Raw genomic sequence first — 113067 nt, 5'->3', positions numbered from 1 at the left:
CCCGCTGCGGAAGGGGCCGGGGGCCGTCTCCCGCGGGTCGCGGCGGACCGGAAGGCCGCCTTCCGGGTAGAGGAGGACGATCCCTCCGGCGGCGAGGGCCGCGGCGGCCCCGTCGAGGGCCTCGGCGGCGCGGGGGCCGCCTCGGTGGACGGGGACGAAGCCCTCGCGGGTGAGTGCGGCGCCCAGCAGCGGTATGCGCCAGAGTCCGGCCGTGGCGAGGACGGTGGGCCGGACCCCGAGGCGGTGGAGCGCGGCGAGGACGACCGCCGGGTCGCTGAGGGAGGTGTGGTTGGCGACGATGACGCTGCCCGGCCGGGGTGCGGTGCCGGTGTCGGTCGTGACCGTCAGGCTCCCCAGCGCGGGGACCACTGCACCGGCGATTCGGCTGAGCATGAGCGGGGCCTCCCTGATCGTGTGTGCCCTCATCGTCCCGGGGGAGGCCGCCGGGTCGCCTGAGTACCGCTACTCACTTCGGTACGGGTGCGACCGGGGAGGTACGGACGGGGCCGGCGAGGTAGGGACGGGGCCCAGGTCAGCTCGTCGCCGCCGCCTCATGGCGCCGGGCGACGCGGCGTTCGGCCGCCTCGATGTCCAGGCGGCCCGCCGGATCGCCGCCCCTGGCCTGTACCGCGGAGCGGACGAGCGCCAGATAGAACAGGGCCGGGGCGCACGGCGTCCAGGACTCCTCGGGGTGGTCGAGGAGGAACGAGAGGACCGAGTCGGGGTCGTCGGGGACGAACGCGAAGTCGTCGTGCTCCCACTTGTCCTCGACGCCGCGGGACCACCGGGCGCGCAGCGCCCGCTCGTCCAGGTCGCCGAGGACGGCGCCGAAGAACGCTGCCCACTGGTTGTTGCGCAGGTCCAGGCCGAAGCCGAGCAGTTCGAGGTCGACCCGGTCGGATTCCTGGACGGCCAGTTCCTCGCGCAGCGCGCGGCGGGCGACGGCGTGCAGGCTGATGTGTCCGTCGGGGGCGATGTCGTGGTTGGCGGCCATGCCCTCGTTGGCGGAGGAGTTCCAGCGGGACCGGTTGGGGCCCACGACCCGTGCGCTGCGGTGCGAGAAGAGCATCTTGCGGTCGGGGCCGGTACGCACCGCCACGTTCACCCCGAAGCTGCAGAACATGTAGGGCGGTGCGTCCACGGGGTCCTGGCTCTCCAGGTACTGCTCGCGCAGGGTGAGTCCGTTGCGCTGGACGCGGTCGAGGTTGATGGAGGTGGTGAGGAAGTCGTAGTAGTCGGCGTCGCGCAGGGTGAGGGTGGCGACCGGCGCCTCCTCGGAGTCGGTGCGGGTGATGACCAGCCGGTCGACGGCGAAACGGGGGTTGTTCCAGCGGTGCGGGCGGCCCGCCGCCTCCTCGCGCCGCTCGTGGTCCTCGATGGCCTGCCGCCATCCCGCGATCTCCTCGGGGAACCCGACCCGTTCGGGGATGTACTGGACGCGTACGTCCTCCTCGGCGATCGGCCTGGTGCCGTCCCCTTCGAAGACATGGCAGTCGGTCTGGCGTCCGAGCAGTGTGAACCGGTCCCGCTGAGCCATCGAAATCCCCTCGTCCGCCCGTCAGTTGGTGAGAGTATGACGCGACTTCGGATGACGGGTCGACGGGGGTGGGGCCGGTGTCGGGGGACACGGGAAGAGGAACGCACCGCGGCGCGGGGCTGGTCGCGACGGTCGCCGTCGCGGAGTACGCGGAGCCCGCGCGGCCGGGGGGCCGTACGGTGCTGTCCCATGTGGAGGGTGTCCGCGAGCGGTTCGCGGACCTCGCGCGGGACCGGCTGGGGTTCGGCCGGCGGATGCGGCTCGACGGCACGGGGACGACCCGGGAGGCGCTGTGGGCGGGGCTCGACGCGTTCCGCGCGGACGGGGCGCGGCGCAAGATCCTCTACTGGACGGGGCACGGGGTGGACCGGGGCGACTCGGGCTACTACCTGGCGTGCCGTGACACCTGGGCGTCCGGGGCGTTCGACGCGGAGCACGCGGTCTCGGTCACGGAGCTGGTGGACCGGCTCCTGGACGCGGCGGAGGAGGCCGACACCCTGCTGGTCGTCGACGCGTGTTCGGCACACGGGCATCTGCCGCGGGCCCTGGAGGCGGCGCTGAGCAAGGAGCGGTCGCGGGTGCGCCGGGCCTACCGCGAGCGGACCCGGGGGTTCGTGGTGGTGGGGACGTCCGGGGTGGGGCGGGTCGTGCCCGAGGGGCGCTGGGTGGAGTGGCTGGAGCAGGTTCTCGGCGACCCGGGGCTGCGGATGCGCGACGAGGCCCGGCCGCTGGACCCGTCGGCGCTGTATCTGCCGGTGGAGTACCTGCTGGAGGGGCTCGACGCGACGGCCGCCGCGTCGGGGCTGGACGAGCCGGAGGAACGTCCGGGCAGTGTCGAGGTCCGTTCGCTGCCGAACAGTTTTCTGCGCAATCCGTACTACGCCGAGGCGGGCGAGGTACGCGGTACGGCGCTGCTGACGGCCGACGACCCGTACCCCTGGCTGAGGGCGGAGCACTTCGGGCTGGAGGACGGCGGGGAGCTGGAGCGGTCGTTCACCGGGCGGCACGGGCCGCTGAGCCGGGTGGTGCGCTGGCTGGAGACATGCCGTCAGGGGCTGCTCGCGGTGACGGGACCGGCGGGGTGCGGGAAGACGGCGTTGCTGGGACGGCTCGCGCTGATGTCGGTACCGAGGAAGTGCGACCGGCTCGATCCGCCGCCGCCCTGGCAGATCCGGCCCCGGCCGGGGAGCGTCCACGCGCTGATGTCGTGCCGGGGGCAGTCGCTGAGCACCCTGACCCGGGCCGTGTGGAAGGTGCTGGGCGCGTTCGAGGGGATGCCCCGAGTGCCCGCCGGGGCCGTCACCTGCGAGCAGTTGCTGTCCGCCACGGCGGTACTGGTGGGCCGGGCCGGGGCGCTGAACCTCGTCTTCGACGCGCTGGACGAGGCCCTGCCCGAGCAGAGCCATGAGATCGCGCGCCATCTGCTGAACCCGCTGGCACGGACGGCGGGGGTCAAGGTCGTCGTGGGGACCCGTCCCCAGCCGCGTCAGCAGAGCGCGTACCGGGAGCCGGACGAGAGCCTGCTGGAGACCCTGGACCGCACCGCGCACCCACTGGTGCTGGACGAGGACGAGGGCACCGAGCGGGACATCGCCGACATGGTCGAGGCGGTGCTGGCGCGGCCCGGTTCGCCGTACGCGGCGCCGGGCGCTCAGGCCGAGCGGGCCGCCGCCGCGGTCCGGGTGGCGGAGGAGAGCGGACGGCTGTTCCTGATCGCGCGGCTGTTCGCCGCCGAGCTGGCGCGCCGCGCGGAGCGGGTCCCGGAGGACCGGCTGGCGGCGCACATCCGCGCGGGCGGGGCGGGGCTGCGGGACCGGCTGGCCCAGGAGGTCGCCCAGTTGGGCGCGCGGGGTGTGGTGCGGGTCGCGGAGTTCGTCCGGCCGCTGGCACTCGTGCAGGGCCGGGGGCTGTCGCTGTCCGGGAAGCCGGACCGGGAGCTGTGGCTGCGGGCGGCGAACGCGCTGCGGGACGACGGTACCCCCGAACTGGCTCCGGACGAGCTGCGGTCGGCGGTGACGGCGGCGACGGGTTCGCTGGTGAGCGTGCAGCCGGAGCCCGAGGGTGAGCCCTCGTACGCGCTGGCGCATCCCGGGTACGGCGCCTATCTGCTGGAGAGCGCGGGCATCGGCGCCGACGACGGGCATCGGCGGATCGTGCGTGCCCTGCGGGCCGGGGAGCGGGGGCGGTGGGCCGACTGCCATCCCTACACACGTCGTCATCTGGGGGCGCACGCGGCGCAGGCGGGCCAAGGCCTGCTGGAGGGGCTGTTCGACGATCCGGAGTTCCTGGTGCACACCGACCCGGATGTGCTGCTGCCGCTGACCACGGGGCTGCTGCGGGTGTGCGAGGGCGCGGCGCTGTACGCGCGGATCGCGGACGTGTTCCGGTTCCGGGACGGGGTCCGGGAGCGGCGGGCGCTGCTGCTGGCGACCGCGTTCGTCAGTCACCGTGACACCTTGTACCCCCGGTTGCTCGGAGTGCCCGGTTTCGCCGCGCTGCCGTGGCGGGAGGTGTGGAGCGACGCGCCGCCGGAGGGCATCGAGGTGCGCTGGCCCGCTCCGCTGGGCGGGGCCCGCGCGCTGAGCTGGACGGCGGCGGGCCGGGGCCGGTCCGTGTCGGTCGGGGGTCAGGGCGAGATCGTGGTGCAGGACGCGGACACGGGCAAGCGGCTGCTGACGCGCCGTACCGGTGACGGCCCGGGACCCGGCGGCCGGCGTAAGGCGCTGACGGAGGTCCGGGAACTGGGCGAGGGCGCGCACCGGGTGACCGCCGCGCGGGACAGCCGGGCGGTGTACTTCTGGGTGGGGGCGGAGCGGCTGCCCTCGCAGGTCTACCGGTGGGGCGGCGCCCCGCACGGGCTCGCTCTGGAACGCTGCGGCGGCGCCGATGTCGCGGTCGTCGCCGACGGCCGTCTCACCTGGTCGTGGTGCTGGCCGTACCGGGGCCGTCCGGCGGACGGGTCCCTGGCCGAGGTGAGCCCCGCTCCCGCGGGGCGGATCGCGCTGTGCCGACTGGGCGGGCGCGGTTTCCTGCTGCTGGCGGACCGGAGGACGACGCTGCGGGAGCTGCTGCCCCGGGCGCGGGGCGGCGGCCCGCTGCTCGGACGCGCCTGGCCGCTGGCCGACGGCGGCCGGCCGGTGTACGCGGCGGCGGCCCTGACGGACCCGGAGACCGAGGGCGCCGACGGTACCGAGAAAGGCGGCGCGGACAGTGCGGAGGGCGGGCCAGGTGCGTGGCTGGCGGCTGCGGACGGGGTGAACGTCACCGTGTGGCGGCTGAGCATTCCGGGTTCCGGCGACGAGGACGGGGCGCCCCACCGGGAGGCCCTGCCCCCGCTGTCGTCGAACGCGCGGGGGCTGGCGCTCGGGCGGCTCGGCGGGCGGCCCGTGATCGCGCTGCACGAGGGCGGCAGCATCCGGGTGCGGGGACTGCGCGACGACACCCTGGAGTGCGTGTTCCCGTTGCGCAGTCAGCGTGACCCCGAGGCGCTGGCCTTCGATCCGGGAGGTTCGGGTCTGGTGGCGGTCGGCGACGGGCCCGATGTACGGCTGCTGGACGTGGCGTCGGCGGTACGGGCCGGGAGCCGGGGGCGCCGGCGTGACCATCATGAGCGGCCCGTCCCGGCGCTGGCCGCCGGCCCCCGCCCGGACTCGCCGCTGCTGCTGTGCCGGGCGTGGGGACGTGAGGTGGTCGTGGGGACCGTCGGGGGCCGGACGCAGCCGGTGGAGCCGGTGACGTTGCGGCACGACGAGCCGGTGACCGCGGTCAGGGCGGTGTGGGACGGCACGCGTTGGGCGGTGGCGGTGGCCGCCGGACGGCAGGTGCGGTTGTGGCGCCTGTCCCCGGACCTGACGGAATGCCACGGGACGGCGCCGGCCGGGCTGGGCGGCGATCCCCGGTCCAGGGTGCCCTCGCTGGGGCTCACCGCGGACGGCGCGGGACTGTCGCTGTTCGCCCCGGCGGGCGGGACGATCCTCTGCCGACGGATGTCCACCGCGGCCGGGGCACCGGACGGGTGGGGTCCGGAGCGGACGGTCCGCGCGGGGCTGCTGGTGTGCGGGCTGACCGCGCGGACCCTGGGCGACGGGAGGACCTGGGTCGCGGCGGACATCGGTGAACGGCTGGTCCTGTGGCGGGCCACGGCGGACGGGCTCGTCCGGGCCGGGACGACAGGTCTGCTGCGGCCGACGGCACCCGTGGTCCTCGGGGAGCACACCGAGGACGGGGAGTCGGTGCCGCTGCTCGCGTGGGCGGAGGAGGGGACCGTGAAGGTCACCGAGTGGGCGGGAGGCCGCTGGCGCACCGAGTCCGTGTCCGTGGGCGCGGCCCGGGTCTCGGCGCTGGCGTTCACGGGGTCCGGGCGCAGGCCGCTGCTGCTCGTCGCGGGCGGCGCGCGTCCGCTGGCCGTCTGGGACGTCCGGCGGGGCGACTGGGTGCCGGAAGCGGCCGTGCCCTACCGGGGTTTTGATGTGACGGCCGTCGAGTCGGTGCCCGACGGCGAGGAAGCCGTGACGGTGGCGCTCCAGTCGTCACAGCGGTGCGATGTGCTGCGGCTGCGGACCGGTGGTGCGCCGTCGGTGGCCACCCGTCGGCGCACCCCACGGCTGTGAGCCGGACGGTGTACGTTGCGGCACCCCGGAAGGCTTCCGGAGCCCGAACATCCCGGCAGGCTCCCGGAGCCCGAACCCGAACTCGGACCCGAACCCACAGGAGATCCCGTCTTGCGGCACGACCTCGTCGTCCTCGTCCCCGGCATCCTCGGCAGCCGTCTCACCCGTGACGGGACGGATGTCTGGCACCAGTCGCTCGGCACCGCGCTGCACATGGCACGGCGACTGGCGGCGCACCCGGGCAGACCCGGGTCGGCGTTCGACCGGCTGGCGCTGCCCCCGGGAATCGGTGACGGGAGACCCGAGGCACCGTGGGCGGTGCGGGCGGACGGGCTGCTGAAGGCGCCGTCCGCGCTTCCGGGTCTGCTGGCGTCGCTCGGGTATCCGGACATCAGGACGCTGGTCGACGGACTGCACGAGGAGCAGTGCCTGACGTTCACCTACGACTGGCGGCTGTCGAACCGGCTGACGGCCGCCGATCTGCGGACCGCGGTCGAGCGGTCGCTGTCCCGCTGGCGGGAGCGGGTGGCGGAGGTGTATCCGGACGCGCGGGACGAGCCGAGGGTGGTGCTGGTGTGCCATTCCATGGGCGGTCTGGTCGCCCGGTACTACCTGGAGTGCCTGGGCGGGCGGGACACGGCCCGTTCGCTGGTCACCCTCGGTACACCGCACCGGGGCGCGGCGAAGGCCGTCCGGTTCCTGACCCGCAACGGGGTGGGTCCGGGTGACGACCAGCGGCTGCTGGGACGCGCCGCGCTGTCGCTGGCGGGCCGCTGGCTCAACCCCGCACTCGCCGAACTGGCCGGGAGCTTCCCGTCCGTGGCGCAGCTCCTGCCGGTGTACCGGGCGGTGATGGTGCCCGGCTCGACCCGTACCCGTCATCTGGACGATCCCGGGATCAGCGTCCCCGGCCTGCCGTCGGAGCTGGTGAAGGACGCGTTCGCGTTCCACGCCGAGTTCGAGGACGCGCTGGAGCGCAACCGGCGCCGGGACGGGACGGCCGCCCTTCCGTACAAGGTCCACTGTCTGGGCGGCCGGGCCCATCCGACGGTCCACGGGGTGCTGCTGGCCCCGGACGGGCTGCGGTTCCCGCACGCGCTGGACGACAGTGACGACTGGACGGGCGACGGGACGGTGCCGGAGGAGTCCGCGTTCGCCGGGTGGGCGCTGGACGAGATGAGCGACGCGATCTGGAGCGGTGACCGGCATGTGGACCTGACGGGGGTGGACGGTGCGCGCCACCAGCTCACGGCGGTCGTCCGGGGACGCGGGGTGCGGGACACGCTCGCCGGGGACGAGGAGTTCGGTGTGCTGGCTCCCGAGCTGGCGGTGGCCGGGGAGCCGTTCGACGTCCTGGTGACGGGCGCGGCGGTGGACCGCCCCCTGTCCGTGGCCCTGTGTCCGGCGACCGGTTCCCCGGCCGCGCCGGTGGGGGAACCGGTCGCGATGACGCCGTCCGGTGACGGCTCGCTGCGGGCCGCGCTCACCGCGGGCCCGGGTACCTGGGTGCTGCGGCTGGAGGCCGGGCGGCCGTACGCGGTGCACCACGAGGTGGTGACGGTGCTGGAGGCGCCCGCCGGGTTCCCGGGCCCGGTACCGACGGCCTGAAGCCACCGGACCCGGGCCAAGGTCCCACGTCCCACGTCCCACCAGCCACCAGCCACGGTCAGCGGTCAGCGGTCAGCGGTCAGCGGTCAGTTCAGCATGAGGACGGCGACGCCCCAGAGCACCGCCGCCGTGACGACCAGCGGGCCCAGCGGCATGCCCTGTTCCGCCGGGTCGGCGTCGCGGGAGGGCCGGAGTTCGGGGTGGTGGCGCAGCACCCGCAGGGTGTCCACGGCGCGGGTCGCCGCGGCCGTGCCGCCGCGCATCTGCTGGATGACCGCGGCGCCGGTCGGGGACAGTTCAACGTCCCGTCCGCCGGTCAGGCTGAACCTGATGCTGTCCGAGCCTTGGTGGACACCGGCGATCTCGTCCCAGCGCAAGCGGCGGACGCGCCATGCCCCGGCGATCCAGACCCCGTCGCGGTCGGCGGTGACCCGCCAGTTGAGGGCGGTGGACACCGAGTGGACGAGCCAGGGCAGCCCGATCACCAGCAGCAACGACTGCCAGGAGAAGCCGTCTTCGAGGATGGCCCAGGTGCCGCCGCCCTGCACGAGGAGCAGCAGCAGTCCGACGATCCGGGAGCCCCGGTCGGCGGACCAGACGAGGGGGTCGGTGGTGCGGGTCATGCCCCGGGCCGTCTCCGCGATCGAGCGGGTGCGCCGGGGGCCCCGGGTGGGCTCGGGGCCGCCGGCGCCACCCGGGTCGCCCAGGTCGCCCGGATCTCCCGGATCTCCCGGATCTCCCGGATCTCCCGGGCGGGTGCTGGCCCGCCAGGTGGTCCGGGGGAAGAGTCCCACGCCCACGGGCTTCACGGGGGTGACGCTGCGCTCCGCCTCCAGTTCGTCTCCGTCGTCCGCCATGGCGAGGAAGGCGATCTCGCCGCCGGCGCGGGGGGAGCCGTACAGGACGGCCTCGCGCAGCGGGGGTTCGGTGTCCTGGCAGGCGGCGACGGCTTCGGCGATCTCCTGTTCCCAGCGCACGGCCTCCATGTGGTCGGCCGCCGGGCCGGGCCGTTCGCCGCCCGCCATGTCCTCGGGGTACGCGTCGATGGGGTCATCGGGGTCGTCGACGGCGTACAGCGAGTGGAAGCTGAGGACGGGGCGCAGGGCGGTGAGGTCGTCGGCGGCGTAGACCCAGGTGCGTCCGTCGTCCTCGCCCTCGCGTACGAGGACCTTCAGGACCGGGAGCGGGGTCGTGTCGAGGCGGCGCTGACGGCGTTGTCCGGTGAGTCCGTTGGCGAGGAAGGCGAGGCCGGGCACGGCGGTGCCGAGCAACAGCAGTTGCCAGCCGACGATGTCGTACGGCTCGGCGACCAGGCGTGTCCAGCCGCCGTCCACGACGAGGACGACGGTGCTGCCGACGGGGTGGTCCTCGGGGAAGAGGACGGTGAGACGGCGGGTGCTGTCGTCGGGCAGGGTCACCTTCATCGTGGCGCCGTCGTCGTCGCCGTCCACCTCGGTGACCTGGGCGGTGGTGCGGGTGCCCCGCTCGGCGCGGTCCTCGTACCCGGTGACGACCGACTGTCCCCGCCAGAGGGCGAAGAGGGAGACCGCCAGCAGCAGGGAGGCCATGACGAACGAGACCCGGCCGCGCCGGAAGCCGCGTACCTCGGCGGGCAGCCGGTGGCGCTCGGGTCCGGCGGCGGCCTCGGCGAGGGAGCGCTGGCGGCGCCGGGCGGCGACGCGGTGGGCGAGGGTGAGCAGCGCGAAGACGAGGGCGCCGAGCATGGCGACGTCCTGGGGGCCCGTGACCAGACCGGTGGGTCCGGCGTCGAGCAGCGCGCCGCCCGCGGTCACGGCGAGACCGGCCAGGGCGAGACGCGGTTGCCGCCATGTCCAGTACAGGGTCAGTACGGCGACGAGCGACAGGGCCACGTACTGCCAGTCGGCGTCGCACGGCTGGGCCACGGTGCAGATGTCGTCCGGGGCGGCGGCGATCGACCACACGGCGGCGGCGGAGAGTGCGGCCACCGCCCACAGCGGATGGGTCCACCGGGCGGGGGCGGCGGCCGCCCAGCGGGCGGTGTCGGTGCCGCGCCAGTCACGGGTGCCGGGTGGTATGTGCTCGGCCGGCAGCGGAAGGGGAAGTTCGCTCACGTCCGTATTATCGTGCGACCGGCTCGCGGGCTGTCCGCGGGTCCGGCCTGCGAGCGCGATCATGGTCGCGAGGGCTCAGGGGCGGTGTGCGGCGTGGCGCGGCCCGCCGGGGCCGGGTGAGGGCTCCGGCGGGCCGCTGTCGGAAACCGCCGCGGTGTCACGCCACCCGGGTGGCTAGCTGGTGACGACCAGGCCCTTGACCCGGGACCAGCCGAGGGAGTCCGCCTTGGCGAACAGTGCCTTGATGTTCTTCGGGTTGAGCTTGATGCAGCCGTTGGAGTAGTAGTCGTTCGGGTTGGTGTCGGTCCACTTCTCGGACTCGATCCGGCCCTGGCCGCCGTTGGGCTTCATCTCGCTGTGGATGAACAGCTCCGTGCGCTTGGTGCCGTTGTGGCAGCGCTTGTCGGTGACCTTGATGACATAGCCGTTGATGAGGCCGTCGAAGTCGGTCCGGCGGAACTCGATGCGGTACTTGCCGTTGGGCAGCCGGCCCTTGCCGACCGCGCACGTGTTGGTCGAGGTGCCGGAGCCCGCCTTGTAGGACTTGATGACCCGGTCCGGACCGCTGACGCTCCGCATCAGCGACAGCCGGGAGTTGGTGACCGTGCCCTTGTCGAACTTGAGGTAGTAGCTCGGTGCCGCGGCGGACTGCTGTTCGGCCGGCGCGGCGGCGGGCTGGGCGCCCGCCTGACCGGCGGCGGTGACGGAGAACGCCACTCCGAGTGCCGCGACGGCGGCGACGGTGTTCCTCTTGGTGCTCGACTTGATCGTCATGTTCCTCGATCCCCCTGGATTCGGTGGTCCGTTGCGGAGCCGGATGCCCCCCGGTGGTGCTGCTCCGGGGCGACACGTCGACCATGCCGGGGCGGACTGGGAGGAAACCTTGGGGAAACCTTGGACGGGTCCGGGCGGGCCGCCGGGCGGGAGTGCGTACGGCGGGCGGGAGTGCGTACGGCGGGCGTGCGGTGTCAGTCGGCCGGTGCGGTGAGCAGGGCGACGGCGGTGGCGAGGAGCCGGGCGTCGCTCTCCGGCGAGCGCCGGGAGGTGATGCCCGAGCGGAACAGGGACGCCCCCTCGATCAGCATGATGAACACCTCGGCGCGGGCCCGGCGGTCCGCGTCGGGCAGGGCGGGGCGGTGCCGCCGGATGTGCTCGGTGAGCCGCTCCCGGTAGTCGTGGTAGAAGGCCCGGACGGCGGTGGCGACCGTCTCGTCGAGCGCGGCGAGCGCCCACAGTTCGGTGAACAGCCGGACGAGGGCCGGGTCGTCCTGGTCGGCCAGCAGGGCGCGGACCAGTCCGGTGGCGTCAAGGGTCTCGGGGGCCGCCGCGAGCAGGGGGTCCAGCCGCTCCAGCGAGCGGCGCAGCACCCGGTCGAGGAGCGCGGCGACGAGGTCGGGGCGGGTCGGGAAGTAGTACTGGAGGTGGCCGAGCCGTACCCCGGCGGCCGTGGCGACGGCCCGCATGGAGAGTTCCGGGTATCCGGAGGCGAGCAGGACCGTCTCGGCGGCGTCCAGGAGCTCACCACGCTTGCGTTCGCCCTTGCCGGTTCCGGCGGGGCCCGCCGGGGGCCGGGCGGGCGGCGGGCCCGTCATGCCGCGCGCTCCGCGGTCCGGTCCCGCGCGGTGTCGAGGGTGACACCCTGGGCGGCGAGAGCGGCGGCGACGCCGTCCGGGAGCGGGGTCTGTTCGGGCAGGACGACACCGGTGGGGGCGGGGGCTCCGTCCGCTCCGAGGACCCGGCGCAGCCCGAGGAGGCCGCCGACGGCGGTGAGGTGCGCCTGGCCGGCCGGGTCGGTGAGGGTCGCGGTGCGGGTGCGGCCGCCATGGGTGACGTCGACACGTACGAGCGCGGTGCCGCCGTCGCCGGGCGCGTAGAGCAGGGAGCGGCGGGCGGAGGTGAAGCGGTCACCGCGGCCCCAGCGGAAGAAGCCGATCCGTTTCGCGGCGAGCAGCGCGGTGGTGGAGGCGGCGGAGTCGAAGCCGATCCTGGTGACGGCGGTGGTGGTGCCGAGCGTCAGCGGGAGGGTGAACTGCTCGGGGGTGTCGATCCGGGCGACCCGGGTGGGGAAGGCGCCGATCCGGACGCGGCGGGCGTCCCCGAGCGGTGCGACGCTGCGCCGCCGGCCGTCCTCGACGATCTCGTAGTCCAGGCCGAGCCGGTCCATGAACTCGACCGAGTCGGTGCCCGCCCGGTCGTTCAGGTCCCAGCGGATCGCCACGTCCACGGTGTCGGCGCCGCCGAGTTCATGGGCGAGGGCGGCCACCGCGAGGCTGATCACGCCGCCCATCCAGGCGGACGAGAGCAGGACCGGGGCGGTCGGCCGGCGCAGGGCCGCGACGGTGACCGCGCGCTGCACGCGGGCGGTCCAGCGGGTGAGGTCCACATAGGGCACCCCGCCGTCGAGCGCCGCGCGCAGTACCCGGTCGTCGGGGTCGTTGACGACGCTGACGACCGCGCGGACGGCCGACGCGAAGGGTTCGGGGTCCGCGAGGTCCCAGCGGACGGTGGTCGCGCCGGTCTCGCGGGCCAGGTCGGCGCCGCGCGCCACGGTCCGTCCGGCGAGCAGGAGGGGCCAGTGCGGTGCGGCCATCCGGGTGAGTTCCGCCCCGACGGTGCCGTATCCGCCGACGAGCAGGACGGGGCCGTCGGGGTCATGGGTGAGCTGGTCGTGTGGTGCGTGGTTCATGGAATCCACTATAGGTCATGCGACCTATAACTTTAGGTCGCATGACCTAATCGATGTGAGGGAGACGGCTCGGGAGCCGCAGCGGGGGTGCGTCGACGGGAGGCGCCGGGGGCGGGTGCCTCCCGGCCTGCCCGCCCCGGCGCGGGTCACCGCTTCACACGCCCACAGTCACCAACTGGGCACGGGCCACGGTCATCCCGCCCTGGACGGCCTCGAAACGCAGCTCGCCCGGGCGCGTCCCGGTGGACCCGAGCGACAGCCGTACCGGCAGGTCGGTCTCGCAGAACCGGGTCGGCCGGAGATCGATCTCCCGCACCTCGACGCGCCCCCCGTGGCGCGCGTGGACGAGTTGGAGCGCCGCATCCGCCAGCGCGAGCGCGGGGAGGTGGTCGTAAGCGGGGTCGTGGACCACCGGGTGGGTCGCGGGGACCCGCAGCAGCGCACGCGTCCCGTCGGGCGTGTGCCGCACCCCGGCCACGAACACGTTCTCCGGCCGCCGCCGTCCGACCTCCCCCGGGGTCGCGCTCCCGGCCGGGCCGTCGTCCGGCCGTTCAGCACGCAGCGCCGCGATCCGCAGTCGCCGCTCCTCGGCACGCAGCGCGGCGAGCCGACGGCTGTCGAGGATGGTGCCCCGCCCTTCGCAGCTCCCGGCCGAAGGGGCGCCGGGGGACCCCGTGGAGTGCGTCGCCGCGAAGGACCAGAAGGTGTCCCGGAGCCGTGCGCACCTCATCACATATCCCCCCGGGCCACCGGGCTCCCCGGGGCGGGGCGCCGGGACGACGGACGGCGCCGGACGGATCAGCCGGGCCCGCGCGATGGCGACACACATCCCGGCGCGCCGGTCGCCCACCGCTTCGAAGGCCAGGAACGCCGCCGCGCGCCCCATTTCCAGGATCGTGCGCAGATCCACTCCGTCCTGACCCTCCGGCCGGTCACCGAAGTAGGGGTGACCGGCGGTGGGACGCGGTACGGCGGTGATCCGCTCTCCGTCGAAGGCCGCGGAGGCGAACAGGACGTTCTCCGGCCGCTCCCGGTCGACGAGACGCGGGGGCACCGTGTCGTACCGGCAGGGGTGACCCGGCGCGGGGGCGCCGAGCAGGGAGGTCTGGTCACAAGACGTGGTCATGTGTGGGCAAACGAGCAAACCTTCCTTCACGTAGCGCCTGTTCGGGGAACACTTCCGTCGCGTCAACACGGCGCCGCCGCACGGCGCGCGGGGATTCCCGGCGAGGCCGGGCGCGGGGGACCCGGCCGGGGCCCGCGCGTCATCCGTTCGGCTGACCCCGCACCCCGTGCGCGGCGCGACCCCGCCTTTTGACTGAATGTCGCCGGCTGACTACGTTGTGTCCGCCCGGTGGGGTGTGCCCGCCTTGAGGCGGGTTCCTCCGCCGCCCGGACCCGCTCTCCCCCATGCCCGCGCGACACCGCGCCCCGGGTGCCCCGCCCTGTCGGCCGGTCCCCGGCCCGCCCCCGGAAGGGACCCATGCCCGACCAGCACCGCTTCGTGGAGAACACTCTCGCCGTACTCGCCGCACGTCCGGACGCCGAGGCCGTGGTGCAGGGGCCGCGCCGGATCACCGCGGGCGAGTTCCGTGCCCTCGTCCTGCGGACGGCGCGGGCGCTGCGGCGCCGCGGGCTGCGCCGGGGGGACGGGGTGGCGCTGCTCGGCCGGAACTCGCCCGAGGTGATCGCCGTCCGGTACGCGGCCCATCTGCTCGGCTGCCGGGTCGGGCATCTGTCCACCGGACTGACGGCGAAGGCGCTGGCCGCGGGGGTCGAGGACATCGGCGCCCGGGTCCTGATCGCCGACCCCGCGTCGGCCGGCCTCGTCGCGGCCGCACCGGACCTGGCCGCCGTCCCCGATGTCCTGGCACTCGGGCCCGGGGGGCACGGTGACGACCTGCTCGCGCTCGCGGCCCGGGAGTCCGCCGACCCGGTGGAGTCCCCCACCGCGCCGGACGACCCCTGCGCGATCCATCACACGGGCGGCACCACGGGCCCGCCCAAGGGCATCTGCCGTACATACGGGCAGATCGGCGGGATCATCGCGGCGCCGCTGCCGCCCACGCTGGCGGAAGTGCCGGACGGGGAGCGGCTGTTGGTGTGCACCACGCTGACGATGTTCGGCGGGTTCCTCGCGGACCGGGTCCTGGCACGGGGCGGCACGGTCGTCCTCCAGGACGGCTTCGACGCCGCCGCCGTACTGGACGCCGTCGAGAGGGAACGCGTCACCCGGCTGTTCCTGCCCCCGCCGCTGCTCTACGCGCTGATCGACCATCCCGCGGTCGGCGACCACGACCTCTCCGGTCTGCGCGTCCTGCTGTACGGAGCCTCCCCCGCCTCCCCCGCCCGTCTCGCCGACGCGCTGCGCACGCTCGGTCCGGTCCTCGTCCAGCACTACGGGCAGAACGAGGCGGGCAGCATCAGTCTGCTGGCCGCCGCCGACCACGACCCGGCCCGGCCCGAGCTGCTGCGCTCGGTCGGCAGACCACTGCCCGGTGTGTCGGTGGAGATCCGCGATCCGGCGGGCCGCGTCCTGCCGACCGGCCGGGTCGGGGAGATCTGGGTGCGCTCCCCCGGCCTGATGAGCGGCTACTGGAAGCGGCCCGACCTCACGGCCGAGGCCCTGCGCGACGGCTGGCTGCGCACCGGGGACCTCGGACGGTCCGGCCCCACGGGCCTGCTGACGCTCACCGACCGGGTCAAGGACGTCATCGTGGTGGACACCGTGAACGTGTACACCACCGAGATCGAGCACACGCTCGACGCCCACCCCGAGGTACTGCACAGCGCGGTGTACGGGGTGCCGGACGCCGACGGGGTCGAGGAGGTCCACGCGACGGTCGTCAGGGCGCCCGGTGCGGCCGTCGACGCGGAGGCGCTGCGCGCCTGGGCACGGCGGGAACAGAGTTCCGTGTACCGGCTCGCGAGGGTCGCCTTCACCGACCGGCTGCCGCTCACCGAGGGCGGCAAACCCGACAAGCGACTGCTGCGACGGCTGACGGGCACCCCGGCCGGTTCCCTTCCGGGCACCCCGGCCACCTCTCTTCCTGGAGACCGGACATGACCGACGCACTGACCGCGGTCGAGCGGACCTCGCTGCTCACCGCGGCCACCCGGGGCCGTGAGCACGCACGGCCCGACCGGCTCTACAGCGACCCCTACGCGGCCCGGCTCGCGGGCGACGCGGGCCTCGCGCTGCTCACCGAGGCGGCCCGGATCATCCGGCCGGACGGACGGGTCCGGGCGATGGTCAGCACCCCCGACTTCGGGGTCATCCGCACCCGGCTGTTCGACGACTTCCTGCGTGCGGGCACCACGTCCGGCCGCGCCTCGCAGATCGTGCTCGCCGCCTCCGGGATGGACACCCGGGTGTACCGGCTGCCCTGGCCGCCGGGTACGCGGCTCTTCGAGATCGACCGGCCCCCGGTGCTCGCCCACAAGGCGGAGCGGCTGCGCGAGGTCGCGCCGCGCGCCGATCACCGGACGGTCCCCGCCGATTTGGTCACCGACGAGTGGGAGCCCGCGCTGCTGGCCGCGGGCTACGATCCGGCGCGGCCCTCGCTGTGGGTCCTCGAAGGGCTGCTGCACTATCTGCCCCCGGCCGAGGTGCACCGACTGCTCGACCGGGTGGCCGCGATGACGGCGCCCGGCAGCGGTATCGCCGCGGATGTCGCCGGGGCCCGCGCCCTCACCTGTGAGTCGATGCGTCCCTTGTGGGAGCTGTTCGCCCGCTGGGGCAGCCCGTTCCGCTTCGGGGACGACCACCCCGTGGAACTGTTCGCCCGGCACGGCTTCAGCGTCGGCGCCACCGAGCCGGGCGCCGGTGACACCGCGGCGTACGGCCGCTGGCCCGACCCGGTCCCCGACCCCTCGCGCACCGACGTGGCGCGCGGCTTCTACGTCCGAGGGACACGGAACGGGCTGCGGGACGACTCCCGCGACGGTCTGCCGGGCTGAGCGGCTCGCCGGCCCCCGTGCCCGGCGAGCCGTCCGCTCATGGTTCCGTCCGGCCCGGAGGCCGGGGGCCGTCCGGCCCGGCGCGTCCGACAGCGGCGGCCGGGCCGGACGGCGGACGGTCAGATGCGGACCGACAGCAGCCAGGCGTCGTTCCTGCCCTGGAACGATTCACACTTGTAGATCAGGCCCCACAGGGGGTAGCCCGCCTGGCCCGCCGTGTGGCACGCGGCCGAGGTCGGGTAGACGCTGTGGGGGCGGAAGTACGGGTCCGCACTGGCGGCGGGCGCGGATGCCATGAGGAGCCCGGCGGTGGCGACAGTGGCTCCGGCGAGGACACCGAGACGTTTCAGCATGAACGCAACTCCCTTGTGGTACGAGCGATATGACGTGCCATCAGAAGTCACATCGGGCGCGTCCGCCCCTGACGACCCCCTGTGACCAGGCAGAAACGTAACGGCACCGCAGATGGCCGCACAAGAGGTCTGGACCAGCAGGGAGTTCGGTCCCGGAAAGCCGGCCGGGGCGGCGGATGTCAGTCGTTCGCGAAGCCCGCCCCGGAGGTTTCGGCGGCCTTGACGGGGGGCAATGCGCGCAGGGCCAGGGGCCAGGGGCCAGGGGCCAGGGGCCAGGGGCCAGGGGCCAGGGGCCAGGGGCCAGCCGGGACGAGCGGCGGCGGACTCCGGTGGGACGCCCGTGAGTTCGCAGATCCGGGCGATGCGGTTGAGGACGGTGCTGCGGTGGCAGTAGAGCGCCTCGGCGGCCCGGGCCGCCGAGCAGCCGTTGTCGAGCCACACCCGCAGGGTGCCGAGCGGCACCTCGCGTTCCGCCCCGGTGGCCGGCACCGGGCCCAGATGCACGGCGACGATCCGTTCGGCGGTGTCCGGACGGCCGACGAGCAGGATCCCGGTGAGCCGGTCGTCGAACGCGGCGGCCTCACCGCGTCCGGCGGGCAGGGTCCGCAGGGTCTGTTCCGCGAGCCGCAGTGCACGGCCCGCCCGGTCGAGCCGGTCGAACTCCGGCGAGAGTCCGGCCGTCGCGCCCATATCGTGGCGCAGCAGGTCCAGCAGCGGGCCGCTTCCCTCGCGCGGCAGCCGGACGATGCCCGCGTAGTGGCCGGCCCGGGGCCGCCGGAACGACCACATGCCCCGGGCTTCGAGGACCGGTCCCGGATTCGGCGGGGCCGCCGGGTCCTGGGCGACGACGACCACCGTGTACCGGTCCTGGAGCGGCACGCCGAGCGCGGCCGACGCGGCGGCCGCCGCGGCCGGGTCGTCCGCCGCGCGACCGTCGAGGAGCGTGTCGAACAGGGCGACCCGCCGGGTGTCCTGACGGCTTTCCGGCTCCACCACCCGCGCCCGACCTGTGCTCAGCCCCGCGGTACGTTGGCGCCCGGACGCGGTACGTCCCATCGCTGACCACGCCGTGCCGCTGGGCCCGGCCCCGCGGTTCAGACGGGGAAGCCCAGGGTGATCAGCAGACGCCGGGCCCGGTTCTCGCCGTGGAGGAGCGACCGGGTGAGCGGGCCGGTACCGTCCCCGCCCTCGAAGGCCTCCAGATACGTGTCGGGGTCCCGGTCGTCCTCGCCCAGCTGATGGCCGTCCCGCTCCACGGCGCGGCGCACGGTGAGGTAGTCGACGCCGAGGGCGTGCAGCGCCGCGCCGCCCGCGAACCGGTCGGCCACGTCGGCGCCGTCACCGTCGGCGGACGCGCCCGCCATGGCGAGGTGCGGGTATCTGACGGCGACCTCGTGGGTGGCGAGCACGGACAGCAGCAGGTGCTCGGTGCCGAGTGGCTGCTTCAGGGTGCCCGCCTGCTGGACCGCGTCGAAACCGAGCCAGCTGACGGGCGAAGCGGCGAGGTTGGCGCCCTTGGCGAGGCGCAGGAGCAGCCTTCGCCACAGGGAGGTGGCGGTCGGTGAGCGGCGCCCGAGGAGGGTGTCGCGGGTGGGCCACAGCTGCGGGGGCAGTCCGTCGTCGGCGGGCTCGAAGTCGCCCTCGTCGAGGCGTCGGAGCACCTCGGTGGCGTCGGTGCCGCAGAGGGTGAGCATCCGGGCGGCGCGGCTGGTGCCGTCGGCGAGGAGGCCGCGCAGCAGGTGTTCGGTGGTGTAGTGGTCGGACCCCGCGCTCCGCGCCTGGTCCATGGCGTGGGTGAGGGCGCGGACGGCGGCGCCGGACAGTCGGCGGCGCTTGTCTCCGTCGTCACCGAGCAGTTCGACGGAGGGCACGCTGGTGTCGGTGTCGTCGGTGCTGTCCCAGACGGCGGCGCCGTCGTGGTGGTCGCGCAGCACGGCGAGCTGGGCGGTGACGGTGGCGCCCGCGACGGAGAGGGCCTTGGCCGCGTCGCTGCGGGTTCCCGCGATCCCGGCGAGCAGATGTTCCGTCGCGATGGTGTCGCTGCCGTCGGGGACCGCTCCCCACGCCGCTCCCATGACACCCGCCACCCGCCAGTGCGCCTGTGCTGTCACCGTGTCCATCGGGTCCGCCTCCTTGTCGCTGGTCATGCGGCAACGATCCCCGCAGGACGGTGCCGGGCGCGTCCGCCGAAGGTCGTTGCCCGGTGCGACGTACGGCGCGACGACGGGAGCGGTGCGAGGTTTTCGTGCGGATTGTCCGCTTCGGGTGCGCGGAACGGCGGCGCGGGCGGCGGATGGTCCGTCATCGAAGGTCGCGGGGGCGAAGGCCGGACGTCAGGTGCCGAGACCGGCGTCACGGGCGAGCAGTGCCGCCTGGACACGGTTCTCGCACTCAAGTTTGGCGAGGATACGGCTGACGTACGTCTTCACGGTGGCCTCGCTCATATGCAGCCGCCTGCCCGTGTCCGCGTTGGAAAGGCCCTCGCCGAGCAGCGCGAGCACCTCGTGCTCGCGGTCGCTCAGCCGGTCGACCCGGGCCCGGGCCGCGCCGCCCCGGGCCGCCGCGCGGCCGGAGGCGAGCTGGTCGACGACATGCCGGGTGGCCGCCGGGGAGAGGTACGCCTCCCCGGCGGCGGCGGCGCGGACCGCGCCGATCAGTTCCGCGGGCGCGGTGTCCTTCAGCAGGAATCCGGCGCCACCGGACTCCAGCGCGCGCAGGACGTTGTCGCGTTCCCCGAAGGTGGTGAGGATGATGACAGGGGTGCCGGGGGCGGTCCGGCGCAGTTCGGCGAGGGCGGTCAGCCCGTCCATGACCGGCATCTGGATGTCGAGGAGGACGACGTCCGGGGCGTGCGCGCGGGTCAGTTCGATCGCGGCGCGGCCGTCCGGCGCCTCGGCCACGACCTCGATACCGGGGTCCGAGGTGAGGATCAGCCGGATGCCCGCCCGGATCAGCGGTTCGTCGTCCGCGATGACGACCCGGACCCCGGACCCCGTCATATCCACCCCAGTTCCCCGGCGGTCCGGTCCCCCGGTCCGCGATCGTCCTGCCCCGAGACAGGGCTAGATCTTCACCTCGTACGACTTCTTCTCGATCAGTCTGCCGTCCTTGAAGCAGAACCGGAAAACGGCCTCGGTGCTCCAGCTGCTGCTCATCTCCTCCGACACGACCACCAGACAGCTCGCCCCGGCGGGCGCGGCGGGGGCTTCGCCCTTCTGCCGGATGTCCTCGTGGAGGAAGTGTTCGCCGTCCGGGAGCCGCTCACGGGCCTCGGCCTCGGGCATGCCGACGCTCAGGTCGTCGTACGTGGCGGTCGACACCATCTCGTCGCTCATGGACCGCACGAGCAGCACGAATCCGGCCACGATCAGCACGCCCACGGCGAGTACGGCACCCGCGGTGATGCCGCAGCCGAGGCCCACCCCACTGAACCGGCTGGGCACGTGCGGCGGGTGCGGCACCCACGGCACACCGCCGCCCGGAACGGCCGTGCCAGGGGCGTACGGGGCGCCGGGCACGTACGGCACGCCGAAGGGGAGGGGGGCGCCGGAGTGGTGGGAGGCACCGGGTGCGGGAGGTGCCCAGGGGGTGGACGGCGCCGGGCCGGGCACGGGGTGGGCGGTGTCGCCGCTGCCGTAGGGCAGCACACCGGCGACCCGGAAGCCGCCGTCGTCGGTCGGTCCCGCGTGCACGATGCCGCCGACCAGCCGCGCGCGTTCACGCAGCCCGGTCAGCCCCTGGCCTCCGCTGACGACATCGGCCGCGGGACCCCGGGAGGCGGCCCCGCTGGCGATCTCGACGACCAGCGAGTCCGGTTCGTACCGCAGCTCGACATCGATCCGCGCGCCGGGCGCGTGCTTGTACGCGTTGGTGAGGGACTCCTGGACGATGCGGTACGCGGCGTGCCCGGCGGCGGCGGCCAGGGGCCGTTCCGGTCCGGTGCGGCGCAGCCGGACGGTGTGTCCCGCGCCCCGGGCGTCCGCCACCAGTGTGTCGATGCCCGCGGTGCCACGGGCGGCGGGTCCCGCGCCGTCGGCCGGCGGCGGGGTGCCCTCGATGCCGTCCCGGAGGATGCCGACGACCTCACGCAGTTCGTGCATCGCGGTCACCGAGGCGTTGCGCAGCACACCGACGGCCTCCCGCTGGCGTTCGGTGAGGCTCGTGTCGACCTCCAGGGCACCGGTGTGCACGGCGATCAGCGCCAGTTGGTGGCCGAGGCTGTCGTGCATGTCCTGCGCGATGCGCTGCCGCTCCAGGAGCCGTGCCTGTCCCGCGACCATCTGGTGCTCCCAGACGAGCTGGGTGTTGCGCTCCTGGAGGGCGTGCAGCAGGGTCCGGCGCTGGCTCCAGTAGCGGCTGGTGAGGCCGGGCACCACGACCATCGCGAGAAAGGCCAGGGTGCCGAACATCGTCAGCGCCACCGGCGACTGGCGCGCCCACATGCCGATCTCCGCGAGCCCGGTGCCCAGGTAGAGCAGGTACGACACCGCGAAAGCGGCGAGCGCCCGGCCCGGGAGGGCGATCCGGCGACCGGCCGACCAGGCGACGAACATCTGCATCAGCGCGAATCCGGCGAACGCGGCGCCGAGCGCGCTCATCAGGATCAGGACGGTGGCGGGCAGCCGCCGTCGCAGCAGCCACAGCCCGAAGGCGCTCGCCGCGGACAGGGCCATCGCGAGGGCCCCGGCGTCCATGAGTTCCTCGACCCCGGCCGTCAGCAGGGCCATCGCCAGGGCGACGAGCAGTTCCCGGGCGGGTCCGCGCCTGGCCACGGCGAGGGGCTCCGGTCCCGGCACACCGGGTTCGGGCGCGGTCAGCAGGCCCCAGCAGGACCGGAGCGCCGACCTGGTCTTCAGCAGCACGTTCACACCGAAGACCCTAGGCGGACGGTCTGCCTGGTCACGGCCCACTTTCGTCCCTGCCGGGTCCGACGAAGGTCGCGGGCGGGCGGCCCGGAGGGTTGGTCACGTCGAAGGCAGGGCCCCCGTGGGACGGGCGGCGCCCCTTTCGGCGCGCCGCCCGTCGTGGGATCACTGGTTCAGGAAGGCGTCACGCAGACGCATCTCGTTGAACTTGTTCCCGTCGTAGTCGTCGGAGTACGTCAGGGACAGCCGCCCGCTCGGTGCCAGGGACACCGCGGGGCCGGACTGGTTGCCGCCGGTGACGACGTTCATCCGGGTCGCGGGGAGCCGGTTGGTCGTGGTCTTGTCGGCGTTGAAGCCACGGGCGAACACATCGTGGAAGCCGTCCATGAACGCCTCACGCCAGGCGACGACGAAGCTGCCGTCGTCGGAGACGGCCACGTCGGCGTCGACCTGGGCGCCGATGGGACGTTCGGCATGGATGTTCGCGTTGTCCTCGGTGGTGCGGCTCTCGGCCCCGGTCGGCGCACCGGCCGCGGAGTACACGCGGTGGTGGACGCGGTCGGGGCGGACCAGGGTACCGGTGCCGGTGGTGTACTGGTCGCTCCAGGCGACCACGATCCGGCCGTCGGCGGTCTGCGCGACGGCGGGCTTGGTCTGCTGGCCGTCGGTGAGGGAGTTGGCGACCCGGCGGGTCACGGCGAAGGCACCGGTGTTGTCGAGCTTGGCGAGTCCGACGTTGATTCCGGCGTTGCCGTCGGCGTCCTCCTCCCAGACGATCGCGGTGTTGCCCGCGGTGTCGATGGCGGCGTCCGGACGGCGGTTGGACCCGGCGGTCGCACCGGCGTTGATGGTGCTGACCTGGACGTCCTGGAAGCGCAGCGCGCCCGCGCCGGTCCGGCCGGTGGCCATCACCTGGTTGAGGGTGCTGCCGTCGGCGGTGTTCTCCCACGCCGCGGTGTAGGCGCCGTTGTCCGCGACGGCCACGGTCGGCCGGATCTGATCACCGGTGCCGGAGGCGTGCGGACGGGGCAGGCTGGTGACCGTACCGCTCGGAGTCACCTTGCGGACGGCGATGTCCGCGTACTTGTTACCGTCGTCGTCGGCCGCCCAGACGACGATGGCGTTGCCGTCCTGGTCGACACCGACATCGGGCTTCTGGTTGGACCAGTCGGTGCCCGCGACACCGGAGACGCTCAGCTTCTTCTCGTTCCAGAGCGGCACGCCGTCCTTGTACATCCGGATGTACACGTCGGTGCCGAGCTCGGAGTCCGCGGGGTTGTGCCGGTCACCGTTCTCGTAGACGACGGCGAGGTAGGTGGAGGTCCCGGAGCTGTTGGAGGCGGTGGCGCTGTAGTGCTGGTCGCCGGCGGCCCCGACGTTGACCCGCGAGTAGTGCTGCGAGCTGGTGCCGTACTTCGCCGCGTCGATGTCGGACACGGCGTCACGCAGCTTGTCGAAATTGGCGACGAAGGCGTTGTACACGCCCGCGTCGTTGATCCTCAGCAGGGTCTCGTCGTTGCGCTCCAGGGCGCCCTTGGTGAAGTTGTGGGACCCGGTGAAGGTGTGCTGGACGCGCTGGCCCGCGGCGTTCTTCCACTCGGTGAGGAGGTACTTCGAGTGGACGCTTCCCCGGTTGCACGATCCGCCGACGCTGACGGTGTAGCGGCAGCCGCCGGGACGCATCCCGTAGGCGTTGATGTTGGCCGCGGTCAGGTCGTTGACGCCCTTGTTGCTGTCCACGTCGCTGAAGTCGCGGACGACGGCGTCGACGGCGCAGCCGGCCGCGCGCTTGGCGTCGAGCGCCGCGAACAGCTCGGGGCGCAGCCCCTTGCCGTCCAGCCCGGAGGAGACGATGCGGATACGGCCGTCGGCGGCGCAGTTCACCTTGTCGATCTGGTGGGCGACGATGTCGGCATTGCCGTACTGCGTCTGGTCCGACGCCTTGTCCCGGGGGAAGAAGATGGCCTCGACCGGCGCGCCCGGATCGTCGCTGGTGTGGTTGTACGTGGCCGTGCCGGACACGGTCGACCGCTGGACCTGCCGGTTGAAGGCGCCGCGGAACTTGGCCGCGAGGGTGGTGTTGCCGCTGATCACGACGGCGTTGTTCAGCTCACCGGACTGGCCCGGCCACATGTTCTGCGAGGACTGCCAGACCACGTTCTTGCGGCCGTCGCTCAGCGAGTCGAGGACGGCGAACTTGTTGTGGTTGATGCCCTTGCCGTCAGCGGGGGCGGGGTTGTAGAGACAGCCGTTGTCGCACTGGGTCAGCGAGCTGCTCCCGGTCAGTCCGGCCACGAGGCCGGCCTGGTCGGAGAAGCCGCCGCTCTCGGTGACCATCTTCAGCGTGACGCCCCGCGCCTGGGCGGCGAGCAGCTTGTTCTGTATCCCGGCGTCGCCGAACAGATACATGCTCAGGTACAGCGTGCCCGAGTCGGCGAGGTCGATCAGACTGCCGATCCCGTTACTGACGGAGTTGTCGTACGGGCCGTTCGGCGTCGAGTAGTTGAAGACCGATGTGTAGTTGCCGGAGACCACTTCCTCCGCCTGGGCGGTCGCGGGAGTCAGCAGTGTGAGCCCCAGAGCTGTGGTGGCAACGGCTGCCAGACCACGACTTATGCGTCTGCGCAAGATTCTTTCCCATCGCTTTGACGTGCGGAAACAGCGGAACTCTAGCCCTCTTTCGCGATCTTGCGTACAACGCGCGGACGGCCGGTATCCCACCCGGAGCAGGCCCTTCCACTGCCGGGCAGGTCCATGCGTGTGCATGCATTTCAAACCGGCGGGATACCGCCACGGCGATCGGACCGCGCGGTACGGGTGTGCGGCACGCGGTTCGGCCGCCGGGCGGAAACAATGGCCCTGACGGGCCGTCCGGTCCGTGACGCAGACCGAGGAGGTCCGGGGATGCTGTTCAAGGCGGAGACACTGGAGGGCATCCGGGAGGGCAGGGTCACGCTCGCCTTCCGCCGCTGGAAACGTGCCGGGGTGCGTCCGGGGAGCCGGTTGCGGACGGCCGTCGGGGTGGTCGGGATCGATGCGGTCACCGCGATCACCGACAGCGAGGTGACTGCCGGTCAGATCGAACGCAGCGGTCACACCTCGCCCGAGGCGTTCTGGAAGGAGCTGACCCGGCACCCGGACGGCACGCTGTACCGGATCGAGCTGAGCTATGCGGGGGCCGATCCGCGGGTTGCCCTGCGCGAACAGGACGACCTCGACGGGACGGAACTCGACTCGGTGAAAGCGGAGTTGGCGCGGATCGACGGCGCGGCGCGGCGGGGGCCGTGGACCGGGGACGTACTGCGGGTGATCCATGAGTCGCCGGGAACGCCCGCCGGGGACCTGGCCGACCGGCTGGACCGCGAGAAGCTCGCGTTCAAGCGGGACGTCCGCAAGCTCAAGGAGCTGGGCCTCACGGAAAGCCTCGGCACCGGCTACCGGCTGTCCCCGCGGGGCGAGGTGGTGCTGGGAACCCTGGACGGCGGCGCCTGAGCGGCGGCGAAGGCCCGTGGCCTCGTCCCGGTCCGCCCTGGGCGACGGCTGAACCCGCCGGTGTGAGGCGCCCGGCACCGGGGAAACCCTTGGATGCCCGGTGTCCTCGCCAGCCGGGCACCGCCCCCGGCCGGGGTCCGTCGCGGAGGGAACGGTACGGGGCTTCCAGGAGGTTCGGGATGTCGTCGACGACCGCACGGGCATGGACAGTTCTGGCGGGCGGGGTGTGCGCGGTGGTGGCCGTCACCCTCGTGACCGTCGTGACGGTGACGGATCTGGACACGGCGGACCGTACGGCCAGCGTCGTCGGGGCGGCGCTCAGCGCATTCGGTCTGCTCACGGCGGTGTACGGCCTCGTCCGGGGGCCCGCGGCGGCACCGGAGCGGAGCGGGGCGCGCTCGGTGACGGCCGCGGGCTCCATCGGCCGGGCCGTCACCGGGGACCGCAACCGCGTCGGCACTCCCCCGCCGCCGGTGCCGGGCACCGACTCGGTCGCGGGTACCGACTCGGCCGCGGGTACCGCGCCCGCGCCGCGGCCCCCCGTCGGCGAGCGGGCGGTGGACGCGGGCGGTGATGTCGCCGAGGCGATCACCGGCGACGGGAACCGGGCCTGAGGACCACGTCCGAGGCCTGCCGTCCGAGGCGCCCGCCGAAGGTCCGCCAAAGGTGCGTACAGCGGGTCTTCACGCCTGTCGCGAGCGGGAGTTCGGGCACTCGGCACCGCTCCGGCGCCCTGAACGGACTGTCACGTTCCGGTACTGCCCGAGCATCACCTTGAAGCATCATAAATACTTCTTTCGAGCTATAAGCCCGGAACTTCGGCACACGCGACCGGCCCGCACCGTTACGTTCAGTAGCGACATGCGTCCACCGCTCCGGGCTTCCGAGCCCGGAGCAGGGCGTGTTGAGGCTGTTCTGAGGCTCTTTCGAGGCGGAGGAAAGCGATGCGGGCGAAGGTGACGGTCCTCGGGCTGGGACCGATGGGCGCGGCGCTGGCCAGTGCGTTCCTGGCGGCCGGCCATCCGACGACGGTGTGGAACCGCACCCCCGGCAGAGCGGGTGCCCTGATCGACCGAGGTGCGCGGGAGGAGAGTTCGGCGGCGGCAGCCGTCACGGCGGGGCCGCTCGTGGTGATCTGTCTGGTGTCCTACGACGCCGTGGAGGAGGTGCTGGCGCCGCTGTCCGCCCAGTTGCGCGGACGCACGATCGTCAACCTCACCTCGGGGTCCCCGGTGCAGGCCCGTGAGGCGGCGGCCCTGGCGCAGCGCTGCGGTGCCGACTACCTGGACGGGGTGATCATGACGACTCCGCCCGGCATCGGCCGTCCGGAGTCGCTGCTCCTGCACGGCGGCGCGCCGGAGGTGTTCGCCGCGCACCGGGACACGCTCGCGGCGCTCGGTGATCCCGTGCATGTGGGTGCGGACCCGGCGCTGTCCTCCGTCTACGACACGGCGTTGCTGAGCCAGATGTGGGGCACGCTGACGGGCTGGCTGCACGCGGTGGCGCTGATCGGCTCCGACGGGCCGGGCGGCGGGGTCACGGCGCGGGAGTACACCGGGATCGCCGACCGCTGGATGGGCTCGGTCAGCGCGTTCATGAACGCCTACGCACCGCACGTCGATTCCGGCCGCTACCCCGGCGGTGACTTCACCCTTGATCTCCATCTGCGGACCATGGAGGTGCTGTCCCACGCCAGCGAACTGCGGGGGGTCGCGTCGGGTCTGCCGCAGGTGTTCGAGGAGCTGACCCGGCGGGCGGTCGACGCGGGGCACGGTGACGACAGCTACGCGCGGCTGGTCGAGTTCATGCGCGTCGGCGGTCACGTGTGAGCGATCGGCCGGATGCCGTGGTCATCGCCGCAGGACCCACAGGTCTCGCGTCGGGACCGCCCCGCGGCGCCAGGGACCGGTGACCCCGGTCACGTGCGCGGTGGACGCGGCGTGCGGCGTTCCACGCCGGGACGGCCCAGGTCCCGCAGGGCCTGGGCCCGGGAGCGGAGTGGGTTACTCGACGCCCTTGATGACCTCGACCTTCTTGTCACCCGCCGACGCGTGGGCGGTGGCGCCGACCCCCACGACCAGAAGCGCGGCGGTCAGGACGGCGGAGACAACGGCGGTGGCGCGCTTGAGCGTCATGGTTCCCCCTGGGATGTGACGGCGGACATCACCCGCAGCCTGCCAGCTGTGCCTCGCCGTGGACAAGACCTCGTCCGGACGGGGCGGGCGGATCACCGGGCCGGTCCTCGGGCCGGTCCACGGGCCGGTCCTCGTCAGGGGGCGTCGGCGCGGGGACCGCCCCGCGGTCACCGGTGCGAGGAGAGGTCATAGGCTGAGGCGGCGGACCGTGCCCCGTGACCTTCCGACGGTCGCCGGGAATCACGCGCGACCGGTCGGGAACCCGCAGGGCCGGTCGGGCGTTCGCAGAGCAGACACGGACGGTCACGGCCGATGGCCGTGAGCGGATCGCGCGGTCGGTCATGGATGGTGAGGGGGGACGGCGGATGCGGGAGCGAGCGCGGCCGATGACCGTCGGGACCCTTCCCGCGCTGCTGTGGGGCGCGCTGCTGGTCCTGGTCGGAGTCCTCTCGCAGGGCGCGGCTCCCGCGAGCGCGGCGGACCGGGCCGTTCCCTCCCCCGCCTTCTCCGCCACCCATGTCTTCGGTACGGCGGACTTCCCGGACCCGGGTGCCCAGGTCTTCGGTACACAGGACCCTGCTGTCCGGCTCGCCGGTACGCAGGTCTCCGGCGCCCAGGACTCCGGTGCCCGGCTCCCCCACACCCAGGCCGACGGCACCCAGAACCTCGGCACCACGGCGACGACCGCGATCACGACCGCGGACACACCCCCCTTCGTCCCCGGATTCACCGCGCGGAGAACGGAACCCGTCGTCGGCTCCGGCGCGCGGAACGCTCCCGTACCGCGGCACCGGCCGGACACCGCGCCGGGCAGCTCCGCAGTCCGGGGCGAAGCCGGGCAGGGTCCGGTCACCACCGTGCGGCTCGCGGCGGCCGGCGAACACAGCGGCCGGCCCGTGCTTCCGCCGCCCGCGCCCGGAGGGCCCGTCGCACCCGGGTACGAGCCACCCGCCCCGCAGGGCGCGGTCCTCGCGGTCCCGCACGAGCGCGGACCGCCCGCGCCGTCCCACGGCCCCCGCAGCACCCGCGCACCCCCGCATTCACGGAGCAGCTGACGCCCCAGGCGTCCGCCGTCCCGGTCACCGGCCTGCCCGGACCGTGACGACGGCGGCGTCTCCCGTCCCTGCGCACGGTGCCGTTCCGCGCGCCGTGCGTGTCCCGCGTGTCCACACACACCGTCGGGTGTGTCCGTGGAGCTGCCCGTGGAGCATCCATGTCATCTCGTGCCACGTCATCCCGTGCCACTCTCTGGCGGGCGCTGGCCGCGTTCGCCGTCGTCGCCCTGTCCGTACTGGCCGCCCTGACCACCGAGCCCCGGCTGGGGCTCGATCTGCGGGGCGGTACCCGGATCGTCCTGGAGACCCGGGACTCCCCCACCGTGAAGGCCGACTCCGAGGCCACCGACCGCGCGCTGGAGGTACTGCGGCAGCGGGTGGACGCCCTCGGGGTCGCCGAGCCCTCGCTGGCGCGTTCCGGTGAGCGCCGTATCGTCGTCGAACTGCCCGGTGTCCAGGACCCCCGGGAAGCGGCCCAGGTCATCGGCCGTACCGCTCAGCTCACGTTCCACCCGGTGACGGGCATGGCCGGGAAGGCCGCCGACGGGATCGCCGAGGACGGGTCGCGGACCCTTCCCGACCCGGACGCGCCGGGGGCCTTCCTGCGGCTCGGCCCGACCGCGCTGAGCGGCGGCGGGGTCAAGGACGCGGAAGCCGCCTTCGACCAGCAGGGGGCCCAGGGCTGGACCATCGCGTTGTCGTTCCACGACGGCGCGGGCAAGGACTGGGCGCGGATCACCGGGGAGGCCGCGTGCCGGCCGGCCGGGGACCCGGGGCGGCGGGTCGCGATCGTGCTGGACGACAGGATCGTGTCGGCGCCGGGGATGGAGCAGTCGGTGCCCTGCGGGGCGGGGATCACCGGTGGTTCGGCGCAGATCACCGGCGGTTTCGACGCGGACGAGGCACGTGATCTGGCGGCGCTGGTCAAGGGCGGCGCGTTGCCGGTGCCGGTGACCACCGTCGAGCAGAGCACGGTGGGTCCGACGCTCGGGGCGGACGCGATCCGGGCGAGCGCGATGGCCGCGGTGATCGGGCTGGTCTGCACGGGCCTGTTCATCATCGTCGTGTACCGGCTGCTGGGTGCGCTGGCCACGGTGGCGCTGGGTCTGTACGGGCTGATCTCCTACGCGGCCGTCGTCACCCTGGGCGCGACGCTGACGCTGCCCGGTCTCGCCGGTTTCGTGCTGGCGATCGGGATCGCCGTCGACGCGAACGTGCTGGTCTTCGAGCGGGCCCGGGAGGAGTATCTGCGGCCGGGCGCACGCCGGTCCGATCTGCGGCGTCCGCTGCGGGTCGGCTTCAGCAAGGCGTGGAGCGCGGTGACCGACTCGCATGTGACGACCCTGCTGGCGGCGGGGCTGCTGTTCGTCTTCGCGACGGGGCCGGTGAAGGGGTTCGGGGTGACCCTCGGGATCGGGGTGCTGGCCTCGCTGGTCTCCGCGATGCTGATCACCCGGCTGCTGGCGGACTGGGCTCTGGAGCGCGGTTCCGTGCGGCGCCGCCCGTCCTGGACGGGTATCACCGCGAAGGGGCGGGTGCGGGCCCGGCTGGAGGCACGTCCGCCGCGGCTGATGCGCTCACGACGCCGCTGGCTGGGGATCTGCGGCGGACTGCTGCTGGTGGCGCTCGCGGGGATCGGGGTGCGCGGGCTGGACTTCGGGGTGGAGTTCACCGGCGGCCGGCTGGTGCAGTACTCCACGGCGCAGACCGTCGACGCGGACACCGCGCGGCAGGCGGTGGCGGACGCCGGGTTCCCGCGTGCGGTGGTGCAGTCGTCCGGGGACAGCGACATCACGGTCCGCACCTCGGAACTGACCGACGACGAGCAGCGGGAGGTGCGGGACGCGCTGAGCGAGGTCGGCGGGGAGACGACCGTGGTGCGGGACGATCTGATCGGCCCGAGCCTCGGGGACGAACTGCGCAACCACGCGCTGATCGCGCTGGGCCTCGCGGTGGCCGCGCAACTGGTGTATCTCACGGTGCGGTTCCGGTGGACCTTCGCGGCGGCGGCGGTCGCGGCGATGGTGCAGGACGTGCTGCTGGTGGTGGGACTGTTCGCGTGGCTCGGCAAGCCGGTGGACAGTGTGTTCCTCGCGGCGCTGCTGACCGTGGTCGGGTACTCGGTGAACGACACGGTCGTGGTCCTGGACCGGTTGCGGGAGCTGCGGCGGGCGGCGCCGCGGGCTCCGTGGCCGGATCTCGCCGACAAGGCGGTGGCGCAGACGCTGCCCCGGACGGTGAACACCGGTATGGGCGCGTTGTTCGTGCTGGTGGCGCTCGCCGTGCTCGGCGGGGACTCGTTGGCGGACTTCTCCGTGGCGCTGCTCGCGGGCGTGCTTCTCGGGATCGCCTCCACGGTGTTCACGGCGTTGCCGCTCGCCGTGTCCCTCCAGTCGCGGCGACCGGAGCGGCCGGTCAAGCCCCGGGTCCGGCCCACGGACCGTGACAGGTCGGGCGCGGTGGTCTGAGCGGGCCCGGTCCGGGAGCGCTGCCCGGCGGACGGCGACGGCGGATGCCGGGGCCGTCCGCCGGGGTCGCGGCCTCGGGTCGCGGCCTCGGGGCCCGGCCTCGGGGCCCGGCGAAGCAAAGCCCGCGCCGGTGGCGGAGGTTGTGCCGGTGGGCGCCGTGCACGGGGCCGGACCGGCCGCTGACCGGCGCGGATCGCGTCCCAAATGTGACATGGCCGGATTTGATGTTCACCATACAAAGACTTAGGGTCCCCTTAGTTCACGGCCTCGGTCCGGGAACGCCCGCTCCCCGCCGGGCCCTGGGGGTTGCGTACCGGCGTTCCCGGCCCGGGGCATGCCCCCTGACAAGAGGACCCCTCATGCGCTTCACCTCCAGCCGTCCGGGCCTGCGCGCGCTCGCAGTCGTCCCGGCCGCCGCCCTCGTCATGACGCTCGCGGGCTGCTCCTCCGACAAGGAGGACTCGGGGTCCGGCGACAAGTCGGCGGGCAAGGGCACCTTCCCGGTCAGCATCAAGAACGCGCTGGGCACGGCCGAGATCAAGGAGCAGCCCAAGCGGGTGGTGACCCTCGGCCAGGGTTCGACCGAGACCGCGATCGCGCTGGGTCACACGCCCGTCGGCATGGAGAGCTACGAGTGGGGCAGCGACAAGACGGGCTACATGCCGTGGATCCACGAAGAGGTGAAGAAGAAGGGCGAGAAGCTCCCGAAGCAGTTCACGGGTGGTGAGAACCTCGACATCGAGACGATCGCCGAGCTGGACCCCGATGTCATCCTCGCCCCGTGGTCCGGGGTGACGCAGAAGCAGTACGACGTCCTGAAGGACATCGCGCCGACCGTCGCGTACCCGGACAAGGCCTGGAGCACCAACTGGGACGAGCAGATCGAGATCATCTCGAAGGCGCTCGGCAAGCCGGAGCAGAGCAAGGTCCTGATCGACGGCATCGAGAAGCGGTTCGCCGACGCCGCCGCGACCCGCCCCGAGTACAAGAAGCACACGTTCTCGTACATCTACACCACCGGTCCCGGCACGCTCGGTGTCTTCCGTACCGAGGAGCAGCGGGTGGCCGTGGTCAGCTCGCTGGGGCTGAAGGCGGACCCGGTCGCGGACACCTTCAAGGAGACCGAGGGCACCGACTCCGCGCTCATCGGGCTGGAGAACGGCAACAAGCTCGCGAGCAGCGATCTGATCTTCACGTTCTACTCGGACCCGAAGAGCCGCAAGGAGATCGAGGCGCAGAAGCTGTACAAGGCGATCCCCGCGGTCGGCAAGGGCGCCGTGGTGGCCGGTGAGGAGAACCCGTTCGTGACGGCCTCCTCGATGATCAACCCGCTGACCGTCCCCTGGAGCATCGAGCGCTACCTGCCGATGATCGACAAGGCCATCGAAAAGTCCGGCAAGTAGGACCGGTACCCGGGGATGACGACCACGGTCCGGGCATCCGCGCGCGGCGCCGCCCCGCCGCGCGCGGGTGCCCTCCGGTTGACGCTCGCCCTGGTGGGCGCGGCGTTGCTGCTGCTGTGCGCGGCCGCGGCCAGTGTGATGTTCGGCAGTATGCGCACCAGCCCGGGCGAGGTGCTCTCGGTGCTGTCCGGGGACGCGGAGCCGTATCTGACGACCGTCGTGGAGAGCCGCTATCCGCGGACCCTGCTCGGTGTGCTCGCCGGGGTGTGCCTGGCGGTGTCGGGCACGCTGATGCAGGGCGTCACCCGTAATCCGCTGGCCGATCCGGGGCTGCTCGGGGTCAACACGGGCGCCGCGGCCGGAGTGGTCACGGCGTCGGCGTTCCTCGGTGCCTCCGGCTCCGCCTCCGCCATGTGGTGGGCGCTGCCGGGCGCGCTGCTGGCCGGGGTGCTGGTGCATGTGATCGGTTTCAGCGGGGCGTCATCCAGCGCGGTGCGGCTGGTGCTCGCGGGCGCGGTGCTGACGGCCGTGCTCACCGCGTACATCCAGGCGGTGACCCTGAGCCGCCCGAAGATCTTCGACAACTACCGTTACTGGGTGGTCGGAGCGCTCGGCGGGCGGGACTTCGACGTGCTGTGGTCGGTGCTGCCGTTCGCGGTGGCCGGTCTGCTCGTCGCGCTGCTGATCGCCCCGGCGCTCAACGCGCTGGCGCTCGGTGACGAGTCCGCGACGTCCCTCGGCGCGAACCCCGCGGTGACGCGGGCGCTCGGCTGGGGCGCGGCGACGGTCCTCGCCGCGGCGGCGACCGCCGCCGCCGGACCGATCGCGTTCGTGGGGCTCGCCGTGCCGCATGTGGTGCGCGGCCTGATCGGTACGGACCACCGGGGGCAGATCGCGCTGTCGGTGCTCGTCGGTCCGGTGCTGCTGCTGACGGCGGATGTGATCGGGCGGGTGCTGCTGCGGCCGCAGGAACTCATGGTCGGTGTCGTCACCGCCTTCGTCGGGGCCCCGGCGCTGCTGTTCACCCTGCGCCGGATGAAGCACTCCCTGTGAGCGGCCGGGACGGGAACCACGGGGAAGTGACGACACATGCCGTATGACGAGGTGGCGACGGCGTTTTGGGGTGCCCCCGGGGACCCGGAGCGCCGTACGCAGGGGACGAGGGGTGTCCGATGAAGACCCGCAGCGCGCCGGATCTCCCGGTGCCGCCCGCGCCCGTGGCACCGCCGCCCCGCGCGGCCGGTCTGCTGAGGCTCGGGCGGACGGTCGCCGTACCCGTGGACACCCGGGCGGTGCTGGTGTCGGTGGCGCTGCTGGTGCTGCTCGCGGTGGCCGCCGTCGCCACCCTCACTCTCGGTCGGCTCGGTATCCCGCTGCGGGATCTGCCGTCGGCGCTGTTCGGTGAGCCGCGGGGGATGGACAAGCTGATACTCGACCGGCTGCGCGGGCCGCGGCTGGTCACCGGTATCGGTGCCGGGGCCGCGTTCGGGGTGGCGGGCGCGCTGTTCCAGTCGGTGACCCGAAATCCGCTGGGCAGTCCGGATGTCATCGGGCTGAGCGGGGGCGCGGGGGCGGGGGCGGCGACGGTCGCACTGCTCGCGCCCGGGTTCCCGGTGTCGGTCGGCGCGCTGGTCGGCGCCGTCGTCGCGATGGCGGTGGTGTATCTGGCGACGGGGACGGGCTTCGGTGATCCGGGGCGTCTGGTGGTCGCCGGGATCGGGGTGTCGGCGCTGACGGCGGCGCTGACGCAGTACGTGGTGTACGCGGTGGAGCGGGACCAGGCGACGGTGCTGTCCTCGTATCTGAACGGCTCGCTCGCCACCCGCGACTGGACCGACGCCTCCACCATCTGGGGACTGCTGCTGGTCGCGGTTCCGCTGACCCTGCTGATCTCGCGGAGTCTGACGATCAGCGAGATGGGCGACGAGCTCACGACGGCACTGGGCACGGACCCGCGCCGCACCCGGACCGCCGCGGTGGTGCTGTCGACGGCGCTGGCGGCGGGCGCGGTGACCGTGGCAGGTCCGATCGCGTTCATCTCGCTCACCGCTCCGCAGATCGCGCGCAGACTGGCCCCCGCGCCGGGTCCCCGGATCGCGCTCTCGGCTCTCACGGGTGCGACCCTGCTGGTGCTGGCGGATCTCGCGGCCCAGCATCTGCCGCTCACCGACGATCTGCCCGTCGGCATCTACACGATGGCTCTCGGCGGCGTCTACCTCGGTTACCTGCTCGTCCGCGAATGGAAAAAGGGCACGCTATGACCACCAAGTCCGCCGTGCGCGAGGGCGCCGGGTCCGCGACCACCGGGCTGTCGGCCCGCGGGGTGACGCTGTCGTACAACGGCGCCCCGGTGGTCCGGGACGTCAGTGTCGATCTGCCGACGGGTGGGCTGACCGCGATCATCGGTCCGAACGGCTCGGGCAAGTCGACGCTGCTGAAGGCGTTCGCGCGGGTCCTCAAGCCCGACACGGGGACGATCACGCTGGGCGGCGCGGACGTCCACGCGCTGCGCGGCAAGCAGTTCGCCCGGCAGGTGGCGCTGCTGCCGCAGAACCCCCAGACCCCGCCGGGGATCACGGTCCGCGCCCTGGTGCAGCGCGGCCGTCATCCGCATCACACGCTGCTGCGGCAGTGGACGCCCGACGACGACCACCGGATCGCCGAGGCGCTGGCGCACACCGGGCTGACGGACCACGCGGACATCCCGGCGGCGGCGCTGTCGGGGGGCCAGCGGCAGCGGGCGTGGATCGCGATGACCCTCGCCCAGGACACCCAGCACATCCTGCTGGACGAGCCGACCACCTATCTGGACATCGCCCATCAGTACGACCTGCTGGAGCTCTGCGCCCAACTGCACCGGCAGGGCCGGACGATCACCGCCGTGCTGCACGACCTCAACCAGGCCGCGCACTACGCGACGCAGCTGATCGTGCTGAAGGACGGCCGGATACACGCCGAGGGTCCGCCGGCGGAGATCCTCACCCCCGGGCTGGTGTCCGAGGTCTTCGGCCTGACCTGCGACATCATCGCCCATCCGCATCTCGGGACCCCGCACCTCATCCCGCACCCGCAGCCCCGCGCCGACAGCTGAGGCGGGCGCCGCGGGGCGGGTCCGGGCGGTCGGCGGTCAGTCGGCGGCGGTCATGGCGGCGGAGTCGTCCCGGTCCATGGGGCCGGGGCCGCCGGAGCCGTCCCCGGCGGCGGTGGGGCCGACCCGCACGGTGATCACGTCGTAGTGGGAGTACGTGTTGAGGTCGTCGCCCCGGTGGAGGGTGAGGCTCAGCCCCGCCCGCTCCCAGGTCTCCTCGTGGGTGTCCATCTCACCGGACGTGCTGTGCAGCGGGGCACCGAGTTCCGCGCGGATCAGACCGCTCAGCCGGGCGTACTCGGCGCGGAAGTGGGCGCGCCGGGCGTCCGGCGCGCGGTGCCAGGCGGGACCGTACTCCCCGTCCAGGTCGTCGGCCTCGTCGAGGTCGGTCCCGCCGTCCTCCTCACCGTCCTCGTCCTCGTCGTAGTCCGTCTCGGGGTCTTCGAGGTCGTCGTCCTGGGCGGCGCGGCCGTGCGGCAGCGGCGGTTCCTCGCCGAAGGCGGGCCAGAACAGCGCGCACGGCAGCTGGACGAAGGACGCGCCCTGCCCGTCGTCGGTGCCGGGTGCCGCGCCGAGTTCGACGCGCGGGCCGATACCGGCGGAGGGCGGATCCGTGCCGAAGAAGTGCGGGGCCGCGGCCCCGCCGCCCCATTCCACGGCGGGCCGTCCGTCGGGGGCCTCGGCCGCCCAGCCCTGGCGTACCAGGGCGTTCTCGATCGTGGAGCGGTCCCAGGGGCCGTCCGTGAGGGCGGTCAGCAGGCGGATCTCCGCCGCTCCCACCCGCAGTGTCTTCAGTGCCATGGGGGAACAGTACGTCGGTGGGGCCGAGGTGGTTCCGGGAAAGCCGGAGACCCGGCGGCGCGGGGTCGGGTCCGCGCCGCCGGGTCCGGTTCAGGGAGGGGTGATCAGCAGGGACCGAGGTCCTGCCAGACGCCCCACTCGCCCGTGGTGCCGGGCGCGTTGCCCTGGGTCCACCACTTGGACTTCCACTGCTTGCCGCCGTGGCTCACGGTGGCGCCGCCCGGGTACTCGGTGGTGGCGTTCCACGGGGCCGCGGTGCAGGTGCCACCCGTACCGCCGTTGCCGCCATTGCCACCGTTACCGCCGTTGCCGCCCGTACCACCGGTGCCGCCGGTCGTGGTGCCCGAGCCGTCGGGCTCGACGACCGTCGTGCCGCGGGTGAGGTCACCGGCCAGACCGTAGGTCTTGGCGCCGATCTTGACGGTCCAGTTGGACGGGGTGGAGACGGGGAGGTAGTACACGAAGTCCAGCTCCATCGAGGCACCCGGGGCGATCGACTGCCAGGCCGGGATCTTCATGGAGACCCGGTGGAAGTCGCCCTTGAGTCCACCGACGTTGTTGCCCGTGTGGTCGCTGCGGATGACCGTGGCGTTGAAGCCGGACTGGTCCTTGGCGTTGTTCGGCGCGGAGGTCCCGTAGTCGAACTGGAACTCCGTACCGCCGGGCAGCGCGCTCTTCGTGTTGTTGGTGATCTTCAGCTTCGGGCTGATGGGGTAGTTCTGGTCCCCCAGCTTGAAGCCGCCGAAGTCCACGTCCACGTTGACGGCCTCGGTGGGCAGCGCGATGTTGGACTTCTTCGCACCGTAACCGGGGGCGGCCTTGAACTTGTTGTACATGAGGTTGGTCAGCGTGCTGCCGGCCTCGTACTGGCCCTTGGCCGCGTTCCAGTCGTAGTCGCCCGCGAGCTCCCAGATCATGGTGCCGCCGAGGCCCTTGTTGACCACGTAGTCGGCCTTCGCGCCGATGGACTGCTCGTCCTCGGTGGAGATGAAGACCTTCTTCTGGGCGTTCCACAGCCACGGCGCCACGAGCGTGTTGTCGTACTTGCGGACGTAGCTGCCCTGGAGCTGGGTGTCGGCCGGGAGACCGAACTTCGTCATGTAGTCGCCGACGACACCCTTTTCGAGGTTCTTGGCGTGCCACATCGGGTTGAACCCGGCGGGGGCTTCCTTGCCGCTGGTGTCCTTGTCGTGCCAGACGTTGTCGACGCCCACCGCGCCGTCACCGCACTTGGTGAGACCGGAACCGGCCGGGCAGGTCGTGGCCGCGGCCTTGCCCCACAGCCCGTCGGTGCCGCCCTGGACGTTCTTCCAGCCGCGGGTGTAGTACGGCAGACCGATGTTGATCCGGCCGGGGGGCATCGAACCGCGGAAGTACTGGTACGACCAGTCGGTGTTGAGGTACCCGATACCGCCGTACTGGGCGGTGCCGTAGATGTTGGCGCCCGCGAGCTCGGAGTCCTTGCCGTCGTCGTACAGCGCGGCCTGCGGACCGACGTGCTCGTTCCATGTGCCGTGCAGGTCGTACGACATGATGTTGAGGTAGTCCAGGTACTTCTGCACCTGGAACGTCTCCATGCCGCGCAGCAGATAGCCGGACGACGGGGCGGCGACGGTCAGCATGTAGTGCTTGCCGTCCGTGGCGCTCGCGCGGTCGAGCTTCTCACGCAGCGTCTTCATCAGCGCGGCGTAGCCCTTGACGAGACCGCCGCGCCGGGCGTTGGCGATGGTCCAGTCGTCGGGGTTGCCCGCGTCCTTCATCGACGTGGGGTACTCGTAGTCGATGTCGACACCGCTGAAGCCGTACTTCTTCAGGAACGCGACGGTGGAGTCCGCGAAGGTGTCGATACCGGCCTGGTTGACCGAGCCGTCGGCGTTGGTGGCCACCGAGTAGAAGCCACGGCTGTCGGCCCAGCCTCCGACGGAGATCAGGGTCTTCACATCGGGGTGCTGCTTCTTGAACTTGTTCAGCAGGTTGAAGTGACCCTTGTAAGGCAGCGACGGGTCCATCTCCGCACCGGCGACACCCGGCCAGGTCATCCCGGTGTTGGGGTTGTCCGCGGTGTCGGCGCCGATCGAGATCTTGTTGGCCGAGTCGATCCCGGCGAAGGCGTAGTTGATGTGGGTGATCTTGTCCCACGGGATGTTGTTGGCGAGGAAGGCGGGCCTGCCGTCCTTGCCGGTACGCCAGTTGGTGAAGTATCCGATGATGCGGCGCTGGTGGTCGGCGCCCATCTTCTCGCGGCCCTCGGTGTCGTAGACCGAGCAGTAAGGGACGTCGACACCGGGCGTGGAGTAGAGACCGTCGGGGCGACAGTTCTCCTGCGGCGCGGCCTGGGAGACGCCGGAAGTGAGGGTTCCGGCGAGCATCGCGCCGATCGCGACCGCACCGGCGGCGAAGAGCGCCGGCTTGGCCTTTCTGGAAGACAGCACGTTCAGATCCTCCTGGTGGGGGTCCGTGCTCCGCCGGGGAGCGCGGGGATGTGCAACACGCGTGTGGGGTTGACGCGTTGGCCCTGGGCTGGGGTGCCGAGGGCCGGAACAACGGAGGGAGTACGCCACTTGACGCTGGGGTAGCGCGGTGGCTGACGCTGGGTGGCGTAGTGGCCAGACCTTAAGAGGACTAGACCAACACGGTCAATAGGTCTGGACCTTTCCGCAAGTTTTGCTCAGGGCGGCTATCCGGCGGGAGGTGTCGGCGCCGGGCCCCGCAGGTCACGCGAGGGGCCGTGCCCCACCGCCCCGGGCAAGGGCGGCGTGACGTCCTCGGGCACCGGGACGAACCATCCGGAGGCTGAGAGAACTCTCATCGATCACCCGCCGACGGGTGGGTCCACGACACCCGGCACCGGACGGGCGACTCCGTTGTCGCGGGCTCCACTTCGGGGGAGGCTGGACGGCCGCCGCTCCCCGTCGGCCCACCTGTCACCTGTCGCCCGCCCTGGCCCCGTCCCGGCCGGGCGCGCCCCTCTTTCACCAGGCTCTCCTCGTCCGCCGCGGCCCTCGCGGCCTTGACCCTGACCTGCGGACCTTGCCCCTGACTTGCGGGTCAGGGGTTAGCGTCACGGCACTCCGGCAGCGGGCCGCCAGCCGTCCCGCTGTCCCGCTGTCCCGAACCTGCCCCGGGAGTCGCTGAGATGACCGCCGTCCTGCCCCGCACCAACCGTGAGATCCGGCTCGCCGCCACCCCCGAGGGGCTGCCCCGACCGGAACACCTCGCCGTCGTCGACACACCGATGCCGGTGCTCCGACCGGGCCATGTGCTGGTCCGCAACCGGTACTTCCTGGTCTTCCCCGGTCTGCGTACCCTGATGGGCGACGAGATCGACGGCGTACCGCTGCCCCCGCTGCGCGGCGGGGACACCCTCTTCGGGCCCGCGGTCGGTGAGGTCGTGGCCGTCCCGCCCGGCAGCCCGATGCGGGTCGGTGACACCGTCTCGCATCTCCTCGGCTGGCGGGACCACGCCCTGGTGGCGGACGCCGAGTGCGCCCTACTGGACGGGACGCTGCCCGACCCGGTCGCCCGACTGGCACCGGGAGCGGCGGCCTACGGGGCGCTGACCCGGCTCACCGGTGTCCGCGAGGGCGACACCGTGCTCGTCACGGGAGCGGCCGGGGCGGTGGGTTCGCTGGCCGGGCAGATCGCCCGGGTGCTGGGTGCCGGGCGGGTGATCGGCAGCACCGGTTCACCGGAGAAGGCCGCGCGGCTCGTGTCCGAACTGGGTTACGACGCGGTGGTGCTGCGGGGCACCGGCTCCTTCGCGGAGCGGCTCGCCGGGGCGGCGCCCGACGGGATCGACGTCCTGCTGGACACCGTCGGCGGGGAGCAGCTGGCCGCGGCGCTCGGCGCGGCCCGGCCGGGGGCGCGGTTCGCGCTGGTCGGCGCGCTGTCGGGGCAGTTGTCGCCGGAGCGGGGCGGTGGCAGCGCGCCGGTGCCGCTGGACACGTTCCGCCTGGTCGTGCGGGGCGTCTCGGTACGCGGATACCGGGGCGCGGACCATCCCGAGGTGGACGCGGAGTGGACCCGGCGCTTCGGCGGCTGGCTGCGTTCGGGCGAGCTGAGCTTCCCGCACACCCGGATCGCGGGTCTGGACCGCGCGCCCCGGGCACTGCCCGATCTGATCGAAGGGCGGTACTTCGGGGCCGTCGTCGTGGAACTCTAGAGGCGCGGACACCCACGGGACCGGTGCGGGTCCGACGGCACGTCATGGGAACAGGGTCCGAGCGGGACGGGGTGGCGCGGGATGCGGATCGGTGAAGCGGCACAGGCGGCGGGGACCACGCCCCGGGCACTGCGGTTCTACGAGCAGCGCGGGCTGATACCCCCGCCCGTCCGCAGTCTCGCGGGACAGCGCGTGTACGGGCCCGCCGATGTCGCGCGGGTCCGGGTCATCCGCGATCTGCTGGGCCTCGGGCTCACCGTCGACGATCTGCGCCGCCGCGCCCACCGGCTCCATCAGCTGACCATGAACCCCCCGCCCCGGTGCGACGCCGCCGCACCCGACGGGGCGCGCTCGGCGGTGGTCAGCAACAGGCTCGCGACCCTCGACGCCGAGATAGCCCGGCTGACCGAGCTGCGTGAACGCCTGGCGCGGCAAACCGGTGGCGGCTGAGGCGCCGCACCCGGAAGAAGCCGTACGGTCTCCCCGCGAGCGAAGCGGCGCGGGACGGAGGACGTGCGGAGGGCCAGCGGCGGAACCGGACCGGTGGCGCAACCGGACCCGCGCGGCACGGACCCGCACGGCACGGACCGGCGCGGACCGGCCGTCCGGGGTGGACGGCGCGGGGCGGCGGGGGCGGCGGGGGCCGGGGTGAGAGCATGCCTGCGGACATGTTTCCTCCTGCCCGTACCAGCCGAAAGCGGAACGCAGCCCTTCATGAATACGCACAGCTCCTGGATCACCCGCGTCGAGACCGGTGAGGACATCACCGCTGTCCGCGCCATCAACGTCGCTGCCTTCGAGACCGCCTCCGAGGCGGATCTCGTGGACGCGCTGCGGGACGATCCCGCGTGGATCGACGGGCTGTCCCTGGTCGCCGCCGGGGCCGACGGGAAGCCCGTCGGCCACGCGCTGCTGACCCGCTGCCATATCGGGGTGACCCCCGCGCTGTGCCTGGCGCCGGTCGCGGTGCTCCCCTCCCACCAGCGCACCGGGGCGGGCACGGCGGTGACCCGTGCCGCGCTCGCGGCGGCGGCCCTCCTCGGGGAGCGGTTCGTCGTCGTCCTCGGGCACCCGGAGTACTACCCGAGGTTCGGCTTCGGCCGGGCGTCGGAGCACGGGATCGATGTCACGATCGACGTCCCCGACGAGGCCCTGATGGCCCTGGCCCTCGACCCGGAGCACCCACTGCCGAGCGGCACCGTGCGCTACGCGCCGCCCTTCGGGATCTAGCGCACCGGTCGGGCCGACGTCGCCGGACCGTCCCTGGGCCGCGCCGCGTCCCGGCCCAGAGACCGACGGTCGAGGCCCGGCGCCCAGCCGGCCTCCCGGGGACCGCACGGGTCACTCCAGGCCGACGTGGGTGATCCGGTCGTCCCCCAGATCCGTCTGGACGCCGCGCAGCAGGACGCCGAGGAGGTCCGTCAGCAGGTCCCGCTGTTCGGCGCCGAGACCGGCGACGAGTTCGGCTTCCCGGCGCAGGACCTGACCGACGGTCGCCTCGACCAGTTCGTGTCCGGCCGGGGTCAGGGTCACCTCGACGGTACGGGGACGCCCCCGGCCGTTGTCCCGGACCACGAGTCCGTCGCGTTCGGCGCGCGCGACCCGCTGGGAGACCGCCCCCGCGGTGACCAGGGAGCGGCGGGCCAGCTCACGGGTGGTGAGCGTGTAGGGCGGACCACCCCTGCGCAGCACGCTGAGCAGGTCGAGGGTGGCGGCGTCGACCCCGAGGCGGGCGAGGACCCGGCGGCGTTCGTCGCCGAAGAGTTTGGCGAGCTGCCAGACCGGGGTGACGATACCGATGGAGGCGACCGGTACCTCCGGGAGTTCCCGTGCCCAGGCAGCGGTGATGTCCGGCACAGCGGCGCCGCCTCCTCCGCCTGCGGCATCCGCGGCATTCCTGGTATCCGCGCCCTGGTCACCCGGATGCCGTACCTGCTCCCCCGTCTTGTCGTTTGCCATGACGCCTCTCCCCATGCTTAATATTTAGACCTGAATTTAGACCTTAACGAAATGGTGGAGGCACAGCATATGACACGCGGTACGGCACGCACCGTCCTGGTCACCGGGGGTGGCACCGGCATCGGCCGGGCGATCGCACAGCACTTCGCCACCGAGGGGCACACCGTCGTGGTCACCGGTCGCCGGGCGGGCCCGCTCCAGTCGCTCGCCGAGGAGACCGGGGCCCGGGCGCTGGTCTGCGACCACAGCGACCCCGGGGCCGTGGAACGGCTGGCGGCCCAGTTCCCCGGGCGGCTCGACGTACTGGTCAACAACGCGGGCGGCAACACCGACTTCGACGGTGCCGACGCGGCGGACCTCGCCGGGTACGCCGCGGCGTTCCGGGCCAATCTGGACGCCAATCTCGTGAGCGCCGCCCTGACCACGAGGGCGCTGGAGGACCGGCTCGGTGAGGGCGGTTCGGTGATCCATATCGGCTCGATCGCCGCCGGTCAGGGCGCCGGTTCGTACGGCGCGGCCAAGGCGGGGCTCACGGCGTGGAACCTCTCGCTGGCCGGGGACCTCGGTCCACGCGGGATCACGGCGAACGTCGTCGCGCCGGGCTACGTCGGTGACACCGGGTTCTTCCGGGACCGGCTCGACGCGGACCGCCGTACTTCCCTGATCGCGGCCACGGCCCTGGGACGGGCGGGCGCCCCGGAGGACATCGCGGGCGCGGTCGCGTTCCTGGCCTCGCCGTCGGCGCGGCACATCACCGGTCAGGTGCTGCATGTGAACGGAGGCGCGTACACCCCCGGCTGAGCGCTCCGGCTCCGCCGGGGCCGGTCAGTAGCGGACCGCGGTCGCGACCTCGGCGGTGACCTCGCCGGAGACCTGGTGCGTGCCGCGGGCGGTGGCGTCCTTGGTGGCGCCGGCGGCGACATCCGTGACGCTGACGACGACCGTGTCGACCAGATTGCCGTCCGCGTCCTTGAAGTTGACCTGCACGCCGAACGACTTGGCGGAGTCGGCGGTGTTGCGGACGGTGAACGGCACGGTGGCGCGGCCTCCGTCGTCGGCCGCGCGGCCGGACAGGGTCACCTCGTCCCGGGCGTCGACGCCGTCGGTGATGTCGTCGAGCTTCTTCTGCGCGTCGGCCGCCGCCGCGGAGACGGAGTCGGCGGCCGACGAGGCCAGCGACGCGCCGACCGACGCCACGGCGGACGCGGCGTTCGACACCGTGCTCGCGGGGGTGCCGCCGTCGTCGGAGCAGCCGGTGAGGGTGACGGTCAGTCCCGTCAGCAGGGCCGCCCCGGCGGCGGTCCGTTTCCAGTACCCGTTCACGTTCCGCCTTCCGCGCAGCCGGTCAGTGCCCCAAGTCAAGGGCGCACGGCCGCGGCCCGCATGTCCGGGCCGCCGGACGGGTGAGCGGCGGGCGGGCCCGGACGGGTCAGAACGAGTCGCCGTACCAGTGCGCGGCGCCGGGCGCGGTCACCGTGCGGGTCACGGCGGCCCGCGGGGCGAGCAGCGGGCGGGCCATTCCTGAGGTGTCCGCGCCGGTGGTGACGGTACCGGGGGCGAGCAGCCGGGGTTCGGCCTCGGTGACGGCCGGGGACGGCGGCAGCAGGACCCGGACCCGGGTGTGCCCGGCGGCGCGGACCCGGTCGGCGAGGGCGGTGTACAGCGCGCCGAGGGCATCGGGGTGGCCGGGGTGCAGCGCGGTCTCCAGGACGTCGGTCCGGCCGGGGGCCGCCGGGCGGGCCACCAGCCAGCCGGTGAGCGTGCCGTCGGCGGGGTCCTCGGCCAGGAGGGACCAGCAGGGCCGGGCGTACAGGGCGGGGACGCGGACCCGCCAGTCGTCGGGGCCGCGTACGGCGGTCAGCGGCCGGGTCGCGTTGTACGCGGACTGGAGGCGGGCCAGGGCCGGGGTGTCGGCGGGGGTGACCGCGCGTACCCGGTGCGGGGTGGGTGTCTCCCCGGGTGCGGACGGGACGGTGTGCGGTGCGGCCAGTCGGCCCTCGGTGGTGGGGCGGGCGAACTCCGTCCAGCCGGAGCCCCGGTAGACACCGGGGGTGCCGGTGAACAGCAGGGACCAGGCGCAGCCCTCGTCGGTCATGGTGTCGGTTGCGGCGGAGAGCAGGGCGCGCACCAGTCCCCGGCCGCGGGCCTCGGGGCGGGTGGCGACGGAGCCGATGCCGCCGATCCGGTGCGGGGTGCCGTTCGCGTCGCGGACGCTGCGGGGCACGTACACGACCACGGCGTCGAGGGTGCCGTCGGCGCGGGCCGCGACGAAGGTGCGGTGGTACCGGCCGGGATCGAGGGCGTGCAGGGCGGGCAGCCGACGGACGCCGGGGAAGCACTCGGCCCACAGGGTCAGAAGGGCGTCGTCGTCGCCGGGGCGGGCGGTGCGGATCATGTGCGGACGTTCCCGTCCGCGTGTGCGGCGGGGCCGGTCCCGGGCAGGGCGGTGCGGCGGGTGCCGTGTTCGACGCAGGTGAACGACCGGCCGTCCCCCGCCCGCCGGTACCCCGCCACGACCACCACCGTGGCGGCCTCCGCGGTGACCGATACGCGGAGCAGCTTGCGTCGGGCGGTGCTGCCGTGCGATTCCACTGGTTCCTCCGGGGCGGCGCGGTCCGCGCGGGGGCGGACGGTGTCAGGGTCTGGGGACGGTGTTGCGGTACGGCGGCATGAAGCGCATCCGGGGCATCTGGTCGGCGAGCACTCCCCCGTCCACGACGAGCCGGGTGCCGGTGAGATAGGCGCCCGCGTCGGAGGCCAGCAGCAGCAGCGCGCCGACGCATTCGTCGGGGTCGGCGTAGCGGCCGAGCGGGATACGTGCGCGGTAGGCGGCCTCGAACTCCTCGCGGTCGAAGGGGAACTCCCCGTCGATGGGGGTCTCGACCATGCCGGGTGCGAGGGTGTTGGCGGTGATGCCGTGCGGGGCGAGCTCGACGGCGAGGGTCTCGGTGAGCAGCTGGGCAGCGGCCTTGGACGCGTTGTAGTGGGCGAGCCCGGCCTCGGCGACCAGCGCGTTCTTGGAGGTGACGGTGATGATGCGGCCCGGCACCCCGTCGGCGACCATGTGTTCCGCGATCCGCTGGGACAGGAAGAACACGGCGTCGACGTTGACCCGCATGACGCGCTGCCAGGACTCGGGGGTGATGGTGTTGTAGCGCTCCAGCGCGGCGGTGCCCGCGTTGTTGACGAGGATGTGCAGCGGGCCGCCGAGGTCGGCGCGGACGCGGTCGGCCAGCGCGGACAGCTCCCCGGTGCGGGCGAGGTCCTGGGTGTGGACATGGGCGCGGCGCCCGTGGGCGCGGACGGCCGCCTCGGTCCGTGCCAGCCCCGGGGCGTCCGGGAGGTCGACCAGGACGAGGTCGGCGCCCGCTTCGGCGAGGCCGACGGCGAAGGCCCGGCCGAGACCACGGGCGGCCCCGGTGACCAGGGCCGTACGGCCCGCGAGGCTGAATCGGTGCATGGGGATCGTTCCTCGGTTGGGGTACGGGTGCCGGGGCGGGCGCGCGGTGGCGGTCCGCCCCGGCGGCGCTCAGCCCGACAGGCCGAGCAGGGGCAGGGCGTCCCGGTGGATCAGCTTCTCCACCTCGTCCCGGTCGAGCGGGTCCAGACCCGGGATTCCGGGGACGGCCGCGACCTTCCGCAGTCCGGCGACGGAGTCGTCCACGGTGGTGAACGGGTAGTCGCTGCCGAACAGCAGCTTGTCCCACACGCCGTAGTCCTGGACCAGCCGCAGGCTGTGCCAGAGCTGGAAGGGGCGGTAGTGCAGGGCGCTGATGTCCGCGTACACATGGGGGTGTTTGCGGACGACCGCGATGCACTCGCCCTCGAAGGGGTGTCCCAGATGGGCGAGCACCATCCGCAGCTCCGGGTGGCGGATGGCGACGGCGTCGAGATGCCGGGGCATCGCGTACTCCAGCGGGGCCGCCGACACGAAGGTGGTGCCCGTGTGGACGAGCAGCGGCAGTCCGTGCCGTTCGGCGTAGGTGTACAGCTCGTCGTACGCCTCGTCGGCGGGGTCGAAACCGGCGTACATCGGCATGAGCTTGATGCCGCGCAGTCCGAGTTCCTGGTGGCCGTACCGCAGTTCGTCCCGCCAGCCGGGCTGGGTGGGGTCGAGCGACAGATAGCCGATCAGCCGGTCGGGGCGGGCCGCGGTGTAGGCGGCGACGGCCGTGTCGTCCACCCACAGTCCGCTGCGGCGGGCCTTGCCGCCGACGACGATGGTGCGGGTGCCGTCGGGTGCGGTGGCCGCGTACTCCTCCCACTTCACCGTGAGGTCGACCTCGCCCGCGTGGGCGCGGGCGGAGTCGGAGGCGAACGGGTCGGTGAAGTCGTGGCTGTGCCGGAACAGATGCGAGTGGACGTCGGTGATCACGCCTGCCGCCTCCCCGCGCCGGCACCGGACCGCGCGCGGGGGCGCCGGTGCTGGTTCATGTGCGGTTCCTCTTCTCCCAGCCGTCCTCGAACATGTTCCAGAAGCGGTGGGTCGGGGGGTGCTCCGCGAAGACCTCGTCGACGAGTTCGACACCGATCCCGGGTGCGGTGGGCAGCCCGATGTGGCCGTCCTCGATGGGGAGGGTGCCCTTGAGGGCCTGGAAGACATGGTCCTCCAGGAGGCCGTCGAAGGTCTCCAGGATCTTCAGATTGGGGATGCCGAGGCCGGCGTGCACGGAGACGGTGGTGCACAGCGGCGAGTTGGAGTTGTGCGGGGCGACGAGCATGCCGTGGCTGTCGGCGATGGCGGCGATCTTGCGGACCTCGGTGAAGCCGCCGGCCATGGAGAGGTCGGGCTGGACGATGTCGACGGCGTGCGTCGCGAAGAGCTGCTTGTACTCGTAGCGGTTGTGGAAGTGCTCGCCGCCGGAGAGGGGGAAGGCGGCGCGTTGCCGCAGTTCCGCGTAGCGCTCGATATGGGTCCAGGGCATCGGCTCCTCGAACCAGCCGATGTCGAAGGGCTCCAGCTCGCGGACGAGCCGGCTCGCGGTGGGCATGGCGAACCGGGCGTGGCCCTCGATGAAGAGGTCGGTGCCGGGACCGATGGCCTCGCGGACGGCGGCCACCAGATCGAGGGAGCGGCGCAGTTCGGCGCGTTCCAGTTCGTGCAGGCCGGGGCCGAAGGGGTCGAACTTGAGGGCGGTGAAGCCCTTCTCGACGGTGGCCCGGGCCTTGGCGGCGAAGACCTCGGGGTCGCGTTCGCCGTTGTACCAGCCGTTGGCGTAGACACGGACCTTGTCGCGGCAGGCGCCGCCGGTGAGCCGGTAGGCGGGGACGCCGAGGGCCTTGCCCATGAGGTCGTACATGGCCTGGTCGAGGCCGGACAGGGCGATGCCGCCCATGTCACCGCCGCGCAGGAAGTCGCCCTGGTAGACGCGGAGCCAGAGTTCCTCGATGTCGAAGGGGTCGGCGCCGATCAGATGGCGGCGGCCCAGCGACTCGGTGAGGGCGCAGACCTCGGCGCCGCGGTAGGGGTGGGTGATCTCCCCGACGCCGGACAGTCCCTCGTCGGTGTGGACGCGGACGTAGCCGAAGTCGCGCCAGGCGGTGCCCAGCATCAGGGTCTCGACCCGGGTGATCCGGCCGGCGGGACCGGCGGGGCGGGTGGTGTCGACGGTGAGCATCAGCGGACCGCCCCGCCCATGGTGGAGGCGTTCTCCAGGTCGCGGGCGCCGCCTTCGGCGAGGACTGCCTGGACGGCGGCCTCGGTGCCTTCGAGGAGCCGGTCGACGTCCGCGTCGGTGTGCGCGTAGCTGATGTGGCTGCGCTTGAGGTTGAGCGGCAGCTCGAACAGCCCGTGGTCGAGGAGTCGGCGGCGGTAGCCGACGAAGAGGGCGGCGTCGTTGGCGAGGAGGTCGTCGTAGGTGCGGGGCGCGTCGCCCGGCATGAAGTAGGTGACGAACACCGAGCCGTGGCCGGTGACGACGGCGGGGACACCGAGGCGGGTGTACAGGCTGTCGAGTCCGGCGCGGACCCGGGCGCCGAGCCGGTAGACATGCTCGTGGACGGGTTCCTCGCGCAGCTTGCGGAGGGTGGCGAGGGCGGCGGCGACCACGGACGGGTGGCCGTTGTAGGTGCCCGCGAAGAAGGCGGGGGCACCGGGCCGGGTGGAGAACAGGTCCATCAGGTCGGCGCGGCCGCCGATGGCGCCGACGGGGGCGCCGTTGGCGATGGCCTTGCCGAGGGTGGTGAGGTCGGGGGTGACCCCGCTGAGCTGCTGCCAGCCGCCGAGGGCGTGCCGGAAGCCGGTGATGACCTCGTCGAAGACGAGCACACTGCCGGCCTTGGCGGTCTCCTCGCGCAGGGTGGTGAGGAACTCCTGGTACGGGAGGAGGGCGCCGACGTTGTGGGGGACAGGCTCCACGATGACGGCGGCGATGTCCTGGCCGTGCGCGGCGAACGTCCGGCGGACGGCCTCGCTGTCGTTGAACGGGAGGACGAGTGTGGCGTCCAGGACCTCGGGGAGGATGCCGGTGGAGATGGGGTCGTGCCCGCCGACCTTCTCGGGCGCGGAGATGACGTTGAGGCTGACGGAGTCGTGCCAGCCGTGGTAGCAGCCCTGGAACTTGACGACGAGGCGGCGGCCGGTGGCGGCGCGGGAGACCCGCAGGGCGTGGAAGGTGGCCTCGCTGCCGGTGCTGGTGAGGAGCACCTTCTCCACGGAGGGGATCAGTTCGGTGAGCTGTTCCGCCAGCTCGACCTCGCCCTCGGTGACGCCGACGCCCATATGCCCGAGGGTGGTGCCCGCCTCGGCGGTGGCGCGGGCCACGTCGGGGTCGTTGTGGCCGAGCAGCGGGGGTCCGAAAGCCGAGTGGAAGTCGGTGAACTCACGGCCGTCGGCGGTCCGGAAGCGTGCGCCGGAGGTCGCGGTGACGACGAGATCGGCCAGTCCGGGAACGCTGCGCTGGCCGCTGTTCACGCCGCCGGGCACGACCTTGCGGGCGCGCTCGGCGATCCGGGCTCCGGAGGTGAGGTCCGGGCCTGAACTCATGGTGCTTGCTCCTTGCGTCGAGAGTCGTCGGCTCCGGAGGCCCTGCCCGGCCTCCGAACCCTGGCGCCATCCGCCCGGCAGTCGCCGCAGGAAGAGTGCTTCGGTTCGGTCTGTACGGGTTGCCGTACAGATGGGGTGTCACATGGTGCGAGTTTTTCAGAACACCGTTCTGCTGTGCAGAACAGTTCCTGAAGATTACGAGCGCCCCTCCCGCCGGTCAACCCCTTTCGGGGCGGTAGACCCGCTCGATATGACTAAACTGTTCGGTCATGACGAACAGAGCTGTTCAGGAGGACCCGAAGTACTGGGTCAAGAGCGTCGCCAGGGCAGCGGACATCCTCGAAGTCCTCGCCACCCCGGCGCCCGGCAGCGGACTGAGCGTCACGGAGGTGGCACAGATCTGCGGGATCTCCAAGAGCGCGGCGTTCGGCACCCTTCAGACGCTTCGCGCCTACGGCCTCGTCTCCGACGACGGCGAGGGCATGAACCGCCGCTACCGGCTGGGCATGGGGCTCTCCCGCCTCGGTGACCGGGCCCGTTCCCAGGTGTCCCTGCGCGGGGTCGCCCACCCGGTGCTGCGCGATCTGAGCCGTACGACGGGCATGGCGTCACGGCTCGCGGTGCCCGAGGACGGGCACGCGGTCGTGGTCGACCAGGTCGAGCTGGACCACCGGGTGCGCCTGGACCTGCGGATGGGGCAGCGCGAACTCCCCCACTGCACCGGGCTGGGCAAGGCCCTGCTGTCGGCGCTGCCCGAGGCGGAGGCCGCGGCCGTGATCGAACGGCACGGGCTGCCCCGCCGCACCCCGCGGACCATCACCGACCCGGCGACCTTCCTCGCGCATCTGCGGGACATCGACCGGGTCGGCTACGCGCTGGACGACGAGGAGGACGCCGAGGGAATCCTGTGCATCGGCGCGCCCGTCCGTGACGACCGGGACATGTGCGTCGGCGCCATCAGCATCACCGGGCTCAAGCTCGGTCTGCCCGCCTGGCGTTATCAGGAGCTGGGCGGCCAGGTGCGGGACGCGGCCCAGCGGATCAGCGAGGCACTGGGGTGGGCCGCCCCCGACCAGGCCGGGGACACGGCGCCGGGGGCCCCTCGGGGCTGAACACACGGGCACGGACCGTGCGACGGGGATCGGAGGGCGGTGTTCCGGTCCCCTGTTCCGCGTACGCGGGGCGGCCGGGAAGGTCCGGGTCCCCGGGGGCGGGGAGCCCGGTCCCCGTTCCGGGTGCGCGGCCGTCGAGCGGCCCGGAAGGTCCGGGTCCCCGGGAACGGGAAGCCGGTCGCCGCTGCCGGGTGCGCGGCCGTCGGCCGGCCGGGAAGGTCCGGGTCCCGGGGGAACGGGGAAGTCCGGTCCCCGGGAATTCGTCGTGATCCAGCTCTTGACCTTCCATGGAACGGCCACGTACGTTCCTGCCATCCGCCGGGACATTCTCCCGTCACCGGCGTGTCATCCCGATGTATCCCTTCCCGGGCCCTGCCCATCCGTCCGGGAACCCCGCTGAGCTCTGCTCAGGGGCAGCTCTTTCGAGCCATCCGCCGTCATGGCAGTCATCCGCAGGACCGCTCCCCTCCCGCCCGGTTTCCCGGTCACCTCTCGGAAGGCGAAGTCCGCGATGAGCGTTCCGCAACACCCGAGCACCGCCCGCCGTCATCTGCTGCGCGCCTCCGGCGTCGCCGGTCTCGCCCTCGCGGGCACGGCCGCCGCCACCGCTCCCGCCCAGGCCCGGTCCGCCAAGGACGCGACCCTGCGGGTCTCCGATGTCGGGGAGTTGCGTGGGCTGGGTGGGAGGTCGGTGCGGGAGGGCACGGTGGTGGTCGTGGCGGGGTACCGGCGGGCGGGGGACGGCGGGTCGTTCACGGCCCGCTGGGATGCCCGGTCCACCGCCGCGCACAACGGCGGCACCGTCATCGCCCCCGACACCAGGAAGCCCGGACCCGGGCGCTGGCACCAGCTCCACCACGGCGTCCTCGACTTCCGCACCTTCGGCCATTTCGACGCTGACACACCCGCCGACGACGCGCTCGACGCCATGATGAACGACCCCACCGTCCACCGCGTCGAGGCCCACACCGACCTCCTCCTGCGCAGACGCCACACCTTCACCCGCTCCCGTATCGAACTCGACTTCCACGGCAACACCCTCCACACCCACGGCACCGACAAGAACACCCACGACAACCCCTTCGGCGCCACCCTCGCCTTCCGCGGCACCGTCACGGACGAGCCCCGCACCCATCGGCTCACCGAGGCGATGCCGGATCTCTCGGACCTCTTCGAGGTCGGGGACTCGGCGGGCTTCGAGGTCGGGCAGTGGTGGGCCGTCGAGGTCAACGCGCTCACCGGCAGATGGGAGCGCGAGGTCCAGCGGCTCGTCCAGGTCACGGAGATCGTGGACGGCTCCCGTATCCGGGTGAACTACCGCATCGGCTGGGACCTCGCCGCGGGCCGTACCCTCACCTGGACCCGGGTCGAGCCCGTGGAACGCGCCCATGTGCGCGATCTGCGGTTCGAGGGCGCGGGCGACGACCAGTACACCGGCACCCACCCCGTCTCCTACGAGTACGCGGTGCGCTGCGATGTCTCCGGCATCGAGGCGACGGGCACCTTCTGGCCGGTCGTGATGCGCCGCTGGTGCACCTACTTCCGCACCGACCGCTGCACCCTCACCAACCCGAAGTCGGTGACGTACGGCGGCGCGGGCTACCTCACCCAGCAGATCTACTGCCTGTACGGGCATGTCGAGGACTGCTACGTCTCCAACGCCCGGCACCTCAACGACTTCACAGGCAGCGCCTACTGCTATGTCACCAACTGCCACAGCGACGGCGACGACCAGGGACCGTTCGTCACCCATGGCCAGTACGAGCACGACCTCGTGTACACCGGCAACTCCGGGCTGATGACCTTCGCCAACTCCGGTGCCGCGTGGGGCGGGGCCGCCAAGCGGATCACCGTACGGCGGCACTCCTGCTCCTGGTTCGTCGCCCGGGTCAAGGTCACTGATCTGACGCTGGAGGACGTCACCGTCATCGGCAAGAAGTCGCTCGCCGGTTCGGGGATGCTCTGGGTCAACGCGGACGGCGTCCAGATGCGCGGCTGCACGGCCACCGGACCGCTGATCGTCTCCCAGGCGTCCAAGCGGTCGGCGCGGCCCAATGTCATCGCCGACTCGTCGTTCGCGTTCGCCGCCGGAGCCGAGATCACCAAGGCCGATGTCTCCGCGCCGCTGACCCTGGAGCGGGTCACCCTCACCGGGATCGGCGGAGCGGCCTTCAAGGGCACCGGCCCGCTCACCCTGGACCACTGCGAGCTGACCGGCGCGCCGGACGCGGCCCCGGCCACGTACGCCCATGGCGAGGTGCGTGTCGAGGGCGGCCAGCTCACCGACACCGGGGTACGGCTGACCGGGGCCGGGGACCAGACGCTGCGGGTCGACGGCACACGGCTGACCGGCACCAACAAGGACGCCGCGCTGCTGTCCCGCTCGGGTGGTGGGCGGACCGTCGACTGGCGGCTCGGCGGACTCGACTCCTCCGCCCCGGACGGCACCGCGCATGTCCTGGTCACCGAGGGCGCCAACCGCTATCGCGCGCACGGCTGTTCCTTCACCGGCGGACGTCTCGAACTGCGGCCCGCCGCGTTCGGGGACGGCGGTCATCTGCTGCACACCGGGTGCGTGGAGGACGGCACCGAGCGCACCGCGCTGCCCGACGAGGGCCCGCGTGTCTCGCACGGCACCGGCAATCTGCGCCTCTGACCGGCCACCGGCCCGCCCATGAGCCGGGCCCCGCACAAGCCCCGCACGCCCCAGCGAACTCCCAGGGAACACCTGTGTCCACGCATCCCCCGATCACCGGCCGGCCGGTGCGCGTCGCCCTCGTCGGCGCCGGCAATCGCGGTCTCACCTACCTTGAGTGGATCAAGGCGCACCCCGAACGGGCCGAGCTCGTCGCGGTCGCCGATCCCCGTCCGGCGGCGCGTGCCGCGGCGGGCGCGCCGGTCGAGTTCGACGACTGGCGTCCGCTAGCCGGGGAACGGATCGCGGACGCCGTGATCGTCGCCACCCAGGACCGTGACCATGTCGAGCCGGTGCTCGCGCTGGCCCGGGCCGGGTACGCGATCCTCGCCGAGAAGCCCCTCGCCCCGACCGAGGAGGAGACCCGCACCCTCGTGGAGGGGGTGCGGGAGGCGGGGGTGCTGTTCGCGGTCTGCCATGTGATGCGGTACCAGCCGTACACGGATCTGGTGAAGCGGGTCGTGGACTCGGGGGTGCTCGGGCAGCTCGTGTCCGTCGACCATCTGGAGCCGGTCGGGTGGTGGCACTACGCCCACAGCTATGTCCGTGGGCCGTGGAGCAGTGAGAAGACGTCGTCGCCGATGCTGCTGGCGAAGTCGTGCCACGACCTGGACTGGATCACGTATGTGATGGGCGGCCGGATCGAGGAGGTCGCGAGTTTCGGGGGACTCGCGCACTTCCGTCCGGAGAACGCTCCCGAGGGGTCGGCCGAGCGCTGTCTGGACTGCGCGGTGGAGGCGGGCTGTCCGTACAGCGCGCTGAAGCTGTACATGCCGACGCTGCGGGAGCGGGGCGCGGTGTGGCCGGTCACCCATGTGACGGAGGCGGCCGACGAGGCCGGTCTTGTCGAGGCGCTGCGCGAGGGCCCGTACGGGGTGTGCGTGTACCGCTCGGACAACGACGTGGTCGACCACCAGGCGCTGGCCATGCGGATGTCGGGCGGGGTGACCGCGACGTTCCAGATGGTGGCGTTCACCGAGCAGACCCACCGGCAGACCAGGATCTTCGGCTCGCACGGCTGGCTGCGCGGCGACGGTGAGCGGGTGACCGTCCAGGACTTCCGTACCGGGGACACCGTCACGCACGAGCTGGGCGCCGGCGGGTCCAACGCGGCCGACGGGCACGGGGGCGGTGATCCCGCGCTGGTCGAGGCGTTCGTACGGGCCGTCGCCACCGGGGACCCGGGTGCCGTGCGGTCCGGTACGGCGGCGTCGCTCGGCAGTCATCTCGCGGCGTTCGCGGCGGAGCGGGCCCGCCACACCGGGACCGTGCAGAAGGTGCCGGCCCACTGACCCGTCCGTGCGCCGGATCACCCGGCGCGCGCCCCCCGATCTCCCCCCCCTCAGCTTCCCCTTCCCCCTGAGCTTCCCCTTCTCTTCGCTCCCTTTCTTCTCTTCACGACGATCAGCAGCCTTCGGAGGCGACCCTCATGTCCCGTTCCTCTTCGTCCCGTGCCTCGTCCCGCCGGGGCAGAACGCGTGCCGCCGCCGTGCCGGTGGTGGCGACCGCGCTGGCCACCACGCTGCTCGCCGCCTGCGGCGGTGACAGCGGCGGCGACGAGAAGTCCGTCACCATGTGGACGTACCCCGTGATCTTCGACGAGGCGAAGAACAAGGCGTACTGGGACGGTCTGGTCAAGGAGTTCGAGAAGAAGCACTCCGGGACCTCGGTGAAGGTCGAGACGTTCCCGTGGGCCAACCGCGACACCGCGCTCGCCACGGCGATCGCGTCCGGCAAGGGCCCGGACGTGGTGTACCTGGTGCCCGACCAGCTGCCGAAGTACGCCAAGAACATCGTTCCCGCCGACGAGTACATGCCGGCCGACGCCAAGGCGGACTACACCGACTTCGCGCTGGAGTCGGTGACCGTGGACGGCAAGGCACTCGGCACCCCGGTGCTCACCAGTGCCAACCCGCTGATCTGCGACAAGCGTGTCTTCGAAGCGATCGGGGAGAAGAGCTACCCGAGCACCTGGGCGGATCTGGAGGCGCTGGCCCCGAAGCTGAAGGAGAAGGGCTACTACGCGACCAGCTACAGCGGTGACGCCCAGCAGACCCTCAACATGACGTTCTACCCGCTGCTGTGGCAGGCGGGCGGTGATGTGTTCACCGAGGACGGCAAGAAGACTGCGTTCGGCGAAGCGGCCGGGGTGAAGGCGCTGACGTTCCTGAAGAAGCTGGTCGACGCCGGTCACACCAACAAGGACCTGGTGACGACGACGCCGAAGCTGGAGCAGACGCCCGTCGCCAAGGGCAAGGTCGCCTGCACCTGGCAGAACGTGGCCTCCGATGTGGAGCCGTTCTGGGGCAAGGAGAACATCGTCGTCCAGCCGCCGCTGAAGGACACGGAGTCCGTCGGCTACGGCACGGTCGGGGCGCTGTCGATGCTGAAGGGCGCCGGTAAGAAGGCCGCCGGGGACTGGATCAGCTTCGTGGCCGAGGCGAAGAACGCGGCCGGTCTGGAGAAGGAGTCCGGATACTTCCCGGCGCGGAGGTCCGGCGGTGACCTGTACCCCGGTGACGCGCTCCAGAAGGCCGTCGGCGACACCCTGCCGAGCATGACGGCGGGCCCGCTCCACGAGAAGTCCCGTGAGGTCATGGGCGTCCTGGCCCCGGAGATCCAGGCGGCGCTGCTCGGACAGAAGAGCCCCGAGGACGCGCTGAACGCGGCGGCGAAGGCCGCGGACGCGATGCTCGCGCGGTGATCCGGCTGCCCGGCCCGGTGGCCGGGCAGCCGTCGGCGCCCGGGTGCCCGCCCTCCGGGCAGCCCCTCCCGGGCGTCACGGGCCGCAGGTCCCGCCCGGTGCTTTTCTCCGCGACCCGGCCGGGGCCCGCCGCCCGACGACACGACCGTGACCGCCGGACCCGCCCTGCCGGGTCCGCTCCCTCCTCCCTGACCTCCCCTCCCCCGCACCGCAAGGAGATTCACCGTGGCAGTCGTCGCGGAACGCGCCCGTCGGGGCCGTCTCAGCGGGCCGCTGGCGCGCCGCGAGGCCCGGATCGGCCTGCTGTTCGTCCTCCCGTGCTTCCTGCTCTTCCTGGCCTTCCGGTTCGGTCCGGGTGTCGCCGGTGTGCTGATGAGCTTCACCGACTACTCCCTGACCGGCGGCGGCCGGTTCATCGGCTTCGACAACTTCGCCCGGCTGTGGGAGGACCCGCTGTTCTGGCAGGCCCTCAGGGTGACCGTGCTGTACACGGTCATCGCGGTACCCGGCACGCTGGTCGTGTCGGTGGCGCTGTCGCTGCTGACGCGGCGCGCGTTCCGGGGCTCCAAGGTGTTCCGGTCGGTGTTCTTCCTGCCGGTCGTCACCTCGCTGGTGCTCGCCGCGACCGTGTTCGTGTGGATCTTCTCCACCGGCGGTCCCTGGTCGACGCTGATGGGCTGGTTCGGCTTCCCGGAGGGCTCCTGGCTCTCCGACGACGTCCTCGTCATCCCGGCCCTCGCGCTCGTCGGTGTCTGGTCCCGCTTCGGCTACGGGATGCTGATCCTGCTGGCCCGGATGCAGGACATCCCCCGGGAGCTGGAGGAGGCGGCGCTCACCGACGGCGCCGGTCCCTGGCAGCGGTTCCGGTACATCGTCCTGCCGCAGCTCAAGCCGACGCTGTTCTTCCTCGCGGTGATCGAGACCACCGCGTCGTTCCAGGTGTTCGACGCCGTGTACACCATGACCGGCGGCGGACCCGCCAACGCGAGCTACACGCTCGTCTTCCAGCTCTACGACGCGGGCTTCAAGTACTTCGACCTGGGCTACGCGGCCGCCATCGGGGTCGCGCTGTTCGTGCTGACCCTGGTGGTCGCGTTCGTGCAGCGGCTCGTGATCGGGAAGGACCAGTGACCATGACGACCACCACACCGGTCGAGTCCCCCTCCGCCGACGGGCCCGCGCGGCCCGCTCCGGTGCCCCGGGACCGGCGGGCGGAGCGCAAGCTGCGCCGGGACGCCGAGCGCGACTCCGTACCGCACGCGATGCGCGGCACCCGGCGCGGCCGGATCGCCCGGGGTGTGCTGCTGGGGCTCGCCGCGATCGTGACGATCTTCCCGTTCTACGCGATGGTCGTACTGTCGCTGAAGCCGTCCGCCGCCGTGGAGTTCCCCGGCAGCCTGGTGCCCTGGCCGCTGACCGGTGAGGCGTACGACAGCGTGATGAACGCGCAGGACGTTCCGCGCTGGCTGTTCAACACGCTGGTGTACTCGCTGGTGTCGGTGGTGGGGACGCTGCTGCTGGCCTCGCTCGCCGGGTACGCCTTCGCGAAGAAGCGGTTCCCCGGACGGGAGGCGATGTTCTGGTCGTTCCTGTCGATGGTGATGGTCCCGTACCACGTCACGATGATCCCGACCTTCGCGATGATCGCGAAGCTGGGCGGGGTGGACACGTACTGGGGTCTGATCGTGCCGACCCTCGCCAACGCGCAGGCGGTGTTCCTGATGCGGCAGTTCATCAAGGGGCTGCCCGACGAGCTGTTCGAGGCGGCGCGGCTCGACGGCTGCGGCGAGTGGCAGATCTTCCGCCGGATCGTGCTGCCGCTGCTGAAGCCGATCCTCGCCACGCTCGGGGTGTTCGTCTTCCTGTGGCACTGGAACGACTTCCTGTGGCCGCTGGTCGTCGGACAGTCGACCGACATGCGGACCCTGACGGTGGGCATCGCCTCGCTCCAGCAGCAGAACGTGCCGCTGAACGTGGTCCTGTCGGGCTCCGTCATCGCGTTCGTGCCCATCTTCGCCGCGTATCTGGTGGGCCAGCGCTACTTCACCGAGGGCGTCACCGCGTCCGGGATCAAGGGATGAGTCAGCGGATGGGCCAGCGCACACCGAAGGGACCGGAAGAGATGTTCACGAACGAGGCGGCGCTGGAGGAGCGCCTGGCCACCCCCTCCCCCGCCCTCGTCGCGGATCTGGCCCGGCTGGACGGCGATCTGCTGGTGCTCGGCGCGGGCGGCAAGATGGGCCCGAGCCTGTGCCGGCTGGCGCGCCGCGCGCTGGACGCCGCCGGACGCGGGGACACCACCGTGTACGCGGTGTCGCGCTGGTCGGACCGGGCGGCGGCCGAGGCGCTGGAGGCCGACGGGGTACGGACCGTCGCGTTCGACCTGATGGACCCGGCGGCCGAACTGTCGGCACTGCCCGACGCGGCGAACGTCGTCTTCATGGTCGGCGCCAAGTTCGGCTCCGCCGGGGCGCCCTCCCACGCGTGGGCGGTGAACGCGGCGATGCCCGACCGGGTGGTACGGCGCTGGCCGCAAGCGCGGATCGCCGCGTTCTCCACCGGCAATGTCTACCCGCTGGTCCCGGTCGCCTCGGGCGGCTGCGCGGAGGACGACCCGGTGGGCCCGGTCGGTGAGTACGCCATGTCGTGCCTGGGCCGGGAGCGGATCTTCGCCCACGCGGCGCTGACCCGGGGCACCCCGGTCGCCCTGATCCGGCTCAACTACGCGGTGGACCTGCGGTACGGCGTGCTCGCGGACATCGCCGGGCGGGTGCGGGCGGGCGAGTCCGTCGACGTGCGCACCGGGGCGGTCAACGTCGTCTGGCAGGGCTACGCGAACGAGGTGACCCTGCGGTCCCTGGCGCACGCCACCGGCGGTGACGCGTTCACCCTCAATCTGACCGGTCCGGAGACCGCGTCCGTCCGGCGGCTGGCCGGGCTGTTCGGCGCCGAGTTCGGTACGGAGCCGCGGTTCGCGGGTGAGGAGTCCCCGACCGCGCTGCTGTCCGACGCGAGCCGCTGCCACCGGCTGTTCGGGTACCCGGACGTCTCCCTGGGCACCCTGGTCGCCTGGCAGGCCGACTGGCTGCGGCGCGGACTGCCGGTGTCCGGCAAGCCCACCAAGTACCAGGTCCGCGACGGCAGGTTCTGACGCCCGCGGTATCCGTCCCGCCCTTCTCCCCCACGGAAAGCCACTGCCATGAACCCCTTGGAAATCCTCGCCCAGGGCGCGGTGATACCGGCCCACCCGCTGGCGCTCACCGCCGGAACGACCCTCGACGAGCGCCGTCAGCGTGCCCTCACCCGCTACTACCTGGCGTCCGGCGCCGGTGGGGTCGCCGTCGCCGTGCACACCACCCAGTTCGAGATCCGGGAGCCGGGTGTCGGGCTGCTGCGGCCGGTGCTCGAACTCGCCGCGGACACCCTGCGGGCGGAGGCCGACCGGCCCTTCGTCAAGGTCGCCGGAGCCTGCGGGTACACCGCGCAGGCCGTCGCCGAGGCGGAGCTGGCCGCGTCGCTCGGCTATGACGCGGTGCTGCTGAGCCCGGCCGTGCCGGGCGCGGACGAGAAGGGACTCATCGACCGGGCCCGCGCGGTCGGCGAGGTACTGCCCGTCATCGGGTTCTACCTCCAGGAGGCGGTCGGCGGCCGGTATCTGTCGCCCGCGTTCTGGTCGGCGTTCGCGGACCTGCCGTCCACGGTCGCCGTGAAGACCGCCCCGTTCGACCGGTACCGCACCGCCGATGTGATCCGGGCGGTGGCCGCCTCGGACCGCGCCGACGAGGTCGCCCTGTACACCGGCAACGACGACGACATCATCGGGGACCTGCTCACCTGCTACGACACCCCGGGCGGACGGCGCTGGTTCGCGGGCGGACTGCTCGGACAGTGGGCGGTGTGGACCCGGGCGGCCGTCACCCTGCTGGCGGACGTCCGCCGGGCACGCGCCGGTGACCACGAGGCCATGGTGCGCTGTCTGGCCCGGCGGCCGGAGCTCACGGACGCCAACCAGGCCGTGTTCGACGTACGCGGTGGGTTCCGTGGCTGCATCGCCGGGGTGCACGAGGTGCTGCGCCGCCAGGGGCTGCTCGCGGGCACCTGGTGCCTCGACCCGGAGTCGGCGCTCTCGCCCGGACAGACCGAGGAGCTGACCCGGGTGGCGGCCGCGTACCCGTGGCTGACGGACGACGACTTCGTGAAGGAGCACCTCGATGACTGGCTCCGCTGAGCCACCGGCCGGGGGCGCCGGTCGCCCCCGGGTCGTGGTGAGCGTCCCGCCGCCGCTGCGCGCGCAGTTGTTCTCCCCGGCGGTCTGGGACCGGCTCGCGGCGCGTACCGAACCGGTCGTCCTCGACGGCCACACCGACCGGGACGCGCTGGCCGCCGCGCTCCCGGGGGCCCGAGCGCTGATCACGTCCTGGGGCAGCCCCCGGGTGGACGCGGGGCTGCTCGATGTCGCGGACCGGCTGGCACTGGTCGCCCACACCGGTTCCGCGGTCGCGCCGTACGTCACGGAGGAGGTGTTCCGGCGGGGGGTGCGGGTCACCCAGGCCGGGGACGCGATGGCGCGGCCGGTCGCCGAGGTCGCGCTGGCGTTCACCCTGTCCCTGCTGCACCGGGTGCACCGCTTCGACCACGCGCTGCGGACCGGCGCCGACTGGGACACCGCGAGCGCTGCGCCGCCCCGGCACGAGGTGCACGGCAGCGGGATCGGGGTGATCGGGGCGTCCCGTACGGGCCGGGCGTACATCGCGCTGGCGCGTGCCGTGGGCGCCCGGGTGTCGGTGGCCGACCCGTATCTGGACGCGGCGGACGCCGAGAAGCTCGGCGTCCGGCTGCTGCCGTTGGAGGAGCTGTTGGAGCGCAGCCGGATCGTGGCGGTGCACGCCCCGGCGACGGAGGAGACCCGGCATCTGCTGGGCGCGCGGCGACTGGCGCTGATGCCGGACGGCGCGGGCCTGGTGAACACGGCCCGCTCCTGGCTGGTGGACGAGGACGCCCTGCTCGCCGAGGTGCGCTCGGGCCGGCTGGACGCGGCGATCGACGTCTTCGACGCCGAGCCGCTGCCGGTCGGGCATCCGCTGCGTGCCCTGCCCAACGTCCTGCTGACTCCCCATCAGGCGGCGGGTACCGTCGAGTGCCGACTGCGGATGGGGGCGAGCGCCGCCGACGAGGTGCTGCGGCTGCTCGACGGAAAGCCGCCACTGCACGCGGTGAGCGCACGGGCCCTGGCCCGGCTGCACTGAACCCCGTGGGACCGTTCCCAGGGGCGGTCCGCACCTCGTTCGCCGCACACGCCCCGCCCCGTTCCGGTCCGCGGCACGCCCCACTTGATCCGATTCCCCCGCCCCTCCCCGACTCGTCCGCCTGTGACACGACCTTCGGAGATCCCCGTCATGCGTCTGATGCGCGTCGGCGAACCCGGCCATGAGAGCCCGGTCCTCGCCGCCCCCAACGGCCACTACTACGATCTGTCCCCCCTCACCGCCGATATCGACGGCGCGTTCCTGAACCGGCTCCTCGACGATCCGTCGCTCGTCCCGGCGGTGCCCGCACAGCTGCCCCAGACCGAGATCCACGGCCGCCGGATCGGGGCGCCGATCGCCCGGCCCTCGGCGGTGCTGTGCGTCGGGCAGAACTACGCGGCGCACGCCGCCGAATCCGGGGCCCGGCCGCCCGAGCAGCCGATCCTCTTCTACAAGTCCCCGAACACGGTCGTCGGACCGTACGACGACGTGCTGATCCCGCGCGGTTCGCTGCGGACGGACTGGGAGGTGGAGCTGGCGGTGGTCATCGGCCGGCGCGCCTCCTATCTGGCCTCGCCCGAGGAGGCGCTGGCCCATGTCGCCGGGTACGCGGTGACCAACGACGTGTCGGAGCGGTCCTTCCAGCTGGACGTGTCGGGCGGGCAGTGGTCCAAGGGCAAGTCGTGCGCCACCTTCAACCCGCTGGGTCCGGTGCTGGTGACCGCCGACGAGGTGGGCGATCCGCAAGGACTGCGGCTGCGGTCCTGGGTGAACGGCGAGCCCCGGCAGGACTCGAAGACCTCCGACATGATCTTCTCGGTGGCCCGGATCGTCCACCATCTGTCGCAGTACCTGGTCCTGGAGCCCGGTGACCTGATCAACACGGGCACACCGGAGGGCGTCGCGCTGTCCGGACGGTTCCCGTACCTCGGTGCGGGCGATGTGATGGAGATGGACATCTCCGGACTGGGGCGGCAGCGCAGCGAGTTGCGTCCCGCGTAGGGCCGCCGATGCCGCGGAGGGCGGGACCCGGGGCGCTCCGGGTCCCGCCCTCCGTACCGGCGCTCGCGGGCTACGGCTTGCGGCCCACCGCGCCGTACGCGTCGACGGCGGGCGCGTCGGCCTCGTCGGGATCAGGCCGCCACGCGGTGACCGGGACGATGCCGGGCTCGACCAGTTCCAGACCGTCGAAGTAGGACGCGATCTCGTCCACCGGGCGGACGTGGTACGGCACCGCGCCGCTGGAGTTGTACGCGTCCGACGCGGCGACCATGCCGGGGCTGGTGGCCGTGCAGTCGCTGATGACGAGGTAACTCCCCGACGGCAGACCGGACATCAGCTCGGCGACCAGGGCGCGGGCCCGCACAGGGTCGTCGACATGGCCGAGGGTGTTGAGGATCATCAGCGCCACGGGCTGCGAGAGGTCGAGTGTCTCGCTCGCGTCCTCCAGCACGGTGGCGGGCGCGTACAGATCGGCGTCGAGGTAGTCGGTGCGGCCCTCGTCCGTGCTGGTGAGCAGCGCACGGGCGTGGGTGAGGACGAGCGGGTCGTTGTCGACGTACACGATCCGGGCGTCCGGCGCGACGCGCTGCGCCACCTCATGGGTGTTGTCGGCGGTGGGCAGTCCCGTACCGATGTCGAGGAACTGGCGGATGCCCTGTTCGCCCGCGAGGTACCGCACCGACCGGCCGAGGAAGTGCCTGCTCGTACGGGCCACATCGACGAGACCGGGGAAGATCTCCATGATGTGGTCACCGATCTCCCGGTCGACCTCGTAGTTGTCCTTGCCGCCCACGAAGTAGTTCCAGAAGCGCGCCGAATGCGGCTTGGTGGTGTCGATCCGCGCGCGTATTTCCGCTGCTGCGCGCATGGATGCACGGTCGGACAAGAGGGTGCCTCCTCAAGGGACGTGGAGCGGACAGCTCACCACCGCCCGCGCGCCGGGACGGACCGGCCTGAATACGCGTTCCAGCCATACGAAACAGGCGTACGGGCTTGCGATTCGGTCAGTATGGCATGGCCTGTTGTGCGCTGCCGGGTTCATCACGAGCACGGGATCGACGGGCCGTGGGTGATGCCCCGCCGGTCGGCGGGGAGGGGACGGGGGGCGGTCGTACCCGTCGGCGGACGGGGGTCCGGCGGTCGTTTCGTGAGCCTTCCGGTGCGGTCGGACCGGTGTGCGGGGTTCCGGTTCCCCGGGGTGGTGCGAGGGCAGGCGGGCGGGTCAGCTTCCGGGGGCCAGTACCGGGGCGCTGGGTACGGACTTGCGGGGGTCGTCGTAGATGGCGCCGGGGCCGGAGGGCGCGTTGTTGAGGACCCAGAGCCCGGCCAGGGTCGCGAGGGTGAAGACCACGGCGATCAGGACGGCGAGCACCAGCCTGCGGCGGCGCTCGCGGCGCAGCCACTCGCCGCGGACGGTGCGGTAGGCGTCGGGAGCGGGGCGGACCTCCCGCGCGAGGGCGTCGAACGCCTCACGCAGCCGCCGTTCGGTGTCGGGGGTGCTCATCGGCGGGCCTCCATCGCCTTCGTCAGGGCCGCGATCCCGCGTGCGGTATGGGTCTTCACCGAGCCCGCGGAGATGCCCATGGCGTCCGCTATCTCCGCCTCCTTGAGCCCCATCCAGTGCCGGAGCACCAGGGCCTCGCGCTGGCGGGCGGGCAGTTCCCGGACGGCGGCGATGAGGACCCGCTGGTCGTCCTGGAGCAGTGCGTCGTGCTCGGCGGAGGCGACGGGTTCCTTGGCCGGTGCGGGGGCCTCGGCGTGCCGGCGCACGGTCTGGAGGTGGCGTATCCGCATCCGGGTCAGATTGCAGACGACGGAGCGCAGATACGCCTCGGCGCGTTCGGGGTTCCGGAGCCTGCGCCACTTGCGGTACAGCTGGTAGTACGCCTCGGCGACGATGTTCTCCGCGTCGTCGGCGCCGAGCAGCGAGGCGAGCCGGAGCATGGATGTGTAGTGCCGTGCGAAGAGCGCGGCGAGGGCGATGTCCCGCTGCGGATCGGTGCCGTCCCCGACCGGGGTGCCCGCGGCGGGCATACCGGGGGACGCGGGGCGGGTGTCCGCGGCCGGGCCGGTCGGGGTGCCGCCGCCGACGGCGGCGCGGTCGGCGGTTCCGTGGCCGGTGATCTCGTGGTCGGTGGCCCCGTGGTCACCGAGGGACAGGGCCCGGGACTCCCGTCTCATCCGTCGCATGTGCTGCTCGCTCCTGTTCCGGGGCGGCGCCTGAAGACCAGGCCGGGCGGTAGGGCGGTGGTGTCGGTGCCGCGGGGGACGCCGAACCGGTGGAGGACGGGGGTGAGGGCCACGGCGACGGTGAGGTTGACGAGCAGCGCCGCGAGTCCCGCGTAGACCTCGATGACATGGCCGGTGGGTCCGAGCGGCACGACCGGTGAGAATCCTTCCTGGACCACCATGACCGTACCGGCGGTCATGCCCACGGCCCAGCCCGTGAACAGCGCCCGGGGGTGCAGCCTTCGGGTGTAGAGGCCGATGGCGACGGCGGGGAAGATCTGGAGTATCCATACCCCGCCGAGGAGCTGGAGGTTGATGGCGGCCTGGTCGCGCAGTCCGTAGACGAAGCCGACGGCGCCGACCTTGGCGACGAGGGAGACGTTCCTGGCGATCCGCACCTGGCGTTTGGGGGTCGCGGTGGGGTGGACGTACTCGACGTACACATTGCGGACGAAGGAGGTCGCGGCGGCCACCGACATCACGGCCGCGGGGACGAGCGCGCCGACGGTGATGGCGCCGAAGACGAGCCCGGCGACGGCCGGCGGCATCAGCTGGTCGACGAGGAGCGGCACGGCGACCTCGGCGCCGCCGGCCGTGACCCGTATCCGCTCGGCGACGGCGGCGATGCCGAGCAGTCCGAACAGGGCGAGGACCGCGATCCAGGCGGGCAGACCGATCGTCACCCGGCGCAGGGTGTCGGGGCTCTTCGCGGCGAACGCGGCGGTCAGCATGTGCGGGTACATCAGGACGGCGAAGGCGGAGCCGAGGGCGAGGGTGGCGTACGCGGCCTGCTGATGCGGTGTGAGCAGCAGGGCGGCGTCACCCGCGCCGCCCTCGGTCATATGGCGGGCGGCCCGTTCGAAGACGGCTCCGGGGCCGCCGAGGTCGTCGAGCACGAGCCAGACCGCGACGATGACCGATCCGAAGACGGCGACGCCCTTGAACGCGGCGATGACGGTCGGGGCGCGCAGTCCGTAGCGGTAGGTGGCGACGGCGAGTCCGGCGAACAGGGCGATCATCGCGAGGTCGGCGCCCAGGGCGTCGGCGTCGATCCCTCCGGCGGCGAGGATCGCGCGGATGCCGAGGACCTGCAACGCGAGGTAGGGCATGGTCGCGAGGATGCCGGTGAGGGCGACGACCAGCGCGAGCGGCGGGGAGCCGTAGCGGCCGCGGACGAAGTCGGCGGCGGTGATGTATCCGTTGCGGGCGCAGACCGACCAGAGCCGGGGCAGCAGGACGAAGGCCAGTGGGCAGGCGATGATCGTGTACGGGATGGCGAAGAACGCGGGCGCGCCGTTGCCGTAGGCGAGGCCGGGCACCGCGGTGAAGGTGTACGCGGTGAAGAAGGTGCCGCCGATCAGCAGCCAGGACCAGCCGGTGCCGAGTCCGCGGTCGGCGAGGGCCCAGCCCTCCAGCGAGGGCAGTCTGCCGGTGGGGTGGAAGCGGCGGGCGGCGACGGCGAGCAGCGAGGTCGCGGCGATGACGGCGAGGAACGCGACGAGCGTGCCGCCTTCGTTCATCGTCCACCGTCCGTACCGGGCACCGGTCCCGGGGCGAACGCCCGGGCCGGTCCATGCTGTTCCGTCGCGACCCCCTGTCGCGTCCTGTTGCGTGAGTGTGACGGGCGGATCACATCGGGGCACGGGAATCCGTGGAAGATCCGTCCGAAAATCCACCGCCGATCGCTGTCAACCGGACCGGGGGTGTCGGCAACTCTTCCACAGACCGGTGTGGTGGCGGGAGCGAGGGAGCACGGAGGGCCCGTGGCACAGGACAACGGCATGCGGCGTTCCGGCCGTTCCGCGGTACGGCGGGCCGCGGCGGCCTGCTGTCTGCTCGCGCCCGTGGTCGCGCTGGTCTGGGTGCCCTGGTACGCGGGCGCGCGCCCGGATCTGGCCGGGGTGCCGTTCTTCTACTGGTACCAACTGGCCTGGGTGCCCGGGTGCGCGGTGTGGCTGCTGGCCGCGTATCTGCTGACCCGGGGAACCCGGGGCTCGCCGGACGTGTGAGCCGTCGCGGGACCCGTGGGCGGGCCGTCGGCGGCGGCCGGGGCCCGTGGGTACCGCGCGGCGCTTCGCGTGTCGTGTGCGAGTGCGGCCGGGCGCCCGGCCAGGTGGTACCCGTAACGCTCGACGCAACCCCCTTATGAGAAGCGAACCCCTGAGAAGAGAAGGACTCACCGTGCCACAAACCCTCGTGTCCCCACCGCGGTTCCGTCCCAAGTCGGTGCTGGTCTGGACCCTGGTCGCGCTGGTCGGCGCGGTCTCCTGGGGTGTGCTCGCGCTCTCCCGCGGGGAGGAGGTGTCGGCGATCTGGCTGCTGGCGGCGGCCCTCGGCTCGTTCGCGATCGCCTACCGTTTCTATTCGAAGTTCATCGCCGACCGGGTGCTGAGGCTGGACGACGGCCGGGCCACCCCGGCGGAGCGGCTGGACGACGGCGTCGACTACCAGCCGACGGACCGGCGGGTGCTGCTGGGGCACCATTTCGCGGCCATCGCCGGGGCGGGGCCGCTGGTCGGTCCGGTGCTCGCGATGCAGATGGGTTATCTGCCGGGCACGCTGTGGATCGTCGCGGGTGTCATCTTCGCGGGCGCGGTGCAGGACATGGTGGTGCTGTTCCTGTCGATGCGCCGGGACGGCAAGAGCCTCGGGCAGATGGCCCGGGACGAGCTGGGCAGGGTCGGCGGGGCGGCGGCCCTGCTGGCGGTGTTCGTCATCATGATCATCCTGTTGGCGGTACTGGCGCTGGTCGTCATCAACGCGCTCGCGGACTCGCCGTGGGGCACCTTCTCGGTGGCGATGACGATCCCGATCGCGCTGTTCATGGGCTTCTATCTCCAGATCCTGCGGCCGGGCCGGGTGGTCGAGACCTCCCTGATCGGTGTGGCGCTGCTACTGCTGGCGATCCTGGGCGGCGGCTGGATCGAGCACTCGTCGCTCGCGGACACCTTCACGCTGAGCCCGACGACGCTGGTGTTCTGTCTGGTCGGGTACGGGTTCGTCGCGTCGGTGCTGCCGGTGTGGATGCTGCTGGCGCCCCGTGACTATCTGTCGACGTTCATGAAGATCGGCACGATCGTGCTGCTCGCGGTCGGGGTGCTGGTCGCGACGCCGCATCTGAACGCCGAGGCGGTCACGTCGTTCGCGTCGTCCGGCGCGGGTCCGGTGTTCGCGGGCTCGCTGTTCCCGTTCCTGTTCATCACCATCGCGTGCGGGGCGCTGTCCGGGTTCCACGCCCTGGTGGCCTCGGGGACGACCCCGAAGCTGATCCAGAAGGAGTCGCAGGTCCGGATGATCGGGTACGGCGCGATGCTGATGGAGGCGTTCGTCGCCGTCATGGCGCTGATCTCGGCCGCGGTGCTGGACCCGGGGCTGTACTACGCGATGAACGCGCCCGCCGGACTGCTGGGCCCGACGGTGGAGTCCGCCTCGCAGGCGGTCGCCGGGCTCGGGTTCACCATCTCGCCGGAGGAGCTGACGGCCGCGGCGAAGGCCGTGGACGAGAGCACCCTGGTGGCCCGGACCGGTGGTGCGCCGACGCTGGCCGTGGGGATGTCCCAGATCTTCTCGGACGTCGTCGGCGGCGAGGGGATGAAGGCGTTCTGGTACCACTTCGCGATCATGTTCGAGGCGCTGTTCATCCTGACGACGGTCGACGCGGGGACCCGGGTCGGCCGCTTCATGCTCCAGGACATGCTCGGCAATGTGTGGAAGCCGATGGGCCGGGTCAACTGGAAGCCCGGTATCTGGCTGGCCAGCGCGGTGGTCGTCGCCGGTTGGGGCTACTTCCTGTACGTCGGCGCCACCGATCCGCTCGGCGGGATCAACCAGCTCTTCCCGTTGTTCGGTATCGCCAACCAGCTGCTCGCGGCGATCGCCCTGACCGTCGCCACCACCCTGCTCATCAGGTCCGGGCGGCTGCGCTGGGCGTGGGTGACGGGGGTGCCGCTGGCGTGGATCGTCACGGTCACCCTCACGGCGAGCTGGCAGAAGGTCTTCTCCGCCGATCCGCGGGTCGGGTTCTTCGCCCAGCGCGAGCGGTTCTCCGACGCCATCGACGCCGGTGAGGTGCTGGCGCCCGCGAAGTCCATGGACGACATGCACACCGTGGTCACCAACTCCACGGTCGACGGGGTGCTGATCATCCTGTTCGTCGCGCTGGTGCTGACCGTCGTGGTGAACGCCGCGGTGGTGTGCGTCCGGGCGGTCCGCTCGCCCGGTTCCACGGTGTCGACGGAGACCCCGTACGTCGCGTCCGCGATCGAGACGCCGGAGTCCCGTCCCCGGACCCCGGCGGGCGCCGGGACGGGCGGCGGGAGCGGCCCGGGGGCCGGACGGTGAGCGGGGCGCCCGGCGCCACGGCTCCGGAACCCGTCGGGGGTCCCCTGCGTCGAGCATCACGGTGGGTTCTCTGGTATCTACGGGAACTGACCGGCGAAGCCCACTACGACCGGTACTGCGCGCGGTACCGGGAGCACCACCCCGGGGCACCCGTGCCCACGCCCCGGGAGTACCAGCGGATGCGGACGGCCCACCAGGAGGCCAATCCGCAGTCGAGATGCTGCTGATCGGACCCTCATCGCTCTGACTCCCCATCCATGAACGGGCGCCGCGCACGGCCGCGCGGCGCCCGGCATCCACCTAGGACACGCGATGCTGCGACGAAGCACGGCGGTACGAATACGCCCCGAGCTGGACGACTACGAGCTGAGCCAGGCGCTCACCGACATCCGTGCCCCGCACCAGCTCCAGGGATTCGGCGCGGACCGTACCCGGCCCGCCTGGCAGCCGGTGGCCGATCTGCTGGACGCCACCGGCACGGACTGGGACCGCAGGACCCACCGGGTGTCCGTGCTGTCGCGGGTGCTGTCCCCCGCCGCGGTGGACCACTGGAGGAACTACGCGCCGGACAGCGTGGACGCGGTGGTGATGCGGGCGTGTGTGCAGGCGGTACGGGCGGCGCCGGGTTCCGTCAAGGAGGTCGGACAGGCGCAGACGAGCTGTGTACGGGCCGCGCACATCCATCCGGGGGACCCGGCGGCGCTGATCGCGCTGCTGGAGCTGATGCGCGAGCGCGGACTCCCGACCCGGCGGGCCTCCCCGATCTGGCGGGAGATCATCCGCCGTGACCCGGGCAACCGCGGCGCCCACCATGTGGTGCTGCGGTACCTCTCCCCCCGGGCGCACGGTTCGGTGAGCGATGTGACCACCTTCGCCTGGCACGCGGCGTCCCACGCGCCGCCGGGTTCCCCGCTGGCGCTGCTGCCGCTCGCGGCGCGCGCCGAGCATTTCGCCCACGCCCTCGACAGCGGTGGGACGAAGGCGCTGGGGGCGCACCGGATCTGGCACGAGAAGGCCGCGGCCAGTGAGCTGGACCTCGCGCTGCGGGGCTGGTTCCACAGCGCGCCCGCGCCCCACGCGGCGGCCGTGTCGGACCTCAATCTGCTGGCGTTCGCCCTGGTGAAGGCGCGGTGGCTGCCGGACGCGGCCCGGGTCTTCCAGCGGTTGGGGCCGCATATGACGATGTTCCCGTGGGACACCATGGAGGACCCGGTGAAGTCGTTCACCTACTGGCGGCAGCGGACCGGCGCGGTCTGACCCCGGCCGCCGCCGCGCGGGCCGGTGCGGCGGGCCGCACCGGGTGCCGCCACCGGTCCTGGCCGACGCGAGCGTTCTCGCGAACAGACCGTCCGGGCGGGCGGATCGCCAGGGCCGGGCCGGAGTTGCCGCGCGTCCTCACGCCACCTCCCCCTTCACCAGCAGTTCCAGTGTGCGCCGCCCCCGTGCGGTGACCTCGTCGTCGCCGTTCGGCGGACCCCAGGCGAGGGCGCCGACGGCGTCGAGCGCGGCGAAGCACCTCAGCGCGTGGCGCTCGGCGGGGCCGGGCCTGCGGCCGTATCCGGTGAGGAAGGCGGAGCGCAGCGCGGGGCGGTCCGCCCAGGGGCCGGTGGCGAGCCGGACGAAGTCCTGGACGGCGGGCGCGAACCGGGACCGCTCGAAGTCGATCCAGACCGCGCGGCCCGCCGCCGACCACAGCAGATTGCCGGGCTGGGCGTCGCCGTGCACGAAGGCGAGCGGCAGCGGGCCGCTGGTGGCGAGATCGGCCACGAGGGCGCGGAGCAGGGCGCGTTCGCGGGCCGTCACCAGTCCCCCACAGCTGTGCAGACTCCGTTCGAGCCGGTCGGGGGCGCCGTCCCGTTCGGCCTCGGCCTCCGCGCGGCGGGGCGGGGTCAGGTCACCGGCGGTGTGCAGTCGGGCGAGCAGCGCGCCCGACTGCCGGTACGCCTCGCGTTCCTCGGTGGGCGGCAGCCGCAGATCGTCCATCGGGCGGCCGGGGACGGCGGTGAGGAGCAGCGCGAGGTGGTCGGCGCTGGAGTCCAGCAACTGGGGTGCGCCGCCGGGCGGGAGGGCGGGCAGGGCGTGCCGGTAGGCGAAGGTCTCCGCCCGGTAGGCGGTGGCGCCGCGGGCGGTCTTGAGGATGAAGCGGGTGGTGCGGTCGGGGCGGGCGAGTTCCCAGACGCGGCAGGCGGACGGCCCGGTCCCGGAGACGTCCCGGACGTGGTCGAAGGGTCCGATGACCCGGCGCGCCCAGGATTCGAGGGCGTAGGGGAGTTGATTCAGCAGCCGCATGCGCACCGCCTCGGGGACCGGCGTGGGGAACGCGCACGCGGACCTGACGGCGCGTCAACAGCGGATACGCCGTCCGGCCCGGGTACGGGCCGGTACTCGAACGCCGTGTGAAGACCCGAACGGGCGGGCACAGGATGCATGGTCTCTCCCTGATCCAGAAGCGGTGGTTCCTGACGCAAGCACAACGCACCAGATCAAGAACGCGTCACGCTCACTTCCGGACGATTCTTCGGCCGAAAGCACGATCCGCGGGGCATCGTCCGCGGGGGCACTTGACGGGAGGGCCCGTGACGCGGCGTTCGATTCACCCTGGCGGGGGGGGTCACCACTTCGGGGGATCGCGGTGCGTGATATCCCTACGGGATGAGTGATGTTCCCGCGCGCCCCGGGGCGACCGGTCCCGCGCCAGGCCACGACAGCACCGGGACGGGCCCGTCCGCCGCACCCGCTCCGCGGTCCGTACCCGCCCCCCGTACGGGCCCGCCGCCGCCCTTCGACGCCGTGCTGTGCGACGTGGACGGGGTGATCCGGCACTACGACACCGATGGGGTGACCCGGCTGGAGCGGGCCGTGGGACTACCGGAGGGCACCACCGCGGCGGTCGCGTACGCCCCGCACAACGATCTGCCGCTGCTGCTGGGCCGGATCTCCCGGGAGCAGTGGGGGGAGTCGATCGCCCGGGAGCTGACCGGGCGGGTGGGGGCGCCGGACGCGGAGCGGCTGGCGCGGGAGTTCGTCCGGGCGGACTTCCACGCGGACCCCGTGGTGGTGGATCTGCTGCGCCGGGTGCGGGAGCGCTGTCCGCTGGTCCTGGTCACCAACGCGACGGTGTGGCTGGACGCGGATCTGGCGCGGCTCGGGCTGACCGGTCTGGCCCATCAGGTGGTGAACAGCTCACTGATCGGGGTCGCCAAGCCCGACCCGCGGATCTACGGGATCGCCGCCGAGCGGGCGGGAGCGGCGCCCGCGCGCTGTCTGTTCGTCGACGACCGGGAGGAGAACATCGAGGCGGCGGTCGCCCTCGGGATGACCGGGCATCTCTTCCGGGACGCCGCCGGTCTGCGGGCGGCGCTCGCCCCGGTGACCGGGGCCGGGCCGTCGTCCGTCCTCTGAGGACCGCCGTGCCGCGGACACGTCCGGGACGGCGGGAGTCGTCCCGTCGCCCCGAACAGGGGTCGCCGCGCGTGGGGCGCGGCAACAGGTCCGCTACCGGACGGCCGACTGGGTCAGAGGCCCTTCGGCCGCCGCCGGGGGCGGCACGATCCGGGTTTCCACGGAGGCGAGTTCCGCGGCGGTGAGCTCCTCGCAGTAGGTCGCGAAGTGCGAGGTGAAGCCGCCGTCGACGGAGATGGTCGTACCGGTGATGTACCCGGCCTCGTCGGAGGCCAGGAAGGCGACCAGGTAGGCGATGTCCTCGGGGGTTCCGACCCGGGGGGTGAGGGTGTGCCGGGTCAGGCCGAGCTGCTGCTCGGGGGTGAGGTTGTCGCTGAGCGCCGGGGTGAGCACCACCCCGGGGGCGACACCGACCGCGCGGATGCCCTGTTTCCCGTACTGGGTGGCGATGCTGCGGGTCAGTCCGAGGATCGCCGCCTTGGAGGTGCCGTACATGGGCCTGACCAGTTCGGCCTGGATCCCGGCGGCGGAGCTGGTGTTGACGATGACACCGCCGCCGCGCGCCAGCATGTGCGGGATCGCGTGCTTGGCGGACAGGGTGTAGCCGAGGACGTTGACGCGCAGCACCCTGGCGAAGAGCTCGCCGTCGATCTCGGTGATGCTCCGGTCACGGGCGAGCACGTCCGGCGAGAGCAGGGCGGCGTTGTTGTGCAGGATGTCCAGTCCGCCGTAGGCGGTGACGGCGGTGGCGGTCATCCGCTGGATCTGTTCCTCGTCGCTGACGTCGGCGGCGACGGACACGGCCTCAAGGCCGCGGGCGGCGAGGTCGGCGGCGACCTCCTTGGCCGCCTCCGCGTTGATGTCGGCGACGACGACGGCGGCCCCGCGCTCCGCGAGGACGATGGCGGTGGCCCGGCCGATACCGGAGCCGCCGCCGGTCACCAGGGCGACCTTGTTCCTCAGGTTCCTCAGATCGTTCTGAGGCAGCTGATGCGGCGACGGGGACGGATTCGACGGACCGGGGTGGCTCGACGGGTTCAGCGTGTGCGGCAGTTCGGGATTCGACATGAGACTTCCTGGTCCGGCGCCGGTGGGGACGCTTGGTGAAGGTAGTGCACCTGGACCGATTTTCTTGTTCGAGACCGGACTTGTTCGACGCAATCGCGAGGATGGCTGGCATTGACCGCCGTTCGGGTGATGCCCGGTTTGCGGTGCCGAATCCCGGTCGGCGCAGCAACCCCTTGCCCTCCGGCCCGCGCGGCGGGCCGTGGCGGCCGGAAATCGGGGCGGCCGGAGCGTCGGGGGGCGGAGTCGGGCGTCACCCGTCCGTGTCTCTGTCACATGGCGTGCGGTTGCCACCCTTTCGTGTCCGTGCCGCCCGCACGGGCACTCCCGGGTGGTCCGCCCGCCGTCGCCACCCGTCGCGGGACCCGGTCGCCGCTCCAGGTGGGCGGGCGGGTGGCGCGTCCGGCACCGCCCCTGGCGGCCGGGCGGCGGCGCCCGGCCCCGCGTCCCGGTCGCACACGGCCGTGAGTCCCTTTTGTTGCGCGGGTGTTGCAGCCTCATGGCCGGCACGGTGATGTGCTTTCCGGGGCGAAACCGACCTATTACGTTGCGTGGTGCCGGGCGCTCACGGGTATGTGTCCCCGCGTCCTCGTGGCCCGGCGCGGAGCCAACCGGTCCCGGGTGTTCCCGTGGCCCCTCCGGTCCGCCCGTTCGGCACCCTCGCGCAAAGGAACACACATGAGCCAGCCCATCGACGCCGTGGCCGCCGGCCACACCCCCGACGACGAGCCCGTACCCGCCTCGGGCTGGTCGTTCGAGACCCGGCAGATCCACGCGGGGGCGGAGCCCGACCCGACGACGGGGGCCCGGGCCGTCCCGATCTACCAGACGACCTCGTTCGTCTTCCGGGACACCCAGCACGCGGCGAACCTGTTCTCGCTCGCCGAGCCCGGGAACATCTACACCCGTATCCACAACCCGACGCAGGATGTCTTCGAGCAGCGGGTCGCCGCGCTGGAGGGCGGTGTCGCGGCGGTGGCGCTGGCCTCGGGCCAGGCGGCGGAGACGCTGGCGATCCTGACGCTGGCGCGCGCGGGCGACCACATCGTGTCCAGTACGTCCTTGTACGGCGGCACGTACAACCTGTTCCGTCACACGCTGCCGAAGTTCGGCATCGAGGTGTCGTTCGTGGACGACCCCGACGACCTGGACGCGTGGCGGGCGGCGGTCCGGCCGAACACGAAAGCGCTGTTCGCCGAGACGCTGGGCAATCCGCGGGGCAATGTGCTGGACGTACGCGGGGTCGCCGACGCCGCGCACGAGGCGGGGGTCCCCCTCATCGTCGACAACACCGTGCCGACGCCGTATCTGCTGCGTCCCATCGAGCACGGCGCGGACATCGTGGTGCACTCGGCGACGAAGTTCCTCGGCGGGCACGGCACGACCATCGCGGGTGTCGTGGTGGACGGCGGCACCTTCGACTTCGGCGCCCACCCGGAGCGCTTCCCGGACTTCTCCGAGCCCGACCCGAGCTATCACGGGCTGCGGTACTGGCCGGACCTCGGGCCCAGCGCCTTCGCGGTGAAGCTGCGGGTGCAGCTGCTGCGGGACATCGGCCCCGCGATCGCCCCGCACTCGGCGTTCCTGCTGCTCCAGGGCGTGGAGACGCTGAGCCTGCGGATCGAGCGGCACTCCTCGAACGCGCTGGCCCTCGCCCAGTGGCTCGAAGCGCGCGACGAGGTCGCCGCGGTGCACTACCCGGGTCTGGAGTCCAACCGCTGGTACGAGGCGGGCCGGCGGTATCTGCCGCGGGGTTCGGGCGCCGTGCTGGCGTTCGAGCTGCGCGACGGGGTGGAGGCGGGCAAGCGCTTCGTGGACGCCGTGTCGCTGTTCAGCCATCTCGCGAACATCGGTGATGTGCGGTCGCTGATCATCCATCCCGCGTCGACCACCCACAGCCAGCTCGGACCCGACGAGCTGGCCGCGACGGGTACCTCCCCGGGCCTGGTGCGGCTGTCGGTGGGCATCGAGCACATCGACGACCTCAAGGCGGATCTGGAGGCCGGGTTCCGCGCGGCGAAGGAAGCCTCCTGAAGCCTGGGACCCCCCGCTCCACGGCAGCCGTGCCCACCGCTCCCCCGCCGCCGGCCTCCGGTGCCTGGCGGGAGGGGGACCCGGCGGGCCACCGCCGCTGGGTGTCCCTGCCCGCGCCTCTGCCACTGGAGGCGGGCGGCGAACTGCCCGGGATACGCCTCGCGTACGAGACCTGGGGCCGCCCGGCCCCCGACGGCTCCAACGCCGTACTGGTGCTGCACGCGCTGACCGGCGACAGCCATGTCAGCGGCGCGGCCGGACCCGGTCATCCGACAGCCGGATGGTGGGACGCGCTGATCGGGCCCGGCCGCGCCCTGGACACCGACCGGTGGTTCGTCGTGGCGCCGAACGTGCTGGGCGGCTGCCAGGGCAGTACCGGCCCGTCGTCGCTCCGCGGCGACGGCACCCGCTGGGGCGGCGGCTTCCCGTTCCTGACCCAGCGGGACCAGGTGGCGGCGGAGACGGCGCTCGCGGACGCGCTGGGCATCGGCCGCTGGGCGCTGGTCCTCGGCGGTTCGATGGGCGGGATGCGGGCGCTGGAGTGGGCGGTGACGCATCCGGGACGGGTCGGGGCGCTGCTGCTGCTGGCGTGCCCGGCGGCGTCGGGCGCCGAGCAGATCGCCTGGTCCCATGTGCAGCTCCACGCGATCCGTTCGGACGCCCACTGGCGCGGCGGCGACTACCACGACGCCCCGGACGGCGAGGGTCCGCACCGGGGCCTCGGGCTGGCCCGCCGGCTGGCCCATGTGACGTACCGCTCCGGGGCGGAGCTCCAGGAGCGGTTTGGACGCGCCCCGCAGGGCGCCGAGCAGCCGTGGCGGGGCGGGCGCTACCAGGTGGAGTCGTATCTCGACCACCACGCGGCGAAGCTGGTGCGGCGTTTCGACGCGGGCAGCTACGTCACGCTGACGGAGGCGATGAACAGCCATGACGTGGGCCGGGGCCGCGGGGGCACGGCGCACGCGCTGCGCCGGGTGACCGCGCCCGCCCTGGTCGCCGCCGTGGACTCGGACCGGCTCTACCCGCCCGCGCAGCAGCGGGAGCTGGCGGCCGGTATGCCGCACGCGGACGGTCTGCGGATCGTGGAGTCCCCGTACGGTCACGACGGGTTCCTCATCGAGACGGGGCAAGTGGGCGCGCTGGTACGGGAGCTGGTGGGCGCCCGGTAGCGCGAACGTACGTCGGTCCGTGCTCGTGGGCGGGCCGGGCGCCACGCCCGGTGGTGTCCGGTGCCGGGGCGCGGCCCGGCACCGGGTGGGGCATGGGCACCGGGCGGGGCGCGCCCGGTGCCCATGCCCGTGACCGTGGCCCCGGGCCCGGGCCCGGCGGCCGGCCCGCGCGAGGCTGTCACTGCTCGCGCAGCCCCCACGGGGAGCCGTACTCGGTGAGCAGATCGAGGAACGGGCGCGGGGGCAGTGCCTCGGGGCCGAGGACACCGGCCCCGGACCAGGCGCCGGAGGCGAGGAGTTCCAGCGCCACGACCGGGTTCACCGCGGTCTGCCAGACCACCGCCTGGGAGCCGTACTCCCGCATCGACCATTCGTTGTCGACCACGTGGTACAGGTACACCTCCCGGGGCCGGCCGTCCTTGGTGCCCTTGACCCAGGTGCCCGCGCAGGTCTTGCCGCGCATCCGGTCGCCGAGGGTCGCGGGGTCGGGGAGGCAGGCGGCGACGACATCGCGCGGTGACACCCGCGCGGTGGTCCCGTCACCGGCCGCGACCCGGACCGGCTCGGTGCGGTCGAGGCCCAGCAGATGGAGGGTGCGCAGGGTGTCGATGAACTCCGTGCCGAGGCCGTACTTGAAGGTGACCCGGCGGGCGTCCACCCAGCGGGGCATCAGCAGCACCTCCTCGTGCTCGACGTTCACGCACTCCACCGGGCCTATGCCCTCGGGGAAGTCGAAGACCTCGGGTTCGCTGAAGGGGGCCGTGGTGAACCAGCCGCGCTCCTTCTCGTAGACGACGGGCGGGTTCAGACACTCCTCGATGGTGGTCCAGATGTTGAACGAGGGCGCGAAGTCGTAGCCGTCCACGGTGAGATCGGCTCCGTCGCGGACGCCGATCTCCTCGATGCTGTCGAAGAGTTCGTCGGCGGCGTACCGGGCGAAGACGTCCGAGAGGCCCGGTTCGACGCCCATCCCGACCAGGGCGGTCCGTCCGGCGGCCGTCCATTCACCGGCCCGCGCGAACTGGGCGTCGCCGAGCTTGACCCCGCACTCCTCGTAGGGGCGTTCGAGGTGCGGTCGGGACAGCGACATCGCCATGTCCAGGTAGTCGCTCCCGGCGGCGAGGGCCGCGTCGAACAGCGGCATCACGAAGCGGGGGTCGGTGGCGTTCACCAGGACGTCGCAGCGCTCCCGGCGGAGCAGTTCCGTGACGGCGTCCGCGTCGTTCGCGTCGACCTGGGCGGCGGCGAAGCGCGGATCGGGGGCGACGGCCGCGACGGCGGCCTCGGCCCGGGCGGGGTCGTGGTCGGCGACGACCATCCGGTCGAAGAAGGGGCGGCGGGCGGCGACCCGGGCGAGGGCGCTGCCGACGCCTCCGGCTCCGACGAGCAGTACACGCATGGCGGGACTCCGTTGCTGGGCGGGGTGGGCGCACGGCGGACGTCCGGACGTCTCCGGGGCACCGTGCCGCTGCCGTACGGGCGGGGCGGGACGGTCCGATCCAACGAGACCGCCCCTGTTCACGTCAATGGTGTTGGCATAAGCTCGGGGCCCGGGCCGGACGGCGGAGGGCGGGACGATGGCGAAGCCGGTGGTGGCCGAGAACGAGCGGCGACGGCGGCGGCCGACCAAGAGCGGCGAGGTGCTGTCCGAGCGGCTGATCGTCGACACGGCGCTGCGGATGCTGCGCGAGCACGGCAACGCGGGACTGACCGTCCGGCGTCTCGGCACGGCGCTGGGCGCGGACCCCAGCACGCTGTACCGGTACTTCCGGGGCATCGACGACCTCACCCTGGCCATCGGTGACGTCCTGATCGGACGCGCGTTGGAGGGCTGGCGGGCACGGGGCGACTGGCGCGCCGATCTCCGGGACCTGGGCGTCCGGGTGCACGGCGCCTATCTCGCCCATCCACAGGCCGCCGTCCTCACCGCCAGCCGGGTGACCGGCCGCGCGCATGAGATCGCGGCCGACGAGACCGTCCTCGGGGTACTGCGCAACGCCGGGTTCCCCGACGCGGACGCGGTCCGGATCTATCACGCGTTCATCGACCAGAGCCTTGCCTTCGCCGCCCTGGACGCGGCCTCCCTGGCGCTCCCCGAAGCGGCGCGCCGCGCCGACGAGCGGGTGTGGCGGGCCACGTACGCCCGGCTGCCCGCCGACACCCATCCGCACATCGCGGCGACGGCCCCGCTGCTGGTGGCCCGGATGAACGACAGTGCCTATCCGGCCGCCCTGGACATGCTGCTGGACAGCGCGGCATGGCAACTGCGTTCGCTGCGGGGCACGTCGGGGTCCTGAGCCGTCCGACCGAACCGCCACCGAAGGGCCGGTCGACACCTCCCGCACTCACCCTGCGTCACGTTGTGTATCTGGACATGCACACAGAGAAAGACCGTGCGACGCTGAAGGCGTTCACCCCCCACCCCTTCAGGAGTTTGCACCATGGGTATCAAGGACCAGTTCCAGGACAAGGCCGACGAGCTCAAGCAGCGGGCGCAGAAGGCCCGCGAGAGCGGCCACGACGAGGCCCGCGAGCGTGGACAGCAGGCCCCGGAGCGTGGCCGGCCGAACCCGGAGCACGCACGGCAGGACCGGGAACCCGGCCGCCCCGGCCAGGAGCGCGACCCGCGCCGCCAGCGACCGCTCGACGAGCCGGACGAGCAGTCGCAGCGCTGACGAGCGCCCGTACGTACGCAGAGTGGCGCGCCCCGTCCGCGGGCGCGCCATTCGCCGTGCGGGAGCCCGGTCGCGACCCCGCGCGGCCCTCCCGGATCGACCCGGTCGCAGGGTGGGGCGTCCGGCTGCCGGACGGCCGCACAGGGGACGGGGGCCGCCTCGTCGCGGCGTCGCTCCGGGCCGGGCAAGTACGGGCGCGGCGCGCGGCGTTCACCGCCGGGAACCCGGCGTCGGAAGGCGTCCCGAGGAGGCGTCCGGGGGCGGTCGTACACTCCGGCCATGGACACCATGACGGCGATCCGCCGCAAGCTCGGACTGCTTCGTGCCGCCGACCCGGGCCTGCGGCTGTTCGGCGCCGGTCGGCATCGCCACAGGTCCCGTCCCGTCGCCGGGGCGGACACCGTCGAGCGGGTGGAGCGGCTGGCCGGGGTCCGACTGCCCGAGGATCACCGGGAGTTCGTGACCTCGGTCGCGGACGGGGCACCGGGCCCGTACCACGGGGTGATGTCCCTGGACGAGGCACTCGGCGAACTCACCCGGTCCTGCGGGACCGGGGTGCTCGGCGCGGACAGTCCGCTCACCGGGGACGTGGACCTCCAGGAACGGCTCGGCGGCGGTGACGACGACCGGGCGACGCACCTCGCGCGCCTCGGCGCGGACCCGGAGTACGCGGCCGGACTCTCCCGGCTCCGGACGGAGTACCTCGGCACGCCGTGGACCCGGGGACGGCTGCCCCTGGCCGAACACGGCTGCGGGGAGCTGCTGTTCCTGGTGCTGCGCGGGCCGCGCCGGGGGACGGTGTGGGTGGATTCGGTGCTGGGCGGGACCGGGCTGTACTGCCTGGAGACGGACTTCCTCACCTGGTACTCGCGCTGGCTGGACGATGCCCTGGCCCGGGCGGAGCAGGGCATGTACGACACGGTGGACGCGCGGTACCCGTTCCTCCGGTACGGCGACAACCCCCGCTACCGGATGGTGGTCCGCCCGGGGGTCTCCTGATCACGCTCCGGCGGAGGCCCGGGAGCACTCCGGCATGCGGGAGCGCTGCCAGGGCCCGCCCGCCTGAGCCGACCCGAAGCGCCCTTCTCGCGACGCGGGGTCATGGGTCACCGTCACAGGGTCACAGGGTGGCTCCCCCGTGCTTGGCGTAGTTCTCGATCAGCCTGGTCCGCGAGCCCTCCAGCCGGTGGGCCAGGATCTCGGCGATCGTCCGCAGCAGGATGAGCCCGAGCGCGGTGTCCTGCTCGCACAGGGACCGGACCTTCGGCGCGTCGAACTCGTAGGCGCGTACCGGGCTGAACGCCTCGGCCCCGAAGTCCCACTCGTGCGGCGGGAACAGCCATGACCAGCCGAGCAGATCGCCGGGGTGCAGGGTCTCGACGGTGACGGGACGCCGTTCCGGCACCCGCAGGTCGAGACTGACCGTGCCGGAGCGGATCACCCAGAGCCGGTCGGCCGGGCCGCCCTCCTCGAAGATCCGGGCGTCCTGGGGGAAGGAGACCTCCTGTGCGAGTTCCATGAGCATCCGGCGATGCTCGGCGGACAGTGCCGTCAGCAGTCTTGTCGCGGTAGTCATGCCGGACCTCCTCGCGAGCGGGCGCCACAGCGGCGGCCGCACAAGGGACCTCCCCGCCCGGGAGGTCGCCGTGTGCGGGGTACGCGTACCGCTCTCCTACCCCGGTTCGCCCCATTCGTCACCCACATGGGTGACCCGGCCCGCACACGCCCGCCCGGCGGCCACGCACACGCCGTCCCGGTGGCCCGCGCACCCCCTCCCGGCCGGGCCCCGGCCCGGCTACCGCCCCATGACCGAGGTCCGGATCCGTCAGGGCCTCGCGGTACCGCTCGTCGACGGCCCGGCCCTTCCGTCACGGTGGGCCGCCCATCTGCGGCGATCGGGGCTCAGCGCTCCACCAGGGTGTCCCGCAGCCGGGTCAGTTCCGCGTCGGTGAAGCCGTTCCGTACGAGCCAGCCCGCGCCTCCTCCGTAGTCGGCCGACAACCGGGCCAGGAAGTCGTGCATGGAGCGTGCCGTGGAGGCCATGTACGCGTGGCCGAGCGGCGGGATGTGCCGGTACGAGGAGATCGTGAGCAGCCGGTCCCTGACCCTGGCCACACGTTCGGCGGTGAGCGCGTAGTCCGTGGCGATGGCCTCGGCGGGCACCCCGACCGCGTCGAGGAGCACCGCCGCGCAGACCCCTGTCCGGTCCTTGCCGACCGCGCAGTGGAAGACGAGGGAGTGCCGGCCGGGGTCGGCGACGAGCCGGGCGGCGGCGGTGAGGGTGTCGCCGCTGGCGCGCAGCAGACCGAGATAGAAGTCGTGCATCTCGTTCTCGGGCTCGTCGGGGACGACACCGGAGAGGTCCGGGTCCGGGAGCCGGACGGGAAGGTTGGCGCGGTGCACAGCCGTCGCGGTGAGCAGACCATGGCCCTCACGCTCGGCCTCGCCCGGTCCGCGCAGGTCCACCACGGTGCGCAGCCGCAGGCCGTCCACCAGGAGTGCCACGTCCTCGGCGGTCACACCCTGGAGGGTGGCGGCGCGGAAGAGGACGCCCCGCCGGGTGGTGCCACCGCCGTCGACCGGCAGTCCTCCGAGGTCACGGACGTTGTCGGCGCCCGCGAGTTCGATCCAGCGGGACGGCTCCGGAGGCGGTGGTACGACTGTGATGTGGGCCGGTGTTCCGGCACCCGCCGGTTCCCGCGTCCCGGCGCCCATGTCCCGCCTGCCAGCACCCATGTCCCGCGTTCCGGCACTCGCTCCTGGTGACACGTTCCGCACCGCTTCCACCGCAACCGCCCCCTGTGTCTTACCCGCCTGTCGTGGCGGCACCCGCCGTACGGGAGGTACCGCTTCCGGGGCGGCGGGCCGGTGGTGCGTCACCGCGTGTCCGGTCGCCGCCCGACCGGCAGGATCGCCGGTCCGGCGGGCGGGTGTCCAGTGCTGCGGAGAAGTGGCCGAGGCGGCGCGAGCCGCGGTCGGCCGGGGCCGGGCGGGAGCGCGGCTCCGGCGGCCGGGCACTTGCCTGTGCGGGCGCGGATGGCAGCCGGGGCCCTCCCCGTACCGTCCGTCCGCGCCGCACGCCTCCGCCGGGAGGCGGCGCGGGCTTCACCCCCGCGGTCCCGCGTTCCGCACCGCGCGCAGCGCCAGATGCTGGAGCAGGGCGAATCCGCCGACCGTCACGGCCTGCATCGGCACCCATACCGCGCCGACGGTGGTCGGCGTCAGCCAGAACACCAGCGCGACGAGGCTGGCCACGGCCCAGACGGCGTTCGCCTCGACCACCAGCCGGACCGGCAGGGTCCCTGGGGAACGCTGTGCGCCGAGGGCCGCGACACCGAGCCCGTAGAGGGTGAGGAAGACGCCCAGGGCGACGAGGAGTCCCGCGTCGACGCCGAGCAGTCTGCTCAGCGGGCCCGAGGCGGCGAGATAGGCGACACCGTTGACGCCCGTGACGACGGCGTCGAGGGCGAGGAAGCGCCTCAGCATGGTGACCGGCTCGGTGGTGCGGGCAAGAGCGGCGAGCGGGAACGTGGCGGACATGGCGGGGTCACCCTCCGTGGGTCGGGAACGCGTCGGTGGTCGCCGGTCCCCGAGGCGGAGTGCGCCGCCCCGGGGCCGGTGCGACCACCATGCCCCGGCCACGGAAGCGGGTCGATTACGCCGGAGGTAATGGAGGCGATGCCCGGCATGACCCCGCCCGCGCCGGACCTCGCGGGCCCGGCTCGCCGGGCGGCGCACGGAAGGTGACCTTGTTCGGCGCCGGATGCCCCCCTTGGGTATGGTCGGGGGCGAAACCCCACGGGCGGCGCCCGGACCGGGGTCGCTCGGACACGGACAAGGGACGGGACACGTGCGGATCGGCCGGACACTGCGGACAGCTGGTGCCTGGGGGCATCTGCTGCTCGTGGCCGTGCTCGCGCTCGGTGTCTTCATGATGCACACCGTGGGTCACCAGGAGAGCCCGTCCGGCACCGCCCTGGACTCCACCGCGCACGGGGCGCCCCCCGGCGCCGATCCGCCGTCCACCGCGGGTCATGGCTCCCCGGGCGCGGCGACGCTCACGGGCGCGGCACCGATGGCGACGGACCCGGCCACCCCGTGGCGGACCGTCGCGTGGCAGGCGGCGCCGGATGCGACCACTTCGGATCCGGCCACCTCAGGTCACGTCGCTTCGGGTCAGGCCGATCCTGGCTGGCCCGCTCCTGGTCCAGCCGCGTCAGCTCAGGCCGGTCCTGGCCAGGCCGCTCCTGGTCCGGCGGCCGAATCGGCGTCGTCGCACCCCGACCGCGCCGCCGCGGCCGTCCCAGCCGTGTCCGGGGAGCACGACGAGGCGCCCTCGCACGACACCGGCATGGCGATGGACATGGCCTCGCTGTGTGTGGCCGTGCTGGCCGCCTGGCTGCTCGCGGCGCTGCTGCGGGCCGCGCTGTCCCGGCGTACCGAGTGGCTGGTGCGGCTGCGCGCGGGCGCGCTGCGCCGTTCGCTGCCGCAGCCGCCGCCAAGCGGACCCGATCTCATACGACTGTCGATCCTGCGGATCTAGGCCGACGCCACCGCGGGCCCCTCGTGCCGTTCCCGGCCGAGCCGTGCCCGCCCTCGCGTCATGAGCTCCTTCTCGCAGAACCGAACAGTCAAGAGGTTTCGACATGACCGCCTTCACGCGTGTCCCGCGCCGTCCGGTCCGCCGTCTCGCCCTGGTCTCCGCGGTCGCCGCGGCGTCGCTCCTGCTCGCCGCGTGCGGCGGCGACGACAACGACATGGACGGCATGGACCACGGCAGCGACCGGTCCGCCGCGCCGAGCGCGACCGGCTCCGGTGAGGCGTCCGGCGACAACCCGGCGCCCGGTGCCTTCAACGACGCGGACGTGATGTTCGCGCAGATGATGATCCCCCACCATGAGCAGGCCCTGGAGATGTCCGCGCTCGCGGACGGCCGTGCGAAGGACGCCGCGATCACGTCCCTGTCCAAGGAGATCTCCGGGGCCCAGGACCCCGAGATCGAGAAGATGCGGTCCTGGCTGAAGGCGTGGGGCAAGCCCGAGTCCGCCGACGGCACGGACCACGGCGGCCACTCGGGCGGGTCCGAGGGGTCCGGCGCATCCGGCGGGATGTCCGGGATGATGACCGCCGAGGACATGGCGGCGCTGAAGGACGCCAAGGGGACCGCGTTCGACAAGAAGTTCGCGCAGCTGATGATCGACCACCACAACGGTGCCATCGAGATGGCGCGTGACGAGCGGAAGAACGGGCGCAACGCCACGGCCAAGGCGCTCGCCGACGATGTGGTGAAGGCGCAGCGGACCGAGGTCGATCAGCTCCAGGAGATCCTCGACCGACTCTGAGCACCGGTTCCGGGGGCCCGGGGCGGCGAGTGCCGTCCCGGGCCCCCGGCCCGCTCCCCCGCTCCCGGCCGTCCGCGGCCGTTCCCGCCACGCGCGCCCTCGCGGCGCCCGACACCCGATCAGGACCCGATGATGAAGCACCGCACCGCCCTGTCCGTCTCCGTCTCCGTCTCCGTCACCGTGCTCGCGCTGACCCTCGGCGCCTGTTCGTCCGGCGGTGACGGTGACGGGGGCGGCGACAAGGACCAGGCCCATGGCACCACGATCAGCCATATCCACGGTGTGGCCGTCGATCCGGCCGACGGCACGCTCTATGTGGCCACGCACGACGGCATCTACACCCCCGACGACAAGGGCGCGCCCGAGCTGGTCGGGGAGCGCAAGGACGACTTCATGGGCTTCACGCTCGGGAAGTCCGGCGCCTTCCTGGCCAGCGGTCATCCCGCGCCGGGCCGTGACGCGCCGAGCAACCTGGGCCTGATCGAGAGCACCGACAAGGGCCGTACCTGGAAGGACAGGTCGCTCGGCGGGGAGGTCGACTTCCATTCGCTGGAGTACGCGCACGGCACGATCTACGGCTACGACAGCACCAACGGTCTGCTGCGGGTCAGCGCGGACGGCGAGCGCTGGGACAGCCGTGCCGAACTGAGCGCGGTGGACCTCGCGGTCAGCCCGGCCGACCCGGACACCGTGCTCGCGACGACCGAGGACGGGATCGTGCGCAGCACGGACGGCGGGAAGAGCTTCGCCGCCGCCGCGCAGCCGGTGCTCGCCCATCTGTCCTGGCCTAGGAAGGACGCCCTGTACGGGGTGGACCCGGCGGGGGCGCTCAGTGTCAGCGCGGACGGGGGGCGTACCTGGACCGGGCGGGGCACCGTCCCCGGGGGCGGGCCGCAGGCGCTCACGGCGCTCGACGGGGAGCGGCTGGTGATCGCGTCCCAGGACGGCGTCTACCGCTCCGACGACGGTGGCCGGACCTTCGACAAGCAGCTGTCGGTCAGCTCCGCCGGGGGCCACTGACCGACGGGGTCCACCGCGTCCGGGCGGGCGCGGTGGACCCGTACGGCCACGGGTGTCACTCCAGGGGGGTGCCGACCCTCAGCCGGTTGCCGTCGGGGTCCCGCAGCTCGATCTCCCGGGCCCACGGCACCTCCTCGGCGGTGACACCGAACTCGGCCGCGACCGCGTCCACATCGCGGACCCGCAGATACACCAGGGTGCCGGGGGTCGCGTCGCCCCGGTGCTCCGACAGGAAGAGCCGCACCGGGCCCCGGGCCACCTCCACGAAGGCGGGGAAGTCCGGCTCGAAGCGGTGCTCCCACTGCTGGACGAAGCCCAGGCGGGCGTACCACGCCACCGCCGTGGCGGCGTTCTCAACGCGCAGGACGGGAATGGCCTCCTCGACCATGCCCTCGGGGGTGCTCGGCTGGGACGTGTCGTCCGGTGTGGGGTTGACCATGGGATCACTGTGACAGGTGGGTGTGACAATCCCGCCGCGCGCCGCCGGGCCGCGCGCCCACAGCCGCGGCAGGCCGTCCGGCGCCCGGAGCGGTGTGCGGAAGCGTTACGCCGGAGCGGTGTGCCGGAGCCGTGCGCCGGAGCCGTGTGCCGAGGCCCGTGCGCCGGAGCGGTGTGCCCGGACGGGGCCTGTGTCCGCGCGCGGGTGCCTGTGTGTCGGGCCGCCGCCCACGTCCTCGCAGACCGCGGTCGGTTACGGTGCTTCAGGGCCGGGCCCGCGCCGGAGAGGTCCGGGCGGCGGGGCGGCGGTGGACACGGCGGGAGAGGTGGCTGACGTTGGCGGGCAGGAAGAACGCGAAGCCGGGTGGCGTGACGAAGGTGCCGCGCGGGCCGTACGAGCGGGAGTTGTACCGGCTCCAGACCGAGTTGGTGAAGCTCCAGGAGTGGGTGCGGGCCGAGGGCGTCCGGCTGGTCGTGGTCTTCGAGGGGCGGGACGCGGCGGGCAAGGGCGGCACGATCAAACGGGTGACGGAGTACCTCAATCCGCGTGTCGCGCGGATCGTCGCCCTGCCCAAGCCCACCGAACGGGAGCGCGGCCAGTGGTACTTCCAGCGGTACGCGGCGCAGTTGCCGGCCGCCGGGGAGATCCGGCTGTTCGACCGCAGCTGGTACAACCGCGCGGGTGTCGAGCACGTCATGGGCTTCTGCACCAAGGCGGAGCACCAGCGGTTCCTGCACCAGTGCCCGATCTTCGAGCGGATGCTGGTGGAGGACGGCGTCCTGCTGCGCAAGTACTGGTTCTCGGTGAGTGACGCGGAGCAGGAACGCCGTTTCCACAAGCGGCTGGAGGACCCGCTGCGCCGCTGGAAGCTGTCGCCCATGGACCTGGAGTCCATCACCCGCTGGGAGGCGTACTCACGGGCGAAGGACGAGATGCTGGTCCACACGGACATCCCCGAGGCGCCCTGGCATATCGTGGAGAGCGACGACAAGCGGCGCGCCCGGCTCAACATGATGGCCCATCTGCTGTCCACGGTGCCCTACCGGGAGGTCCCCCCGCCGGACGTCACGATCCCGCCGCGCCCGGCCGCGTCCGGCTACGAGCGTCCGCCGCGGGACCTCCAGTCGTACGTCCCGGATCACGCGGCGACCCTGCTGGACTGACCGGGCCGTCCGGCCACGCGGCACGTCCGAGGCGTTGGGTCAGGGCGCGGATGTGGGTGATCAGCTCGGGCGGTTCGTGGATGTCGAAGTCGAACCCGAAGGCCGCGGTCCAGACGGCGAGCTGGTCGAGGCTGTCGGAGCCGACGCGCAGGACGCAGGTGTGCTCGTCCACGGGCTCGATGACCCCGAGGGTGGGCGGCACCTCGTCCGCGACGGCCTCGGCGGAGCCGTGCATGGTCAGTACCGCCTGGTAGCGGTGCGGCTGGGTGGTGATGCCGAGGGCCAGATAGTGGGACAGGTCCTCGGCGGGCAGGGGCCGCGGGGTGAAGCGGGGGCCCGCCGGGGTGCGGAGGGTGAGCCGGTCGGTGCGGAAGGTCCGCCAGTCGGCCCGGCCGGTGTCCCAGCCGAAGAGGTACCAGCGGCGGCCGGTGTGCAGCAGCCGGTAGGGCTCCACGTCCCGGACGGAGTCGGAGCCCTCGTGGGAGACGTAGTCGAAGCGCAGCCGTGTGTGGTCCCGTACCGCGGTGGCCAGGGTGACGAGGATGGACGGATCGACGGTGGGACCCGGCGAGGGCAGGGTGACCAGGGCGGCGCTGAGCGAACCCACCTGGTGGCGGAGCCGGGAAGGCAGCACCTGGTCGAGTTTGGCCAGCGCCCGGACGGAGGTCTCGGCGATCCCGGTGACCGCGCCGCCCGCGGCGGTCCGCAGCCCCACGGCCACGGCGACGGCCTCCTCGTCGTCCAGCAGCAGCGGGGGCAGTGCCTTGCCCGCGGCGAGCTGGTAGCCGCCGCCCACACCGCCGATCGCGTGGATCGGGTAGCCCAGGGACCGCAGCTTGTCGACGTCGCGGCGGACGGTCCGGGCGCTGACCCCGAGTCGTTCGGCGAGTTGTGCCCCGGGCCAGTCGCGGTGGCTCTGCATCAGCCCGAGCAGTCGCAGCAGTCGGGCGGACGTCTCCAGCATGGTGGTCTCCGGGCGGCGGTGGACGGACGGAACGCGCGGGTGCGGCGGCCCCGGGCATTCCAGCAGCGATCGCGGACAGAAGTCGGCCGCGATCGTTCCTAGTGTGACGGACACGCCGATCACCCGGCGTGTCCACCACGGAGGGAATCCCATGACCGTTCTCGTGACCGGCGCCACCGGCAAGGTCGGCCGTCCGCTCGTCGACGAGCTGCTCGCCGCCGGGCACCGGGTCCGCGCCCTGACCCGCTCGCCCCGGGCGGCGGATCTGCCGGACGGCGTCGAGGTGGTGGCCGGGAACCTCACGGACCCGGCTGGGCTCGCCGGGGTCTTCGACGGGGTGACGGCCGCGCATCTGATCACCTTCGACGGCGCCGGGTTCGCACCGCTGACGAGCGGTCCGGAGATCGTCGCGCTGGCCCGGGAGGCCGGGGTCCGACGGGTGACGGTGCTGAAGGGCGATGTGGCCCGCAGTCCGCTGGAGGAGGCGGTCGACGCCGGTGGGCTGGAGTGGACGTTCCTCGCCCCGGTGGAGTTCATGTCCAACACGCTGGAGTGGGCGGACCCGGTGCGTACGGAGGGTGTGGTCCGGGAGGGCTTCCCCGAGGCGCGCAGCGCGATGATCCACGACGCCGACATCGCCGCGGTGGCCGCGGTCGCGCTGACCACCGACGGTCACGCGGGTCAGGAGTACTGGCTGACCGGCCCGCAGGCGTTCACAGCCCCGGAGAAGGTCGCGACGATCGCGGAGGTGCTGGGCCGCGAGGTCCGGTACGAGGAGCTGTCCGAGGACGAGATCGTGGCGCGGTGGCGTGCCTCGGGGTACCCGGCCGAGGACATCGGCTTCTTCCTGGCCATGCGGACCGACCCGCCGGCCGCGGGGTACACGGTGCTGCCGACCGTGGAGAAGGTCACGGGGCGGCCCGCGCGGACGTTCGCCCAGTGGGTACGGGAGAACGCGGGCGCGTTCGGCGGCTGAGCGGGGCGGGGCGGGGGCGTGCCTTCGCGGGGGGCGTGCCTTCCTTCGCGGGCGACGTGAAGCAGCGCCCGGCGCCCACCGCCCGCCCCCTGGTATCCGACTTCCCCGGCGCGAGGGCCGTCCCGGTGACCGAGCATCGAAGAACGTGGTGCTCAGCACCGGAACAATCCGCTTTTGTCACCCCGCCCGCAGGCCCCAGGATGGCCACGAGCCAGCCAGCGGGAGGAACCCATGACGTCAGCGATCGACCCGGAACTGCTGCCCCTGACCTCGGCGTACGGCCCCCGGGGGCTGACCGTCGGCGACGTGGCGCTGACCGAACTGGCCGCACGGTTCGGGACACCGCTGTTCGTCTACGACGAGGAGCATCTGCGCCGCCGCTGCCGGGAGGCCGTGGCCGCGTTCGGCCGGGACGGCGTCGCCTACGCCTCCAAGGCGTTCCTGTGCACGGCGATGGCCCGGCTCGCCCATGAGGAAGGGCTGCTGCTCGACGTCGCGTCCGGCGGGGAGCTGCGGGTGGCGCTGCGCGCCGGGGTACCGGCCGACCGGATCGTGCTGCACGGCAACAACAAGGACGAGGCGGAGCTGCGGACCGCGCTGACCGCCGGGGTCCGGCACCTCGTCGTCGACAGCTTCGACGAAATGGACCGGATCGAGCGGCTGCACCGGGCGGAGGGACTGCCCCCGGCGCCCGTGCAACTGCGGGTGGCTCCCGGGGTCGCGGCCGGGGCGCACGAGTCGATCCGGACCGGCGGCCTGGACTCGAAGTTCGGCTTCGGTCTCGCCGACGGCTCGGCCCTGGCCGCCGTACGGCGCGCGTCGGCGTCCCCGGCCATGCGCTTCGAGGGAATCCACGCCCATGTCGGCTCACAGGTGCTCGACACCACGGAACTCGCGGCGGGCGCGGCGGCCGTCGCCCGGTTCGCCGCCGGGACGGACGCGGCCCGGCTCACCGTCGGCGGGGGCCTCGGGGTCGCGTACGAGAGCGGGCAGCGGGCGCCGTCGTTCGCGCGGTGGGCCGCGGCGGTACGGGACGCGGTACGCGGCGCGGGCTGGTCCGGCGCGGTGACCGTGGAACCGGGCCGGTCGGTCACGGCCCGCGCGGGCATGACCCTGTACCGGGTCGGCACCATCAAGCACATCGCGGGTGTCCGCACCTACGTCAGCGTCGACGGCGGGATGAGCGACAACCCGCGTCCGGCGCTCTACGCCAGCCGCTACGAGGCGTTCCTGCCGCGCTGCCCGGGAGCGGCGCGGCCCCTGCGGGCCCGGCTCGTGGGCAAGCACTGCGAGAGCGGGGACGTCGTCATCGACGACGCCGCCCTGCCCGCCGATCTGCGGGTGGGTGATCTGCTGGCGACCCCGGTGACCGGCGCGTACGGGTACGCGATGGCGTCCAACTACAACAAGCTCCCGCGCCCGGCCGTGGTCTTCGTCCGGGACGGGCACGCACGGCTCGTGGTGCGCCGTGAGACGGAGGAGGACCTGCTGCGCCTCGATGTCCCGGGCCCGGCGGCGGTGCCCGGGTCGGCATACCTCGCGTCGGCGGGGGCGACTGCGCACGGGCTGCCCGTGGAACCGCTCGCGATGCCCGGCGCGGGCAGCGCTTAGCATGACGCGATGCTGAACAGTGCGCGTCTGCTCGTCCTGCTGGAGATCGCCCGCGGGGGCAGCATCGTGGCCGCGGCGCAGGCCCTGCATCTGAGCCCGTCGGCGGTCTCCCACCAGCTCGCGCGGCTGGAGCAGGAGGTGGGTGTCGCGCTGGTCGAGCGGGCGCCGCAGAGTCTGCGGATGACGGTGGCCGGGCAGCGGCTCGCGGAGCACGCGCAGGCCATCTCGGATCTGATGGCGGTCGCCCGGGACGATCTGCGGGGGCACTCCGCCGGGGAGGCGGGGCTGCTGCGGCTCGGGTTCTTCGCCTCCTCCGGGCTGGAGCTGCTGCCGCGCGCGCTCGCCGGTTTCTCCGCGGAGCGTCCGCAGGTCGAGCTGGAGCTGATTCTCGGGCAGCCGCACGAGCTGGTGCCCGATCTGGAGGCGGGGCGGCTCGACGCCGCCGTCGTGTTCGAGCATCCACTCGACCCCTGGTGCCGGGACGCCACGGTGGACGTGGAGATGTTCTTCGACGAGCCGCAGCTGGTCGTGGTGCCGCTGCGGCACCGGCTGGGCCGCCAGACGGTGGTGCGGCTCGCGGCGCTGGAGGGGGAGACCTGGATCGGTACGCGGGGTGGCAGTACCGGCGAGCCCGTACTGGAACGTGCCTGTGCCGCGGAGGGCTTTCTGCCACGGGTGCGGTGCCGTAGCGACCACTACCAGGTGACGGTGAACCTCGCGCGGGCCGGGATGGGGATCGCGTTGGTCCCCGCGCTCGGGATCGGGGACACGGCCGGGGTCCATGTGTGCCGGCTGGATCATCCGCGGTTGCACCGGCGGATCGGGGTCGCCACCCGGTCCAGCAATCTGAATCCGCTGCTCCGGTCGTTCCTGACGGAGTTGCGGCGGGCGGCTCGGGAAGTCAGTACGCAGTGGGGGTGACGGTCTCTCTCTTCACGGAGCCCGTGAGTGCTTGCGCTGTTCCTCGCGCCCCTGGGTTTGTCCTTGTGGCCGTAGCTTGTCCCGTGCGGGTCGTCCGTGGGTGCGCAGTTCCCCGCGCCCCTGGGTACTCCGTGCTCGGCGCGATTCGTCCAGTGCCGTCGCTCGGTGGGATTGCGCGGTTCCCCGCGCCCCTGGGTTTGTGCCTGTGGCCGTAGCTTGTCCCGTGCGGGTCGTCCGTGGGTGCGCAGTTCCCCGCGCCCCTGAGTAGCCCGTGCTCGGCGCGATTCGTCCTGTGCCGTCGCTCGGTGGGTTCGCGCTGTTCCTCGCGTTCCTCGGTACTCGTTCGTGGGCGTACTTGGTTCTGCGGCCCTGGGTACTTCGTGGTCGGCGGACGGGGCTCCTGGTGGGGCTGATCTGGTGGTTATGCTGCGGCGCATGGACATCGTGATCCCCCTCTTCGACGACTTCGAGCCGCTTGACGCGATCGGGCCCTACGAGATCCTCGCCTATGTGCCCGGTGCCACCGTGCGGTTCGTGACGGCCGAACCCGGTCTGGTGCGGGACGTGTTGGGGTCGTTGCCGGTGCATGTGCCGACCGGGTACACCGAGGTGGAGCGCTGCGACGTCCTGCTGATACCGGGCGGGGGCAGCTTCCAGACCATGGTGGCCGACGCCGGTTTCCTCGACTGGGTGCGCCGCGTCCATACCGGCACCCGCTTCACCACCTCGGTCTGCACCGGTTCCCTGGTGCTCGGCGCGGCAGGTCTGCTGGACGGGCTGACGGCCACCACCCACTGGGACGCGGTCGCCGAACTGGAGTCGTACGGCGCCGTCTACACCGCCGAGCGGGTGGTCCGGCACGACCGGGTGATCACCTCGGCCGGGGTCTCCTCCGGTATCGACATGGCCGTGCGGCTGGCCGCGCTGCTCAGCGACGACCTGACCGCCCAGGCGATACAGCTCTACACCGAGTACGACCCGCAACCCCCCTTCGACACCGGCTCGGTGGCCAAGGCTCCGGCCGAGGTTCTCGAACGGGCCCGCACGCTGGGGCTGATCGGCGGTCCTGGTGCACGCACGGGCGCGGCCCGGCCGGGTCAGGGGCGTGGAGTGAGGGCGTAGGACTCCAGGGTGCGGCCGATGTCGCGGATCGCGTGGACGGCCGCCCGTTCCGTGCTCGGTCCCAGTCCGGTGTCCCAGTGCGCGACCGCCGCGTACGCCAGCCGCCGGGCTCCGATCAGCAGCCCCGCGTCGGCGCGCACCCCCGCGTCCGTACCGGTCTTGTTGGCCACGAGCAGTCCTCCGGCCGGCCGCTCGGGGAAGCACTCCGCGTAGGGGTCGTGGGAGATGAGCGCGGGTACGAGCCCGTGGTCCGTGTTCGCGCGCATCCAGCGCAGCAGCCGGGCGGACGCCCCGGGCGTCACCATCGAGCCCCTGGCCGCGTGTGCCACCAGCAGGGCCAGATCCCGCGCGGTCCCCGTGGCGAAGACCGGCGGCACCCCGGGACCCCGTACGTCACGCACGTAGTCGTGCAGGGTGAGCCGCCGTAGTCCCAGCTCCACGGCGAGCCGTGCGGTGGACTCCCGCCCGACGAGCCGCAACAACGCGTTGGTGGCGGTGTTGTCGCTGACGGAGGCGGTCAGCCAGCACAGGTCCTCGACACTCCAGCCGGTCCGGCCGAACCGGGACAGCAGCCCGGTGCCGCCCGTCCGGTCCTCGTCGAGGAGGTCGACGGGACGGTCGGGGCGCAGCTCACCGGTGTCGAGGCGCCGGGCGATCTCCGCGAGGAGCAGCAGTTTCGACGCGGAGGCGACGGGCAGGACGGCCTCGTCGTGGGCGCCGACGCTCTCGCCGGTGTCGACATCGACGGCGTGGACGGCGAGGACCAGCGGGAGCGCGGCGGACCGGCCGGCCGCCGCGACGACACGGTCGAGGCTCATCGCACCCCCACCACCTGTCCGGCCCGGACCCCGGTGGGCCGTCCGTCGTGGACGGCGAGCCGGCCGGCGACCACGACGGTGCCGATGCCTTCGGGCGCGAGCAGCGGGCTGTCGAAGGTGGCCCGGTCGCGGACGGTGGCGGGGTCGAGCACGACCAGGTCGGCGTGGGCGCCGTCCCGGATGGTGCCGCGGCCGGTGAGTCCGAAGCGGGCGGCGGGCAGTCCGGTCATCTTGTGGACGGCGTTCTCCAGGGTGAGGAGTCCTTCGTCGCGTCCGTAGCGGCCGAGGACCCGGGTGAAGCTGCCCGCCCAGCGCGGGTGGGGGCGGCCCGGTTTGGGGACGCCGTCGGACCCGATCATGGCGAGCGGGCTGGCGATGACACGGCGTACGTCGTCCTCGCGCATCGAGTGGCTGATGATCGTCACCTCGCCCTCCTCGGCGAGCAGGAGGTCGGCGACGTAGTCGACGGGGTCGACGGCGCGTTCGGCCGCGAGGTCGGCGATCCGGCGGCCCTGGATGTTCGGGTGGGTGGGGGCGGCGGCGACGGCGATGAGGTCCCAGCCGCCGTTGCCGACGGTGTTCTCCCAGCCCGCGACGCCTCCGGCGATGTCGCGGCGGACCCGCTCACGTACCGCGTCGTCCCACAGCCGGGCCAGCAGCGCCGGGATGCCGCCTTCGTTGGCCCAGGGCGGCAGCATGGCGTGCAGGACGGTGCTGCCCGCGGTGTACGGGTACACGTCGCAGAGCACGTCCACTCCCTCCGCCCGGGCCTGTTCCAGTCTGGGCAGGGTACGCAGGGTGGCGCCCCAGGCGTGGCGTCCGGCGGTCTTGTGGTGGGAGATCTGGAGCGGGGCGCCGGAGCGGACGGCTATGTGGAGGGCTTCCTCCAGCGCGGTGTCGATCCCGGACATCTCGTCGCGCAGATGGGTCACGTACGGCTTGCCGTGCCGGGCGGCGATCCGGGCGAGGGCGACGATCTCGTCGGTGTCCGCGTAGGTGCCGGGCGGGTAGATGAGGCCGGTGGACAGTCCGGCGGCGCCCTGGGTGAGGGACCGGTCGAGCAGGTCGCACATGGTGCGCAGTTCGGTGTCCGTGGGGGCGCGGTCGTCGAAGCCCATGACCCCGGCGCGGAGGGTGCCGTGGCCGACGAGGGACGCGAGATGGGTGGCGCGCAGCGCGGGGGCCTGGCCGGCGGCGAAGGCGGTGAAGTCGGCGGCGGGTGGGAGCGGTCCGAGCCCGAAGGTGACCCGCAGATGTCCGGCGAGGCCGCCGAGGCGTTCGGGCAGCGCGGGGAAGAGGCTGGAGCCGCAGTTCCCGGCGATCTCCGTGGTGACGCCCTGGAGGAGGGGCGCGAGCCGCAGGGTCTCCACCGAGGGGTCCTCGGTGTCCTGCGGCACCGCCAGGGCGTCGGAGTGGGTGTGCACGTCGATGAAACCGGGGGTGACGGTCCGTCCGGTGACGTCCAGTGTGGTCAGGGCCGTGGCGGGCGCGCCGGTGGGCAGCAGGGTGACCCGTCCGGCGCGGACGCCGATGTCGGCGCGGCGGGCGGCAGCGCCGGTTCCGTCGACGACCGTGCCGCCGCGCAGCAGCAGATCGAGGGGAGCGCCCATCACAGCACCGTCGAGAGGAAGGCCCGGGTGCGGTCGTGCCGCGGCGCGGTGAACAGTTCGTCGGGGTGTCCGGACTCCACGACGAGTCCCTCGTCCATGAAGACGACGCGGTCGGCCACCTCACGGGCGAAGCCCATCTCATGGGTGACGACGATCATCGTCATCCCGCTGCGGGCGAGGTCCTGCATGACGCCGAGGACCTCCCCGACGAGTTCGGGGTCGAGGGCGGAGGTGGGTTCGTCGAAGAGCATCAGGGTGGGGTCCATGGCGAGGGCGCGGGCGATGGCGACGCGCTGCTGCTGGCCGCCGGAGAGCTGAGCGGGGTAGTGGTCGGCGCGGTCGGCGAGTCCGACCCGGTCGAGGAGTTCCCGGGCGCGGCGCTCGGCGTCGGCGCGGGGGCGGCGTTTGACGACGACGGGGCCTTCCATGACGTTCTGGACGGCGGTGCGGTGCGGGAAGAGGTGGAAGCGCTGGAACACCATGCCGACGCGTTCGCGCTGGGCCCGGATCTCCTTCTCGCGCCGTTCGCGCAGGACCCGGCCGGAGGTGCCGTGCTGTTCGTAGCCGACGAGTTCGCCGTCGACCCATACGCGGCCGGCGTCGATGCGCTCCAGATGGTTGAAGCAGCGCAGCAGGGTGGACTTGCCGGAGCCGGAGGGGCCGATGACGCACAGCACCTCGCCGGACCGGACCTCCAGGTCGATACCGCGCAGCACCTCGGTGTCGGCGAACCGTTTGCGGACCGCTCGGGCCCGCAGGACGAGGTCGTTCATGAGGCGGCTCCCTTGCCGGTGCGCCCGGGGACGAGGTTGGTGAGCATCCTGCGGCGCAGGGGTGCGGCGCCGGGGCTGTAGCGGCGTTCGATGAAGTGCTGGGCGACGCTGGCGACGGTGGTGAGGGCCAGGTACCAGAGGGAGGCGACCATCAGCAGCGCGATGACCTCGAAGTTGGCGAGGTACAGATGCTGGGAGACGGTCATGAGGTCGGCGCCCGCGATGACGGATACCAGGGAGGTGGTCTTCAGCATGGAGATGAACTGGTTGCCGAACGGCGGGATGATGACCCGCATGGCCTGGGGCAGGATGACCCGCGCGAGGATCTGCCGGTTCGACATGCCGAGGGTGGCCCCGGCCTCGCGCTGGCCCGGGTCGACGCTCTGGATACCGGCGCGGACGATCTCGGCGAGGTAGGCGCCCTCGTTGATGGACAGGCCGAGCAGCGCGGCGACGAACCCGGTGATGACCGCGTTGGTCTGCCATTCGACGAGCTTGGGTCCGTCGAAGGGGACACCGATGCTGATCACGGGGAACAGCAGTGCCAGATTGAACCAGAAGATGAGCTGGACGAGCAGGGGCGTGCCCCGGAAGAACCAGGTGTAGGCGCTCGCGGTGACCCGCAGGACGGGGTTCTCGGAGAGCTGCATCACCGCGACGGCGACGCCGATGACGATGCCGGCGGTCATCGAGACGAGGGTGAGCTGGACGGTGACCCAGAGCCCTTCGAGGATCACCGCGTCGAACTGGTGGTCGGCGATGACGTCCCAGTGGAGGTTGGGGTTGACGACGACGGTGTAGCCGAGCCACACCGTGACCAGGACGGCCGCGAGGACCGCGAACCAGCGGGCGGGGCGGGGGCGGCGGGTGACCCGGAAGGCGAACTCGTCGTCGGGGACGCCGCTGGCCGCGCCGGATCCCTTCACCTCGGCGGGGCCGGGGGGATGGGTGCCGTCCGGGCCCGGGGGATCGGTCTTGCTGAGCTGGGTCATGTCCCTGTCCACCGTCCGGCTCACTTGCCGTCGTTGACGGTGGCCCGCGGCACGGCGCTGTCCGCGACCCCGTACTTGTCGAGGATCTTCTTGTAGCCGCCGTTGTCGATGAGCCCTTGCAGCGCCTTCTGGACCGCGTCCCGCAGACCGCTCTGGTCCTTGTTCACCGCGATGCCCCAGGGCGCGGCGCCGTACTGGGTGGGAAGGACCTGGTAGGCGGGGTTCTTCTTGGCGAACATCGCGGCGACGGGGTAGTCGACGATGGTGGCGACCGCGCGTCCGCTCTCCAGCTGGAGCAGTCCGGTGGGGGCGTCCTCGCTCTGCGAGATCCGCATCTTGGGGTCGCACTCGGCGTTCTTCTGCTGGCCGATCTCCAGGTTGGAGCTGCCCTTGGCGAGGACCACGTTCTTGCCGCAGAGGTCGTCCAGGGTCTTGATGCCCTCCGGGTTGCCCTTCTTGGTCATGATCACGCCGCCGGTGCGGAAGTAGTCGACGAAGTCGACGGCCTGGCGTCGCTGGGGGCTGTCGGTCATGGAGGACATCACGAGGTCGAAGCGGCTGGACTTCAGCCCGGGGATCAGCCCGTCGAAGGCGGCGTTGGTGAGCTTGAGTTCGAGGCCGAGTTCGTCGGCGACGGCCTGGGCGAGGTCGGGGTCCACACCGGTCAGCTCGGTGGTGCCGGGCTTGTACATCTCCATCGGGGGGTAGCCGACGGCGGTCGCCACCCGCAGCACCCCGCTCTTCCTGAACGACGCCGGTACGAGTTCCTCGGCGGTCTTCCCCTCGGCGGCGGAGGCGCCCGGTCCCGCGTCGCTCCCCTTCTCGGAGCGACCGCAGGAGGTGACGGCCAGGGCGGCCACCGCCGCGAGGGCCGCGACAGCGCGCAGACGTCTGTGGTTTGCCATCTTTTCTCCCTGAACCGGTGACAGTGCGCTGATGCTGGCAGCCGGGTGCGGCTGGGCGGAAGATGATGAAGCTATTCACGGGTGAGCGTCGATTTCGGTATCGCTCCGGCCCGGCGGAGCCGCCCGCACCTCACCCGGGGTCGCCGCCTTTTCACGGTGTGCCGCCAGGTCCCACCCGCGGTGTCCGTCCGGTCGCGCGGGGCGTCCGGGGCTTTCGCCAGGGCGTGAGAAGAGGGAGGCTGGAGGGACAGTACGACGTATCTGCCCCGCCCTCCCGTTCCGGCGACCGCCGAAGCGGCGACGCCGGCAGTTCGCCGACGGGAGGCACATCATGCGCAAGGTCGCCGATTGCAGGGACTATCCCAGCGAGTCGAACTGCTCGCTCACCATCGCGGGTGAGGAGGAGGAAGTGGTACGCGCCGCCGCCGAACACGCGGCGTCCGTCCACGGCCACGAGAACACACCGGAACTGCGCGACCAGCTCCGCGGCATGCTGAAGGACGAGGTTCCGCAGCACGCCTGACCTGGCGGTACGGCCGATGAGCCGGTGGTACGCCCGGTGAGCCGGTGGTACGCCCGGTGAGCCGGTGGTACGCCCGGTGAGCCGGTGGTACGCCTGAGCGGGTCACCGGTCGGCGCCACCGGGTGACAGGACGACGGGACCGCGCGGCATGGCCCTGGCGATCGCACAACCGTCGGGGCGCGATGTCGCACGGTCCGGTCCCGTCGGTCGGGCTGCCGTCCGCCCCTCCCCCACCGCTCCACGTCCGCGCTCGCCGTCCGCGCTCGCCGTCCGCGTTCCGTCCGTGTTTTGCGTACACCACCAACTAACAATCTTGACGATGAGCAGATCCGTGGGATCGCCGCGACGGGCGGGGTCATCTGCGTCAACTGCTTCCCCGGGTTCCTCGCGGCCGACCCCGCCGAGCGGACCGTGGCCCGGGTGGTGGACCACATCGAGCATGTGGCGTCCGTCGCGGGTACGGCACACGTCGGTCTCGGGCCGGACTTCGTCCGCGAGGTGATCAGCGAGGTGACACCGCCGTGCTGCGAGGACTTCGGTATCGAGGGCATCGATCCGCTGGAAGCGCTACCGGGTCTCGAAGGGCCGGCGGGCCTGCCGCTGGTGACGGCGGAGCTCATCCGGCGCGGCCACCCGGAGAAGGACGTCGAAGCCGTACTCGGCGGCAATGTGCACCGGTTGTTCCGCGCCGAACTGGGCCGCCCCCGATAAGGGTACGTACACCGGCGGGCCGCACCTCGCCGGGCGGCCCGCCACCACGCACCCCGGGTGAACGGCATCCGGACCCGGCCGGGGAGCCGGGCCGACGAAGACGGAGGAGACCATGGAACTGGCGGCGATGCTCGCGGATCTCGAAGAGCTCGTGCTGTGCGAGTCGTTCTCGGCGGACCACGAGGCGGTGACACGCAGCGCGGCGGTCGTCGCCGCGCAGGGCGCGCGACTGACGGGCACCGCGCCCGAGGTACTGACCGTGTCGGGCGTCCCCCATCTGAGCTGGACCTTCGGGACGCCCCGGGTACTGCTCGTGGGCCATCACGACACGGTGTGGCCGATGGGTTCACTGGCCACCCACCCCTGGTCGGTGACCGACGGGATCGCCCGGGGGCCGGGGGTCTTCGACATGAAGGCCGGGCTGGTGCAGATGTTCCACGCGCTCGGCTCACTGCCGTCGCCGGAGGGGGTGCGGGTCCTGGTCACCGGTGACGAGGAGGTCGGTTCGACGACCTCGCGCGCCCTGATCGAGGAGGCCGCGCGGGGCTGCGCGGCGACGTTCGTGCTGGAGGCGTCCGCCGACGGCGGTGCCCTCAAGACCGCCCGCAAGGGCACCTCCTGGTACGAGGTGGAGGTGCTGGGGAAGGCCGCGCACGCGGGCCTGGAACCGGAGAAGGGCGTGAACGCCGCTGTGGAGGCGGCCCGTCAGATCCTGGCAGTCGACGCCCTCGCCGAGGTCGTCAACACGTCCCACGGGTACGACGGTTCCTGGCGGACCACGGTCACCCCGACCGTGCTCGCCGCGGGGTCCACCGGGAACACCGTGCCCGCGCGGGCCACGTTCCAGGTCGATGTCCGGGTCCCGGCCCTCGCCGCGCAGCGGCAGGTGGACGAACTGCTGCGGGCACTGACGGCCCGCACCCCGGGCGCCTCGCTCCGGGTCCGGGGCGGGCCCAACCGGCCGCCGCTCGAACGGGAGGCGTCCGCCGCGCTGTTCACCCTCGCCCAGGAAGCGGCGGCCCGCCTGGGGCTGCCGCCGCTCACCGCCGCGGCGGTCGGTGGCGCGTCCGACGGCAACTTCACCGCGGGAGCGGGCTGTCCGACCCTGGACGGGCTGGGCGCGGTCGGGGGCGGCGCGCACGCCGACGACGAGCATGTCGTGGTGGACACGATGCCGGTCCGGGCGGCGCTGCTCGCCGAACTGATCACGGCGGCACGAGGATGAGCCCGTCGCCCGGCCGCGACCCCGGCGGCGGGTCCCCCACGACTCCATCGAGTCCGCGGCGCACGCCGCCGCGGCGATCTCGCTGGGCGCGTGCTCGGTGGTGAACATCAAACCCGGCCGGGTCGGCGGCTGTCTCGAAGCGCGCCGTATCCACGACCTGTGCCGGGCGCACGGGGTCGCCGTACGGTGCGGGGGCATGCTGGAGACGGGTATCGGGCGGGCGGCGAACGTCGCGCTGGCCGCGCTGCCCGGCTGCTCGCTGCCCGGTGACACCTCCGCGTCCAGCCGCTATTACGCGAGTGACATCACGGCACCGTTCGAGCTGGTCGACGGTCATCTGGAGGCGCCGACGGGGCCGGGTACCGGGGTGGACCCCGTACCCGATCTGCTGGACGAGGTCACCACGTCGCGTGAGTGGATCGCCCTCTGACACCCCTTGGGACGATGACGCGTACTGCCGCCCGTCGTACCGCCAGTCGTGTCGTCCGTCCTGGTGCCCGTGGTGCCGCCCGCACCCTCCTGGGGCCCGCGTTCACCGCACCGGGTTACGTCAGTCGGCCTTGGGCACGGCCCGGACACCGAAGTGCAGATACGGCGAGCCGTCGGCGAGTTCGTAGAAGACCACCGGCAGCCAGCCCATGCCTTCGACATGTCCGACGAACGAGTTCCCGCTCACGGCCACGAGGTCCATGCTCGTACCGGGCGCGGTTTCGGCCAGGTCGCCCTTGCGTTCCATCACGAGGCGCGGCCCGTCACCGTCGCGCGCGGTGATGGTGATCTTGACGCCGACGCTCTCGTACACCCCGGCGAAGCGTGCGGCGTCGGTGTCGACGGGAGTGGCGGGCGGGCCCGGCGGGGGCGGGACCTCGATACCGAGCAGTTCCCCGAAGAGGGCTGTGCCCAGCTCGTGTTCGAAGGCGACGGAGTTGCCGCCGTTCAGTACGAGCGCGGCGGTGAAGCCGGACTCCGGTTCGACCCACAGCATCGATGACTGACCGATCGTGGTGCCTCCGTGGGAGAGGATCCGGCGCCCGGAGAGGGTGTCCAGCATCCAGCCGAGCCCCCACTCGCTCGCGAACGGCATCGGGCCCGGGATCGTCACCTGGGCCTCCCACATCGCCTCGGGCCGCTTGAGCAGCGCGCCGGAGAGGTGGCCGCGACCGAAGCGCACCACGTCGGCGGCGCGGGCGCAGATGAGCCCGGCGGGACCGGCGGACCGCATCAGCCCCCAGACCTTGCTCACCGAGCCGTCCTTCCTGTGTCCGACGGCGCCGCTGTGCCGCAGCACCTCCTCGGGCAGCGTGCAGGTGTGGGTGAGGCCGAGGGGTTCGATGATCTGCTCGCGGAGCGCGGCGTCCCAGGTCCTGCCGGTGATCCGTTCGACGAGCCGGCCCAGCAGGGAGAAGCCGGAGTTGCAGTAGGACTGGGTGGCGCCGATGGGGTGGACCGCCGGGAGTTGGCGGCAGGCGTCGGCGTACTTGTCCAGACAGTCGTCGCCGCGCCCGGTGTCGTGGAAGAAGTCTCCGTCGATGCCGGAGGTGTGGCTGAGCAGCTGCCGGATGGTCACGGACTTCGTCTGGTGCTCGTCCCCGACCTCGAACTCAGGCCATACGTCGATGACCGGGGTGTCGAGCGAGAAGGTGCCCTGTTCCACGAACTGCATGATCTGGGTGGCCGTCCACACCTTGGTGATCGAGCCGATCTGGAACAGGGAGTCGGTACGGACGGGATGGCCGGTGTCACGGTTGAGCACCCCGGTCGCGAACTCGTGCATCCGGCAGTCGTGGTGGAACGCCAGCGCGGCACCTGGTACGCCGTGCCTCACCGCCGCCGTGCTGAGCAGATCGGTCCAGCGCGCGGGGTCGACTGCTGCGGTCATCGGTAACCGTCCTTCGTGGTCGGCTGGGCGATCGTCGGCTGAGCGTCCGATCAGCGTAGGCAGTCCGGGGCGGCCCGGAGTTGGCCGGGAGAACGAAGCGGCGGGAGGGGATTGTCCGGAGCGACGAACCTTGGTGGGGGCGGGGTACGTCCCCCGCCCGGCGGCAGGCGAGGCGACCGCCCGGCGCGAGACAGGGGCGAGGGTCTGCGGAAGGCGGGGACGCGAGGGCTGCGGGAAGCGCGGACGACCGGTCTCGCGGAGGCGGGGGCGACCGGGCGGCGGAGCACGGGTGGTCGCCCGGATGGGGTACCCGGCAACCGGTCGGCCGGGGCGCCTTCGTGCGGGGCTTCGCCGTACGAAGGCGTCGCGTTAAGGCCGTTCAGACTCCGGAGCCGCTCGTGGACCCGGCTCCGGGGGTGCGGTAGGTGACGGCGGTGAGGAGCAGTCCGCGGGCGACCCGCCAGCGGCCCTCGAAGCCCCGCAGCGGGTGTCCGTCAGGGTCCTGCCCCGAACGCAGCAGCCGCGCCCGGAACTCACCCGAGTAGGCAGCACCGTCCGGTACACCGGGTACGGACGGCACGCCGGGTACACCCACGTCGGCCACCGACGGGCCGTGCCCCGCAGGCCAGGGGTCCGCGCGGTGCGCGAGGAACTCCACCTCCGCCTCCTCGAAGCCGAGCCAGGCGCCGGTCAGAGGGAACCACGTCTTGTAGACCGACTCCTTGGCGCTGAACAGCAGCCGGTCCCAGTGGAGTCGCGGGTGCCGCCGTTCGAGCACGGCCAGCGCGTCCCGTTCGGCGGGCAGGGTGACACCGCCGAGTACGTCGTCGGGCAGCCGGGCATGGGGTTCGGCGTCGACGCCGAGGGAGGTCACCTCGGAGCGGTGGGCGACGGCGGCGGCGCGGTAGCCGTCGCAGTGGGTCAGCGATCCGACGACCCCGGCGGGCCACACCGGGGCGCCCCGCTCACCGCGTGGCAGCGGCCCGGGGGTCACACCGAGCGCGGTCAGCGCCTGCCGGGCGCAGTACCGGCCCGTCGTGAACTCGCGCCGCCGCTTGTCCACGGCCCGTGTGATCACGGCCTCTTCCTCGGGGTACAGGAACACTCCCGGCGGATCGGTGTACGCCTCGGCGCTGATCACCTGTGGGGGCAGTAGCCCCGCGAGCAGTGTGCTGCTCAACACGTCCCCTCCCCCGTGGGCGGGCGTACCGCGCCCACCCGGTGTCCGGTCCTGACGGCGACCACCCTACGGCCCGGCCGGGCGGATGCGGAGGCGGCCGGTGCGGGGGTGGCCCATGACCTCGTCAGCCACTGGACGGAACGTGACACGGCCGGGCGGGCGTCCTTCGTACGCGAAGGAATGTCCTTGCAGCAGGCGTTCACCGGGAACGCCGCCCTGGTCATGATGATCGCCCTCGGCGCCATCGTCGCGCCCGTCATCGTCGGCGAGTACGGCACGTGCACCATCCGGACGACGTTCGCGGCGGTGCCCGCACGGCATACGGCGATGGGCGCGAAGGTCGTCGTGGTCACGGTCGTCACGACCGTGTTCGGTGGGTGGGTGGGTGGCGGTGTGGACGCTCGTTCCGGCGCTGCTGGCCGTGGTCTGTGTGCGGCGGTGTGATCAGTGAACGCCGTTGGTGGTCAAGGAGGTTGACCGGTGTGCCGTCGCGGCCGGGTCCGCGTTCGTACGGCGACCCTTCCGCGCCGGTGAATCCCCCTCAATCCGGGTGGGGTTCGGGCGAACCAGCCATGATCATTTCATTGTGACCAGGCACTTTACTTCGACTTGACTCGGTGGCAAGCTGTCGCTCACTTCAGCCCCCCACAGCAGCAACCTTCCTCAACACCCCTTGTACGCAAGGGTGTTGCGGGCTGGGCTGAACTCCCTTGAATCCGAGATCCCTGGATCGGAGTGCGAATGAACCGTCGTGTCCGCTGTGCGGCTTTCATGGCGACCGTGGCGACCGGTGCCGCCCTCGCCCTGTCGAGCGGTACCGCCCACGCGCAGGACCAGCAGTCGTCCCCCCTCTCGGGCGGCCTGATCAACATCAACGCCCCGCTGATCAACAACACGGGTGACATCGACCTGATCGAGGACGTCTTCGAGCACATCAGCATTCCGATCCTGGGCCAGGCGGTGCACCAGATGTACGACTGGGCCACGTTCGAGGGCGGTCTGTTCGGCAAGAAGTGATCCGGCCCGTCTCCACGGATCACCACTCCGCCGACCGGGGCTGACCTCGCCCGGGACCGGTGGGGCGGAGGTCCGGTGACCGGCGCTTCCCGCCGGTCGCCGGACCTCCGTCGCCGCACGCGGTCAGCCCCGGCCGGGCGGGCCGGAGAGCTCGGCGATCACCCCGGTTCCCCTCTCCCGCCCGGCATTCCCCCCGGCGGCCCCTTCCCGGTCCGCGAGACTCCGGTAGCTCCGGCCCGCGTACAGGAGCGGTCCCTCAAGGTCACCGGCGGACGGCACACGGACACCGGTGACCCGCGCGATGACCAGGACGTGGTCCGCGACCTCCACCTGCCGGGTCACCCGGCAGCCCAGGACCGCGGCACTGCCTTCCAGCTCCGGACCGCCTCCCTCGGGGGACGGCCGGTGGCACAACCCCCGGAACTCCTCGTCCCCGAACACCCGGCGCCGGGTGAAGCGGTCGGCGAGGGCGTGCTGGCCCGCGGTGAGGACGTTCACGGTGAAGCGGCCGGTCCGCTCGACGACGCCCTGGGTGCGGCTGCCCCGTTTCAGGGAGATCAGCAGGGTGGGAGGGTCGAGCGACACCGACAGCACGGAGTTGACGGTCATCCCGTGCGGCCCGAGCGGGCTCCGGGTGGTGATGACCGCGACGCCCGTCGCCCAGTGCCGCATCGCGTCACGGAACGCGCCGGGGTCCGTCACGTCGTCGCCCGCGACGCCGGGGTCCGCGGAGCGGATCGGGGTCACCACGCCGGTGCCGCCGGAGCGGTGGCCGTCAGGGCCGGGAAGTGCGGGACGACCTCTTCGGTGAGCTGCGCCACCACCTCCGCCGCGGGCCGTCGGCCGTGCTGGATTCCGAGCGCGCCGTGGTTGACCCCGGCCGCCTTCCAGCGGCCCAGCAGTTCGCGCAGTCCCTCCGTACCCGTACGCAGCACGAATCCGCCCCGCAAGGGGGTCGGCGGGTACCCCGGGTCCTCGTCCAGGTCGATCCACTCATTGGTGACGACCGGACGGAACTCCCGGCCGGGCACCAGCTCCCGCCATGCCCCGATCTTGTTTCCGAGGGCCCGGGGGCCTTCGGCGGTGGCGGTGGCCCCCGGATAGACCAGCCATCCGTCGGCGTGCTCGGCGATCCAGTCGGGGGACTGCTGGGAGGAACCGGTGACCAGGAGCGGTATCCGGCCGTGCACCGGCTTCGGCAGCAGATGGGCACCTCCTGACCGTTCCGCGTCCAGCAGCCCGCGGAACGCGTCGACCGCCTCGCGGTACCGGACGCCCCGCGTCGCGTGGTCCAGGCCGTACGCGGGGAACTCCACCGGCCGGTCGCCGGAAGCCGCGCCGAGCACCAGCCGCCCCCCGCTGAGGTGGTCCACCGAGGCCGCCTGCTTGGCGAGGTCGATGGGGTGCCGCAAAGGGAAGATCACACTGCCTGCCGCGAGGGAGATCCGGGAGGTGTGCGCCGCGAGCCAGGTCAGCGCGGTCCACGGGTCGTACACCTGCCCCACATCCCCGAAGGAGGGGTCGGCCAGCGGGACGTCCCGGACCCAGGCGGCGGCGAACCCTCCCCGATCGGCCTGCTGGACGACCTCGGTATGACCGCGCAGGCCCGCCATGTCCCCGGCGTAGGGCCACAGGGGCAGGAACAGCCCCACGGTCAGCTCGCCCGGCGCGAACATGCGCCCGTACCCCGGGTGGCTCCCCCGCGAAGATGATGCCGCTGCTTTCATCGCTATCCGTCCATTGCTCTGGTTGGAACGTTCGATCCAGACCCTACGGCATGCTGGACCGAACGTTCCAACCAGTACACTCGCCGGTATGGCAGCCACCCCACCATCCCCGCGCCCGTCCGACGCCGACACCCGCCGCCGGATCATCCGGGCCACGGCCGCCCTGCTCCAGCAGCAGGGATACGAGAGCACCTCGGTCAAACGCATCGCCGGTACCGCGCAGGCGTCACCCAGCTCCGTCTACCACTTCTTCCCCGGGGGCAAGCAGGAGCTCGCCATCGAGGCGATGCACCATGGCGCGCGGGAGTTCGGCGAGATGCTGGCGGCAGGGCTCGCCTCGTCCGCGGACCCGGCCGAGGCCACGGCCGCCTGCGCCCTGCTGCTGGCCGACGACCTCAGACGGTCCGACTGGAGCGACGGCTGCCCGGTCGCGGTCACCGCGCTGGAGACCGTCGGCCGGGTTCCCGGCCTCCAGGAGGCCGCGACCCAGGCACTGACCCGCTGGCAGGACCTCGTCACGACGAAGCTGACCGGGAGCGGTATCCCGTCGGCCGAGGCCCGCTCGCTCGCCGGGACGGTCATCAGCATGCTGGAGGGCGCCGAGCTGCTGAGCCGGGTGACCGCGGACGACACCCCCCTCCGGGACGCGGCCGTCCATCTCGCGCAGCTCGTCAGAGCGGCACCCCGGGTCTGACACCGCCACCGCGCCGAGACCACGGGCCGCGCCGGGCCCGCCTCCCCCGGCGGCGAGCCCTGCTTTCCCCGGCGGCGGGTCCGCGAGCGGGTCGCCGCAACGCGACCCACCGACGCGTGGTTCTCCACCTGCCCCGGCGTACTACGCGCCGGGCAGCGACGCCGCCAGATGCTCCCACTGGGCGTGGACGCGCTCCCCGACGATCCCGAACTGGGTGAGGACCGCGACGCAGCGCCCGTCCTCGTCGTCGAGCTCGATGGCCGAGGTCGGGCCGTGCGCGGCCGTGGAGCGGACGAGGTGGCAGGCCCGGACCCGCGTCATTTCGATCTCCACCGAGCTCTCGGCGACCGCCGCGAACACCTGGCCGCCGATGGTCTGGTCGGTGACGTGCACCAGGCCGCTGCACGCCTGCATGGCCGCCGGGGCGAACACCGCGACCCCGATCGGCAGCCCGGCGGAGCAGACATGGTCGAGCACCTCGGGCACGACCCCGGCATCGATCGTCCGGTGCTCGCCCCGGTACCGGTCGAACCCCCTGCGCCGGGCGACCCCGCCGTCCACGAGGACCGCGTCGAACTGCGCGAGCTGGTCGCCGTTCTCCCAATCCGCCGTGCCGGAGGGCGCGGACGGTCCGGGGGCGGGTGTCCCGGCGCCGACCGGGCGGGCGAGTCCGACCAGCAGACGGTCCGCCTCGGAGAGCAGCCGCCCCTGGTGCGCCGTCCGGCCGTCCGCGTCGAACAGGTGCAGGGCGACCGTGCCGGTGCCCTCGTCCCGTACGACCACGGCCGAGGCGACGCCGTCGCAGTCACCGTCGATGCGCAGCGCGATCGAGCCCGGCCGGACGGCGAACGCCTCGCCGCGCAGGCTCGGGACCGCGTAGCTGCCGGCCTGGTCGATCCGGGCGACCGGCCCGCCGGTGACCGCCTGGACATGCCGGAAGAGCGTCAGGCAGTGCGCGAGCTCCGGCATCGTGGCGTCGATCAGACGCACGGTGCTGTTCCGCCGTTCGCAGCGTTCCTCGAACGCGCACAGGCCGTCGGTGTGCGGCGGCTCGAACTGATGGTCCGTCATCCTCAGTATACGTCCCGCACATAGCGCTTGGCCCGGCGCAGGTCCGCCAGGTACTGCGCGGCATCGTCGTCACCGCGTCCGCGTTGCCCGGCGATGACGCCCAGCAGTGCGGACTCGACGTCCTTCGCCATCCGGGAGGCGTCGCCGCAGACATACACGTGCGCGCCGTCCTCAAGCCATCCGTACAGCTCGCGCGACCGCTCGCGCATCCGCGTCTGCACATAGACCTTCTCGGCCTGGTCGCGTGAGAACGCGAGGTCGAGACGGGTGAGCACCCCGCACTCCCCCAGCTCGGTCAGCTCGTCCTCGTAGACGAAGTCGGTGCGGCGGTGCTGGTCCCCGAAGAACAGCCAGTTGCGGCCACAGGCGCCGCGCGCGGCGCGCTCGTGCAGGAAGCCGCGGAACGGGGCGATGCCGGTGCCGGGGCCGATCATGATCATCGGGGTGCTGTCGTCCGCCGGGACGCGGAAGGAGGCGTTCGGCTGGAGATGGACCCCGACGACGGCGTCCCGCTCGTCCCCGCCGACCCGGTCCGCGAGATACGTGGACGCGACACCCTCGTACCGGCGGTCCGGGGTGCCGTAGCGGACGGACGCGACGGTGAGGTGGACCCGGTCCGGGTGGGCGAGCGGGCTGGACGAGATCGAGTACTGCCGTGCCTGGAGCGGGCGCAGCAGCGGCAGCAGCTCTTCGAGGCCGGGTGCGGCGGATCCGGCGTCCCGGAGCAGGTCGAGCACGTCCCGGCCCCGGAGCCAGGAGTCCAGGTCGGACCGGTCGCCGTGCGCGACGATCGCGGCGAGCTCGCTCGTCGGCGCGCGCTCGACGAGGTCGGCGACGAGGTCCTTCGACGGGGTGCGGATCTCACGTCCGGTGCGCAGCACTCCGGCGAGCGGCCGGCCGTCGATGTCCTCGTCGCCGCTCGCGCCGAGGTGTTCGAGGAAGGCGCCGACGAGCGCGTCGTCGTTCACCGGTGTGACGGCGAGCGAGTCACCGGCCGCGTAGGTGATGCCGCTGTCGCCGAGGTCGAATTCGTAGTGGCGGATCTCCTTCGCGCTGTCCGGCGAGGAGAGCAGCCGGTTCACCACGAGGCGGGAGGGGTACGGGTTGCGCTTGTTCCAGGGGGAGCGGGTCCTGGCGGGCGGGGGCGCCGCGGCGGACGGGTCCCCGGCAGCCGCCGCGCCCGCGCCCGTCGTGGTGCCGGTCTCGGCGACGAGCCGGTCCAGGACGGCGGCGGTCCAGGCCGCGGCGGGCTCCTCGAAGTCGACGTCGCAGTCGACGCGGTCGTGCAGCCGGGTGGCTCCGAGCTGCTCCAGCCGGGTGTCGACGAGCCTGGCGGCCTGGCAGAAGTCGTCGTAGCCCCGGTCGCCGAGGCCGAGGACCGCGTAGCGCAGCCCTTCCAGCCGCGGTGCTCCGTCGGCCTGGAGCGCTTCCCAGAACAGTCCGGCGTTGTCGGGCATCTCGCCCTCGCCGTACGTGGAGGTGACGATGAGCAGGTGGGACATCGTGGCGAGCCGCTCGGGTGTGACGGCGTCGAGCTCGGTGGCGCTGCCGCCGAGGCCGCGGGCGCGGGCCCCGGCGACGAGCTCACCGGCGAGGAGTTCGGCGCTCCCGGTCTGGGTGCCGAACAGCACGTCGACGGTCGCCGTGGGCGCGTCGCCCGCCGGGGGCTCCCGGCGTCCGGCGGCGGCGATACCGGCGATGAACCCGGCGAGCCAGGACTCCTGTTCGGCGGAGAACGGCGCGTCGGCCGGGATGAGGGAACCGGTCGGGGACATCAGCTTCATGTGGTCACCGCTTCGGTCGGGGCCTGCGGGGTGCGTCGTCCGGCGATGTCCTCAAGTGCCGCGGTCGCGAGGAGTTCGTCGAACCGGGCGGCCCGGACGCGGCCGACGTTCTTCGTGGTCTGGTGGATGATCCAGCCGTAGGTGCCGGGGGCGTCCACGCTCAGGTTGTTCCGCTGCGTCAGCGCGCGCTTGTAGTCGTCGAGACGCTTGATCGCGATGAGCGTGGCGAGCTCGTCGTCGCCGAACCGCTCCAGGGTGCCGCGCAGGTACTTCACGACGCGTTGCTTGACGAAGAAGTCCTCGGTCAGCACGAGGTTGCGGACGGCCTCGGCGACCCGGGGATCGTCCAGGCCGCTCGCGCCGGGCACCCGCTTGAGCGCGAGGTCCTGCGCGACGCCGAGCACCGTGTACGACGACAGCAGCGAGAACATGTCGTCGCCGCCCTGGTCGCCGAGCGCCGGGGCACGGCCGCCGAGCACGGTACGGCGGTCGCGGTAGTCGACCTTGAACGCGCGGAGCTTGTCCGTCGCGATCGATGTCGCGAGCTCGTCGAGGAGCTCGGAGCGGGTCGCGGCGGCGAGGATCTCGGTGGCGTCCTGGTACAGCAGCAGCGACCGCGGCATCCCGCAGTACATGTGCCGCCGCTCGGTGCTCCAGTCCGCCAGCAGCCGGGCCGCGAGCTTCGAGCCGGTGGCCTCCAGATGCCACTCCAGCAGCAGCCGCACGGCTTCCTCGTGGAAGGCGCCGTGCTCGGTGCCGGTCACCGGGAACACCCGCAGGGAGTCGGCGCTCACCCGGCCGCTCAGCTCGCCCGACGGGTCGTACTGGTAGAGGAACCCGCCGCTCATACCGTTGCCGAGGCCCTTGCCGAAGCCGCCGAGGTTGAGCACGGTGCCGCCGGTCATGTACTCGCAGCCGAAGTCCCCGACGCCCTCCACGACCGCGGTCGCGCCGGAGTTGCGCACGGCGAACCGGTCACCGGCCTCCCCCTGGACGAACGTCCGGCCGCCGGTCGCGCCGAACAGCGCGAAGTTCCCGATGAGCACGTTGCCGCCGCGTTCGGCGCTGCCGCCGCCCGGGGCGCGGACGACGATCCGGCCGCCGCTCTGGCTCTTGCCGACACCGTCGTTCGCGGTGCCGGTGTGTTCGAGTGTGACTCCGTCGTTGCAGAACACGCCGTACGACTGGCCGGCGGACCCGGTGGTGCGGATGCGGACGGCGCCGTCGGCGAGGCGGCGACGGCCCCGGTCGTCGGTCACGACCGCGGGCACGCCCGCGAGGTCGTCGGCGCCGAGTTCATGGTTGAGGAGCCGTTCGACATCGATGCCGAGCTGTCCGCCGACCGACTTGTCGCTGTTGCCGAGCCGGATGCCCTCGATGAGCGCGGTGGGCTCGCGCCGGTCGAGGAGCGCGGCCCGGACGAGCTCGATCAGGGCGTCGTCGGTGGTGAAGTCCTTCTCCAGGTACTCCGGGTCAGCGACCGTCTTCTCCGGCACGCGCGCGAGCAGCCGCCGTACGTCGAGGCGTCCGACGCTCGCGGGGTGGTCGAGCAGTTGCAGCAGGTCCGTGCGTCCCCGGGCGTCGCGCAACGAGCGCAGTCCGAGGCGGGCGAGGATCTGCCGGACGTCGTGCGCGATGTTGAGCAGGTACTGCGCGAGCGCGCGCGGGTCGCCCTCGAACGCCTCGGCGTTCGTGGTGAGCCCGGCGGGGCACTTCACATTGCAGTTCTTCGCCATGACACAGCCGAGCATCATGAGCGCGGTCGTACCGAACTCGAAGCTGTCGGCCCCGAGCAGGGCCGAGGTGACGACGTCGCCGCCGGTCTGGTGCGCGCCGGAGCAGCGCAGGGTGACCTTCTGCCGGAGCCCGTTGGCGACGAGCGCCTGGTGCACCTCGGCGACGCCGATCTCCGCCGACCGCCCGGCGTACTTGAGGCTGGTGACGGCGGCGGCGCCGGTGCCGCCGGTGTTCCCGGCGACGTTGATCACGTCCGCGCCGGCCTTGGCGACGCCGACCGCGATGGTGCCGATGCCCTCCGAGGACACGAGCTTGACGACGACCCGGACCCGCGCGGCCTTGCAGTCGTGGATGAGCTGCGCGAGGTCCTCGATCGAGTAGGTGTCGTGGTGCGGCGGCGGTGAGATGAGCTCGATGCCGGGGGTGCCGCCGCGGGCCGCCGCGATGTCGACGGTGACCTTCGGCGCGGGCAGCTGGCCGCCCTCGCCGGGCTTCGCGCCCTGGCCGATCTTGATCTCCAGCTCCTGGAGCATCGGGTCGGCGAGGTAGCCCGCCCAGATACCGAACCGGCCGGACGCGAACTGCTTGATCCGGGAGCCGCGGATGGTGCCGTACCGGGAGTGGTGCTCGCCGCCCTCGCCGCTGTTCGACATGCCGCCGACCATGTTCGTGCCGTGCGCGACGGCCTCGTGCGCGGTCGCCACCAGCGCGCCGTGGCTCATCGCGCCGGAGGCCAGCGCGCGGGTGATCTCGTGCGCGGGCTGCACCTCGTCGGGCTCCAGGCTCCCGGGCGCGCCCGTGAGGAGCGTGAGCAGTCGCGCGGCGGTGCCGACCGCGGCGACGACGACACCGTCGGCGTCCGTCTCCCGGGTGACGGCCTCGTCCGGATGCGCGAGCGCGAGTCCGTCGGCGAGCGCGGTGTGCCGCCGCGCCCCGTCGGGTCCCGGGGCCATGAGGCGCAGCCGGGCGGTGACGGTGCCGTCCGGCGGTGTCGTGCCGGTGTCCGGTTCCTGGACGGAGACGGTCATCCCGCGGACCATGACGTTCGCGTTGCCGGTGAGGGAGAACCGGCCGAGCTCCCGGGCGAATTCCTCCGGGGTGCGCAGCCCGGTGACGTCCGCGGGCAGCGCGAGGACATCGCGCAGCGCGGCCGGGCGGCGGGCCCGCTCCTCGTGGGTGGTCCGCAGGAAGGCGCGGTATCCGGGGGTGATCCGGAACGCGTCGATCTCTGCGTCGCTGAGCGCGTCGTACCCGGTGTTCCGGTACGCAGTGTCGGTGATGCCGAACGCGTCGTCGAGCTGGCCGAGGGTGAGCAGGCGCAGCGCCTCCGGGTCGGCCGGGCGGCCGAACTCCGGCCGCTCCTCGGTCATCCCGCCGAAGCCGCGCACGGCGGTGACGCCGAACGAGTGCCCGGCGCCGTCCGACCGTTCCTTGAACAGGCCGAGCAGCGGGATCTGCTGCTCGGTCTCCACCGTGCGGGCCCGCTCGTGCCAGTCCGTCGCGGCCTGCGCGACCCGGGCGAAGCCGACACCGCCGACCGGGGCGTCCATGTGCGGGAAGATCCGGGCGAACACGTCGTCGCGGGTGTCGAGGTAGTTCGGTTCGAAGAACTCGCCGCCGATGTAGCTCTCGGCGGTGCACAGCCCGACGCGGCCCATGGTCTTGGCGAGCGACTTCTCGGCCGCCTTGCGGAATCTCGCCAGCGCCAGATCGGTGGCGGTGATCTCGCCCGCGGGCGCGGGTGCGCTCGGGTGCTTCTCCTCGGCGCGCAGCCGTGCGCTGAGGCTGTAGACGGCGGAGGCGCCGAAGCCGAGGGCGGTCGCGACATGGTGGGAGGAGGCCAGCTGACCGCTTTCCGTCACGATCGAGACGCGCAGCCGCAGCCCTGTCTCGATGAGGCGCTGGTTCACCGCCGCGACGGCGTGGATC

Annotated in this window: 98 protein-coding genes and 1 pseudogene (2 of these 99 cut by a window edge); 52 read left to right on the top strand and 47 right to left on the bottom strand. The window is 72.8% G+C overall.

Annotation, left to right across the window (positions count from 1 at the left end; translation table 11 throughout):
• Nucleotides 1-393, bottom strand: partial view of a lysophospholipid acyltransferase family protein gene (locus tag AB852_RS25800; RefSeq protein ID WP_073792589.1) — the 5' portion only. The gene continues 291 nt to the left of window position 1, outside the view; 393 of the gene's 684 nt are visible here — the first part of the coding sequence; the start codon lies at nt 391-393; its stop codon lies beyond the left edge, outside the window.
• A gap of 139 nt (nt 394-532) precedes the next feature.
• Nucleotides 533-1537, bottom strand: coding sequence for a translation initiation factor 2 (locus AB852_RS25795; protein ID WP_073792588.1), 1005 nt, complete (start codon nt 1535-1537; stop codon nt 533-535).
• Nucleotides 1538-1614: 77 nt separating this feature from the next.
• Here AB852_RS25795 and AB852_RS25790 point away from each other — a divergent pair, with 77 nt between their 5' ends.
• Nucleotides 1615-6147, top strand: a complete 4533-nt coding sequence (locus AB852_RS25790; RefSeq protein ID WP_143201281.1) for an ATP-binding protein — start codon at nt 1615-1617, stop codon at nt 6145-6147.
• A 111-nt stretch (nt 6148-6258) separates the two neighbouring features.
• Entirely contained in the window at nt 6259-7755 is a 1497-nt protein-coding gene (locus AB852_RS25785) for an alpha/beta hydrolase (protein WP_073792586.1), read from the top strand.
• An 86-nt stretch (nt 7756-7841) separates the two neighbouring features.
• Here the strand turns inward: AB852_RS25785 and AB852_RS25780 are convergent, their stop codons facing one another.
• The 5 genes from AB852_RS25780 to AB852_RS25760 all read right to left on the bottom strand — a co-directional run bounded on the left by AB852_RS25780 (nt 7842) and on the right by AB852_RS25760 (nt 13660).
• Nucleotides 7842-9848, bottom strand: coding sequence for a hypothetical protein (locus tag AB852_RS25780; protein ID WP_073792585.1), 2007 nt, complete (start codon nt 9846-9848; stop codon nt 7842-7844).
• Nucleotides 9849-10022: 174 nt separating this feature from the next.
• The gene (locus tag AB852_RS25775; RefSeq protein WP_073792584.1) at nt 10023-10622 is read right to left on the bottom strand and encodes a L,D-transpeptidase family protein; all 600 of its coding nucleotides are present in this window, start codon (nt 10620-10622) and stop codon (nt 10023-10025) included.
• A gap of 194 nt (nt 10623-10816) precedes the next feature.
• A complete protein-coding gene (locus tag AB852_RS25770) occupies nt 10817-11440 on the bottom strand; it encodes a TetR/AcrR family transcriptional regulator (RefSeq protein ID WP_073792583.1) in 624 nt (207 codons plus the stop codon).
• Nucleotides 11437-12534, bottom strand: a complete 1098-nt coding sequence (locus tag AB852_RS25765; RefSeq protein WP_073792582.1) for a saccharopine dehydrogenase family protein — start codon at nt 12532-12534, stop codon at nt 11437-11439. Before AB852_RS25765 ends, AB852_RS25770 begins: the two co-directional genes overlap by 4 nt.
• Before the next feature lie 154 nt (nt 12535-12688).
• Nucleotides 12689-13660 carry an AfsA-related hotdog domain-containing protein gene (locus AB852_RS25760; protein WP_073792581.1) on the bottom strand — a complete coding sequence of 324 codons (972 nt, stop codon included), beginning with the start codon at nt 13658-13660 and terminating at the stop codon, nt 12689-12691.
• 357 nt (nt 13661-14017) lie between these two features.
• Between AB852_RS25760 and AB852_RS25755 the strand changes: the two genes are divergently transcribed.
• Nucleotides 14018-15601 (top strand): AMP-binding protein, encoded by a 1584-nt coding sequence (locus tag AB852_RS25755; RefSeq protein WP_073792580.1) that lies wholly within the window; start codon nt 14018-14020, stop codon nt 15599-15601.
• The gene (locus tag AB852_RS25750) at nt 15598-16494 is read left to right on the top strand and encodes a class I SAM-dependent methyltransferase (protein ID WP_073792579.1); all 897 of its coding nucleotides are present in this window, start codon (nt 15598-15600) and stop codon (nt 16492-16494) included. Before AB852_RS25755 ends, AB852_RS25750 begins: the two co-directional genes overlap by 4 nt.
• Before the next feature lie 119 nt (nt 16495-16613).
• Here AB852_RS25750 and AB852_RS25745 read toward each other — a convergent pair whose 3' ends face one another.
• The 5 genes from AB852_RS25745 to AB852_RS25725 all read right to left on the bottom strand — a co-directional run bounded on the left by AB852_RS25745 (nt 16614) and on the right by AB852_RS25725 (nt 24340).
• The gene (locus AB852_RS25745; protein WP_073792578.1) at nt 16614-17843 is read right to left on the bottom strand and encodes a PucR family transcriptional regulator; all 1230 of its coding nucleotides are present in this window, start codon (nt 17841-17843) and stop codon (nt 16614-16616) included.
• Between the two features lie 98 nt (nt 17844-17941).
• Nucleotides 17942-18994 (bottom strand): Clp protease N-terminal domain-containing protein, encoded by a 1053-nt coding sequence (locus tag AB852_RS25740; protein WP_079184918.1) that lies wholly within the window; start codon nt 18992-18994, stop codon nt 17942-17944.
• A 186-nt stretch (nt 18995-19180) separates the two neighbouring features.
• A complete protein-coding gene (locus AB852_RS25735; RefSeq protein WP_073792577.1) occupies nt 19181-19846 on the bottom strand; it encodes a response regulator transcription factor in 666 nt (221 codons plus the stop codon).
• A gap of 63 nt (nt 19847-19909) precedes the next feature.
• Nucleotides 19910-21715 carry a histidine kinase gene (locus tag AB852_RS25730; protein WP_245876917.1) on the bottom strand — a complete coding sequence of 602 codons (1806 nt, stop codon included), beginning with the start codon at nt 21713-21715 and terminating at the stop codon, nt 19910-19912.
• Nucleotides 21716-21877: 162 nt separating this feature from the next.
• A complete protein-coding gene (locus AB852_RS25725; protein WP_073792576.1) occupies nt 21878-24340 on the bottom strand; it encodes a phospholipase D-like domain-containing protein in 2463 nt (820 codons plus the stop codon).
• A 276-nt stretch (nt 24341-24616) separates the two neighbouring features.
• Between AB852_RS25725 and AB852_RS25720 the strand changes: the two genes are divergently transcribed.
• The 3 genes from AB852_RS25720 to AB852_RS25710 all read left to right on the top strand — a co-directional run bounded on the left by AB852_RS25720 (nt 24617) and on the right by AB852_RS25710 (nt 27033).
• Nucleotides 24617-25204, top strand: coding sequence for an ASCH domain-containing protein (locus tag AB852_RS25720; RefSeq protein ID WP_073792575.1), 588 nt, complete (start codon nt 24617-24619; stop codon nt 25202-25204).
• Nucleotides 25205-25383: 179 nt separating this feature from the next.
• The gene (locus tag AB852_RS25715) at nt 25384-25818 is read left to right on the top strand and encodes a hypothetical protein (protein WP_245876916.1); all 435 of its coding nucleotides are present in this window, start codon (nt 25384-25386) and stop codon (nt 25816-25818) included.
• A 330-nt stretch (nt 25819-26148) separates the two neighbouring features.
• Complete coding sequence (locus AB852_RS25710) at nt 26149-27033, top strand: NAD(P)-dependent oxidoreductase (protein WP_073792574.1); 885 nt, start codon at nt 26149-26151, stop codon at nt 27031-27033.
• A gap of 174 nt (nt 27034-27207) precedes the next feature.
• On the opposite strand, the gene AB852_RS41405 is transcribed toward AB852_RS25710, so the two are convergent.
• The gene (locus tag AB852_RS41405) at nt 27208-27339 is read right to left on the bottom strand and encodes a hypothetical protein (RefSeq protein ID WP_266504136.1); all 132 of its coding nucleotides are present in this window, start codon (nt 27337-27339) and stop codon (nt 27208-27210) included.
• Nucleotides 27340-27725: 386 nt separating this feature from the next.
• On the opposite strand from AB852_RS41405, the gene AB852_RS25705 reads away from it, so the two are divergent.
• From AB852_RS25705 to AB852_RS25680, 6 genes are all read left to right on the top strand, one after another.
• Nucleotides 27726-28394: a hypothetical protein gene (locus tag AB852_RS25705; protein WP_073792573.1), complete on the top strand. Its 669-nt coding sequence runs from the start codon at nt 27726-27728 to the stop codon at nt 28392-28394.
• Between the two features lie 158 nt (nt 28395-28552).
• Entirely contained in the window at nt 28553-30862 is a 2310-nt protein-coding gene (gene secD / locus AB852_RS25700; RefSeq protein WP_073792572.1) for a protein translocase subunit SecD, read from the top strand.
• 359 nt (nt 30863-31221) lie between these two features.
• Nucleotides 31222-32265 (top strand): iron-siderophore ABC transporter substrate-binding protein, encoded by a 1044-nt coding sequence (locus tag AB852_RS25695; RefSeq protein ID WP_073792571.1) that lies wholly within the window; start codon nt 31222-31224, stop codon nt 32263-32265.
• A 15-nt stretch (nt 32266-32280) separates the two neighbouring features.
• Nucleotides 32281-33318 carry a FecCD family ABC transporter permease gene (locus AB852_RS25690; RefSeq protein WP_073792570.1) on the top strand — a complete coding sequence of 346 codons (1038 nt, stop codon included), beginning with the start codon at nt 32281-32283 and terminating at the stop codon, nt 33316-33318.
• Nucleotides 33319-33437: 119 nt separating this feature from the next.
• The gene (locus AB852_RS25685) at nt 33438-34526 is read left to right on the top strand and encodes a FecCD family ABC transporter permease (RefSeq protein ID WP_073792569.1); all 1089 of its coding nucleotides are present in this window, start codon (nt 33438-33440) and stop codon (nt 34524-34526) included.
• On the top strand, nt 34523-35356 hold the full coding sequence (locus tag AB852_RS25680) for an ABC transporter ATP-binding protein (RefSeq protein ID WP_073792568.1): 834 nt from the start codon (nt 34523-34525) through the stop codon (nt 35354-35356). The genes AB852_RS25685 and AB852_RS25680 overlap by 4 nt, the downstream gene beginning before the upstream one ends.
• Before the next feature lie 36 nt (nt 35357-35392).
• Here the strand turns inward: AB852_RS25680 and AB852_RS25675 are convergent, their stop codons facing one another.
• The gene (locus AB852_RS25675; protein WP_073792567.1) at nt 35393-36154 is read right to left on the bottom strand and encodes a hypothetical protein; all 762 of its coding nucleotides are present in this window, start codon (nt 36152-36154) and stop codon (nt 35393-35395) included.
• Nucleotides 36155-36258: 104 nt separating this feature from the next.
• A complete protein-coding gene (locus AB852_RS25670) occupies nt 36259-38586 on the bottom strand; it encodes a chitinase C-terminal domain-containing protein (protein ID WP_073792566.1) in 2328 nt (775 codons plus the stop codon).
• Between the two features lie 704 nt (nt 38587-39290).
• Here AB852_RS25670 and AB852_RS25665 point away from each other — a divergent pair.
• The 3 genes from AB852_RS25665 (at nt 39291) to AB852_RS25655 (ending at nt 41546) form a co-directional block, all read left to right on the top strand.
• Entirely contained in the window at nt 39291-40316 is a 1026-nt protein-coding gene (locus tag AB852_RS25665; RefSeq protein WP_073792565.1) for an MDR family NADP-dependent oxidoreductase, read from the top strand.
• 81 nt (nt 40317-40397) lie between these two features.
• On the top strand, nt 40398-40766 hold the full coding sequence (locus tag AB852_RS25660; RefSeq protein WP_073792564.1) for a MerR family transcriptional regulator: 369 nt from the start codon (nt 40398-40400) through the stop codon (nt 40764-40766).
• Nucleotides 40767-41030: 264 nt separating this feature from the next.
• Entirely contained in the window at nt 41031-41546 is a 516-nt protein-coding gene (locus tag AB852_RS25655) for a GNAT family N-acetyltransferase (protein ID WP_073792563.1), read from the top strand.
• Between the two features lie 111 nt (nt 41547-41657).
• Here the strand turns inward: AB852_RS25655 and AB852_RS25650 are convergent, their stop codons facing one another.
• Complete coding sequence (locus AB852_RS25650) at nt 41658-42275, bottom strand: MarR family winged helix-turn-helix transcriptional regulator (RefSeq protein WP_079184916.1); 618 nt, start codon at nt 42273-42275, stop codon at nt 41658-41660.
• 51 nt (nt 42276-42326) lie between these two features.
• Here AB852_RS25650 and AB852_RS25645 point away from each other — a divergent pair, with 51 nt between their 5' ends.
• Entirely contained in the window at nt 42327-43076 is a 750-nt protein-coding gene (locus AB852_RS25645; protein WP_245876915.1) for an SDR family NAD(P)-dependent oxidoreductase, read from the top strand.
• A gap of 24 nt (nt 43077-43100) precedes the next feature.
• Here AB852_RS25645 and AB852_RS25640 read toward each other — a convergent pair whose 3' ends face one another.
• The 7 genes from AB852_RS25640 to AB852_RS25610 all read right to left on the bottom strand — a co-directional run bounded on the left by AB852_RS25640 (nt 43101) and on the right by AB852_RS25610 (nt 49260).
• Nucleotides 43101-43598: an FxLYD domain-containing protein gene (locus tag AB852_RS25640; RefSeq protein ID WP_073792560.1), complete on the bottom strand. Its 498-nt coding sequence runs from the start codon at nt 43596-43598 to the stop codon at nt 43101-43103.
• A 106-nt stretch (nt 43599-43704) separates the two neighbouring features.
• Nucleotides 43705-44670, bottom strand: coding sequence for a GNAT family N-acetyltransferase (locus AB852_RS25635; protein WP_073792559.1), 966 nt, complete (start codon nt 44668-44670; stop codon nt 43705-43707).
• A complete protein-coding gene (locus tag AB852_RS25630; protein WP_073792558.1) occupies nt 44667-44867 on the bottom strand; it encodes a hypothetical protein in 201 nt (66 codons plus the stop codon). The genes AB852_RS25635 and AB852_RS25630 overlap by 4 nt, the downstream gene beginning before the upstream one ends.
• Before the next feature lie 43 nt (nt 44868-44910).
• Nucleotides 44911-45735: an SDR family NAD(P)-dependent oxidoreductase gene (locus AB852_RS25625; protein ID WP_073792557.1), complete on the bottom strand. Its 825-nt coding sequence runs from the start codon at nt 45733-45735 to the stop codon at nt 44911-44913.
• 69 nt (nt 45736-45804) lie between these two features.
• Nucleotides 45805-46650, bottom strand: coding sequence for an amidohydrolase family protein (locus tag AB852_RS25620; protein WP_073792556.1), 846 nt, complete (start codon nt 46648-46650; stop codon nt 45805-45807).
• A 55-nt stretch (nt 46651-46705) separates the two neighbouring features.
• A complete protein-coding gene (locus AB852_RS25615; protein WP_073792555.1) occupies nt 46706-47893 on the bottom strand; it encodes a mandelate racemase/muconate lactonizing enzyme family protein in 1188 nt (395 codons plus the stop codon).
• The gene (locus AB852_RS25610; protein ID WP_073792554.1) at nt 47893-49260 is read right to left on the bottom strand and encodes an aspartate aminotransferase family protein; all 1368 of its coding nucleotides are present in this window, start codon (nt 49258-49260) and stop codon (nt 47893-47895) included. Before AB852_RS25610 ends, AB852_RS25615 begins: the two co-directional genes overlap by 1 nt.
• A gap of 269 nt (nt 49261-49529) precedes the next feature.
• Between AB852_RS25610 and AB852_RS25605 the strand changes: the two genes are divergently transcribed.
• From AB852_RS25605 to AB852_RS25560, 10 genes are all read left to right on the top strand, one after another.
• Nucleotides 49530-50372: an IclR family transcriptional regulator gene (locus AB852_RS25605; protein ID WP_073792553.1), complete on the top strand. Its 843-nt coding sequence runs from the start codon at nt 49530-49532 to the stop codon at nt 50370-50372.
• A 511-nt stretch (nt 50373-50883) separates the two neighbouring features.
• Entirely contained in the window at nt 50884-53028 is a 2145-nt protein-coding gene (locus tag AB852_RS25600) for a peptidase C14 (RefSeq protein WP_178391114.1), read from the top strand.
• 74 nt (nt 53029-53102) lie between these two features.
• Complete coding sequence (locus AB852_RS25595; RefSeq protein ID WP_073792552.1) at nt 53103-54359, top strand: Gfo/Idh/MocA family protein; 1257 nt, start codon at nt 53103-53105, stop codon at nt 54357-54359.
• Between the two features lie 137 nt (nt 54360-54496).
• A complete protein-coding gene (locus AB852_RS25590; RefSeq protein ID WP_079184914.1) occupies nt 54497-55771 on the top strand; it encodes an extracellular solute-binding protein in 1275 nt (424 codons plus the stop codon).
• Between the two features lie 225 nt (nt 55772-55996).
• Nucleotides 55997-56902, top strand: a complete 906-nt coding sequence (locus AB852_RS25585; protein ID WP_073792550.1) for a carbohydrate ABC transporter permease — start codon at nt 55997-55999, stop codon at nt 56900-56902.
• 2 nt (nt 56903-56904) lie between these two features.
• On the top strand, nt 56905-57852 hold the full coding sequence (locus AB852_RS25580; RefSeq protein WP_073792549.1) for a carbohydrate ABC transporter permease: 948 nt from the start codon (nt 56905-56907) through the stop codon (nt 57850-57852).
• A gap of 41 nt (nt 57853-57893) precedes the next feature.
• Nucleotides 57894-58922, top strand: coding sequence for an NAD-dependent epimerase/dehydratase family protein (locus AB852_RS25575; RefSeq protein ID WP_073792719.1), 1029 nt, complete (start codon nt 57894-57896; stop codon nt 58920-58922).
• Nucleotides 58923-58970: 48 nt separating this feature from the next.
• On the top strand, nt 58971-59999 hold the full coding sequence (locus AB852_RS25570) for a dihydrodipicolinate synthase family protein (RefSeq protein WP_073792548.1): 1029 nt from the start codon (nt 58971-58973) through the stop codon (nt 59997-59999).
• Nucleotides 59983-61017: a hydroxyacid dehydrogenase gene (locus tag AB852_RS25565; RefSeq protein ID WP_073792547.1), complete on the top strand. Its 1035-nt coding sequence runs from the start codon at nt 59983-59985 to the stop codon at nt 61015-61017. The genes AB852_RS25570 and AB852_RS25565 overlap by 17 nt, the downstream gene beginning before the upstream one ends.
• 150 nt (nt 61018-61167) lie before the next feature.
• On the top strand, nt 61168-62019 hold the full coding sequence (locus AB852_RS25560; RefSeq protein WP_073792546.1) for a fumarylacetoacetate hydrolase family protein: 852 nt from the start codon (nt 61168-61170) through the stop codon (nt 62017-62019).
• 70 nt (nt 62020-62089) lie between these two features.
• On the opposite strand, the gene AB852_RS25555 is transcribed toward AB852_RS25560, so the two are convergent.
• From AB852_RS25555 to AB852_RS25540, 4 genes are all read right to left on the bottom strand, one after another.
• Nucleotides 62090-62887: an SAM-dependent methyltransferase gene (locus AB852_RS25555; RefSeq protein WP_073792545.1), complete on the bottom strand. Its 798-nt coding sequence runs from the start codon at nt 62885-62887 to the stop codon at nt 62090-62092.
• A gap of 354 nt (nt 62888-63241) precedes the next feature.
• On the bottom strand, nt 63242-63523 hold the full coding sequence (locus AB852_RS25550; RefSeq protein WP_073792544.1) for a hypothetical protein: 282 nt from the start codon (nt 63521-63523) through the stop codon (nt 63242-63244).
• Nucleotides 63520-64209 carry a SigE family RNA polymerase sigma factor gene (locus AB852_RS25545; protein WP_399504303.1) on the bottom strand — a complete coding sequence of 230 codons (690 nt, stop codon included), beginning with the start codon at nt 64207-64209 and terminating at the stop codon, nt 63520-63522. The genes AB852_RS25550 and AB852_RS25545 overlap by 4 nt, the downstream gene beginning before the upstream one ends.
• Nucleotides 64197-65768, bottom strand: a complete 1572-nt coding sequence (locus AB852_RS25540) for a sodium:solute symporter family protein (RefSeq protein WP_073792543.1) — start codon at nt 65766-65768, stop codon at nt 64197-64199. The genes AB852_RS25545 and AB852_RS25540 overlap by 13 nt, the downstream gene beginning before the upstream one ends.
• A gap of 261 nt (nt 65769-66029) precedes the next feature.
• On the opposite strand from AB852_RS25540, the gene AB852_RS25535 reads away from it, so the two are divergent.
• The 4 genes from AB852_RS25535 to AB852_RS25520 all read left to right on the top strand — a co-directional run bounded on the left by AB852_RS25535 (nt 66030) and on the right by AB852_RS25520 (nt 69846).
• Nucleotides 66030-66257, top strand: coding sequence for a DUF3311 domain-containing protein (locus AB852_RS25535; RefSeq protein ID WP_073792717.1), 228 nt, complete (start codon nt 66030-66032; stop codon nt 66255-66257).
• Nucleotides 66258-66429: 172 nt separating this feature from the next.
• Nucleotides 66430-68589 (top strand): carbon starvation CstA family protein, encoded by a 2160-nt coding sequence (locus AB852_RS25530; protein WP_245876914.1) that lies wholly within the window; start codon nt 66430-66432, stop codon nt 68587-68589.
• Entirely contained in the window at nt 68586-68816 is a 231-nt protein-coding gene (locus AB852_RS25525; RefSeq protein ID WP_399504305.1) for a YbdD/YjiX family protein, read from the top strand. Before AB852_RS25530 ends, AB852_RS25525 begins: the two co-directional genes overlap by 4 nt.
• An 85-nt stretch (nt 68817-68901) precedes the next feature.
• Complete coding sequence (locus AB852_RS25520) at nt 68902-69846, top strand: hypothetical protein (protein WP_073792541.1); 945 nt, start codon at nt 68902-68904, stop codon at nt 69844-69846.
• Between the two features lie 138 nt (nt 69847-69984).
• On the opposite strand, the gene AB852_RS25515 is transcribed toward AB852_RS25520, so the two are convergent.
• Entirely contained in the window at nt 69985-70878 is an 894-nt protein-coding gene (locus AB852_RS25515; protein ID WP_073792540.1) for a phosphotransferase enzyme family protein, read from the bottom strand.
• Between the two features lie 363 nt (nt 70879-71241).
• Here AB852_RS25515 and AB852_RS25510 point away from each other — a divergent pair, with 363 nt between their 5' ends.
• Complete coding sequence (locus tag AB852_RS25510; RefSeq protein ID WP_079184913.1) at nt 71242-71991, top strand: HAD-IA family hydrolase; 750 nt, start codon at nt 71242-71244, stop codon at nt 71989-71991.
• Between the two features lie 93 nt (nt 71992-72084).
• On the opposite strand, the gene AB852_RS25505 is transcribed toward AB852_RS25510, so the two are convergent.
• Nucleotides 72085-73059 (bottom strand): SDR family NAD(P)-dependent oxidoreductase, encoded by a 975-nt coding sequence (locus AB852_RS25505; protein WP_073792539.1) that lies wholly within the window; start codon nt 73057-73059, stop codon nt 72085-72087.
• Nucleotides 73060-73734: 675 nt separating this feature from the next.
• Here AB852_RS25505 and AB852_RS25500 point away from each other — a divergent pair.
• Both AB852_RS25500 and metX read left to right on the top strand, forming a co-directional pair.
• The gene (locus tag AB852_RS25500; RefSeq protein WP_073792538.1) at nt 73735-75090 is read left to right on the top strand and encodes a bifunctional o-acetylhomoserine/o-acetylserine sulfhydrylase; all 1356 of its coding nucleotides are present in this window, start codon (nt 73735-73737) and stop codon (nt 75088-75090) included.
• Between the two features lie 29 nt (nt 75091-75119).
• A complete protein-coding gene (gene metX, locus AB852_RS25495; RefSeq protein WP_073792537.1) occupies nt 75120-76259 on the top strand; it encodes a homoserine O-acetyltransferase MetX in 1140 nt (379 codons plus the stop codon).
• A gap of 178 nt (nt 76260-76437) precedes the next feature.
• Here the strand turns inward: metX and AB852_RS25490 are convergent, their stop codons facing one another.
• Nucleotides 76438-77658, bottom strand: a complete 1221-nt coding sequence (locus AB852_RS25490) for a saccharopine dehydrogenase family protein (RefSeq protein WP_073792536.1) — start codon at nt 77656-77658, stop codon at nt 76438-76440.
• A gap of 178 nt (nt 77659-77836) precedes the next feature.
• Between AB852_RS25490 and AB852_RS25485 the strand changes: the two genes are divergently transcribed.
• The 3 genes from AB852_RS25485 to AB852_RS25475 all read left to right on the top strand — a co-directional run bounded on the left by AB852_RS25485 (nt 77837) and on the right by AB852_RS25475 (nt 79933).
• On the top strand, nt 77837-78556 hold the full coding sequence (locus tag AB852_RS25485; protein ID WP_073792535.1) for a TetR/AcrR family transcriptional regulator: 720 nt from the start codon (nt 77837-77839) through the stop codon (nt 78554-78556).
• A 144-nt stretch (nt 78557-78700) separates the two neighbouring features.
• Entirely contained in the window at nt 78701-78934 is a 234-nt protein-coding gene (locus AB852_RS25480) for a hypothetical protein (RefSeq protein ID WP_073792534.1), read from the top strand.
• A gap of 279 nt (nt 78935-79213) precedes the next feature.
• A complete protein-coding gene (locus AB852_RS25475; protein WP_073792533.1) occupies nt 79214-79933 on the top strand; it encodes a hypothetical protein in 720 nt (239 codons plus the stop codon).
• Nucleotides 79934-80054: 121 nt separating this feature from the next.
• Here AB852_RS25475 and AB852_RS25470 read toward each other — a convergent pair whose 3' ends face one another.
• The 3 genes from AB852_RS25470 to AB852_RS25460 form a co-directional block, all read right to left on the bottom strand.
• Nucleotides 80055-80510, bottom strand: coding sequence for a cyclic nucleotide-binding domain-containing protein (locus AB852_RS25470; protein WP_073792532.1), 456 nt, complete (start codon nt 80508-80510; stop codon nt 80055-80057).
• Nucleotides 80511-80836: 326 nt separating this feature from the next.
• On the bottom strand, nt 80837-81670 hold the full coding sequence (locus AB852_RS25465; RefSeq protein WP_079184912.1) for a tyrosine-protein phosphatase: 834 nt from the start codon (nt 81668-81670) through the stop codon (nt 80837-80839).
• Between the two features lie 369 nt (nt 81671-82039).
• Complete coding sequence (locus AB852_RS25460) at nt 82040-82474, bottom strand: hypothetical protein (RefSeq protein WP_073792531.1); 435 nt, start codon at nt 82472-82474, stop codon at nt 82040-82042.
• Between the two features lie 310 nt (nt 82475-82784).
• Between AB852_RS25460 and AB852_RS25455 the strand changes: the two genes are divergently transcribed.
• The 3 genes from AB852_RS25455 (at nt 82785) to AB852_RS25445 (ending at nt 85296) form a co-directional block, all read left to right on the top strand.
• Nucleotides 82785-83477: a hypothetical protein gene (locus AB852_RS25455; protein ID WP_073792530.1), complete on the top strand. Its 693-nt coding sequence runs from the start codon at nt 82785-82787 to the stop codon at nt 83475-83477.
• Between the two features lie 103 nt (nt 83478-83580).
• Complete coding sequence (locus tag AB852_RS25450; protein WP_073792529.1) at nt 83581-84276, top strand: DUF305 domain-containing protein; 696 nt, start codon at nt 83581-83583, stop codon at nt 84274-84276.
• 129 nt (nt 84277-84405) lie between these two features.
• Entirely contained in the window at nt 84406-85296 is an 891-nt protein-coding gene (locus AB852_RS25445; protein WP_073792528.1) for a F510_1955 family glycosylhydrolase, read from the top strand.
• A gap of 55 nt (nt 85297-85351) precedes the next feature.
• Here AB852_RS25445 and AB852_RS25440 read toward each other — a convergent pair whose 3' ends face one another.
• The gene (locus AB852_RS25440; protein ID WP_073792713.1) at nt 85352-85684 is read right to left on the bottom strand and encodes a glyoxalase superfamily protein; all 333 of its coding nucleotides are present in this window, start codon (nt 85682-85684) and stop codon (nt 85352-85354) included.
• Nucleotides 85685-86070: 386 nt separating this feature from the next.
• Between AB852_RS25440 and ppk2 the strand changes: the two genes are divergently transcribed.
• On the top strand, nt 86071-86898 hold the full coding sequence (gene ppk2, locus AB852_RS25435) for a polyphosphate kinase 2 (protein ID WP_245876913.1): 828 nt from the start codon (nt 86071-86073) through the stop codon (nt 86896-86898).
• On the opposite strand, the gene AB852_RS25430 is transcribed toward ppk2, so the two are convergent.
• On the bottom strand, nt 86801-87862 hold the full coding sequence (locus AB852_RS25430) for a helix-turn-helix transcriptional regulator (RefSeq protein ID WP_079184911.1): 1062 nt from the start codon (nt 87860-87862) through the stop codon (nt 86801-86803). The two genes, ppk2 and AB852_RS25430, sit on opposite strands and share 98 nt — an antisense overlap.
• A gap of 151 nt (nt 87863-88013) precedes the next feature.
• On the opposite strand from AB852_RS25430, the gene AB852_RS25425 reads away from it, so the two are divergent.
• From AB852_RS25425 to AB852_RS25410, 4 genes are all read left to right on the top strand, one after another.
• Complete coding sequence (locus tag AB852_RS25425; RefSeq protein WP_073792526.1) at nt 88014-88838, top strand: NAD(P)H-binding protein; 825 nt, start codon at nt 88014-88016, stop codon at nt 88836-88838.
• Nucleotides 88839-89069: 231 nt separating this feature from the next.
• On the top strand, nt 89070-90449 hold the full coding sequence (gene lysA / locus AB852_RS25420; protein ID WP_079184910.1) for a diaminopimelate decarboxylase: 1380 nt from the start codon (nt 89070-89072) through the stop codon (nt 90447-90449).
• Between the two features lie 9 nt (nt 90450-90458).
• Complete coding sequence (locus AB852_RS25415) at nt 90459-91370, top strand: LysR family transcriptional regulator (protein WP_073792525.1); 912 nt, start codon at nt 90459-90461, stop codon at nt 91368-91370.
• A 435-nt stretch (nt 91371-91805) separates the two neighbouring features.
• Complete coding sequence (locus AB852_RS25410; protein WP_073792712.1) at nt 91806-92492, top strand: DJ-1/PfpI family protein; 687 nt, start codon at nt 91806-91808, stop codon at nt 92490-92492.
• On the opposite strand, the gene AB852_RS25405 is transcribed toward AB852_RS25410, so the two are convergent.
• Genes AB852_RS25405 through AB852_RS25385 form a run of 5 tightly spaced genes read right to left on the bottom strand, consistent with a single transcriptional unit; the run spans nt 92468 to nt 97590 of the window.
• Entirely contained in the window at nt 92468-93310 is an 843-nt protein-coding gene (locus AB852_RS25405; protein ID WP_073792524.1) for a serine hydrolase, read from the bottom strand. The genes AB852_RS25410 and AB852_RS25405 overlap by 25 nt on opposite strands.
• The gene (locus AB852_RS25400) at nt 93307-94920 is read right to left on the bottom strand and encodes an N-acyl-D-amino-acid deacylase family protein (protein ID WP_073792523.1); all 1614 of its coding nucleotides are present in this window, start codon (nt 94918-94920) and stop codon (nt 93307-93309) included. Before AB852_RS25400 ends, AB852_RS25405 begins: the two co-directional genes overlap by 4 nt.
• Nucleotides 94920-95693, bottom strand: coding sequence for an amino acid ABC transporter ATP-binding protein (locus AB852_RS25395; RefSeq protein ID WP_073792522.1), 774 nt, complete (start codon nt 95691-95693; stop codon nt 94920-94922). Before AB852_RS25395 ends, AB852_RS25400 begins: the two co-directional genes overlap by 1 nt.
• Nucleotides 95690-96685 (bottom strand): amino acid ABC transporter permease, encoded by a 996-nt coding sequence (locus AB852_RS25390; protein WP_079184909.1) that lies wholly within the window; start codon nt 96683-96685, stop codon nt 95690-95692. Before AB852_RS25390 ends, AB852_RS25395 begins: the two co-directional genes overlap by 4 nt.
• Nucleotides 96686-96705: 20 nt before the next feature.
• The gene (locus tag AB852_RS25385; protein WP_073792521.1) at nt 96706-97590 is read right to left on the bottom strand and encodes an ABC transporter substrate-binding protein; all 885 of its coding nucleotides are present in this window, start codon (nt 97588-97590) and stop codon (nt 96706-96708) included.
• Between the two features lie 331 nt (nt 97591-97921).
• Between AB852_RS25385 and AB852_RS25380 the strand changes: the two genes are divergently transcribed.
• The 4 genes and pseudogenes from AB852_RS25380 to AB852_RS38825 form a co-directional block, all read left to right on the top strand.
• On the top strand, nt 97922-98113 hold the full coding sequence (locus tag AB852_RS25380) for a DUF1059 domain-containing protein (protein WP_073792520.1): 192 nt from the start codon (nt 97922-97924) through the stop codon (nt 98111-98113).
• 288 nt (nt 98114-98401) lie between these two features.
• Nucleotides 98402-98824, top strand: coding sequence for a membrane dipeptidase (locus tag AB852_RS25375; RefSeq protein WP_073792519.1), 423 nt, complete (start codon nt 98402-98404; stop codon nt 98822-98824).
• A gap of 112 nt (nt 98825-98936) precedes the next feature.
• Nucleotides 98937-100049, top strand: coding sequence for a M20 family metallopeptidase (locus AB852_RS25370; protein WP_245876912.1), 1113 nt, complete (start codon nt 98937-98939; stop codon nt 100047-100049).
• A 40-nt stretch (nt 100050-100089) separates the two neighbouring features.
• Nucleotides 100090-100479, top strand: a pseudogene (locus AB852_RS38825) (enolase C-terminal domain-like protein); the annotation flags it as partial.
• Nucleotides 100480-100599: 120 nt separating this feature from the next.
• Here AB852_RS38825 and AB852_RS25360 read toward each other — a convergent pair.
• Both AB852_RS25360 and AB852_RS25355 read right to left on the bottom strand, forming a co-directional pair.
• Entirely contained in the window at nt 100600-101928 is a 1329-nt protein-coding gene (locus AB852_RS25360) for a serine hydrolase domain-containing protein (RefSeq protein ID WP_073792518.1), read from the bottom strand.
• A 379-nt stretch (nt 101929-102307) separates the two neighbouring features.
• A complete protein-coding gene (locus AB852_RS25355) occupies nt 102308-103096 on the bottom strand; it encodes a 4'-phosphopantetheinyl transferase family protein (protein ID WP_079184942.1) in 789 nt (262 codons plus the stop codon).
• Between the two features lie 120 nt (nt 103097-103216).
• Here AB852_RS25355 and AB852_RS25350 point away from each other — a divergent pair, with 120 nt between their 5' ends.
• A complete protein-coding gene (locus AB852_RS25350) occupies nt 103217-103552 on the top strand; it encodes a hypothetical protein (protein ID WP_073792516.1) in 336 nt (111 codons plus the stop codon).
• A 297-nt stretch (nt 103553-103849) separates the two neighbouring features.
• The gene (locus AB852_RS25345; RefSeq protein ID WP_073792515.1) at nt 103850-104125 is read left to right on the top strand and encodes a hypothetical protein; all 276 of its coding nucleotides are present in this window, start codon (nt 103850-103852) and stop codon (nt 104123-104125) included.
• Between the two features lie 123 nt (nt 104126-104248).
• Here AB852_RS25345 and AB852_RS25340 read toward each other — a convergent pair whose 3' ends face one another.
• Together AB852_RS25340 and AB852_RS25335 are read right to left on the bottom strand one after the other, a co-directional pair.
• Entirely contained in the window at nt 104249-104875 is a 627-nt protein-coding gene (locus AB852_RS25340) for a flavin reductase family protein (RefSeq protein WP_073792514.1), read from the bottom strand.
• Complete coding sequence (locus tag AB852_RS25335; RefSeq protein WP_245876910.1) at nt 104869-105801, bottom strand: LLM class oxidoreductase; 933 nt, start codon at nt 105799-105801, stop codon at nt 104869-104871. The genes AB852_RS25340 and AB852_RS25335 overlap by 7 nt, the downstream gene beginning before the upstream one ends.
• Nucleotides 105802-105940: 139 nt before the next feature.
• On the opposite strand from AB852_RS25335, the gene AB852_RS25330 reads away from it, so the two are divergent.
• Nucleotides 105941-106546: a TetR/AcrR family transcriptional regulator gene (locus AB852_RS25330; RefSeq protein WP_073792512.1), complete on the top strand. Its 606-nt coding sequence runs from the start codon at nt 105941-105943 to the stop codon at nt 106544-106546.
• 141 nt (nt 106547-106687) lie between these two features.
• Here AB852_RS25330 and AB852_RS25325 read toward each other — a convergent pair whose 3' ends face one another.
• The 3 genes in view from AB852_RS25325 to AB852_RS25315 are tightly spaced (at most 2 nt apart) and all read right to left on the bottom strand, a layout consistent with a single transcriptional unit that may run on beyond the window.
• Complete coding sequence (locus AB852_RS25325) at nt 106688-107617, bottom strand: hypothetical protein (protein WP_073792511.1); 930 nt, start codon at nt 107615-107617, stop codon at nt 106688-106690.
• Between the two features lie 2 nt (nt 107618-107619).
• The gene (locus AB852_RS25320; RefSeq protein WP_178391113.1) at nt 107620-109401 is read right to left on the bottom strand and encodes a sulfite reductase subunit alpha; all 1782 of its coding nucleotides are present in this window, start codon (nt 109399-109401) and stop codon (nt 107620-107622) included.
• On the bottom strand, nt 109398-113067 hold the 3' portion of the coding sequence (locus AB852_RS25315) for a glutamate synthase-related protein (RefSeq protein WP_073792510.1). 1886 nt of this gene lie beyond the right edge of the window; 3670 of the gene's 5556 nt are visible here — the last part of the coding sequence; its start codon lies off the right edge, out of view; the stop codon is at nt 109398-109400. Before AB852_RS25315 ends, AB852_RS25320 begins: the two co-directional genes overlap by 4 nt.

The sequence above is a fragment of the Streptomyces uncialis genome (genome assembly GCF_001905345.1).
GTDB classification, from domain to species: domain Bacteria; phylum Actinomycetota; class Actinomycetes; order Streptomycetales; family Streptomycetaceae; genus Streptomyces; species Streptomyces uncialis.
This window is presented reverse-complemented; position numbering and strand designations above follow the sequence as displayed.

What these genes read in the sequence shown, in the direction of transcription:
- AB852_RS25795 (WP_073792588.1), bottom strand. Translation starts at nt 1,537, where the DNA reads ATGGCTCAGCGGGACCGGTTCACACTGCTCGGACGCCAGACCGACTGC.
- AB852_RS25775 (WP_073792584.1), bottom strand. Translation starts at nt 10,622, where the DNA reads ATGACGATCAAGTCGAGCACCAAGAGGAACACCGTCGCCGCCGTCGCG.
- AB852_RS25770 (WP_073792583.1), bottom strand. Translation starts at nt 11,440, where the DNA reads ATGACGGGCCCGCCGCCCGCCCGGCCCCCGGCGGGCCCCGCCGGAACC.
- AB852_RS25765 (WP_073792582.1), bottom strand. Translation starts at nt 12,534, where the DNA reads ATGAACCACGCACCACACGACCAGCTCACCCATGACCCCGACGGCCCC.
- AB852_RS25760 (WP_073792581.1), bottom strand. Translation starts at nt 13,660, where the DNA reads ATGACCACGTCTTGTGACCAGACCTCCCTGCTCGGCGCCCCCGCGCCG.
- AB852_RS25755 (WP_073792580.1), top strand. Translation starts at nt 14,018, where the DNA reads ATGCCCGACCAGCACCGCTTCGTGGAGAACACTCTCGCCGTACTCGCC.
- AB852_RS25750 (WP_073792579.1), top strand. Translation starts at nt 15,598, where the DNA reads ATGACCGACGCACTGACCGCGGTCGAGCGGACCTCGCTGCTCACCGCG.
- AB852_RS25740 (WP_079184918.1), bottom strand. Translation starts at nt 18,994, where the DNA reads ATGACCAGCGACAAGGAGGCGGACCCGATGGACACGGTGACAGCACAG.
- AB852_RS25735 (WP_073792577.1), bottom strand. Translation starts at nt 19,846, where the DNA reads ATGACGGGGTCCGGGGTCCGGGTCGTCATCGCGGACGACGAACCGCTG.
- AB852_RS25720 (WP_073792575.1), top strand. Translation starts at nt 24,617, where the DNA reads ATGCTGTTCAAGGCGGAGACACTGGAGGGCATCCGGGAGGGCAGGGTC.
- AB852_RS25715 (WP_245876916.1), top strand. Translation starts at nt 25,384, where the DNA reads ATGTCGTCGACGACCGCACGGGCATGGACAGTTCTGGCGGGCGGGGTG.
- AB852_RS25710 (WP_073792574.1), top strand. Translation starts at nt 26,149, where the DNA reads ATGCGGGCGAAGGTGACGGTCCTCGGGCTGGGACCGATGGGCGCGGCG.
- AB852_RS41405 (WP_266504136.1), bottom strand. Translation starts at nt 27,339, where the DNA reads ATGACGCTCAAGCGCGCCACCGCCGTTGTCTCCGCCGTCCTGACCGCC.
- AB852_RS25705 (WP_073792573.1), top strand. Translation starts at nt 27,726, where the DNA reads ATGACCGTCGGGACCCTTCCCGCGCTGCTGTGGGGCGCGCTGCTGGTC.
- secD (WP_073792572.1), top strand. Translation starts at nt 28,553, where the DNA reads ATGTCATCTCGTGCCACGTCATCCCGTGCCACTCTCTGGCGGGCGCTG.
- AB852_RS25695 (WP_073792571.1), top strand. Translation starts at nt 31,222, where the DNA reads ATGCGCTTCACCTCCAGCCGTCCGGGCCTGCGCGCGCTCGCAGTCGTC.
- AB852_RS25690 (WP_073792570.1), top strand. Translation starts at nt 32,281, where the DNA reads ATGACGACCACGGTCCGGGCATCCGCGCGCGGCGCCGCCCCGCCGCGC.
- AB852_RS25685 (WP_073792569.1), top strand. Translation starts at nt 33,438, where the DNA reads ATGAAGACCCGCAGCGCGCCGGATCTCCCGGTGCCGCCCGCGCCCGTG.
- AB852_RS25680 (WP_073792568.1), top strand. Translation starts at nt 34,523, where the DNA reads ATGACCACCAAGTCCGCCGTGCGCGAGGGCGCCGGGTCCGCGACCACC.
- AB852_RS25675 (WP_073792567.1), bottom strand. Translation starts at nt 36,154, where the DNA reads ATGGCACTGAAGACACTGCGGGTGGGAGCGGCGGAGATCCGCCTGCTG.
- AB852_RS25665 (WP_073792565.1), top strand. Translation starts at nt 39,291, where the DNA reads ATGACCGCCGTCCTGCCCCGCACCAACCGTGAGATCCGGCTCGCCGCC.
- AB852_RS25660 (WP_073792564.1), top strand. Translation starts at nt 40,398, where the DNA reads ATGCGGATCGGTGAAGCGGCACAGGCGGCGGGGACCACGCCCCGGGCA.
- AB852_RS25655 (WP_073792563.1), top strand. Translation starts at nt 41,031, where the DNA reads ATGAATACGCACAGCTCCTGGATCACCCGCGTCGAGACCGGTGAGGAC.
- AB852_RS25650 (WP_079184916.1), bottom strand. Translation starts at nt 42,275, where the DNA reads ATGGCAAACGACAAGACGGGGGAGCAGGTACGGCATCCGGGTGACCAG.
- AB852_RS25645 (WP_245876915.1), top strand. Translation starts at nt 42,327, where the DNA reads ATGGTGGAGGCACAGCATATGACACGCGGTACGGCACGCACCGTCCTG.
- AB852_RS25635 (WP_073792559.1), bottom strand. Translation starts at nt 44,670, where the DNA reads ATGATCCGCACCGCCCGCCCCGGCGACGACGACGCCCTTCTGACCCTG.
- AB852_RS25625 (WP_073792557.1), bottom strand. Translation starts at nt 45,735, where the DNA reads ATGCACCGATTCAGCCTCGCGGGCCGTACGGCCCTGGTCACCGGGGCC.
- AB852_RS25615 (WP_073792555.1), bottom strand. Translation starts at nt 47,893, where the DNA reads ATGCTCACCGTCGACACCACCCGCCCCGCCGGTCCCGCCGGCCGGATC.
- AB852_RS25610 (WP_073792554.1), bottom strand. Translation starts at nt 49,260, where the DNA reads ATGAGTTCAGGCCCGGACCTCACCTCCGGAGCCCGGATCGCCGAGCGC.
- AB852_RS25605 (WP_073792553.1), top strand. Translation starts at nt 49,530, where the DNA reads ATGACGAACAGAGCTGTTCAGGAGGACCCGAAGTACTGGGTCAAGAGC.
- AB852_RS25600 (WP_178391114.1), top strand. Translation starts at nt 50,884, where the DNA reads ATGAGCGTTCCGCAACACCCGAGCACCGCCCGCCGTCATCTGCTGCGC.
- AB852_RS25590 (WP_079184914.1), top strand. Translation starts at nt 54,497, where the DNA reads ATGTCCCGTTCCTCTTCGTCCCGTGCCTCGTCCCGCCGGGGCAGAACG.
- AB852_RS25580 (WP_073792549.1), top strand. Translation starts at nt 56,905, where the DNA reads ATGACGACCACCACACCGGTCGAGTCCCCCTCCGCCGACGGGCCCGCG.
- AB852_RS25575 (WP_073792719.1), top strand. Translation starts at nt 57,894, where the DNA reads ATGTTCACGAACGAGGCGGCGCTGGAGGAGCGCCTGGCCACCCCCTCC.
- AB852_RS25570 (WP_073792548.1), top strand. Translation starts at nt 58,971, where the DNA reads ATGAACCCCTTGGAAATCCTCGCCCAGGGCGCGGTGATACCGGCCCAC.
- AB852_RS25565 (WP_073792547.1), top strand. Translation starts at nt 59,983, where the DNA reads ATGACTGGCTCCGCTGAGCCACCGGCCGGGGGCGCCGGTCGCCCCCGG.
- AB852_RS25560 (WP_073792546.1), top strand. Translation starts at nt 61,168, where the DNA reads ATGCGTCTGATGCGCGTCGGCGAACCCGGCCATGAGAGCCCGGTCCTC.
- AB852_RS25555 (WP_073792545.1), bottom strand. Translation starts at nt 62,887, where the DNA reads ATGCGCGCAGCAGCGGAAATACGCGCGCGGATCGACACCACCAAGCCG.
- AB852_RS25550 (WP_073792544.1), bottom strand. Translation starts at nt 63,523, where the DNA reads ATGAGCACCCCCGACACCGAACGGCGGCTGCGTGAGGCGTTCGACGCC.
- AB852_RS25545 (WP_399504303.1), bottom strand. Translation starts at nt 64,209, where the DNA reads ATGCGACGGATGAGACGGGAGTCCCGGGCCCTGTCCCTCGGTGACCAC.
- AB852_RS25540 (WP_073792543.1), bottom strand. Translation starts at nt 65,768, where the DNA reads ATGAACGAAGGCGGCACGCTCGTCGCGTTCCTCGCCGTCATCGCCGCG.
- AB852_RS25535 (WP_073792717.1), top strand. Translation starts at nt 66,030, where the DNA reads ATGCGGCGTTCCGGCCGTTCCGCGGTACGGCGGGCCGCGGCGGCCTGC.
- AB852_RS25520 (WP_073792541.1), top strand. Translation starts at nt 68,902, where the DNA reads ATGCTGCGACGAAGCACGGCGGTACGAATACGCCCCGAGCTGGACGAC.
- AB852_RS25515 (WP_073792540.1), bottom strand. Translation starts at nt 70,878, where the DNA reads ATGCGGCTGCTGAATCAACTCCCCTACGCCCTCGAATCCTGGGCGCGC.
- AB852_RS25510 (WP_079184913.1), top strand. Translation starts at nt 71,242, where the DNA reads ATGAGTGATGTTCCCGCGCGCCCCGGGGCGACCGGTCCCGCGCCAGGC.
- AB852_RS25505 (WP_073792539.1), bottom strand. Translation starts at nt 73,059, where the DNA reads ATGTCGAATCCCGAACTGCCGCACACGCTGAACCCGTCGAGCCACCCC.
- AB852_RS25500 (WP_073792538.1), top strand. Translation starts at nt 73,735, where the DNA reads ATGAGCCAGCCCATCGACGCCGTGGCCGCCGGCCACACCCCCGACGAC.
- AB852_RS25490 (WP_073792536.1), bottom strand. Translation starts at nt 77,658, where the DNA reads ATGCGTGTACTGCTCGTCGGAGCCGGAGGCGTCGGCAGCGCCCTCGCC.
- AB852_RS25485 (WP_073792535.1), top strand. Translation starts at nt 77,837, where the DNA reads ATGGCGAAGCCGGTGGTGGCCGAGAACGAGCGGCGACGGCGGCGGCCG.
- AB852_RS25480 (WP_073792534.1), top strand. Translation starts at nt 78,701, where the DNA reads ATGGGTATCAAGGACCAGTTCCAGGACAAGGCCGACGAGCTCAAGCAG.
- AB852_RS25475 (WP_073792533.1), top strand. Translation starts at nt 79,214, where the DNA reads ATGGACACCATGACGGCGATCCGCCGCAAGCTCGGACTGCTTCGTGCC.
- AB852_RS25470 (WP_073792532.1), bottom strand. Translation starts at nt 80,510, where the DNA reads ATGACTACCGCGACAAGACTGCTGACGGCACTGTCCGCCGAGCATCGC.
- AB852_RS25465 (WP_079184912.1), bottom strand. Translation starts at nt 81,670, where the DNA reads ATGGGTGCTGGCAGGCGGGACATGGGCGCCGGGACGCGGGAACCGGCG.
- AB852_RS25460 (WP_073792531.1), bottom strand. Translation starts at nt 82,474, where the DNA reads ATGTCCGCCACGTTCCCGCTCGCCGCTCTTGCCCGCACCACCGAGCCG.
- AB852_RS25450 (WP_073792529.1), top strand. Translation starts at nt 83,581, where the DNA reads ATGACCGCCTTCACGCGTGTCCCGCGCCGTCCGGTCCGCCGTCTCGCC.
- AB852_RS25445 (WP_073792528.1), top strand. Translation starts at nt 84,406, where the DNA reads ATGATGAAGCACCGCACCGCCCTGTCCGTCTCCGTCTCCGTCTCCGTC.
- AB852_RS25440 (WP_073792713.1), bottom strand. Translation starts at nt 85,684, where the DNA reads ATGGTCGAGGAGGCCATTCCCGTCCTGCGCGTTGAGAACGCCGCCACG.
- AB852_RS25430 (WP_079184911.1), bottom strand. Translation starts at nt 87,862, where the DNA reads ATGCTGGAGACGTCCGCCCGACTGCTGCGACTGCTCGGGCTGATGCAG.
- AB852_RS25425 (WP_073792526.1), top strand. Translation starts at nt 88,014, where the DNA reads ATGACCGTTCTCGTGACCGGCGCCACCGGCAAGGTCGGCCGTCCGCTC.
- lysA (WP_079184910.1), top strand. Translation starts at nt 89,070, where the DNA reads ATGACGTCAGCGATCGACCCGGAACTGCTGCCCCTGACCTCGGCGTAC.
- AB852_RS25415 (WP_073792525.1), top strand. Translation starts at nt 90,459, where the DNA reads ATGCTGAACAGTGCGCGTCTGCTCGTCCTGCTGGAGATCGCCCGCGGG.
- AB852_RS25410 (WP_073792712.1), top strand. Translation starts at nt 91,806, where the DNA reads ATGGACATCGTGATCCCCCTCTTCGACGACTTCGAGCCGCTTGACGCG.
- AB852_RS25405 (WP_073792524.1), bottom strand. Translation starts at nt 93,310, where the DNA reads ATGAGCCTCGACCGTGTCGTCGCGGCGGCCGGCCGGTCCGCCGCGCTC.
- AB852_RS25400 (WP_073792523.1), bottom strand. Translation starts at nt 94,920, where the DNA reads ATGGGCGCTCCCCTCGATCTGCTGCTGCGCGGCGGCACGGTCGTCGAC.
- AB852_RS25395 (WP_073792522.1), bottom strand. Translation starts at nt 95,693, where the DNA reads ATGAACGACCTCGTCCTGCGGGCCCGAGCGGTCCGCAAACGGTTCGCC.
- AB852_RS25390 (WP_079184909.1), bottom strand. Translation starts at nt 96,685, where the DNA reads ATGACCCAGCTCAGCAAGACCGATCCCCCGGGCCCGGACGGCACCCAT.
- AB852_RS25385 (WP_073792521.1), bottom strand. Translation starts at nt 97,590, where the DNA reads ATGGCAAACCACAGACGTCTGCGCGCTGTCGCGGCCCTCGCGGCGGTG.
- AB852_RS25380 (WP_073792520.1), top strand. Translation starts at nt 97,922, where the DNA reads ATGCGCAAGGTCGCCGATTGCAGGGACTATCCCAGCGAGTCGAACTGC.
- AB852_RS25370 (WP_245876912.1), top strand. Translation starts at nt 98,937, where the DNA reads ATGGAACTGGCGGCGATGCTCGCGGATCTCGAAGAGCTCGTGCTGTGC.
- AB852_RS25360 (WP_073792518.1), bottom strand. Translation starts at nt 101,928, where the DNA reads ATGACCGCAGCAGTCGACCCCGCGCGCTGGACCGATCTGCTCAGCACG.
- AB852_RS25345 (WP_073792515.1), top strand. Translation starts at nt 103,850, where the DNA reads ATGAACCGTCGTGTCCGCTGTGCGGCTTTCATGGCGACCGTGGCGACC.
- AB852_RS25335 (WP_245876910.1), bottom strand. Translation starts at nt 105,801, where the DNA reads ATGTTCGCGCCGGGCGAGCTGACCGTGGGGCTGTTCCTGCCCCTGTGG.
- AB852_RS25330 (WP_073792512.1), top strand. Translation starts at nt 105,941, where the DNA reads ATGGCAGCCACCCCACCATCCCCGCGCCCGTCCGACGCCGACACCCGC.
- AB852_RS25325 (WP_073792511.1), bottom strand. Translation starts at nt 107,617, where the DNA reads ATGACGGACCATCAGTTCGAGCCGCCGCACACCGACGGCCTGTGCGCG.
- AB852_RS25320 (WP_178391113.1), bottom strand. Translation starts at nt 109,401, where the DNA reads ATGAAGCTGATGTCCCCGACCGGTTCCCTCATCCCGGCCGACGCGCCG.